Annotated in this window: 106 protein-coding genes and 2 pseudogenes (2 of these 108 cut by a window edge); 44 read left to right on the forward strand and 64 right to left on the reverse strand. The window is 58.0% G+C overall.

The window, feature by feature from the left end; all coding sequences use genetic code 11:
• From benC to ACE3MN_RS13725, 6 genes are all read right to left on the reverse strand, one after another.
• On the reverse strand, window positions 1–480 hold the 5' end (the start) of the coding sequence (gene benC, locus ACE3MN_RS13700) for a benzoate 1,2-dioxygenase electron transfer component BenC (RefSeq protein ID WP_004138105.1). It extends 537 nt beyond the left edge of the window; 480 of the gene's 1,017 nt are visible here — the first part of the coding sequence; its start codon is at window positions 478–480; its stop codon lies off the left edge, out of view.
• Between the two features lie 9 nt (window positions 481–489).
• Entirely contained in the window at window positions 490–975 is a 486-nt protein-coding gene (gene benB, locus ACE3MN_RS13705; protein WP_024358234.1) for a benzoate 1,2-dioxygenase small subunit, read from the reverse strand.
• Entirely contained in the window at window positions 975–2,357 is a 1,383-nt protein-coding gene (locus tag ACE3MN_RS13710; protein WP_024358235.1) for a Rieske 2Fe-2S domain-containing protein, read from the reverse strand. Before ACE3MN_RS13710 ends, benB begins: the two co-directional genes overlap by 1 nt.
• 105 nt (window positions 2,358–2,462) lie before the next feature.
• Window positions 2,463–3,389, reverse strand: a complete 927-nt coding sequence (catA, locus tag ACE3MN_RS13715; RefSeq protein ID WP_102649838.1) for a catechol 1,2-dioxygenase — start codon at window positions 3,387–3,389, stop codon at window positions 2,463–2,465.
• 70 nt (window positions 3,390–3,459) lie between these two features.
• The gene (gene catC, locus ACE3MN_RS13720; RefSeq protein WP_004138111.1) at window positions 3,460–3,750 is read right to left on the reverse strand and encodes a muconolactone Delta-isomerase; all 291 of its coding nucleotides are present in this window, start codon (window positions 3,748–3,750) and stop codon (window positions 3,460–3,462) included.
• A 12-nt stretch (window positions 3,751–3,762) separates the two neighbouring features.
• Window positions 3,763–4,929: a muconate cycloisomerase family protein gene (locus ACE3MN_RS13725; protein WP_162685322.1), complete on the reverse strand. Its 1,167-nt coding sequence runs from the start codon at window positions 4,927–4,929 to the stop codon at window positions 3,763–3,765.
• Between the two features lie 172 nt (window positions 4,930–5,101).
• Between ACE3MN_RS13725 and ACE3MN_RS13730 the strand changes: the two are divergent.
• Window positions 5,102–5,940: pseudogene (locus tag ACE3MN_RS13730) on the forward strand (IclR family transcriptional regulator C-terminal domain-containing protein).
• A 4-nt stretch (window positions 5,941–5,944) separates the two neighbouring features.
• On the opposite strand, the gene ACE3MN_RS13735 reads toward ACE3MN_RS13730, so the two are convergent.
• Window positions 5,945–7,435, reverse strand: coding sequence for an MFS transporter (locus ACE3MN_RS13735; protein ID WP_049085248.1), 1,491 nt, complete (start codon window positions 7,433–7,435; stop codon window positions 5,945–5,947).
• A 119-nt stretch (window positions 7,436–7,554) separates the two neighbouring features.
• On the opposite strand from ACE3MN_RS13735, the gene ACE3MN_RS13740 reads away from it, so the two are divergent.
• From ACE3MN_RS13740 to narI, 6 genes are all read left to right on the forward strand, one after another.
• Window positions 7,555–8,130 (forward strand): TetR family transcriptional regulator, encoded by a 576-nt coding sequence (locus tag ACE3MN_RS13740; protein WP_024358241.1) that lies wholly within the window; start codon window positions 7,555–7,557, stop codon window positions 8,128–8,130.
• 189 nt (window positions 8,131–8,319) lie between these two features.
• The gene (locus ACE3MN_RS13745; protein ID WP_102649839.1) at window positions 8,320–9,708 is read left to right on the forward strand and encodes a NarK family nitrate/nitrite MFS transporter; all 1,389 of its coding nucleotides are present in this window, start codon (window positions 8,320–8,322) and stop codon (window positions 9,706–9,708) included.
• A gap of 97 nt (window positions 9,709–9,805) precedes the next feature.
• Complete coding sequence (locus tag ACE3MN_RS13750; RefSeq protein ID WP_102649840.1) at window positions 9,806–13,546, forward strand: nitrate reductase subunit alpha; 3,741 nt, start codon at window positions 9,806–9,808, stop codon at window positions 13,544–13,546.
• Window positions 13,543–15,087: a nitrate reductase subunit beta gene (gene narH, locus ACE3MN_RS13755; RefSeq protein WP_004138127.1), complete on the forward strand. Its 1,545-nt coding sequence runs from the start codon at window positions 13,543–13,545 to the stop codon at window positions 15,085–15,087. The genes ACE3MN_RS13750 and narH overlap by 4 nt, the downstream gene beginning before the upstream one ends.
• Window positions 15,087–15,782: a nitrate reductase molybdenum cofactor assembly chaperone gene (gene narW / locus ACE3MN_RS13760; RefSeq protein WP_004138128.1), complete on the forward strand. Its 696-nt coding sequence runs from the start codon at window positions 15,087–15,089 to the stop codon at window positions 15,780–15,782. The genes narH and narW overlap by 1 nt, the downstream gene beginning before the upstream one ends.
• On the forward strand, window positions 15,779–16,459 hold the full coding sequence (narI, locus tag ACE3MN_RS13765) for a respiratory nitrate reductase subunit gamma (protein WP_004138129.1): 681 nt from the start codon (window positions 15,779–15,781) through the stop codon (window positions 16,457–16,459). Before narW ends, narI begins: the two co-directional genes overlap by 4 nt.
• Window positions 16,460–16,588: 129 nt before the next feature.
• Here narI and nhoA read toward each other — a convergent pair whose 3' ends face one another.
• From nhoA to ACE3MN_RS13785, 4 genes are all read right to left on the reverse strand, one after another.
• On the reverse strand, window positions 16,589–17,434 hold the full coding sequence (nhoA, locus tag ACE3MN_RS13770) for an N-hydroxyarylamine O-acetyltransferase (protein WP_024358243.1): 846 nt from the start codon (window positions 17,432–17,434) through the stop codon (window positions 16,589–16,591).
• A 76-nt stretch (window positions 17,435–17,510) separates the two neighbouring features.
• Window positions 17,511–19,166 (reverse strand): ABC transporter permease, encoded by a 1,656-nt coding sequence (locus ACE3MN_RS13775; RefSeq protein WP_102649841.1) that lies wholly within the window; start codon window positions 19,164–19,166, stop codon window positions 17,511–17,513.
• Window positions 19,167–19,322: 156 nt separating this feature from the next.
• Complete coding sequence (locus ACE3MN_RS13780) at window positions 19,323–20,291, reverse strand: ABC transporter substrate-binding protein (RefSeq protein ID WP_102649842.1); 969 nt, start codon at window positions 20,289–20,291, stop codon at window positions 19,323–19,325.
• Window positions 20,288–20,992, reverse strand: coding sequence for an ABC transporter ATP-binding protein (locus tag ACE3MN_RS13785; RefSeq protein ID WP_162685325.1), 705 nt, complete (start codon window positions 20,990–20,992; stop codon window positions 20,288–20,290). Before ACE3MN_RS13785 ends, ACE3MN_RS13780 begins: the two co-directional genes overlap by 4 nt.
• 211 nt (window positions 20,993–21,203) lie before the next feature.
• On the opposite strand from ACE3MN_RS13785, the gene ACE3MN_RS13790 reads away from it, so the two are divergent.
• Entirely contained in the window at window positions 21,204–21,785 is a 582-nt protein-coding gene (locus ACE3MN_RS13790) for a flavin reductase family protein (protein ID WP_024358247.1), read from the forward strand.
• A gap of 145 nt (window positions 21,786–21,930) precedes the next feature.
• On the opposite strand, the gene ACE3MN_RS13795 is transcribed toward ACE3MN_RS13790, so the two are convergent.
• The gene (locus ACE3MN_RS13795; protein ID WP_004138139.1) at window positions 21,931–22,752 is read right to left on the reverse strand and encodes a helix-turn-helix domain-containing protein; all 822 of its coding nucleotides are present in this window, start codon (window positions 22,750–22,752) and stop codon (window positions 21,931–21,933) included.
• A gap of 203 nt (window positions 22,753–22,955) precedes the next feature.
• Here ACE3MN_RS13795 and ACE3MN_RS13800 point away from each other — a divergent pair, with 203 nt between their 5' ends.
• The 3 genes from ACE3MN_RS13800 to ACE3MN_RS13810 are packed head-to-tail and all read left to right on the forward strand — an operon-like array spanning window position 22,956 to window position 27,584.
• Window positions 22,956–24,527, forward strand: a complete 1,572-nt coding sequence (locus tag ACE3MN_RS13800; protein WP_064342630.1) for a family 78 glycoside hydrolase catalytic domain — start codon at window positions 22,956–22,958, stop codon at window positions 24,525–24,527.
• Window positions 24,528–24,553: 26 nt separating this feature from the next.
• Window positions 24,554–25,936, forward strand: coding sequence for a glycoside-pentoside-hexuronide (GPH):cation symporter (locus ACE3MN_RS13805; RefSeq protein WP_049086333.1), 1,383 nt, complete (start codon window positions 24,554–24,556; stop codon window positions 25,934–25,936).
• A 43-nt stretch (window positions 25,937–25,979) separates the two neighbouring features.
• On the forward strand, window positions 25,980–27,584 hold the full coding sequence (locus ACE3MN_RS13810) for a carbohydrate porin (protein WP_102649843.1): 1,605 nt from the start codon (window positions 25,980–25,982) through the stop codon (window positions 27,582–27,584).
• A 40-nt stretch (window positions 27,585–27,624) separates the two neighbouring features.
• Here the strand turns inward: ACE3MN_RS13810 and ACE3MN_RS13815 are convergent, their stop codons facing one another.
• The 6 genes from ACE3MN_RS13815 to ACE3MN_RS13840 form a co-directional block, all read right to left on the reverse strand.
• The gene (locus ACE3MN_RS13815; protein WP_024358251.1) at window positions 27,625–28,071 is read right to left on the reverse strand and encodes a hypothetical protein; all 447 of its coding nucleotides are present in this window, start codon (window positions 28,069–28,071) and stop codon (window positions 27,625–27,627) included.
• 79 nt (window positions 28,072–28,150) lie between these two features.
• Window positions 28,151–28,447 (reverse strand): NadS family protein, encoded by a 297-nt coding sequence (gene nadS / locus ACE3MN_RS13820; RefSeq protein WP_004138143.1) that lies wholly within the window; start codon window positions 28,445–28,447, stop codon window positions 28,151–28,153.
• Window positions 28,448–28,522: 75 nt separating this feature from the next.
• A complete protein-coding gene (locus tag ACE3MN_RS13825; RefSeq protein ID WP_004138145.1) occupies window positions 28,523–28,840 on the reverse strand; it encodes a type II toxin-antitoxin system RelE/ParE family toxin in 318 nt (105 codons plus the stop codon).
• Window positions 28,841–29,086: 246 nt separating this feature from the next.
• Complete coding sequence (gene pptA, locus ACE3MN_RS13830) at window positions 29,087–29,314, reverse strand: tautomerase PptA (RefSeq protein WP_004138159.1); 228 nt, start codon at window positions 29,312–29,314, stop codon at window positions 29,087–29,089.
• 68 nt (window positions 29,315–29,382) lie between these two features.
• Entirely contained in the window at window positions 29,383–30,000 is a 618-nt protein-coding gene (locus tag ACE3MN_RS13835) for a glutathione S-transferase family protein (protein ID WP_049131578.1), read from the reverse strand.
• 100 nt (window positions 30,001–30,100) lie between these two features.
• Complete coding sequence (locus tag ACE3MN_RS13840) at window positions 30,101–31,105, reverse strand: LacI family DNA-binding transcriptional regulator (RefSeq protein ID WP_004138163.1); 1,005 nt, start codon at window positions 31,103–31,105, stop codon at window positions 30,101–30,103.
• Window positions 31,106–31,409: 304 nt separating this feature from the next.
• Between ACE3MN_RS13840 and ACE3MN_RS13845 the strand changes: the two genes are divergently transcribed.
• Both ACE3MN_RS13845 and ACE3MN_RS13850 read left to right on the forward strand, forming a co-directional pair.
• The gene (locus ACE3MN_RS13845) at window positions 31,410–32,606 is read left to right on the forward strand and encodes an L-talarate/galactarate dehydratase (RefSeq protein WP_004138165.1); all 1,197 of its coding nucleotides are present in this window, start codon (window positions 31,410–31,412) and stop codon (window positions 32,604–32,606) included.
• A 232-nt stretch (window positions 32,607–32,838) separates the two neighbouring features.
• Complete coding sequence (locus ACE3MN_RS13850) at window positions 32,839–34,149, forward strand: MFS transporter (protein WP_004138166.1); 1,311 nt, start codon at window positions 32,839–32,841, stop codon at window positions 34,147–34,149.
• A gap of 65 nt (window positions 34,150–34,214) precedes the next feature.
• Here ACE3MN_RS13850 and ACE3MN_RS13855 read toward each other — a convergent pair whose 3' ends face one another.
• The 8 genes and pseudogenes from ACE3MN_RS13855 to ACE3MN_RS13890 form a co-directional block, all read right to left on the reverse strand.
• Window positions 34,215–35,108, reverse strand: coding sequence for a transporter substrate-binding domain-containing protein (locus ACE3MN_RS13855; RefSeq protein ID WP_177916601.1), 894 nt, complete (start codon window positions 35,106–35,108; stop codon window positions 34,215–34,217).
• Window positions 35,105–35,884, reverse strand: a complete 780-nt coding sequence (locus tag ACE3MN_RS13860) for an amino acid ABC transporter ATP-binding protein (RefSeq protein WP_004138168.1) — start codon at window positions 35,882–35,884, stop codon at window positions 35,105–35,107. Before ACE3MN_RS13860 ends, ACE3MN_RS13855 begins: the two co-directional genes overlap by 4 nt.
• Complete coding sequence (locus tag ACE3MN_RS13865) at window positions 35,868–36,794, reverse strand: amino acid ABC transporter permease (RefSeq protein ID WP_049103128.1); 927 nt, start codon at window positions 36,792–36,794, stop codon at window positions 35,868–35,870. Before ACE3MN_RS13865 ends, ACE3MN_RS13860 begins: the two co-directional genes overlap by 17 nt.
• A 9-nt stretch (window positions 36,795–36,803) precedes the next feature.
• Window positions 36,804–37,313 carry a GNAT family N-acetyltransferase gene (locus tag ACE3MN_RS13870; RefSeq protein ID WP_004138170.1) on the reverse strand — a complete coding sequence of 170 codons (510 nt, stop codon included), beginning with the start codon at window positions 37,311–37,313 and terminating at the stop codon, window positions 36,804–36,806.
• Between the two features lie 11 nt (window positions 37,314–37,324).
• Window positions 37,325–39,597 (reverse strand): annotated as a pseudogene (locus ACE3MN_RS13875) (NtaA/DmoA family FMN-dependent monooxygenase).
• A 30-nt stretch (window positions 39,598–39,627) separates the two neighbouring features.
• Complete coding sequence (locus tag ACE3MN_RS13880) at window positions 39,628–40,749, reverse strand: amidohydrolase (RefSeq protein WP_102649846.1); 1,122 nt, start codon at window positions 40,747–40,749, stop codon at window positions 39,628–39,630.
• On the reverse strand, window positions 40,746–41,747 hold the full coding sequence (locus ACE3MN_RS13885; RefSeq protein WP_049131571.1) for an LLM class flavin-dependent oxidoreductase: 1,002 nt from the start codon (window positions 41,745–41,747) through the stop codon (window positions 40,746–40,748). The genes ACE3MN_RS13880 and ACE3MN_RS13885 overlap by 4 nt, the downstream gene beginning before the upstream one ends.
• A gap of 238 nt (window positions 41,748–41,985) precedes the next feature.
• Window positions 41,986–42,525 (reverse strand): AAA family ATPase, encoded by a 540-nt coding sequence (locus ACE3MN_RS13890; protein WP_024358257.1) that lies wholly within the window; start codon window positions 42,523–42,525, stop codon window positions 41,986–41,988.
• A gap of 268 nt (window positions 42,526–42,793) precedes the next feature.
• Between ACE3MN_RS13890 and ansP the strand changes: the two genes are divergently transcribed.
• A complete protein-coding gene (gene ansP / locus ACE3MN_RS13895) occupies window positions 42,794–44,251 on the forward strand; it encodes an L-asparagine permease (RefSeq protein ID WP_024358258.1) in 1,458 nt (485 codons plus the stop codon).
• A 49-nt stretch (window positions 44,252–44,300) separates the two neighbouring features.
• Here the strand turns inward: ansP and ACE3MN_RS13900 are convergent, their stop codons facing one another.
• Together ACE3MN_RS13900 and ACE3MN_RS13905 are read right to left on the reverse strand one after the other, a co-directional pair.
• Window positions 44,301–44,522, reverse strand: a complete 222-nt coding sequence (locus tag ACE3MN_RS13900) for a YgdI/YgdR family lipoprotein (protein WP_004120747.1) — start codon at window positions 44,520–44,522, stop codon at window positions 44,301–44,303.
• A 171-nt stretch (window positions 44,523–44,693) separates the two neighbouring features.
• Window positions 44,694–45,755, reverse strand: coding sequence for a YncE family protein (locus tag ACE3MN_RS13905; protein WP_004120750.1), 1,062 nt, complete (start codon window positions 45,753–45,755; stop codon window positions 44,694–44,696).
• 263 nt (window positions 45,756–46,018) lie between these two features.
• Here ACE3MN_RS13905 and pqqU point away from each other — a divergent pair, with 263 nt between their 5' ends.
• Entirely contained in the window at window positions 46,019–48,130 is a 2,112-nt protein-coding gene (gene pqqU / locus ACE3MN_RS13910; protein WP_177951871.1) for a TonB-dependent receptor PqqU, read from the forward strand.
• A 72-nt stretch (window positions 48,131–48,202) separates the two neighbouring features.
• On the opposite strand, the gene ACE3MN_RS13915 is transcribed toward pqqU, so the two are convergent.
• Entirely contained in the window at window positions 48,203–48,502 is a 300-nt protein-coding gene (locus ACE3MN_RS13915; protein ID WP_004138889.1) for a DUF406 domain-containing protein, read from the reverse strand.
• A 291-nt stretch (window positions 48,503–48,793) separates the two neighbouring features.
• Between ACE3MN_RS13915 and rihA the strand changes: the two genes are divergently transcribed.
• Window positions 48,794–49,729, forward strand: a complete 936-nt coding sequence (gene rihA, locus ACE3MN_RS13920; protein ID WP_024358260.1) for a pyrimidine-specific ribonucleoside hydrolase RihA — start codon at window positions 48,794–48,796, stop codon at window positions 49,727–49,729.
• Between the two features lie 44 nt (window positions 49,730–49,773).
• Here rihA and ACE3MN_RS13925 read toward each other — a convergent pair whose 3' ends face one another.
• Both ACE3MN_RS13925 and ACE3MN_RS13930 read right to left on the reverse strand, forming a co-directional pair.
• Entirely contained in the window at window positions 49,774–50,811 is a 1,038-nt protein-coding gene (locus ACE3MN_RS13925; protein ID WP_024358261.1) for an NADP-dependent oxidoreductase, read from the reverse strand.
• Window positions 50,812–50,876: 65 nt separating this feature from the next.
• Window positions 50,877–51,452, reverse strand: coding sequence for a helix-turn-helix domain-containing protein (locus ACE3MN_RS13930; RefSeq protein ID WP_004138903.1), 576 nt, complete (start codon window positions 51,450–51,452; stop codon window positions 50,877–50,879).
• Window positions 51,453–51,728: 276 nt separating this feature from the next.
• Between ACE3MN_RS13930 and ACE3MN_RS13935 the strand changes: the two genes are divergently transcribed.
• Both ACE3MN_RS13935 and ACE3MN_RS13940 read left to right on the forward strand, forming a co-directional pair.
• Window positions 51,729–52,247, forward strand: coding sequence for a GNAT family N-acetyltransferase (locus ACE3MN_RS13935; protein ID WP_004138905.1), 519 nt, complete (start codon window positions 51,729–51,731; stop codon window positions 52,245–52,247).
• Entirely contained in the window at window positions 52,244–52,693 is a 450-nt protein-coding gene (locus ACE3MN_RS13940; protein WP_004138908.1) for a DMT family transporter, read from the forward strand. Before ACE3MN_RS13935 ends, ACE3MN_RS13940 begins: the two co-directional genes overlap by 4 nt.
• A gap of 8 nt (window positions 52,694–52,701) precedes the next feature.
• On the opposite strand, the gene ACE3MN_RS13945 is transcribed toward ACE3MN_RS13940, so the two are convergent.
• Both ACE3MN_RS13945 and ACE3MN_RS13950 read right to left on the reverse strand, forming a co-directional pair.
• Entirely contained in the window at window positions 52,702–52,935 is a 234-nt protein-coding gene (locus tag ACE3MN_RS13945; protein WP_004120770.1) for a YdcY family protein, read from the reverse strand.
• Window positions 52,936–52,951: 16 nt separating this feature from the next.
• Entirely contained in the window at window positions 52,952–54,550 is a 1,599-nt protein-coding gene (locus ACE3MN_RS13950) for an ABC transporter substrate-binding protein (protein ID WP_024358262.1), read from the reverse strand.
• A gap of 269 nt (window positions 54,551–54,819) precedes the next feature.
• Between ACE3MN_RS13950 and ACE3MN_RS13955 the strand changes: the two genes are divergently transcribed.
• Window positions 54,820–56,253 carry an aldehyde dehydrogenase gene (locus ACE3MN_RS13955; RefSeq protein WP_102649849.1) on the forward strand — a complete coding sequence of 478 codons (1,434 nt, stop codon included), beginning with the start codon at window positions 54,820–54,822 and terminating at the stop codon, window positions 56,251–56,253.
• A 3-nt stretch (window positions 56,254–56,256) separates the two neighbouring features.
• Here the strand turns inward: ACE3MN_RS13955 and ACE3MN_RS13960 are convergent, their stop codons facing one another.
• The 3 genes from ACE3MN_RS13960 to ACE3MN_RS13970 all read right to left on the reverse strand — a co-directional run bounded on the left by ACE3MN_RS13960 (window position 56,257) and on the right by ACE3MN_RS13970 (window position 58,610).
• Window positions 56,257–57,513, reverse strand: coding sequence for a putative acyl-CoA thioester hydrolase (locus ACE3MN_RS13960; protein WP_102649850.1), 1,257 nt, complete (start codon window positions 57,511–57,513; stop codon window positions 56,257–56,259).
• 80 nt (window positions 57,514–57,593) lie between these two features.
• Complete coding sequence (locus tag ACE3MN_RS13965) at window positions 57,594–58,364, reverse strand: alpha/beta fold hydrolase (RefSeq protein ID WP_102649851.1); 771 nt, start codon at window positions 58,362–58,364, stop codon at window positions 57,594–57,596.
• A 72-nt stretch (window positions 58,365–58,436) separates the two neighbouring features.
• Entirely contained in the window at window positions 58,437–58,610 is a 174-nt protein-coding gene (locus ACE3MN_RS13970; protein ID WP_004101823.1) for a GhoT/OrtT family toxin, read from the reverse strand.
• Window positions 58,611–58,806: 196 nt separating this feature from the next.
• On the opposite strand from ACE3MN_RS13970, the gene yncL reads away from it, so the two are divergent.
• Window positions 58,807–58,899 carry a stress response membrane protein YncL gene (gene yncL / locus ACE3MN_RS13975; RefSeq protein ID WP_004101822.1) on the forward strand — a complete coding sequence of 31 codons (93 nt, stop codon included), beginning with the start codon at window positions 58,807–58,809 and terminating at the stop codon, window positions 58,897–58,899.
• 52 nt (window positions 58,900–58,951) lie between these two features.
• Here the strand turns inward: yncL and ACE3MN_RS13980 are convergent, their stop codons facing one another.
• On the reverse strand, window positions 58,952–59,236 hold the full coding sequence (locus ACE3MN_RS13980; RefSeq protein WP_004138917.1) for a hypothetical protein: 285 nt from the start codon (window positions 59,234–59,236) through the stop codon (window positions 58,952–58,954).
• 558 nt (window positions 59,237–59,794) lie between these two features.
• Between ACE3MN_RS13980 and ACE3MN_RS13985 the strand changes: the two genes are divergently transcribed.
• Complete coding sequence (locus ACE3MN_RS13985; RefSeq protein ID WP_004138919.1) at window positions 59,795–59,917, forward strand: small membrane protein; 123 nt, start codon at window positions 59,795–59,797, stop codon at window positions 59,915–59,917.
• A 360-nt stretch (window positions 59,918–60,277) separates the two neighbouring features.
• Here the strand turns inward: ACE3MN_RS13985 and patD are convergent, their stop codons facing one another.
• The 6 genes from patD to ACE3MN_RS14015 all read right to left on the reverse strand — a co-directional run bounded on the left by patD (window position 60,278) and on the right by ACE3MN_RS14015 (window position 67,408).
• The gene (gene patD, locus ACE3MN_RS13990; RefSeq protein ID WP_102649852.1) at window positions 60,278–61,705 is read right to left on the reverse strand and encodes an aminobutyraldehyde dehydrogenase; all 1,428 of its coding nucleotides are present in this window, start codon (window positions 61,703–61,705) and stop codon (window positions 60,278–60,280) included.
• A gap of 22 nt (window positions 61,706–61,727) precedes the next feature.
• On the reverse strand, window positions 61,728–62,534 hold the full coding sequence (locus ACE3MN_RS13995) for an ABC transporter permease (RefSeq protein WP_102649853.1): 807 nt from the start codon (window positions 62,532–62,534) through the stop codon (window positions 61,728–61,730).
• Window positions 62,524–63,453, reverse strand: coding sequence for an ABC transporter permease (locus ACE3MN_RS14000; protein ID WP_102649854.1), 930 nt, complete (start codon window positions 63,451–63,453; stop codon window positions 62,524–62,526). Before ACE3MN_RS14000 ends, ACE3MN_RS13995 begins: the two co-directional genes overlap by 11 nt.
• Window position 63,454: 1 nt before the next feature.
• On the reverse strand, window positions 63,455–64,465 hold the full coding sequence (locus ACE3MN_RS14005) for an ABC transporter ATP-binding protein (RefSeq protein ID WP_024358268.1): 1,011 nt from the start codon (window positions 64,463–64,465) through the stop codon (window positions 63,455–63,457).
• A gap of 19 nt (window positions 64,466–64,484) precedes the next feature.
• The gene (ydcS, locus tag ACE3MN_RS14010) at window positions 64,485–65,630 is read right to left on the reverse strand and encodes a putative ABC transporter substrate-binding protein YdcS (RefSeq protein WP_102649855.1); all 1,146 of its coding nucleotides are present in this window, start codon (window positions 65,628–65,630) and stop codon (window positions 64,485–64,487) included.
• A gap of 365 nt (window positions 65,631–65,995) precedes the next feature.
• Complete coding sequence (locus tag ACE3MN_RS14015; RefSeq protein WP_049087246.1) at window positions 65,996–67,408, reverse strand: PLP-dependent aminotransferase family protein; 1,413 nt, start codon at window positions 67,406–67,408, stop codon at window positions 65,996–65,998.
• Window positions 67,409–67,734: 326 nt separating this feature from the next.
• Between ACE3MN_RS14015 and ACE3MN_RS14020 the strand changes: the two genes are divergently transcribed.
• The 4 genes from ACE3MN_RS14020 (at window position 67,735) to ACE3MN_RS14035 (ending at window position 70,669) form a co-directional block, all read left to right on the forward strand.
• On the forward strand, window positions 67,735–69,132 hold the full coding sequence (locus ACE3MN_RS14020) for a cytochrome ubiquinol oxidase subunit I (protein WP_024358271.1): 1,398 nt from the start codon (window positions 67,735–67,737) through the stop codon (window positions 69,130–69,132).
• A complete protein-coding gene (cydB, locus tag ACE3MN_RS14025; protein WP_024358272.1) occupies window positions 69,132–70,142 on the forward strand; it encodes a cytochrome d ubiquinol oxidase subunit II in 1,011 nt (336 codons plus the stop codon). Before ACE3MN_RS14020 ends, cydB begins: the two co-directional genes overlap by 1 nt.
• The gene (locus ACE3MN_RS14030; RefSeq protein ID WP_064510575.1) at window positions 70,142–70,267 is read left to right on the forward strand and encodes a DUF2474 domain-containing protein; all 126 of its coding nucleotides are present in this window, start codon (window positions 70,142–70,144) and stop codon (window positions 70,265–70,267) included. The genes cydB and ACE3MN_RS14030 overlap by 1 nt, the downstream gene beginning before the upstream one ends.
• Window positions 70,268–70,435: 168 nt before the next feature.
• Entirely contained in the window at window positions 70,436–70,669 is a 234-nt protein-coding gene (locus ACE3MN_RS14035; RefSeq protein ID WP_004138937.1) for a DUF2554 family protein, read from the forward strand.
• 11 nt (window positions 70,670–70,680) lie between these two features.
• Here the strand turns inward: ACE3MN_RS14035 and ACE3MN_RS14040 are convergent, their stop codons facing one another.
• The 3 genes from ACE3MN_RS14040 to ACE3MN_RS14050 form a co-directional block, all read right to left on the reverse strand.
• Window positions 70,681–72,645 (reverse strand): U32 family peptidase, encoded by a 1,965-nt coding sequence (locus ACE3MN_RS14040; protein WP_098067170.1) that lies wholly within the window; start codon window positions 72,643–72,645, stop codon window positions 70,681–70,683.
• A 248-nt stretch (window positions 72,646–72,893) separates the two neighbouring features.
• Window positions 72,894–73,430: a helix-turn-helix domain-containing protein gene (locus ACE3MN_RS14045; protein ID WP_049085274.1), complete on the reverse strand. Its 537-nt coding sequence runs from the start codon at window positions 73,428–73,430 to the stop codon at window positions 72,894–72,896.
• 94 nt (window positions 73,431–73,524) lie between these two features.
• Entirely contained in the window at window positions 73,525–73,950 is a 426-nt protein-coding gene (locus ACE3MN_RS14050) for a GNAT family N-acetyltransferase (RefSeq protein WP_102649856.1), read from the reverse strand.
• 192 nt (window positions 73,951–74,142) lie between these two features.
• On the opposite strand from ACE3MN_RS14050, the gene ACE3MN_RS14055 reads away from it, so the two are divergent.
• Window positions 74,143–75,309, forward strand: coding sequence for a benzoate/H(+) symporter BenE family transporter (locus ACE3MN_RS14055; protein WP_024358274.1), 1,167 nt, complete (start codon window positions 74,143–74,145; stop codon window positions 75,307–75,309).
• Here the strand turns inward: ACE3MN_RS14055 and ACE3MN_RS14060 are convergent.
• The gene (locus tag ACE3MN_RS14060; RefSeq protein ID WP_024358275.1) at window positions 75,289–76,155 is read right to left on the reverse strand and encodes a helix-turn-helix domain-containing protein; all 867 of its coding nucleotides are present in this window, start codon (window positions 76,153–76,155) and stop codon (window positions 75,289–75,291) included. The two genes, ACE3MN_RS14055 and ACE3MN_RS14060, sit on opposite strands and share 21 nt — an antisense overlap.
• A 183-nt stretch (window positions 76,156–76,338) precedes the next feature.
• On the opposite strand from ACE3MN_RS14060, the gene ACE3MN_RS14065 reads away from it, so the two are divergent.
• Window positions 76,339–77,247 carry a DMT family transporter gene (locus ACE3MN_RS14065; RefSeq protein WP_098067168.1) on the forward strand — a complete coding sequence of 303 codons (909 nt, stop codon included), beginning with the start codon at window positions 76,339–76,341 and terminating at the stop codon, window positions 77,245–77,247.
• Window positions 77,248–77,335: 88 nt separating this feature from the next.
• Here ACE3MN_RS14065 and ACE3MN_RS14070 read toward each other — a convergent pair whose 3' ends face one another.
• Both ACE3MN_RS14070 and ACE3MN_RS14075 read right to left on the reverse strand, forming a co-directional pair.
• A complete protein-coding gene (locus tag ACE3MN_RS14070; RefSeq protein WP_024358276.1) occupies window positions 77,336–78,004 on the reverse strand; it encodes a DUF3313 domain-containing protein in 669 nt (222 codons plus the stop codon).
• 138 nt (window positions 78,005–78,142) lie between these two features.
• Window positions 78,143–79,735, reverse strand: coding sequence for an ABC transporter substrate-binding protein (locus tag ACE3MN_RS14075; protein WP_024358277.1), 1,593 nt, complete (start codon window positions 79,733–79,735; stop codon window positions 78,143–78,145).
• A 113-nt stretch (window positions 79,736–79,848) separates the two neighbouring features.
• Here ACE3MN_RS14075 and pepT point away from each other — a divergent pair, with 113 nt between their 5' ends.
• Window positions 79,849–81,078: a peptidase T gene (gene pepT, locus ACE3MN_RS14080; protein WP_004138953.1), complete on the forward strand. Its 1,230-nt coding sequence runs from the start codon at window positions 79,849–79,851 to the stop codon at window positions 81,076–81,078.
• On the opposite strand, the gene tehB is transcribed toward pepT, so the two are convergent.
• Both tehB and tehA read right to left on the reverse strand, forming a co-directional pair.
• Entirely contained in the window at window positions 81,075–81,671 is a 597-nt protein-coding gene (gene tehB / locus ACE3MN_RS14085; RefSeq protein WP_004138955.1) for a tellurite resistance methyltransferase TehB, read from the reverse strand. The genes pepT and tehB overlap by 4 nt on opposite strands.
• A gap of 2 nt (window positions 81,672–81,673) precedes the next feature.
• Window positions 81,674–82,672, reverse strand: a complete 999-nt coding sequence (gene tehA, locus ACE3MN_RS14090; protein ID WP_064342608.1) for a dicarboxylate transporter/tellurite-resistance protein TehA — start codon at window positions 82,670–82,672, stop codon at window positions 81,674–81,676.
• Between the two features lie 110 nt (window positions 82,673–82,782).
• Between tehA and ydcK the strand changes: the two genes are divergently transcribed.
• A complete protein-coding gene (gene ydcK, locus ACE3MN_RS14095) occupies window positions 82,783–83,763 on the forward strand; it encodes a YdcK family protein (RefSeq protein WP_004138962.1) in 981 nt (326 codons plus the stop codon).
• Between the two features lie 106 nt (window positions 83,764–83,869).
• On the opposite strand, the gene rimL is transcribed toward ydcK, so the two are convergent.
• The 5 genes from rimL to ACE3MN_RS14120 all read right to left on the reverse strand — a co-directional run bounded on the left by rimL (window position 83,870) and on the right by ACE3MN_RS14120 (window position 90,146).
• Complete coding sequence (gene rimL / locus ACE3MN_RS14100) at window positions 83,870–84,454, reverse strand: 50S ribosomal protein L7/L12-serine acetyltransferase (protein ID WP_004138964.1); 585 nt, start codon at window positions 84,452–84,454, stop codon at window positions 83,870–83,872.
• A 75-nt stretch (window positions 84,455–84,529) separates the two neighbouring features.
• Window positions 84,530–86,185 carry a glucan biosynthesis protein D gene (locus tag ACE3MN_RS14105; protein ID WP_049086041.1) on the reverse strand — a complete coding sequence of 552 codons (1,656 nt, stop codon included), beginning with the start codon at window positions 86,183–86,185 and terminating at the stop codon, window positions 84,530–84,532.
• Window positions 86,186–86,455: 270 nt separating this feature from the next.
• The gene (gene ycaC, locus ACE3MN_RS14110) at window positions 86,456–87,079 is read right to left on the reverse strand and encodes an isochorismate family cysteine hydrolase YcaC (RefSeq protein WP_004138968.1); all 624 of its coding nucleotides are present in this window, start codon (window positions 87,077–87,079) and stop codon (window positions 86,456–86,458) included.
• A gap of 172 nt (window positions 87,080–87,251) precedes the next feature.
• Window positions 87,252–88,760 carry a carboxylesterase/lipase family protein gene (locus tag ACE3MN_RS14115; protein WP_102649857.1) on the reverse strand — a complete coding sequence of 503 codons (1,509 nt, stop codon included), beginning with the start codon at window positions 88,758–88,760 and terminating at the stop codon, window positions 87,252–87,254.
• 42 nt (window positions 88,761–88,802) lie between these two features.
• Window positions 88,803–90,146 carry a VOC family protein gene (locus tag ACE3MN_RS14120; RefSeq protein WP_049090336.1) on the reverse strand — a complete coding sequence of 448 codons (1,344 nt, stop codon included), beginning with the start codon at window positions 90,144–90,146 and terminating at the stop codon, window positions 88,803–88,805.
• 239 nt (window positions 90,147–90,385) lie between these two features.
• On the opposite strand from ACE3MN_RS14120, the gene pcaH reads away from it, so the two are divergent.
• The 5 genes from pcaH (at window position 90,386) to ACE3MN_RS14145 (ending at window position 95,955) form a co-directional block, all read left to right on the forward strand.
• Window positions 90,386–91,126: a protocatechuate 3,4-dioxygenase subunit beta gene (gene pcaH / locus ACE3MN_RS14125; RefSeq protein ID WP_004850552.1), complete on the forward strand. Its 741-nt coding sequence runs from the start codon at window positions 90,386–90,388 to the stop codon at window positions 91,124–91,126.
• Window positions 91,123–91,743, forward strand: coding sequence for a protocatechuate 3,4-dioxygenase subunit alpha (gene pcaG, locus ACE3MN_RS14130; RefSeq protein WP_004138971.1), 621 nt, complete (start codon window positions 91,123–91,125; stop codon window positions 91,741–91,743). Before pcaH ends, pcaG begins: the two co-directional genes overlap by 4 nt.
• A gap of 172 nt (window positions 91,744–91,915) precedes the next feature.
• Window positions 91,916–92,839: a LysR substrate-binding domain-containing protein gene (locus tag ACE3MN_RS14135; RefSeq protein WP_004138972.1), complete on the forward strand. Its 924-nt coding sequence runs from the start codon at window positions 91,916–91,918 to the stop codon at window positions 92,837–92,839.
• A gap of 292 nt (window positions 92,840–93,131) precedes the next feature.
• Window positions 93,132–95,504, forward strand: coding sequence for a glucose/quinate/shikimate family membrane-bound PQQ-dependent dehydrogenase (locus ACE3MN_RS14140; RefSeq protein WP_102649859.1), 2,373 nt, complete (start codon window positions 93,132–93,134; stop codon window positions 95,502–95,504).
• A 172-nt stretch (window positions 95,505–95,676) separates the two neighbouring features.
• Window positions 95,677–95,955: a hypothetical protein gene (locus ACE3MN_RS14145; RefSeq protein ID WP_064342604.1), complete on the forward strand. Its 279-nt coding sequence runs from the start codon at window positions 95,677–95,679 to the stop codon at window positions 95,953–95,955.
• A gap of 51 nt (window positions 95,956–96,006) precedes the next feature.
• Here the strand turns inward: ACE3MN_RS14145 and ACE3MN_RS14150 are convergent, their stop codons facing one another.
• The 3 genes from ACE3MN_RS14150 to cybB all read right to left on the reverse strand — a co-directional run bounded on the left by ACE3MN_RS14150 (window position 96,007) and on the right by cybB (window position 98,120).
• On the reverse strand, window positions 96,007–97,125 hold the full coding sequence (locus ACE3MN_RS14150; RefSeq protein ID WP_024358286.1) for an S-(hydroxymethyl)glutathione dehydrogenase/class III alcohol dehydrogenase: 1,119 nt from the start codon (window positions 97,123–97,125) through the stop codon (window positions 96,007–96,009).
• 22 nt (window positions 97,126–97,147) lie between these two features.
• Complete coding sequence (locus tag ACE3MN_RS14155) at window positions 97,148–97,423, reverse strand: metal/formaldehyde-sensitive transcriptional repressor (protein ID WP_004101746.1); 276 nt, start codon at window positions 97,421–97,423, stop codon at window positions 97,148–97,150.
• A 169-nt stretch (window positions 97,424–97,592) separates the two neighbouring features.
• A complete protein-coding gene (cybB, locus tag ACE3MN_RS14160) occupies window positions 97,593–98,120 on the reverse strand; it encodes a cytochrome b561 (protein ID WP_004138977.1) in 528 nt (175 codons plus the stop codon).
• 225 nt (window positions 98,121–98,345) lie between these two features.
• On the opposite strand from cybB, the gene ACE3MN_RS14165 reads away from it, so the two are divergent.
• Together ACE3MN_RS14165 and ACE3MN_RS14170 are read left to right on the forward strand one after the other, a co-directional pair.
• Complete coding sequence (locus tag ACE3MN_RS14165; RefSeq protein ID WP_004120890.1) at window positions 98,346–98,588, forward strand: DinI-like family protein; 243 nt, start codon at window positions 98,346–98,348, stop codon at window positions 98,586–98,588.
• A gap of 21 nt (window positions 98,589–98,609) precedes the next feature.
• Window positions 98,610–98,774, forward strand: coding sequence for a hypothetical protein (locus ACE3MN_RS14170; RefSeq protein WP_004138979.1), 165 nt, complete (start codon window positions 98,610–98,612; stop codon window positions 98,772–98,774).
• Between the two features lie 132 nt (window positions 98,775–98,906).
• Here the strand turns inward: ACE3MN_RS14170 and ACE3MN_RS14175 are convergent, their stop codons facing one another.
• Window positions 98,907–99,104 carry a hypothetical protein gene (locus ACE3MN_RS14175; protein WP_004138981.1) on the reverse strand — a complete coding sequence of 66 codons (198 nt, stop codon included), beginning with the start codon at window positions 99,102–99,104 and terminating at the stop codon, window positions 98,907–98,909.
• 279 nt (window positions 99,105–99,383) lie between these two features.
• On the opposite strand from ACE3MN_RS14175, the gene ydfZ reads away from it, so the two are divergent.
• Entirely contained in the window at window positions 99,384–99,587 is a 204-nt protein-coding gene (ydfZ, locus tag ACE3MN_RS14180; protein WP_004138983.1) for a putative selenium delivery protein YdfZ, read from the forward strand.
• 66 nt (window positions 99,588–99,653) lie between these two features.
• Here the strand turns inward: ydfZ and ACE3MN_RS14185 are convergent, their stop codons facing one another.
• The gene (locus ACE3MN_RS14185) at window positions 99,654–100,625 is read right to left on the reverse strand and encodes a diguanylate cyclase (protein ID WP_024358288.1); all 972 of its coding nucleotides are present in this window, start codon (window positions 100,623–100,625) and stop codon (window positions 99,654–99,656) included.
• Between the two features lie 132 nt (window positions 100,626–100,757).
• Window positions 100,758–101,681, reverse strand: a complete 924-nt coding sequence (locus ACE3MN_RS14190; protein ID WP_165775020.1) for a LysR family transcriptional regulator — start codon at window positions 101,679–101,681, stop codon at window positions 100,758–100,760.
• Between the two features lie 89 nt (window positions 101,682–101,770).
• Here ACE3MN_RS14190 and ACE3MN_RS14195 point away from each other — a divergent pair, with 89 nt between their 5' ends.
• On the forward strand, window positions 101,771–102,265 hold the full coding sequence (locus ACE3MN_RS14195; protein ID WP_024358290.1) for a GNAT family N-acetyltransferase: 495 nt from the start codon (window positions 101,771–101,773) through the stop codon (window positions 102,263–102,265).
• Window positions 102,266–102,508: 243 nt separating this feature from the next.
• A complete protein-coding gene (gap, locus tag ACE3MN_RS14200) occupies window positions 102,509–103,507 on the forward strand; it encodes a type I glyceraldehyde-3-phosphate dehydrogenase (RefSeq protein ID WP_102649860.1) in 999 nt (332 codons plus the stop codon).
• 479 nt (window positions 103,508–103,986) lie between these two features.
• Here the strand turns inward: gap and aldA are convergent, their stop codons facing one another.
• Complete coding sequence (aldA, locus tag ACE3MN_RS14205) at window positions 103,987–105,426, reverse strand: aldehyde dehydrogenase (protein ID WP_102649861.1); 1,440 nt, start codon at window positions 105,424–105,426, stop codon at window positions 103,987–103,989.
• A 276-nt stretch (window positions 105,427–105,702) separates the two neighbouring features.
• Window positions 105,703–106,494, reverse strand: coding sequence for a YdcF family protein (locus ACE3MN_RS14210; protein WP_004138993.1), 792 nt, complete (start codon window positions 106,492–106,494; stop codon window positions 105,703–105,705).
• 410 nt (window positions 106,495–106,904) lie between these two features.
• On the opposite strand from ACE3MN_RS14210, the gene ACE3MN_RS14215 reads away from it, so the two are divergent.
• The 5 genes from ACE3MN_RS14215 to ACE3MN_RS14235 form a co-directional block, all read left to right on the forward strand.
• The gene (locus tag ACE3MN_RS14215; protein WP_004120918.1) at window positions 106,905–108,179 is read left to right on the forward strand and encodes a Glu/Leu/Phe/Val family dehydrogenase; all 1,275 of its coding nucleotides are present in this window, start codon (window positions 106,905–106,907) and stop codon (window positions 108,177–108,179) included.
• Window positions 108,180–108,356: 177 nt separating this feature from the next.
• Window positions 108,357–108,788 carry a MarR family winged helix-turn-helix transcriptional regulator gene (locus tag ACE3MN_RS14220; protein WP_004138995.1) on the forward strand — a complete coding sequence of 144 codons (432 nt, stop codon included), beginning with the start codon at window positions 108,357–108,359 and terminating at the stop codon, window positions 108,786–108,788.
• Window positions 108,788–110,440, forward strand: a complete 1,653-nt coding sequence (locus ACE3MN_RS14225) for an MFS transporter (protein ID WP_049131060.1) — start codon at window positions 108,788–108,790, stop codon at window positions 110,438–110,440. Before ACE3MN_RS14220 ends, ACE3MN_RS14225 begins: the two co-directional genes overlap by 1 nt.
• A gap of 19 nt (window positions 110,441–110,459) precedes the next feature.
• On the forward strand, window positions 110,460–111,545 hold the full coding sequence (locus tag ACE3MN_RS14230) for an HlyD family secretion protein (RefSeq protein ID WP_004138997.1): 1,086 nt from the start codon (window positions 110,460–110,462) through the stop codon (window positions 111,543–111,545).
• Window positions 111,542–112,469: the 5' portion of an efflux transporter outer membrane subunit gene (locus ACE3MN_RS14235; protein ID WP_024358295.1), read on the forward strand. The gene runs 452 nt beyond the window's last position; only the first 928 of its 1,380 coding nucleotides appear in the window; it begins with the start codon at window positions 111,542–111,544; its stop codon lies off the right edge, out of view. The genes ACE3MN_RS14230 and ACE3MN_RS14235 overlap by 4 nt, the downstream gene beginning before the upstream one ends.

The following is a 112,469-nucleotide window of genomic DNA, read 5'->3' on the forward strand; positions in this document are numbered from 1 at the left end:
GCCCGGTAGAGAGCTAAACGAATAGGCGCGCGCCTGCGGCGTTCCTGGCACCTCAATATTGATGTACTGGCCCGGCAGAAAATCCAGCGGTTCATCCAGCACAACGACCAGCTCAATGGCGGTGTCCGACAGTAGATTTACCTGTTTTACCGCTGCGCCCAGGCTTGCCAGCGCGGTTTTGCACTGGGCCGCCGCGGCCGGAACATCAATGACGCAATCGCTGGTTGGCACCATCTGACAGGTCAGCACCTGACGCTCTGCGGCTTCGTCCTCGCTGAGCGCCTCTTCAAGAAAATCGTCACCCAAACCATATTCGCCGCTGACGCAGCGGCACTTGCAGGTGCCGCAGACGCCGTCCGAGCAATCCATCGGCAGATTCACCTGCTGACGATAGGCGGCATCCAGCACTTTTTCCCCGGCATGGCATTGAATAAAGCGAGTGATGCCGTCTTCAAAATTGAGAGCAATATTAAAGGTCATAAACGCCTCTTAAATGTGGTAAACGTCAATCACCTGACGGATGTAATCGTTATTCAGCCGCACGGTTTTACGGATAATCTGCGGTTTGCCGGCACTTTCAATCAGCGTGCAGCAGGTAGAGCCAAACCAGGTATCCGTCTGCTGATAGCGATGACAGTAGGTGACCCAGTTGTAGCGCACCTCCATCCCCTGTTCGGTTTCGCCAAGCCGCTCAACGTTGCCGATCATGTGGGTGGTTCGCGGTTCCGGCGTGCTGGCCCCGGAGCGTTCCGTTTTGATGCGGTATACCCGGTCTTCGAGGCCATCGCGGTTCGGGTAGTAAATCAGCGAAATTTCGCGCTGCGGATCGCGGGTAAGCTGGTCGTCATCGCCCCAGGCGGGCATCCAGTACACCACCTGCGGGCTGTAGCAGTTCAGCCATTCATCCCACTGGCGATCGTCCAGCAGACGGGCTTCGTAATAAAGAAACTGGCGAACCTGTTCGAGAGTCAGCATCAGGCCACCTCCACGCGTTGAGTGATCGACTGGTCGTAGCGCTGCCGCTCTGTTTCCAGCGCCGCCAGCATCACGTTTTGCCAGTGATGATGATGGGCGATATACAGCGCTTCATCTTCCGATTTCACTCCGCTTAGCTGCGGGCTAAAGCCCGCCTGCAAGGCGTGGTCGTCAGGGCCGTCGACCCAGTGCAGCGCCCCGCGGCTGAGGTCGCTCCATGCCAGATTCTCGCCGAGATAACCGCGCTGACAGGCGCTGAACTCTTCCAGATCGTCAGGCGTCCCCATGCCGCTAACGTTGAAGAAATCCTCATACTGGCGGATACGCAGCGCTCGCGCCTGGTCAGATTCACCTTTCGGGGCGAAGCACCAGATGGTGACTTCGGTTTTATCCACCGCAATGGGGCGGATCACGCGGATCTGCGTCGAAAACTGATCCATCAGGTAGACGTTCGGATAGAGGCACAGGTTGCGCGTTTCGTTGACCATCCGATCGGCGCGAGACTCGCCGAATTCCGCCCGCAGACGTTCGCGATGTTCATAGACCGGGCGCACTTCCGGATTAAGCGCCCGGGTCCAGAGCAGCATATGCCCATTCTCAAAGCCGTATCCGCCGCCGACGCTTTTCGACCAGCCGTTTGCGTCTACCGCGTGCGTTCCTTCCGCTTCGTAGTTGCGGCGCGACATGGTGGAAGCGTAGTTCCAGTGCACCACGCTGACGTGATAGCCATCAGCGCCGTTTTCCGCCCCCAGCTTCCAGTTGCCTTCGTAAACATAGCTCGACGAACCTTTAAGTACCTCCAGCCCTTGCGGCGCCTGGTCGACGATCAGATCGATAATTTTGCGGGTTTCGCCGAGGTACTCCTCCAACGGCTGCACATCAGCATTCAGGCTACCGAACAGAAACCCGCGATACGATTGAAACTTTGGCAGCTTTGTTAAATCATGAGAGCCTTCCTGTTTGAAGCTGTCCGGGTAACCACCGGTGCTTTCATCTTTGGCTTTTAATAGCTTGCCGTTATTGCTGAACGTCCAGCCGTGAAACGGGCAGGTCAATGAATTTTTATTACCGGTTTTGCGCCGACATAACATCGCTCCGCGATGGGCGCAGCTGTTAATTAGCGCATGTAGCTCATTCTTTTTATCGCGGGTTATTATCACCGGCTGGCGCCCAAGGGTCAGAGTGTAATAATCTCCTGGCTGCGCAATCTGGCTCTCATGGGCAAGGAACAGCCAGTTGCCTTCGAAGATATGCTTCATTTCAAAATCAAATAACTGCGGGTCGGTAAATATTGAGCGATGGCAGCGATAAATATGTTTTTCACGATCAACAATTAATGCATTGCTGATTTTATCTTTTAATCTGGCGAACGTTTTTTGCATGAGTCGGCCCCTCCTGCATAATTCAGGAATAGAAAAAAGAGAACTCGTAATTTCGTTTTATTCTCCGGCCGCGATATGGCCGGAGTATAGCATTAACGCAGCGTTTTATTCCTGTGCGCGCAGGCGCGTACTGCGCTGTTCTTCATCGGCGTTAAGCGCTTTACACAGGGTAAAATCAAAGCGTACTTCAGTATGTTCCCCATCCAGTTCGCGCTGCTGAATAAGCTCGCGGTCACTTACTTTTACCGGGTCGGCAATCAGGCCATCGCGGGTAGCGAACGCGAAATCATCCCATAGATATTTGTCACCGTTGAGATTAATCTGGCTGGTCAAATGTTTATAACCTGGCGCAGAGACGAAGAAGTGGATATGCGCCGGACGATTACCGTGGCGCCCCAGTTGGTTAAGCAGCTTTTGCGTCGGTCCATCCGGCGGGCAGCCGTAGCCGGAAGGCATTATGCTGCGCACGCTGTAGCGGCCATCGGCGCCGGTACGGATACGGCGACGCAGGTTGTATTCACTCTGGCTTTTATCAAAGAAAGAGTAGTTCCCAAGGGTGTTGGCGTGCCAGATATCAACGATAGCGTTGGCAACCGGGCGGCCCTGAGTGTCGTTGACCTGGCCGTAAAGCCACATCACTTCCCCCGCATCTTTACCATCATCCATACGGGTATGTCCGTCGGCCAGCGGCGCGTTCGCCACGTACAGCGGGCCTTCAATGGTGCGAGGGGTGCCGGTTTCCCGCTGCTCCGCGGCGTCGATAGCGTCCTGGCGCAGGTCGAGAAAGTGTTCCAGCCCGAGGCCTGCCGCCAGCAGCGCCGCTTCCTGGCGCCCGCCTAATTCATGCAGATAATTCACCGCATGCCAGAACTCCTCTTCAGTGATGTTATAGTCATCAATCAGCGTACAGATGTTTTCCAGCAGGCGGTGAATAATCATTTTAAAACGTTCGTCGCCGCCGCTAATATTTAAGCCCGCGCTTTCGCGCAATAAATGTTGCACAGCATCTGGTTGTACGAATGCATTACTCATAATTAGTCTCACTTATCATTGTAGGATATTCGCCGAATTTCTTCGGCGCGAGGTTAGTGATTATTATTTATTAACGGTCGTCTTCGCGAATCGAGGAGGGATGACGACAGAGCGCCTCCACGCGAATTTGCATAAAGGGATATAGTGGTAAAGCCATTAAGATTTGATGCAATTCCTCAGCATCTTTCACATCAAAAATACTGACATTGGCGTAAAGACCGGCGACGCGCCAAATATGCCGCCACTTACCTTCACGCTGCAGCTGCTGTGAATAATTTTTTTCTCGAAGCTTAATTTCCTCTATTTCGTCAGCAGGAAATCCCAGCGGAATATTCACGGTCATATCGACTTTAAATAGCATACTAATCCTCGCTTATCCTTTGCGGCTATAGAAGCGCAGCTTGTCTTCATCCAGTTCAACGCCAAGACCCGGCGTTTGCGGCAGCGTCACCTCGCCCTCGGCAAAGGTGAGCGGGACGCTGACAATATCGTCCTTCAGCAACAGCGGGCCAAACATCTCGCTGCCCCACTGCAGGGGGAGCGTAGACCAGGCGTGCAGAGAGGCCAGGGTGCCAACGGTTCCCTCAAGCATCGTGCCGCCGTAAAGCCCAATTCCCGCTGCTTGCGCAACTTTCGCTAGCGCCAGTACGCTATTGGGCCCCCCCGCTTTGGCAATCTTCAGCGCATAGGCGCCGCTAAACCCCTGCTGCGCCAGGCGATATCCATCGTAGTGGGTCGCCACCGCTTCATCGGCCAGAATGGCCGTGTCGATATGATGACTGAGGCGCACCAGCGCAGCGTTATCCTGAGCGCCGACCGGCTGTTCAATCAAATCCACGCCCATCGCCGCCAGCTCGCGGCAGCCTTTTGCCGCTACGGTGGCGTCCCACGCCTGATTCACGTCGACGCGGATGCTGGCCCGGTCGCCCAGCGCTTCAACAATCGCGCGCGTGTGGCGCAGGTCGGTCTCCAGCGCCCGGGCGCCGATTTTCAGCTTAAACGCCTGATGGCGGCGCTCCGCAAGAAGCTTTTCGCCCTCGGCAATATCTTTCTCGGTGTCGCCGCTGGCCAGCGTCCAGAGAACCGGCAGCGAGGTCGTCAGCGCCCCGCCAAGCAGCGCCGAAACCGGCAGACCGAGCGCTTTACCCTGCGCATCCAGCAACGCGGTTTCAATCGCCGATTTGGCGAAGGTATTGCCTTTAACCGCGCCGTCCATACGGCTGGTCAGGGCATTTAAATTATCGGCCGCCTGACCTTTCAGCAACGGCGTCAGGTAGTGGTTTATCGCCGATACGATGGCTTCCGGGCTCTCCACGCCGTAGCTGAGTCCGCCGATGGTGGTCGCTTCGCCAATCCCGCAAATGCCATCCGAGCGGGTAACCCGGATTATCGCCAGCGTCTGACAGCCCATCGTGGTCATGGAGAGTTTATGCGGCCGAATGGTCGGGATATCTACCAACCAGCTTTCAATACGTTCAATGGTCGCGGTCATCTTTTTTTCCTGGTGATGAAATACATAACTTTTCCTACCCCGGTTCATAACGTGGGGTAACGATGCTGATGACAATAGGACTGCGCAATGGAGAGGGTCAACGGCGATAATCGAAATGTTGTGCGATTATCGACGCAGTTGTTAAGTTGAGGTTAATAATGTGATCGGCGTGGTAAAACCAGCACCAGGAATCCCCGCGTTTTTTACCCGCGATATAGTGATGCTCCGTGAGCCTATATCTTCAACAATCGAGGGGGTTATATGAGCGAAAAACAACCTGGCACACTCAGCGCCCGCCAGGCTGAACACGACCCTAACTTTATGTTATCCCTGGCGCGCGGTCTGGAGGTGCTGAACGCGTTTAGCCCCCAGCGGCAGCGCCTGACCATCTCCCAGCTTAGCCAGAAAACGCAGATCTCACGCGCGGCAGTGCGCCGCTGTCTGTATACCCTTGCCGCGCTGGGGATGGTGCACAGTCCGGATGGCCGCAGCTATGAACTGCTGCCTCGCGTACTGGCGGTGGGCCACGCTTATCTGGCCGGAACGCCGCTGGCTAAAGTCGCGCAGAGCGCGCTGGATACGCTGGGTAAAAACCTGGGAGAGTCCTGTTCCGCCGCCACGCTGGACGGCGATAACGTTCTGTATATCGCCCGCACGGCGGTGAATAATTTGCTCAGCGTGGATATCGGCCGCGGCAGCCGCCTGCCGGCATGGGCGACTTCCATGGGACGAGTCCTGCTGAGCGCATTGCCAGAAGAGCAGCTAGAGGTGACGCTGTCACGGGCAAATTTAATCCGCTATACCCCGCATACCCTCTGCGATATACCGGGATTACGCGAAGAGATTGCCAGAGTGCGCATGCAAGGCTACGCGCTCGCCGATCGGCAAATTGAGGTGGGATTGTGTTCGCTGGCGGTACCGCTGCTTTCCCGCAGCGGCCAGGTGGTAGCGGCGCTTAACGTTGGCGTTCCCGCAGGCAGCACCAACGCCGCGGCGTTGAAAGAGAAAGCCCTGGCCCCGTTACGGCGGGCGGCGATGGCGCTTTCTCTTCAGCTATAAAGGATTAATTGAGTTCAGGCGCTTTTGCCAGGCTTCGCCAAATCCCCGCCGCCAGCAGCAGAAGCAGGACGCCAGCCGTCGCCAGCACGGTACTGTGCGAGTGAATAAACGCCGCCTTCGCCGCCTCAAGCAGGCTTTGCGCCGGAATGGCGGGCAGCGACTGCGCCAGCTTAATCGCCTCGCTGATGGAGGAGGACGCCTGCTCCGCCGCCGCGCCCTCGATCCCCTGCGGCAGGACGATTGACGAGGTGTAGCTGCGGGTCAGGATCAGGCCAAACAGAGCGATGCCCAGGCCCGCGCCCAGTTCATAGGCCATGGTCTCGATGGCCCCCGCCGCTGCCGCTTTCTCCTTCGGCGCAGCGGCCATGATCGCCGAGCTGGAGGCCAGCAGCGCGCTGGCGACGCTGAAGCCCAGCAGCGTCATCAGCCCCCATGCCTGCCACTGCTGCGTGCTGAAATCGGTCATCGACAGGCCGAGGAAGCTCAGCGCGCTCAGCAGCATTCCGCCGGTGGCGACCTCGCGCAGCCCCAAACGCGACACCAGCATGCCGGCGATCGGTCCGCTGAAACCGCTTGCCACCATCACCGGCAGCATAAACAGCCCGGCTTCAAAAGGCGTTTTGCTATGCACAAACTGCAGCTCCTGCGCCATCAGCAGCTCAAACCCCACCAGCGTAATCAGCGCGGTCATCGCCATCATCACCCCGCTTAAAATAATGCGATGGGTAAACAGACGCATATCGACCATCGGCCGCGTTGCCGAGAGCTGTTTGCGCACGAACCAGAACAGCATCGCGGCGCCCGATACCGCCACCAGCCCGGTTAACCACAGCGCCATTTGCCCTTTGAGCGCCGTCTTGGCGCTAAACACCAGCATCAGGATGGCGGCGATGAGGATCAGCGCCTGGAAAAAATTGAGCGGCTGCTCGCGCCGCGCGGGCTGGCGCGGCACCACTTTGGCGTTAATCGCCATCACCAACAGCACGATCGGCACGTTGATCAGGAATACCGACCCCCAGTAAAAGTGCTCCAGCAGCATGCCGCCAATCAGCGGGCCAAACGCCGCGCCGCCGGAACCGACTGCCGCCCATAGACCCAGCGCCATATTGCGCTGTTGCGCTTGCGAAAAGGTGCTGCGGATACCGGCAAGGGTCGCCGGGACGATCATCGCCGCCCCCACCGCCAGCAGCGCGCGGGAGGCAATCAGCGTCTCCGCGGTTGGGGAAAACGCCGCCGCCAGCGACGCCGAGCCAAAAATACCGCTGCCAAGCAGGAGCAGCCGTTTAAAGCCGATTTTATCGCCCAGTGCGCCCATAGGCAGCACCATGCCTGCCATGACCAGCGAATAAATATCAATAATCCACAGTAGCTCGTTGCCGCTGGTGCCCAGCGCTACGCTAAGCGTGGGCGCGGCCACGTGGAGAACGGTGGCGTCAATCGCCACCGGAATATAAACCAGCAAAATCGCCATCAGCGTCAACCATTGCCGAGACATACTACCTTTCCTCAAAGTTAAATATTGGACAGCTGTCCAGGAAAGCGATCCTGCCGGAATGTTGAACGAGTGTCCAACTTTTTGTTACTATCGGCAAAAAAACCGGGGTCACAAACGTTATGAGCTACTTAAATCGCGATGCGCGTCGGGAAGTTATTGTACAGGCGGCCATGCGCGTGGCGCTTCAGGGCGGGTTTAGCGCCATGACCGTTCGCAATATCGCCGCCGAAGCCGGCGTTTCCGCCGGCCAGCTGCACCACCATTTCACCTCCGCGGGCGAGTTAAAGGCCCATACCTTCGTGCGCCTGATCCGCGAAATGATGGATATGCCGCTGGTCGCCGACGATGCCACATGGCGCGAACGCCTGTTTTCCATGGTGGGCAGCGATGACGGCAGACTGGAGCCCTACATTCGTTTATGGCGCGAAGCGCAGCTGCTGGCCGATAGCGACGCTGACATTAAAGGCGCGTATCTGCTGACGATGAGCATGTGGCATGAAGAGACGCTGAAAATAATCCAGCGCGGGACCGAAGCGGGTGAGTTCAGGCCAAATGATCCCGCGGAAAGTATCGCCTGGCGGCTGATTGCCCTCGTCTGCGGTCTGGATGGTATTTACGCCCTGGGAATGAAGGAAATTGATGATGCCGCCTTTAACCAACATATCAATCATTATATTTCGCTGGAATTATTTTAATTCGGGTTACACTTTGTAACAAATAATCCCCACCTATTATTCGCGCGTCTCTTTTAGACGCGTTTTTCTTATCTATTCTTCATTCATTACAACAGATACATCACCCATCCCCTGGTTTTATTCCTTTTATTAATTTGCTGTTTTACAAGTTTATTCTTTTTGACTGACGACTGTTCATTCGAGGGCAATATGCAGAGCAAAAATGAGAAAAAGAATCATTATCTTTTAAAAGAGTGGAAACCAGAAAACGCGGCGTTTTGGGAGAATAAGGGAAAGAAAATAGCCCGCAGAAATCTTTGCATTTCCGTAGCTTGTCTGCTACTCGCTTTTTGCGTCTGGATGCTATTTAGCGCCGTCGCCGTCAATCTCAATAAGGTTGGCTTTAATTTTACTACCGATCAGCTCTTTTTATTAACCGCCCTGCCTTCGCTCTCTGGTGCAATATTACGCGTGCCTTACTCCTTTATGGTACCTATATTTGGCGGGCGCTACTGGACGGTATTAAGCACGATTATTCTGGTCGCGCCCTGCATCTGGCTGGGCATAGCTATACAGAACACCGCTACTCCTTTTTGGGTATTTATTACGATTGCTTTACTCTGCGGTTTTGCCGGGGCGAACTTTGCGTCCAGCATGGGAAATATCAGTTTTTTCTTTCCTAAAGCGAAACAGGGCAGCGCCCTGGGCATCAACGGCGGCCTCGGTAATCTCGGCGTCAGCGTGATGCAGATGATCGCCCCGGCGGCGATTTTTGTGCCCATTTTCGCCTTTCTTGGCGTACACGGCGTGCCTCAGGAAGATGGTTCAATCCTCGCGCTAAGCAACGCCGCCCTCGTCTGGGTACCGCTGCTGGTGATAGCCACCATCGCCGCATGGGTAGGCATGAACGATATCGCCAGCGCGAAGGCATCCATTCGCGATCAGCTCCCGGTGCTGAAACGCCCGCATATGTGGCTGCTGAGCCTGCTCTATCTGGCCACCTTCGGCTCGTTTATTGGTTTTTCCGCGGGTTTTGCCATGCTGGCGAAAACCCAGTTTCCCGACGTTAACATCCTTAAGCTGGCCTTCTTCGGGCCGTTTATCGGCGCGCTGGCGCGATCGTTTGGCGGCATAATCTCCGACCGCCTCGGCGGCGTGCGGGTAACGCTGGTCAATTTTGTGCTGATGGCGCTGTTTACCGGCTTGCTGTTTCTTACCCTACCCGGCTCCGGCTCAGGTAGCTTTCTCGCCTTTTACGTCGTGTTTATGGGCCTGTTTCTGACCGCCGGTCTCGGCAGCGGTTCCACCTTCCAGATGATCGCCGTGATCTTCCGCCAAATCACCATCGACAGCGTGAAGAAACGCGGCGGCAGCGACGAGCAGGCCCAGCACGAAGCGGTGACCGATACCGCGGCGGCGCTCGGCTTTATCTCCGCCATCGGCGCGATTGGCGGCTTCTTTATCCCGAAAGCCTTCGGTACCTCGCTGGCGATGACCGGCTCTCCGGTCGGGGCGATGAAGGTCTTCTTTGTGTTCTACGTGGTCTGCGTGCTGGTGACCTGGCTGGTCTACGGCCGGCGCAAACCGGCAAAAAAATAACGACATCTTTTTTAGCGGATGGCGGCTGACGCCTTATCCGGCAAACGGGATCGTAAGGTCTTGTCAGGCCGGACATTATCGAAGCAGGAGAAATGTCATGAGTAAACTACTGGATCGCTTTCGCTACTTTAAGCAGAAAGGCGAGAGCTTTGCCAACGGTCACGGACAGGTGTACAACACCAACCGCGACTGGGAGGACAGCTACCGTCAGCGCTGGCAGTTCGACAAAATCGTCCGCTCAACGCACGGCGTGAACTGTACGGGCTCCTGTAGCTGGAAAATTTACGTCAAAAACGGGCTGGTGACCTGGGAAACCCAGCAAACCGACTATCCCCGCACCCGCCCTGACCTGCCGAACCACGAGCCCCGCGGCTGCCCGCGCGGCGCAAGCTACTCCTGGTACCTGTATAGCGCCAACCGTCTGAAGTATCCGCTGGCGCGTAAGCGGCTGATTGCGCTGTGGCGCGAAGCGCTGGCCCAGCATCCGGATCCGGTAGAGGCGTGGGACAGCATCATGCGCGACCCGGTAAAAACCCTTAGCTACAAGCAGGTTCGCGGCAAAGGCGGGTTTATCCGTTCAAGCTGGAAGGAGCTGAACCAGCTGATCGCCGCCGCCAACGTCTGGACCATCAAAAACTACGGCCCGGACCGGGTGGCGGGCTTTTCGCCGATCCCGGCGATGTCGATGGTCTCTTACGCCGCCGGTACCCGCTATCTGTCGCTGCTCGGCGGCACCTGCCTGAGCTTCTACGACTGGTACTGCGACCTTCCCCCCGCCTCGCCGATGACCTGGGGCGAACAGACCGACGTTCCCGAATCCGCCGACTGGTACAACTCCAGCTATATCATCGCCTGGGGCTCCAACGTCCCGCAGACCCGGACGCCGGACGCCCACTTTTTTACCGAAGTGCGCTACAAGGGCACCAAAACCATCGCGATTACCCCGGACTTTTCGGAAGTCGCCAAGCTCAGCGACCAGTGGCTGGCGCCGAAACAGGGTACCGATAGCGCGCTGGCCATGGCGATGGGCCAGGTGATCCTTAAAACCTTTCACCTCGATAACCCCAGCGATTATTTTCTCAACTACTGCCGCACCTACACCGATATGCCGATGCTGGTGATGCTTGAACGCCGCGAGGAGGGTTTCTACGTTCCCGGCCGTATGTTGCGCGCCGCCGATCTGGTTGACGATTTGGGCGAAAGCAACAACCCGGAGTGGAAAACCGTCGCTTACAGCAGCACAGGCAATCTGGTTGCCCCTAACGGCTCAATTGGCTTCCGCTGGGGAGAGAAAGGCAAATGGAACCTCGAACAGCAGGCCGCCGGGCAAGCGATTGAACTCTCGCTGTCGCTGCTGGATAGCCGTGATGACGTGGTAACGGTGGGTTTCCCCTACTTCGGCGGCAACGAAAACCCGCACTTTCGCAGCGTTAAGCAGGAGCCGGTAACCCTGCATCAGCTGCCGGTTAAACAGCTGCCGCTGGCCAACGGCGAAACCGGCCTGGTGGTCAGCGTCTATGATCTGATCCTCGCCAACTACGGGCTCGATCGCGGTTTAGACGATCCCAACGCCGCGCAGGACTTCGGCGAGATGAAAGCTTATACCCCGGCGTGGGCCGAACAGATAACCGGCGTCCCGCGCCAGCACATCGAGCAGATCGCCCGTGAATTTGCCGATACCGCGCACAAAACCCACGGGCGGTCGATGATTATCCTCGGCGCCGGCGTCAACCACTGGTACCACATGGATATGAACTACCGGGGGATGATCAATATGCTGGTGTTCTGCGGCTGCGTCGGCCAGAGCGGCGGCGGCTGGTCACACTACGTTGGCCAGGAGAAGCTGCGCCCGCAAACCGGCTGGCTGCCGCTGGCGTTCGCCCTTGACTGGAACCGCCCGCCGCGCCAGATGAACAGCACCTCTTTTTTCTACAATCACGCCAGCCAGTGGCGCTATGAGAAGCTGATTGCCCAGGAGCTGCTGTCGCCGCTGGCCGACGCCAGCCAATTCAGCGGCAGCCTTATCGACTTTAACGTCCGGGCCGAACGCATGGGCTGGCTGCCCTCCGCGCCGCAGCTGGGCGTCAACCCGCTGACTATCAAGGAACAGGCCGCCGCTGCGGGTCTTTCCCCTGCCGACTACACCGCCCGGGCGCTGAAGTCCGGCGAGATCCGCTTCGCCTGCGAACAGCCGGATAACGGCAAAAACCATCCGCGTAATCTGTTTATCTGGCGCTCTAACCTGCTGGGCTCTTCCGGCAAGGGCCACGAGTATATGCTCAAATATCTACTGGGTACCGACAGCGGTATTCAGGGCGATGAGCTGGGCGCCAGCGATAACGTGAAGCCCGAAGAGGTGGAGTGGCAGACCGCGGCCATCGAAGGCAAGCTCGACCTGCTGGTGACCCTCGATTTCCGCATGTCCAGCACCTGCCTGTTCTCCGATATCGTTCTGCCGACCGCCACCTGGTATGAAAAAGACGATATGAACACCTCGGATATGCATCCGTTTATCCACCCGCTGTCGGCCGCGGTAGATCCGGCCTGGGAATCACGAAGCGACTGGGAAATCTACAAAGATATCGCCAAAACCTTCTCCGAGGTCTGCGTCGGCCACCTCGATAAAGAGACCGACGTGGTGCTGGTGCCGCTGCAGCACGACTCCCCGGCGGAGCTGTCGCAGCCCTTCGAGGTGCTGGACTGGCGGAAAGGCGAATGCGAGCTGACGCCGGGTAAAACCGCGCCGTCGATCGCCGTGGTTGAGCGTGATTACCCGGCGACTTACGAGCGCTTCACCTCCCTTGGCCCGCTGCTCGACAAGCTGGGCAACGGCGGCAAAGGCATTACGTGGAACACCCAGAGCGAAGTCGATTTCCTCGGCAAGCTGAACTACGTCAAGCTGGACGGCCCGGCGAAAGGCCGCCCGCGCATCGACAGCGCCATCGACGCCTCGGAAGTGATCCTCGCCCTGGCCCCCGAAACCAACGGCCAGGTGGCGGTAAAAGCCTGGCAGGCCCTCGGCGAATTTACCGGCCGCGAGCACACGCACCTGGCGCGCAATAAAGAGGATGAAAAAATCCGCTTCCGCGATATTCAGGCCCAGCCGCGCAAAATCATCTCCAGCCCGACCTGGTCTGGCCTCGAGAGCGAGCATGTTTCCTACAACGCCGGCTATACCAACGTCCACGAGCTGATTCCCTGGCGCACCCTTTCCGGCCGCCAGCAGCTGTATCAGGATCATCCCTGGATGCGCGCCTTTGGCGAAAGCCTGGTGGTTTATCGACCGCCGATTGATACCCGCAGCGTCAGCCAGATGAAAGCGATCCCGCCCAATGGCTTCCCGGAAAAAGCGCTCAACTTCCTGACGCCGCACCAGAAATGGGGCATCCACTCCACCTACAGCGAAAACCTGCTGATGCTGACCCTGTCGCGCGGCGGGCCGATCGTGTGGATCAGCGAAACCGACGCCCGCGAGCTGGGTATCGAAGATAACGACTGGATCGAGGCCTTCAACGCCAACGGCGCGCTCACCGCCCGCGCGGTGGTCAGCCAGCGCGTACCGCCGGGCATGACCATGATGTACCACGCCCAGGAACGCCTGATGAATATTCCGGGCTCGGAAGTCACCGGCCGGCGCGGCGGGATCCATAACTCGGTGACCCGCGTGTGCCCGAAACCAACCCATATGATCGGCGGCTACGCCCAGTTGGCTTACGGTTTCAACTATTACGGCACCGTCGGCTCCAACCGCGATGAGTTCATCATGATCCGCAAAATGAAAAATATTGACTGGCTGGATGACGAAGGTCGCGATGGGGTACAGGAGGCGAAAAAATGAAAATACGCTCACAGGTCGGCATGGTTCTCAATCTTGATAAATGCATCGGCTGCCACACCTGTTCCGTCACCTGTAAAAACGTCTGGACCGGACGCGAAGGGATGGAATACGCCTGGTTTAACAACGTCGAAACCAAACCGGGCATCGGTTATCCGAAAAACTGGGAAGACCAGGAGGTATGGGAAGGCGGCTGGGTGCGCGACGTTAATGGCAAAATACGCCCGCGTCTGGGCGGCAAAATGGGCGTCATCACCAAGATCTTCGCCAATCCGGTGATACCGCAGATTGACGACTACTATGAGCCGTTTACCTTTGATTACCAGCATCTGCACAACGCGCCGGAGGGCAAACATCTGCCTACCGCCCGCCCGCGCTCGCTTATCGACGGTAAACGGATGGATAAAATCATTTGGGGGCCCAACTGGGAAGAGCTGCTCGGCGGCGAATTTGAAAAGCGCGCCCGCGACCGTAACTTCGACAAGATTCAGAAGGAGATGTACGGCCAGTTTGAAAACACCTTCATGATGTATCTGCCGCGCCTGTGCGAGCACTGCCTGAATCCGAGCTGCGTCGCCACCTGCCCGAGCGGCGCCATCTACAAGCGCGAAGAAGACGGCATCGTGCTGATCGACCAGGACAAATGCCGCGGCTGGCGTCTGTGCATCAGCGGCTGCCCGTACAAGAAAATCTACTTCAACTGGAAAAGCGGCAAATCGGAGAAGTGCATCTTCTGCTACCCGCGCATCGAGTCCGGACAGCCCACCGTCTGCTCGGAAACCTGCGTCGGACGTATTCGCTATCTCGGGGTGCTGTTGTACGACGCCGACCGTATTGAAGAAGCCGCCAGCACCGAGCGCGAAATCGATCTCTACGAGCGGCAATGCGAGGTGTTCCTCGACCCCCACGACCCGGCGGTGATTGAAGAAGCGCTGAAACAGGGGATTCCGCAAAACGTGATTGATGCCGCCCAGCGCTCGCCGGTGTACAAAATGGCGATGGACTGGAAGCTGGCCCTGCCGCTGCATCCGGAATATCGCACCCTGCCAATGGTCTGGTACGTGCCGCCGCTGTCGCCGATTCAGTCCTACGCCGACGCCGGCGGTCTGCCGAAAAGCGACGGCGTGCTTCCGGCCATCGAAAGCCTGCGTATTCCGGTGCAGTATCTCGCCAATATGCTCAGCGCGGGCGATACCGGCCCGGTGCTGCGCGCGCTGAAGCGCATGATGGCGATGCGTCATTACATGCGCTCGCAAACGGTGGAAGGCGTCACCGATACCCGCGCCATCGAGGAAGTGGGCTTAAGCGTTGAGCAGGTCGAGGAGATGTACCGCTATCTGGCGATCGCCAACTACGAGGACCGCTTCGTGATCCCGACCAGCCACCGTGAAATGGCGCGCGACGCTTTCCCCGAGCGCAACGGCTGCGGCTTTACCTTTGGCGACGGCTGCCACGGCTCCGACAGCAAATTCAACCTGTTCAACAGTAGCCGTATCGATGCCATCAACATCACCGAAGTGCGCGATAAAGCGGAGGGGGAATGATGCAAATCCTCAAAGCGATCGGCCTGCTGATGGAGTACCCGGATGAGTTTCTTTGGCAGTGCAAGGAGGAGGTGCTGAGCATGGTGCGTCGCGACGCCCCCCTGCTCGACGACTTCGCCGCGGCGATGCTGAATGCCCCGCTGCTGGACAAGCAGGCCGAATGGTGCGAAGTGTTCGACCGGGGCCGCGCCACGTCGCTGCTGCTGTTTGAACACGTTCACGCCGAGTCTCGCGATCGCGGCCAGGCGATGGTCGATCTGCTCGCCCAGTATGAAAAAGCGGGCCTGGTGCTCGACTGCCGCGAACTTCCCGACCATCTGCCGCTGTATCTGGAATACCTCAGCATATTGCCGGAAGCCGAAGCCCGCGAAGGGCTGCAAAACGTCGCGCCGATTCTGGCCCTGCTGGGCGGGCGGCTCAAGCAGCGCGATACGCCGTGGTACCTGCTGTTTGACGCCCTGCTGAACCTTGCCGGAAGCCCTCTTTCAAGTGACAGTGTCACGAAGCAGGTCAAGCAAGAAACACGGGATGACACCCGGCAGGCGCTGGATGCGGTCTGGGAAGAAGAACAGGTGAAATTTATCGAAGACAACGCTACGGCCTGTGACAGCTCACCGTTACAGCAATATCAACGACGCTTTAGCCAGGACGTGGCGCCGCAGTACGTCGACGTCAGCGCGGGAGGCCCGAAATGATACAGTACCTGAACGTCTTTTTTTACGACATCTACCCCTACATCTGCGCGACGGTCTTTTTCCTCGGCAGCTGGCTGCGCTACGACTACGGTCAGTACACCTGGCGCGCCTCCTCCAGCCAGATGCTGGATAAACGCGGGATGGTAATCTGGTCGAATCTGTTCCATATCGGCATACTCGGCATTTTCTTTGGCCATCTGTTCGGCATGCTAACGCCGCACTGGATGTATGCCTGGTTTTTGCCGATTGCGGTCAAGCAGCAGATGGCGATGGTGCTCGGCGGCGTGTGCGGCGTTCTGACGCTGATTGGCGGCGCGGGGTTGCTCTGGCGCCGTCTGACCAACCAGCGCGTGCGCGCCACCTCGACGATGCCGGACATTATCATCATGAGCATTCTGCTGATTCAGTGTCTGCTCGGGCTGAGCACGATTCCTTTCTCGGCGCAGTATCCTGACGGCAGTGAAATGATGAAGCTGGTTGGCTGGGCGCAGGGCATCGTGACTTTCCGCGGCGGCTCGTCTGAAATGCTCAGCGGCGTCGCCTTTGTCTTCCGCGTGCATCTGGTGCTGGGGATGACGATTTTCCTGCTGTTCCCGTTCACCCGCCTGGTTCACGTCTGGAGCGCGCCGTTTGAATATTTCACCCGCCGCTACCAGGTGGTGCGTTCAAGACGCTGAGCAAAATCGGCAATCATCCCGGGTGACGGCGTCAACGCCTAACCCGGGCCACAGGATCCTGTAGCCCGGCTAAGCATCGCGCAAGCCGGGTAACATCCACGTTTGACAGCCAATGGTTCTGTACGATGTTTATTTTCCGGCCTCGGGATGGGTATCAAACGCCGCCATCACCGCCGCCAGCTCCGCTTCGCTGAAGCCGTATTTGGCATCATCGACGCCGAGGCCAAAACGCGTTTTCAGCGCTTCATACAGCGCCGGAACATCCGCTAAATCCAGCTTTTCGACCACATGGTTTTTATCCCAATGGGTAAAGTGGAAATTGGTCAGCGTCATCTTGCCGCCGTCCGGTAAATGGCGACACATCAGCAGATGGTGGCGGAAGTGCGACTGCGGCCAGTGCGCCGACCAGAAGTTGCCCATCACATAGTCAGCAGCGTACTGGCGACCTAAATCAAAATGGTACATCGACTGCCAGTGGCCGTGATGGCTAAACTGCAGCGCCCACTCATCCCCTTCGTAAATCAGGCGATACTCGCCGTGCGGCGTGGCTTGTTCAATATCCGCCAGCAGCTTAATCGGCGCGGTGAGGGTCTGGCCGCCGAAGCCGACGTCGGCAATCCAGCGTTCACCCTCCACGTCCACCAGCAGCAGCCGGTGGGTTCGCGGCGGCATATGCGGCGGATTGGCCAGCACCACGCGGCCCAGAAGGCTGCGCACGTTAAAACCGATCTCGCGCAGCGCCCTCTCAAGCAGGCCGTTTTGCTCAAAGCAGTAGCCGCCGCGGCGACCATGAATCAGCTTATCCTCAAGGGTACGATCGTCGAGATGAATCTCTCTGGGCAGCAGCACATCGAGATTCTCAAAGGGGATGGCGCCATTATGATGGATATGCAGTTCGCGCAGGGTGTTCAGAGATACATCCGGGGTGCCCACCCAGCCCAGGCGAGAAAAATAGGCGCTTAAAAAGGGACTCATCAATGCCTCCAGCAATCGGTGTCCGACATTTATAGCCTTTTTTTGTCGCCTGATGGCGTATTTTGTGCGATCGGCGTTATTCGCGCGCGCCCCGCTGCATCAACGCCAGCGCGCTGAGCATCAGCCCCAGACCGGTAAACAACGTCAGCGAGGCCATCGCCATGCCTTGTCCTGGGGATCCCTGCTCAAACTGACGCCAGATAAACACCGCCACGGTTTGCGTCCCGGCGGGGGCCAGCAGCAGCGAGGTCACCAGCTCGCGTGAGGCGATGGCAAACACCATCAGCATCGCCGCCAGCAGCGCCGGAAAGACCAGCGGCAGGACGATCAGGCGCAGCGCCTGCAGGGGCGTGGCGCCGTGCACCCGCGCGGCGGGCTCAAGGTTATGACCAAGCTGGCGCAGCGCGCTGCCAACGTAGCGCACCGGCCACGGCAGCAGTAGACAGCAGTAGGACAGCAGCAGCATAAACCCGGTGTTGTAAGGCGACACCGGCCAGAACGGCTGGTTCCACAGCAGAATCAGCCCGACGCCGACCACCACGCCCGGCAAAGCCGCCGGCATCAACGACAGCGCATCGACGATCGCGCTGCCCTTCATTTTCTGCACCAGCACCAGCCATGCCGCCAGCAGGCCAATGACGCCGACAATCAGCGCCGAAGCCAGCGCCAGCGAAAGGCTGGTGCCCAGCGCCGACAGCGCGTCGCCCTGCTGGGCAAACAGCGCCGTGAAATGGCGGAGGGTAAAGTTATCGCCATGAATACCGCCCGACAGGGTACTCATCAGGCTGGTCAGCACCATCGATGCTCCCGGCAGCATCACGGCCACGCCCCCGACGCTCGCCATTAACAACGTCGCAGGAAGCGCCAGCCAGCCCAACTCCGCCCCGCTATTCTCTCCCGGTTTGCCGGTGACGCTGGTGACCTCTTTATCGCCTGTCAGCCGTTTTTGCAGCCACCAGGCCAGCAGCGCCACCGCCATCAGCAGCAGCGACAGCAGCGACGCGCCGGGGAGATCGATTGGCCAGTCGGCGAGCTTTTTCTCAATTCCCACGGTGAGCATCAGCAGACCCGCGCGCGGCCCGAGGGCCGCCGGAACGCCGTACTCTTCTATCGCCAGGGTGAACGCCAGCAGCATCCCCGCCGCCAGCGCCGGTGAAAGCATCGGCAGCGTGATGTGCCAGAACGCCCGCCAGGCGCAGGCCCCGTGCACCCGAGCGACGATCGCCAGCCGCTGACCGCTCGCCAGCAGGCTGCGCGAAACGGCAAAATAGACCACCGGGAAAATATTGAGCGTCATCACCAGCACAATCCCGCTGCGGCTAAACAGCAGATCGTTGAGATCCCAGCCGGTTAGCTGTTGCAGATAGCCGTTGCTTTGCAGCAACAGCGTCCACGCCAGCACAGCGATATAGGGCGGCGTAAGAAACGGGATCAGAAACAGCACATCCCACAGCCGCGGCAACGGCACATTAAACAACCCGCGCAACACGCCCAGCGGCAGGCCGATCAGCACGCTCATCAGCGCCACGCCGCAGGCCACCCACAGGGTACCGCCGAGCATCATTGGCAGCTGCGGGTCGGCAATCAGCGCCGCCACGCCGCTAAACGCGCCTTCCAGCGATCCGGCGCTAAACCGGGGGAAAATTGCCTGCAGAACAATAAAGAGCAGCGGCAACGCCACCAGCACCAGCAGCACCGCCAGCGTGCCAGCGGAAATCAGTTTCTGTTTCACGGTATTTTCCTGAATACGATCTTTCCCGGCTCGCGCTGCGCTTAGCCGGGCTACAGGGTCACAGCCATCTGCGGTCCGGTAGCCCGGACAGGCGCGCCAGCGCCGCCTCCGGGGAATGTGCCGGGGCAAATTTTCGCAGCCCCGGGCAAAATCGGTTTACTGGGCGAAAAGCGTATTAAAGCGGGAAAGCACCGCGCTGCGGTCGCTCTTGCCATCGCTGACGGTTGGCAGAATTTTTAGCTCGTTGAGCAGCGGGCGCTTCGCCGGAACATCGCTGCGGGCGGGCATCAGCCAGGCATCGGCGACCCGGGCCTGGCCTTCCGGCGACAGCACATAATCCACGAAGGCTTTTGCATCGTCAGCATGCTGGCTGGTTTTGAGGATCATCATCGGCCGCGGAGCAATCACCGTGCCGCTGGCCGGGAAAATCACCTTCAGCGATTCGCCCTGATCGATATTGCCGTATGACACATAATCGACCGCGCCGAACACCGCCGCTTTCGCCCCCTGCATCACCGGCGTCACCGCCTGGGCGTTCGGCCCGCTAACCACCATGCCGTTGTTTTTTAAATCGTCAAACAGCGCCCATGCTTTATCGCCCATGCCATTCTGTAACCCGATCAGCAAATCCAGCGATGCGCCGGAAAGCGCCGGGTCCGGCGTCGTCACTTTGTTTTTGAACGCCGCTTCGGTCAGGTCGCGCCACTCTTTCGGCTCCGGGGTGCCGCTTTTGCTGTTCCACACAATCCCCAGCGCCGAAATACCCTGGGCAACGTAATCGGCGGATTTCAGGTTGGCCGGAACCTTATCGGCGTTGGCGCTCTGGTACGGCAGCAGCCAGCCGCGATGATGGAGATCCTCCGCCGTATCCCACGAAGCGGAGATCAGCACATCCGCCTGCGGGTTAGCCTGTTCGGCCTCAAGACGCGCCATCACCTTGCCGGTGGTGGCCTGGAAAATATTCACCTTAACGCCGGTTTTCAGCTCATACCCGCTGGCGAGGCTTTTCGCCAGCGAGCCCGGACCGGCGGTATAAACGGTGAGCGCGTGGGCGCTGGAAATCATTGTGGCGGACAACATCATCGCGAGCACGGCTCCTTTCTTAACGGTCATAACGGCTTTCATGCGGGTTCCCCTGAGGATGAAGAAACGGCGCGGACGGCGGCAACGCAGCCCGCGGATAAATGCACAATCTTGTCGGCCAGCAGTTCGGCTTCGCGACGGTCGTGGGTGACGTAGACGGCGGTGATGCCCAGCTGGCGCAGCAGGCGGCTCATTTCGATGCACAGCGACTCGCGCAGCTCGCTGTCGAGATTGGAGAGCGGCTCGTCGAACAGCAGCACGCGCGGTTCGGCGACGATGGCGCGGGCCAGCGCGATGCGCTGCTGTTGGCCGCCGGAAAGCCCTGACGGTTTGCGGTCGGCGAAGCCGCTGAGGCCGACCAGCGCCAGCGCCTCCTCGACCCTATGCTGACGTTGCTGACGCCCGACGCCGCGCATGCGCAGCGGAAAAGCCACGTTCTGCGCCGCCGTCATATGCGGCCACAGGGCGTAATCCTGGAAGACCATGCCGAGATCGCGCTGCTCCGGCGGCATCCCCCAGCCGGCTTTCGCCACCAGGCGATCGCCAAAGTGAATGCTGCCGCTGGCGGGTACGGTTAATCCGGCGAGCAGGCGCAGCAGCGTGCTTTTACCGCAGCCCGAAGGCCCCAGCAGCGCAACAGTGCTGCCCGCATCGATATGCAGATCGATCTGATTAAGCACGGTGTGGGCGCCGAAGGCGAAAGAAACGCCGTCGAGTTTAATGCTGGTCAGCGCGCGCATTATCGCCCTCCCCGATGGGAAAGCGAGGCTCTGCCCGCGGTCAACATCCGCCGGCGCGCGCTCACCTGAGATAAATTCAGGGGAGCTAACATCTTGTTATCCTCTTTGGGACTTAGTGACGCCGACTATAGGGAGCCTCGATGACGTATTGATTACATTTTCATTGCGGATTAACGTGTTGTCTGGCATCAGACCCATTTACCAAGGAACGCATATGAGCCGTTTTCGCCACGTGGAACTCCAGTACGCCAGTCGCCTGCTCAACCATGGCCCGACCATTCTGATAACCAGCTATGACGCCCCGTCTCAACGCCGCAACGTTATGGCCGCCGCGTGGTCGATGCCGGTGGAGTTCGCCCCGCCGCGGCTGGCCATCGTGGTGGATAAAAGCGCCTGGACACGGGAAATTATCGAGCGCAACGGCACCTTCGGCATCGTCGTCCCCGGCGTCGAAGCCGCCAGCTGGACCTACGCGGTCGGCAGCATCAGCGGGCGCGATGAGGATAAATTTAACGCTTATGGTATTCCGGTGGTGCAAGGCCCGGAGCTGGGATTGCCGCTGATTGAAGAAAAGTGTCTGGCGTGGATGGAGTGCCGACTGCTGCCGGCAACGGCGGCTCAGGAGCAGTACGATACGCTGTTTGGCGAAGTGGTTTCCGCCGCCGCCGATGAGCGCGCCTTCGTCACCGGCCGCTGGCAGTTCGACGACGATAAAATTAATACCCTGCATCATCTCGGCACCGGCAACTTTGTCGCCAGCGGTCGCCACGTCCGCGCCAATACCCCGGAAGAGTAGGCTCCCTCATTGACGCAGGCGCGGTTAGCGGCCTGCTCGCTTCATCCCGGGGGCGGCGCAGAGCGCCTTGCCCGGGCGACAGGACCGCAGACCGCTGAGGGCGCGTAGCCCGGACAGATGCGCAGCATCGCCTCCGGGGAGAGAACTACCGCTGCAAACGACGCCGGTCTTCGCTGGGAGTCAGGCCAAAAACCTTTTTATATAAGGTGGTAAAGTGATTGCTGTTGGCAAAACCGCATAAATAAGCCACTTCGGTGATCGTCATATCGGTTTCGCGTAATTTTACGCGCGCCGAAACTAATCTCAGCCGCTTTAAATAATTATCCGGGGTCAGTCCCGTCGCCTCTTTAATATGACGAAAAGCGGTCCGCGTAGTCAGATGAAATTTATCCGCCAGCTGCTGCCAGTTATGTTCTTCAAAACAGTGCTCCTGTAGCCAGGTCAGCAGCTTATGCAGCTTATATTTGGTATTACTGTATTCGGCTTCGGTTTCCGCATGCAGAATCGTCGTTACCAGCTGGAAAAACGCGGCTTCTCTCAGGGCGATATTTCCTGCCTGCCGCAGCTCGCGTGAAAAGATTTTGTCAACCAGCTCCTTGCAGGTATGGCGGGTGTCCGGAGCCAGCCAGCCGTAACAGGCGGCCTTCCGCGCGGAGAAGGTCTGCAATAACGTATCGAGCTGCTGTAAATAATGGAACTCTACCAGTGGGTTAATCAATACGTTAATTAACTTCAGCGTTCCCAGCTCATCATAATAATGTACATCGCCCGGCTGAACGTAAAAAACGTCCCCCTGTTGAATATATAATGGCCGGCCATTAATAACGTGTAAACCGTGTCCTTGCTCAACGATCACCAGTTCAGCAAATTCGTGACTGTGTTCATGGCTATTATCTTCCGGGTCACTGGCGTACATCCCCAACTTATCCTGCGGATGGGTGAAATAATACTCAACGGTTAACATCATCGATTAAGTCCAAAACGACATACGGTGCACGGGCAAGATAATGCATTTCACCGGCGGCCACGAGTCAGATTTGTGGAATTGTGATCGCCGACCCGCCCACCCCATTATCAGTGCCATTTTGTCAAATGCATTGGCATTGCCAGAGTGGTTGCCGCGGGCGGCGGCGTCTTATGCTGCGGACAATTAAACACAGAGGACGCAGTATGTCACAGGCAATTCAGCATAATTCTCAGGTCACGATGACTCGCCACCCGCATTTTCTACGCATCGCCGAGGCGCTCCGGCCCGCGCTGCGCCGTCAGGCGCATCTGCCGAGCGCGGTGGTGGAAGCCCGCGCCGACGCCGCGGCGCTCTTTGGCTGGCGCGCCGAGCCGGTGAGCACCCTGGCCGCGTTTTACCAGCGCGAGCTGACCAGCGGCGATAGCGTCATTATTGATTTTGGCAGCCACTACGTTGGCTACCTGCATTTTCTCTGCCGGAGCGCCGGGAGCCCGCCGGACGCTCCGGCCCATCTGCAGTTCACCTTCGGCGAAACGCTGAGCGAAGTGTGCGAACCGTTCAGCGATTATCAGGGCTGGCTCAGCAGCAGCTGGCTGCAGCAGCAGGATCTGTGGCTTGATGTCCTGCCCGCCGAAGTTGATCTCCCGCGTCGCTACTGTTTCCGCTACCTGAAGGTGGAGGTCAAAGCCGTTTCGCGCAAGTTTCGTCTGCAGTTTGACCAGATCCAGGTTAATGCCGTTACCTCAGCCAGCGGCGCATGCCCGGCGGCGACCACCTCCGACCCGCAGCTCCAGGCCATCGATAGCATCGCCGTTTTGACCCTACAAAACTGCATGCAGGAGGTGTTTGAAGATGGGCCCAAACGCGACCGCCGCCTGTGGCTCGGCGATTTACGTCTGCAGGCGCTGGTCAACGATGTCACCTTCGCCCGCCACGATCTGGTGCGCCGCTGCCTGTACCTTTTCGCCGGGCATACTCGCGAGGATGGGATGGTGTCGGCCAACGTGTTCGTCCAGCCGGATGTCGTTGCGGACGATACCTTTCTGTTTGATTATTCATTGTTTTTTGTCGACGTTCTTTATAACCATTGGCAAAGCGCCGAGGACGTTGAAACGGCCCGCGAGCTGTGGCCCACGGCGCGCCGTCAGGTAGAGCTGGCGCTAAGCCGCTGCGGCCCCTCCGGTATTGTGCGCGATAGCGACGACTGGTGGGTGTTTATCGACTGGCAAGCGTCGCTGAATAAACAGGCGGCGGCGCAGGGCGTGCTGATTTACTGCCTGCAGCGCGCGGTCTGGCTGGCGGAACGCTTTGAGCCTGAATTAGCCGCCCGCTATCGCACCCGTTTACAGCAGCTTAAAGCGGCGGCGCTTGATTCGTTCTGGGACGAGCGGCAAGGCTTCTACATTAGCGGCCCGCTGCGCCAGGTCTCATGGGCATCGCAAATCTGGCTGGTGCTGGCGGAAGTCGGCACGCCGCAGCAGAGACGGGAGATCATGCGCAACCTGGAGAAAAATCCCCCCGCCATCGCCATGAACACGCCGTACCTGCGTCACCACTATATCGCCGCCCTGTTGCAGTGCGGGCTGCGGGATGAAGCGATTGCGCAGATCAAGGCCTACTGGGGCGCCATGGTCGACTACGGCGCCGATACTTTCTGGGAAATCTTCGACCCGGCGCATCCTGACTTTTCCCCTTATGGCAGCAAACTGATCAACAGTTACTGCCATGCGTGGAGCTGCACCCCGGCCTGGTTTATTCGCCAGTACGGACTTTAACAACAACGATAAGCGAGTTTATTTTTATGGCAGAAACAACCTTTACCCTGTGGCGGCAGCGCCTTGGCTATGGCATCGCCGACCTCTCCTGCAACCTTGTGTGGCAGATGATCTCTCTTTATCTGATGTTCTTTTATACCGACGTGATGGGACTGCCCGCCTATTACGTTGGCCTGATGTTCCTCGTTACGCGTCTGGTGGACGGCGTTGCCGATGTGCTGATGGGGTTGGTTATCGACAACACCGCCACCCGCTGGGGACGCTGTCGTCCATACCTGCTGATCGGCGCGCTTCCCTTCGGACTGCTGTGTATTCTGGCCTTCTACGTGCCGGATTTCGGCACCACCGGTAAGCTGATCTACGCTTTTATCACCTACCTGTGCCTGTCGTTTCTCTATACCCTCGTCAACATTCCGTTCTGCGCCATGCTGCCGTTTCTGACGAACGACTCGCGCGAACGCACCACGCTGTCGGCGGTGCGTATCCTGCTCGGCTCGCTCGGCGCAACCATTGTCGCGGTCGCCACTCTGCCGCTGGTTAGCGCGCTGGGGAAAGGCAATCAGCAGCACGGTTTCTTCTATACGGCGGTGGTTTTCGGCGTTATTGCCACCTTTTTCCTGCTGGTGAGCTTTCGTAACGTTAAAGAAAATATCAGCATTACCCAGGAGCGCATGACCTTAAAACGCGCCTGGGTCAGCCTGCGCGCCAACCGGCCGTGGTTCGTCTTCGCCATTAATATTTTCCTGATGTGGGGCGCGTTCTTCTTCCAGACCGGGGCGCTGGTCTACTTCTTCCACTACTACGTCGGTAATAACGATCTCACGGCGATCGTCGCCGGGATCTCCACCTTCGTGCCGCTGCTGGGTACCCTCACCGTACCGCTGCTCGCCAGCCGCATGAAAAAGCGCCACGTTTATCTGGTCGCCAGCGCGATCAACCTGGTCGGCATGGGCATGATGATGGCGGCAGGCGTTAACAGCTGGGGGCTGATCGCCGGTGCGGTGGTGCTATCGCTTGGCGCCGGACAGCGCACGGCAATTTACTTCTCCATGCAGGCCGATCCGGTGGATTACGGGGTGTGGAAAACCGGCATCAATACCGCTGGCATTTTGACCTCTATCAACGGCTTTCTTGGCAAAGTGGCTATGGCGGGCGCGGGCGCTATTACCGGGGTACTGCTCTCATCCGGCGGCTATATCGCCAACCAGGCCCAAAGCGACGGCGCGATGCTGGCGATTAAAGCCTGCTACCTCTATATCCCGGCGCTGTTGATTGTCGCCTCGATGCTGTGGATAGGCCGTTTCTACCGCCTCGACGACCAGTACGAGCAGATCCGCGCCGACCTTGATGCCGGACGCCGCGCGCCGTCGGATGCGTCATCAGTCGCCGGAGAAAACCACGCCCTGTAAGGCGCTGCATACCCTTCATACCTCTGAAAAAATAAGGATTAATATGCGTATCTCTTTGATTAGCGCAGCGGTTTGCTGCGCCCTTTTTTCAGCTTACGGCGCGAGTGCGGCCCCGCTCAGCGGTGAACAACGTCTGGCGCAGCTGGAGGCCCGGCTTAACCATGCGGAGCAGGAGGCCGGAGAGGCCAAGCGTCAGGCGCAGCAGGCGGAGCTGCGCACCAGCGCGGCAGAACAGCGCGCGGCGGCGGCGGAAAAACAGGTGCAGACGTTAAGCCAGCGCACCGATGCCACGGAGCAAAAGCAGCAGGCTGCCGACAAACAGCTGGCGAAAACCCGCCTGAGCGATGGCTTTGAATTTAACGCCTACGCCCGCTCCGGAATGCTGGTCAACAGCCACGGCAAAGGCGCGCGCGGCGGTCCGGGGATCTCGCCGGCCAGTTCGCTCAACGGTGACGCCCATGTTGGCCGTCTCGGTAACGAGAAAGATAACTACGTCGAGCTGAGCTTCGGCAAGAAAATAACCTTCAGCGACGGGTCGTGGGCGCACTTTAAAACCATGCTGGCCGACGGCGCGACCAACCCGGATCCGTGGGTGCAGGATAACGATAGCCATCACCTGAACGTGCGCCAGCTGTACGTCGAGATGGGCAATTTCGCCGATTTTTCCGGGCCGTTCAGGAACGCCTCCATCTGGGCGGGCAAGCGTTTCGACCGCGATAACTTCGATATCCATTTTACCGATAGCGATATTATGTTCCTCGGCGGTACCGGCGGCGGGATCAATGACGTCAACTGGAACAGCGCGCTGCGCGGCGACTACTCGGTTTATGCGCGCAGCTTTGGCGATCTGGGTAGCGATAACTATGAAGATAACGATATCCAGAACCTGATGTTCACCGCCAACCACTTCTGGAACAACTGGCAGCTAATGACCACGGCAATGACCGCGCAGGGTAACGATTCGCTAAAGGATAATACGTCGACGACCGGCAGCTACGCCCTGCGCAGCGATAATACGGCGAAGAACGGCTACTATGCGATGCTGGCGTATCACGATAAACAGCGGTTCTACGGCCTGGCGCCGGGCGTATCGGAGAGCGCCCTGCAGTACGGCGGCGGACTGGGCGCCGAGGCGCGGCAGCCCGGCAGCGATGGCGATCTTACTGAAAACGCCAAATCTCTGCGCTTTGCGTCCTACGGTATTTTGCCGCTGGGCAAAAACTGGCAGCTTGCGCCATCGGTTATCGCCCAGCATAGCGAAGATCGCTATCGCGACGGCGACCGCTACGATTGGGCGACCTTCAACCTGCGGGTTTCGCAGGGGATCACCCGCAACTTCGCCCTGCTGTACGAGGCGTCCTGGCAATATATGGACCTCAATCCCCATGGACGAACCTATCGCTACGACAGCGGCGTGCATCAATACCAGGCGGTGAGCGGCGATTTTTACAAGCTGACCTTCGCCCCGACGTTCAAAGTGGGCGATGTATTGGATATTAAAGCGCGACCGGAGATACGTTTCTTTGTGACCTGGATGAACTGGGACAAGGATCTGGATCGCTACGCAATTAACGATGATTTCGGCAGTAAAGGCTTTACCGCCGGGGGGAACTGGAACTTCGGGGTACAGACGGAGATTTGGTTTTAATAAAGTTGCCCGTCCGGGGCAAACGCCTGGACGGGTTTATTTAAATACACGCTGTAACTTTATCGCTATGCCAGTTCTGTATGAAGTAAAATAAACTAATAAAATAAAAACCATAACAGGCTAAAAAGATAAAGGTTGTTTTTATAATTCCAACAAGTGACTTTCGTTTTTTCTCAACGATGAGAAGATCGTCAAACCTTTCTTGCTGTTGTTCTGGTGTTAAATTATTAAGTATTTTATTTTTTATATCATCGTGAATCTTTTTAAACGTTCGCTTTTCACCTGGAAAGCTACCGTGTAGAAGAAACAAAAAAATAAAGAAAAGCATAACGAATGCCAATATCCGAATACTGGGCTCAGTTACCCCCCAGCATCCAAGGGTAGCAATAAACAACCAGATACCATGAATGTTTGCTCGCGCTCTAAACCTATCAATATGAGTGCTGTATTTCTCGATTTCTTTCAAAATAGAATCATTGGTTTCCATACGTAATACTCTCCTTTTTAAATGTCCTCGGTTACGAAAGGGTGCAGATCCTGCCATTTTCGTTGCGAAGCGTAACGATTCAAATAACCTTCAACAAATTGATAATCAATGGATTGCCCTGAAGCAATAAAAGCAGCTTTCTGGATGCACCGGTTGGATGACGTCGTTTCGTTTCCCAGCTTTTAACTAGCTCATAGCTAACGCCAACGGCGGCGGCGAAGTCCTGCTGTTTTAAACCTGTGGCTTCGCGTATCGCTTTCACATCAACTTCGCTGAAGGTATGAACGTGGTGCACCTTCGGCGTTTGTTCACCCTTCTCAATCCTGACCATCTCTTCTGCACTAGCCAGCAGATCGGCAAACAATTCGTCTTTCATATACACCTCAGTTGGCTCTCTGGCGCTATCGATGTTTCAATCATTAATAGCTCAGCCTTACTTTATGTTTATTGGCTAGTTTAATAACTCAGCAACCTGCCTTAACATCTTTTTCTGCTCCTGGCTTAATTCATCCTGTTCATTTTTAGGATAGATGAGCGCCAGGTAAATTCTTCCCTTTATCGTTACATTATAGTAAATCACCCGCACGCCGCCGCGCTTGCCCGTTCCGGGACGACTCCAGCGGATTTTACGAAAACCTCCGGTTCCCGAAATGGTGTCACCTGCCTCAGGATCATTGATCAGGATTTCCTGAAAGGCCCGAAATTCATCATCCGGTAACAGCACCTGGCGTCGTTTACTGAAGCCTTGTAGTTCAATAAAAGTAAACATCTCATTCCCTGATGTCCTTACGACTTACCAGACAATATACATGTACTGTGTACAGTAATCAAAGGATTTTATGTACCCGGTACATTGTGACGCGTTGGCCCAGGACAAGACGTATCGCTCATGACCTGGCTTCAGTGCCCACGCTCCCGGGGGCGGCGCGATGCGCCTTGCCCGGGCTACCGAATCGCAGACCACTGAGGACCCGTAGCCCGGACAGATGCGCAGCATCGCCTCCGGGGGCCCGGGTTACATGCTGTAACCCGGCTTCTTAATCAACTGCTCCATCTGCGGGGCGATTTCGCTATCCCAGACCTGCTGCCAGTCGCTCGGTTCTACCTGCTGCAGGGCCACGCTCACCGAACTCTCTTTGCTGTTCAGATGGCGAATCAACACCTCGGTAATATCGGCGGCCAGCGCCGTTTTTTGTTCATCATTCAGCTCGCGGGGAAAACATTTAATATCAACGTGCGGCATAGCAGGCTCCTTATTGTCAAGACAATAAAGCTATCATAGCAGGCGACGTTCAGTTCTCATTTTGTGCTTTAAATCAGCTCGTTGCGACGCAGCACGGATTGGAGTTTGGGATGGCGATACACCGCATCCGCCACGGCGACGAATTTTGGCGTATGGGCCGCAAACCACTCCCGGCGCGGGCCCCAGGCGCACATCGCCGCGATATAGCAGTCGAGCAGGGTTATCTCCGCGCCCAGCGCATACGGCGCGGCGGCAAGCTGCTGCTCCAGCCACAAATAGAGCGATTTACGATAGCGGATGCAGCTTTCCCGCAGCTGCTCTGGCGCATCGGCGGCCCAGCGTTCGGGGTAATCCGCAAAGGTAAAGGTGGGATAAACGTTCGCCACCAGCCAGATGAGCAGACGCTGAAAGGCATGCCGCTGCGGCGAGCCCGGCGCCGGGGCCAGATCCGGCCGCCTGTCGAGAATCATCAGGGCGATAGCGGCGGTTTCGGTCATCACGCTGCCGTCTGCAAGCGTCAGGGTCGGCACCTGACACAGCGGGTTTATCTGTTTGAGGCGGTCGCGCTGCGGGCCCGGCTGGTCAAAGCCCTCAACGTTGACAAAATAGTACGGGATATCGGCCAGCGTCAGCATCAGTTCGCTAATTGTCGACCCCCAGCCGGGTACGCCATAGACGGTGATCATGTTCTGCGCCCTCGTGAATTCGCCGCACAGGAGCGCGGCGGCGGCAGGTTTAGCCATGTTGCAGTATAGATTCGATCGCGCGATGCCGCTATAGAACGCCCTACGCCGACTCCCGCGCCACCAGGTGAAAGCCGATATCAATAATCACGTCCCCTTCACCGCCGCCTTCGATGCGGTCGGCGAGCAGCGTGGCCGCCTGCTCGCCGATGGCGTGACGGTCGACGCTGACGGTGGTGATCGCCGGACGGTTGCTGGCGGCGAAGTCCAGATCGCCAAAACCGATCACCGCCAGATCCTGCGGCACGCGCAGACCCCGGCTTTCGGCTTCCATAATCGCCCCCTGGGCAAGGGTATCGGAGCTGCAGACGATAACGTCAAATTCGCCGCCAGCGAGCAGCTCGGCCAGGCCGCGACGCCCCAGCGCCAGTGATGCCGGAAGCGGCACTTCGACCTGCGGCGCATCGTCAATGCCATTTTTGGCCAGCCGTGCGCAGAGCCCCTGCTTTCGCAACGTCGCGCGCGCGTCGCCGGCCCACAGCAGACCCGGTCGGCGGTAGCCTTTTTCCAGCAGATACTCGCCAATGGTTTCACCGACTTTTTCATGCGAAAAACCGACCAGCATATCCAGCGGCGTCGGGGTGAGATCCCAGATCTCCACCACCGGCGTAGCGGCGTTGAGAATCGTCTTCTTCAACGCCGGGGCGTGCTGAATGCCGGTCAACACGACGCCATCCGGACGCCGGGAGAGTAAGGTTGCGACCAGCTCGGCTTCGGTCTGTCGGCTGTAGCCCGCCACGCACAGCAGCATATGGTAGCCGCGCGCCGCCAGGGTATCGCTCAGCGCCTGGATGGTATCGACAAACATATTGTTGTTAATTTGCGGCACCACCACGGCCACCAGCTTGCTGCGCCTGGAGGCCAGGCCGCCGGCCAGCGCGTTGGGGATGTAGCCCGTCGCCTGCACCGCCTGCATCACTTTCTCGACCGTTTTTGGCCGTACCAGCTGCGGCGTATTCAGCGCCCGACTAACCGTCATCGATGACAACCCGGCGCTGCGGGCAACGTCATCCAGCGTCGGCGCGCGCGTCGGTTTTCTGCTTTTCACGACTAAGCCCCTGTGTTGAGTCGTTTCCTGTGGGCATTATTGATGATGGCCCGCGCAATTGCCAGCGCCCTCCGGGACATCTCTAAGAGAATCAACGACCTGAAAAACAAAATGTTATCGCTATCATTATGCTTTGTAACTTTTCACAAACCTTTTTGGATCGTGACCTGCGCTGCATAATTTCACTCGTTATAACCGCTAATTGTGATCGTTTGTACAAATTAAAATCACTGTCGTAGCGTAAAGACAATTCCAGGATTAAAAATGTTAGCGCAAACATTTTATCACTAAAAAGGAACTGACTATGACCTCGAGTGCTAATTCCGAGTCCGTGACCTACGCCAAAGCTTCCGGCGTCAAAACCGCCGCTGAGACCGGTGACCGTATTGAACACGTCAAACTGTCGCTGGCTTTTCTGCCGCTGGCGACCCCCGTCAGCGATGCAAAAGTTCTGACCGGTCGACAAAAGCCGCTGACCGAAGTGGCGATTATCATCGCCGAAATCCGCTCCCGGGACGGTTTTGAAGGCGTCGGCTTTAGCTATTCCAAGCGCGCGGGCGGCCAGGGCATTTACGCCCACGCCAAAGAGATCGCCGATAATCTGCTCGGCGAAGACCCGAACGATATCGACAAGATCTACACCAAACTGCTGTGGGCCGGGGCTTCCGTAGGTCGTAGCGGCATGGCCGTACAGGCCATCTCCCCTCTCGATATTGCGCTGTGGGATATGAAAGCCAAACGCGCCGGACTCCCGCTGGCGAAGCTACTCGGCTCGCATCGTGATTCCGTCCAGTGCTACAACACCTCCGGCGGCTTCCTGCATACCCCGCTGGATCAGGTATTGAAAAACGTGGCTATCTCCCGCGAAAACGGCATTGGCGGGATTAAGCTGAAAGTCGGTCAGCCGAATACCGCTGAGGATATTCGTCGTCTGACGGCGGTGCGCGAGGTGCTGGGCGATGACTTCCCGTTAATGGTCGACGCCAATCAGCAGTGGGATCGCGAAACCGCTATCCGCATGGGGCGCAAAATGGAGCCGTTCAACCTGATCTGGATTGAAGAACCCCTTGACGCTTACGACGTTGAAGGCCACGCGCAGCTCGCCGCCGCGCTGGATACACCGATTGCCACCGGCGAGATGCTGACCAGCTTCCGCGAACACGAGCAGCTGATCCTCGGCAACGCCAGCGACTTTGTCCAGCCGGACGCCCCGCGCGTCGGCGGGATCTCCCCGTTCCTGAAAATTATGGATCTGGCGGCGAAGCACGGTCGCAAGCTGGCCCCGCACTTTGCGATGGAGGTGCACCTGCATCTCGCCGCCGCCTACCCGCTCGAGCCGTGGCTGGAGCATTTCGAGTGGCTGAACCCGTTGTTTAACGAACAGCTGGAGCTGCGCGACGGGCGGATGTGGGTTTCCGAACGCCACGGTCTGGGCTTCACCCTGAGCGAACAGGCCCGCCGCTGGACCCAGCAAAGCTGCGAGTTTGGTAAACGTCCTTAACAGAATTCCCCGGATGGCGGCGTAAACGCCTTATCCGGGCTACAGGCCCAGTCGCCCGGCCAAGGCGTATTAAGCGCCGCCCCCGGGAGAATACAGCGTTTTCCCGGAGGCGATGCTGCGCATTTGTTCGGGCTACCGGTCCGCAGGCGACTGAAAACCCGTAGCCCTTCCGGGGAAATACCTCTTATTGCCTGTACCCACAATACACAACCCTGCAAAGGAGTTGATTAAAATGCAACAGCAATTAAAACGCAGCAACGTGCGTTACGGTATATTACTGTTTTTATTTCTGGCTACCGTATTTAATTATGCCGACCGGGCAACGCTGTCCGTCGTCGCGCCTATTATGAGCAAAGAGTTAGGTTTTGATCCCGAGGCGATGGGGCTGGCCTTTTCCGTTTTTGGTATCTCCTACGTCATTATGCAAATACCCGGCGGCTGGCTGTTGGATAAATATGGTTCGCGGCTGGTCTACGGCTGCGCGCTAATTGGCTGGTCGATCGTCACCATGTTCCAGGGCACCATCTATATGTTCGCCAGCCCGCTGGTAGCGCTGGTTATTCTGCGCCTGATGATGGGGGCGATTGAAGCCCCAGCCTTCCCCGCCAACAGCCGTCTGAGCGTGCAATGGTTTCCCAATAAAGAGCGCGGATTCGTCACCTCGGTCTATCAGGCCGCGCAGTATATCTCTTTGGGGATTATTACGCCGCTGATGACCATTATTCTGCATAATTTAAGCTGGCACTACGTATTTTATTATATTGGCGCTATCGGCGTGGTGCTGGGGATATTCTGGCTGGTAAAAGTAAGAGATCCCTCTCATCATCCAAAAATTAACCAGCAGGAGCTAGACTATATTCGTGAAGGCGGCGGCGAGCCGGAGTTAGGCACGAAAAAAACGCAGCAGAAATTAACCCTCGCGCAAATCAAAAGCGTCTGCGTCAATCGTATGATGATCGGGGTATATATTGGCCAGTTCTGCGTAACGTCCATTACCTGGTTCTTCCTGACGTGGTTTCCCACCTATCTCTATCAGGCCAAAGGTATGTCGATCCTGAAAGTCGGCTTTGTCGCCAGTATCCCAGCCATTGCCGGATTTATCGGCGGCCTGCTGGGCGGCGTATTCTCGGACTGGCTGTTGAAACGCGGCTACAGCCTGACGACCGCCCGCAAGCTGCCGGTGATCTGCGGCATGCTGCTCTCCTGCGTGATTGTTGTCGCCAACTACACCACCTCGGAAGTGGTGGTGATCGCCGCCATGAGCGTGGCCTTCTTTGCTAAAGGGTTCGGTAACCTCGGCTGGTGCGTGCTGAGCGACACCTCGCCGAAGGAGATGCTCGGTATTGCCGGCGGCGTGTTCAACATGTGCGGCAACCTGGCGAGCATCATCACGCCGCTGGTCATCGGCGTGATCATCGCCAACACCCACTCGTTTGATTACGCCATCCTGTACGTCGGCTCCATGGGCGTACTGGGGTTGTTCTCCTATCTGTTTATCGTCGGGCCGCTGGATCGTTTGACGCTGACCCCGCGCGCCGCCTGATTTAACACCCTGGCGAGGATTCGCCCCCGCTGTTTCGCATCACACTCCTGCGAAACAGCGGTTTTTTAATAGGTTATCCCCGGCGGATTCACCGTCGATTGCGTCACCTCTTCGCCCTGCTCGCCCCAGCGCGCCAGCACCTTCTGGTATTCCCCGCGAGCAATCGCGCCATTTAGCGCCGCCTGCAGCGCCACCACCAGGCCGTTGCCCTTTTTGGTCGTCGTGGCAACGTACGCTTTTTTCGGCCCCAGGCCGACGACTTTGGTTTTGCCGCTGAGCGCCGCTTTATAGGCCGCCACCGACTGCGGCCCAAAGAACACATCCGCGCGCCCGGACTGAATATAGAGATTGCCCGAAGCGTCATCGGTCAGGTAGATCGGCAGCGCCGGTTGACGCCCGGCGGCTTCATTTTCGGCGTTCCAGCCGAGCAAAATCCGCTCCTGATTGGTCCCGGACCCGACGATCACCTTTTTGCCCGCGAGATCCGCCGGTCCGCTGACGCTGGCGATATCGCTGGTCGATTTCACGGAAAAGGCCAGCGAATCGACGCGATAGGTCGCAAAATCAAACTTCTCTTTCCGCTGCTCGGTCACCGCAATATTGACCAGCGCCACGTCGTAGCGACCGGAAGTCATCCCCAGCGGCCAGTCCTCCCAGGCGGTGGGCACCAGCTTCAGCTTTAGCCCGAGGCTGCCGGCCAGCAGCCTGGCGATATCCGGGTCGCTGCCGATACGCGTGCGGTTATCGCTGGCCAACAGCGCCAGCGGCGGCGAGTTGAGCGCCGAAATCGCCACCGTTAAGGTGCCCGGCTCGACGAAGGCGTAATTTGCCGGGATCTTCGCGATCGCCTGCTCATCGCGGGTCACCGGCAGCGGCTGCTCGTTGGCGCGCAGGTCGATAGCCGCCTGCGATGCCGCGGATAAAGATAATAACGTCAGGGCTAAAAGTCCGTTTCTCATGCCGCTAATACCCTCGATAAGAACTGCCGCGTCCGCGGGTGCTGCGGGTGGTTCAGCACGGCGTCGCTGCCGCCCTGCTCGACAATTTTGCCGTCGACCATAAACACCACCCGATCCGCCACCTCTTTCGCAAAGCCGATTTCATGGGTCACCACCACCAGGGTAGTGCCGGAGCGCGCCAGCTTTTTAATCACATCCAGCACTTCCCCCACCAGCTCAGGGTCAAGCGCGGAGGTCGGTTCATCAAACAAAATCACCCGCGGGTTCAGCGCCAGCGCCCGGGCAATGGCGATGCGCTGCTGCTGCCCGCCGGACAGGTGTCGCGACCAGGCATCGGCTTTGTTGCGCAGTCCGACCACGTCCAGCAGGTCATACGCCCGCGCGATAGCCTCTTTGCGGGTCGCCTGTTTGTGGGCGATGGGCGCCTCAATCAGGTTTTCCAGCACCGTCAGATGCGGGAACAGATTGAAGTTCTGAAATACGTAGCCGACGTTGACCCGCTGGCGGAGGATCTCTTTCTCTTTCAGTTCGTACAGCTTGTCGCCTTTGCGGCGATAGCCGATATAGTCGCCATCGATCTGGATAAAGCCTTCATCGACGCGCTCCAGGTGGTTAATCGCCCGCAGCAGCGTCGATTTTCCCGAGCCGGACGGCCCGAGGATCACCGTTACCGTGCCGGGTTCGATTTCCAGCGACACGTCATCCAGCGCTTTATGGCGGCCAAAGTATTTGCTGACGCCGGTAATGGAAATATGACCGTTACGAGAGTTGGACATGGACAGGCTCCTGCGGTTGTGGGCGGCGAACGGGTTCAGCGCGACGGCTGCTGCGGGCGGTATTGACCGCTGAGCGGCGTTCGCTGCGGGCCAGGCCGCGCTCGACCAGATACTGAATCAGCGACAGCACGCTGGTGATCACCAGATACCAGGCGGCGCCGACCATCAGCAGCGGAATGACTTCCTGGGTGCGGTTGTAGATCATCTGGATGGTGTAAAACAGCTCCGGCATCGCCAGCACGTAAACCATCGCCGTCCCCTTGGCGAGGCTGATAATTTCGTTAAAGCCCGCCGGTAAAATGGTGCGCAGCGCCTGCGGCAGGATAATGCGCAGCGTGCGACGGCTGGCCGGAAGCCCCAGCGCCGCCGCCGCTTCATACTGACCGTGATCGACGCCAAGGAAGCCGCCGCGGATAATTTCGGCGGTGTAGGCGCTTTGCACGAGGGTCAGCCCGACAACGGCAGTGGAAAACTGTCCCAGCACGTTGATGGTCTCAAAGCTGGCCCAGCTAATGCCGGTGAACGGGATACCGATCGATAACCTGTCGTAGAGATAAGAGAAGTTGTAGAGAATAATCAGCACCACGATCAGCGGCAGCGAGCGGAACAGCCAGATATAGCCCCAGGCCAGGCTGCTCAGCAGCCATGAGCTGGAGAGGCGGGCCAGCGCCAGCAGGCCGCCGAGAATAACGCTCAGCGCCGTCGCCAGCAGGGTCAGCAGCAGCGTCTGCCCGAGGCCCTCGAGGATCACCGGGTCAAAGAACCAGCGGGCAAAAACGCCCCACTCCCAGCGCGGGTTAAAGGCGACGGATTGAATCACCACCGCCAGCGCCAGCAGCGCCAGCGCCGCGCCTACCGCCCGCAGCGGATAGCGCGCGGGGACAACCTTAATCGTTTCCGGGGTATGCATAGGGGCTCCTTAAGCGCTCTGGCTTAGCGCGCTGACCGCCAGCGCTTTGGTGAAGCGCAGTCGGCCATCAAACGGCGGCAGACTGTACTCTTCCGGATCGCGGCTGAGGTCAAACTGCGCCTCGTAGCCCTGGCTCAGGTAGAGCCGCACCGCTTCCGGCTGCCGAAAACCGGTGGTCAGATAGATATGGCTGTAGCCGGCAAGCAGCGCCCGACGCTCCAGCTCCTGCACCACTTTCGCCGCCAGCCCCTGCTGGCGCAGACGGCGATGGGTCCAGATACGTTTGATTTCCGCCGTATGGGCGTCTTTCGGTTTGTACGCGCCGGTGGCGATAATTTCGCCCTCGCGCTCCAGCACGATAAACAGCCCCTGCGGCGCCAGATACCATTCAGTCAGCTCGATTTCGGCATCGCGGGAGAAGTAGTCGCCGTAGCGCGCGGCGTACTCACCGAACAGGCCCTCAATAATCGGCTGCAGCTCCGGGGTTTCCGGAGAGACATCGCGGAAAATATCGCTCATCATGCCTCCTGTTAGTCGCCGAGTCCGGCCGGGTTGATTTCCGATTGCGGGATGCTCTCCACGCCTTCGCCCCAGCGGTTCAGTACCTTCGCGTAATCGCCGCTGCGGATAGCGCCGTTCAGCGCCGTCTGTACCGGTTCAACCAGACCGCTGCCTTTTTTCACCGTCACGGCGATATGCGCCGCCTTCGGCCAGCCGCCGTCAACGCTGCCCACCAGCTTGGTTTTGCCGGTCAGCGCCGCTTTCCACGCGCCGATCACGTTGGGGCCGAAGAAGGCGTCGGGCGCCCGGACTGCAGCGCCAGGGTTTGGGCGGCGTCATCTTTGGTATAAACCGGGGTAAACGGCTTCAGCCCCTTCTTAAGGTTCTCGGCGTTCCACGCCAGCAGGATCGCTTCCTGATTGGTACCGGAGCCGACGATTATCCGCAGCCCGGCGATATCTTCGGCTTTTTCAATTTTGCTCAGCGGGCTGCCGCTCTTGACGTAGAAACCCAGTGAATCTTTGCGGTAGGTGGCGAAGTCAAACTTCTCTTTGCGCTCTTTGGTTACGGTGATATTGCTGACCGCCGCATCATATTTGCCGGAGGCGACGCCGAGCGGCCAGTCTTCCCATGATGTCGGTACCACGTTCAGCTCAAGCCCAAGGCTGTCGGCCACCAGGCGGGCGATATCCACTTCGCTGCCGAGCAGGGTTTTGTTATCGTCAGAAAACACGGTCAGCGGCGGCGAGTTCAGCGCGGCGACCGCGACGGTCAGTTTGCCCGGCACCGCCAGGTGAAGATCTTTTGGCAACTGCGCGATAGCTTGCGGGTTTTTCGCCGTATGAATCGGCGTTTTGTTAGCTTCGAGGCTCACGCCGGTGCCGTTGATCGTGACGTTCTGCGCCCAGGATGAGGCGCTAACGGCCAGCGCAAGCGCCAGGAGTAGCGATTTTTTCTGCGTTTTCTGCATAGCGGGTGTTCTCTATTATTGTTTTTGGAATTGATTAACGGGCTCTGCCAGCCCTAAGCTTTCGCGCAGCGTGGCGCCGGGATATTCCCGGCGGAATAATCCGCGCTGCTGAAGAATGGGTACGACCTGATCCACAAAGCGCGGGAAGGTGTCCGGCGTGCCGCCCTGGATAATAAAACCGTCCGCCGCGCGCTGTTCAAACCACTGCTGTAGCCCATCTGCCACCTCTGCGGCGGTTCCGGCAAAACGCGGTCGCGGGCTGGCTGCCTCCAGCGCCACCTGGCGCAAGGTCAGGCCGCGTTCGCGGGCGTTGCGTTTTATCTCGTCGGTGGTGCTGCGAAAGCTGTTCTGCCCGAGGTCGCCGATATCCGGAAACGCCTCGTCCAGCGGATATTGGGAGAAATCGTGATGCTCAAAATAGCGGCCGAGGTAATTCAGCGCGTCCTCAATCGATACCAGCGCGGCGGTGGTCTGGTATTGCTGCTCCACATCGTCGGCGCTATCGCCAACGATGACGCTGACGCCCTGGAATATGTGTAGTTCGCTCTCCCGGCGGCCGTGCGCTTCGAGCTGGCTTTTGACGTCGCGATAAAAGGCCTGCGCCTCCGCCAGCGATTCCTGATGGGTAAAAATAGCGTCGGCGTGGCTGGCGGCTAATTTTTTGCCGTCATCGGATGCGCCCGCCTGAAAGATAATCGGTCGCCCCTGCGGCGTGCGGGCAATATTTAGCGGACCGGCTACTTTAAAGAAATCGCCGTGATGATTAAGCGTGTGCAGCTTATTTTTATCAAAGAACTGGCCGCTCTCTTTATTCCGAATAAACGCATCCTGCTCCCAGGAGTCCCACAGGCCTTTGACAACCCGCAGATATTCATCGGCAATGCGGTAGCGCAGAGCATGATCGGGATGCTGGGCGCGGGAGAAGTTTTTCGCCGAGCCCTCCAGCGGCGAGGTGACCACGTTCCAGCCCGCGCGCCCGCCGCTCAGATGATCGAGGCTGGCGAACTGGCGGGCGGTGGTAAAGGGTTCGCTGTAGGAGGTCGACAGGGTACCAACCAGGCCTAAACGCGTGGTTACCGCCGCCAGGGTGGATAATACCGTCAGCGGTTCAAAACGATTTAAAAAATGCGGGATCGATTTTTCATTAATATATAAGCCGTCGGCGACAAAAATAAAATCGAGCTTGCCCTCTTCCGCTTTTAGCGCCGTCTGCTTAACGAACTCAAAGTTAATACTGGCGTCGGCCAGCGCGACCGGATGGCGCCATGCCGACATATTTCCCGATGCGCCATGTAATATAGTGCCAATACGCAGCTGCCGTTGTTCAGACATCGTTAATCCTTAGTCTATGACCCTGAATAATTAAAGTTCTTTTAATGCCTGCTCTGCCAGATCGGCAAAGTAGTGCGCCGCTGGCGCGATCAACCGCTCATCCGGGTTAAACGCCGGATGGTGAAGACCAAATTCGCTGGCGCTGCCGATGCTGACGAAGGCGCCGGGTATATGCTGGAGATAAACGGCAAAATCTTCGCCGCCGAGATGGAGGTCCGCATGATGCGTGCGGTAGCCGGACTTATCGGCCACGTCGCTGGCGAATGCCGCCCAGCGCTCATCATTGACCAGCGCGGTCGGCCCGGCGTACCAGAAGACATCGATCTGCGCGCCGAAGGCGCTGGCGAAGCCGGCGGCAATCTCGCTCACCCGCGCCTTCACCCGCTGCTGGACTTCGCTGCTATGGGTGCGCAGCGTACCTTCCAGCTCGACGCTTTCCGGCAGGACATTCCACGTATTGCCGCCCTGAATCCGCGTCACGCTAAGCACCACGGAATCGAGGGTATTCACTTCGCGGCTGGCGACGCTTTGCAGCAGGGTCACCAGTTGGCTAGCCAGCAGAATGGAGTCCTTCCCTTCATGAGGCCGGGCGGCATGCGCGCCTTTACCGGTCACTTTGAAGACAAAGCGATCGACGTTGGCGTAAAACGCGCCGCCGCGGGTGGCGAACTCGCCTACAGGCAGGCCCGGTTCATTATGCATACCGAAAATGGCGGAAACCCCCTCCAGTACCCCGGCGCGAATCAGGGTTTTCGCGCCGCCGAAGCTCTCTTCCGCCGGCTGGAACAGAATGCGGACGCGTCCCGCCAGCTGCGCTTCGCGTTGTTTCAGCAGTAAGGCCGCGCCAAGGATCACGCTGGTATGAATATCATGCCCGCAGGCGTGCATCACGCCGGCATTCAGCGAACGAAACGGCACGCTGGCCGCCTCTTCGATAGGTAGCGCGTCGATATCGGCGCGCAGGGCTATCACCTTATCGCCGCTGCCCACTTCGGCCACCGCGCCGGTTTTCAGTTCATAAGGCAGCAGGCTGATGCCGCCGCTCTGCAGCCAGTCGCGAATACGCGCGGTGGTATCAACCTCCTGCAGCGAAAGTTCCGGGTACTGGTGCAGTTCGCGCCGCCAGCGTATTAACTGTTCGGCAAGACTCATGGTTGGACCTCCGCGCTCAGATGCGCCTGGGCCAACAGACGCAGGGAGTTCAGACGCGCCGCGCCGTCGCTGATGGGCGTGTCGATAATAAATTCGTCGATGTTCCACGCCGACTGCAGAGCATCCAGCTGCGCTTTCACCTGTTCCGGGGTGCCGAACAGCACCGCCGATTCCCGACGGGCGATGCGCGTCGGCCTGCTACCCGCCTGGCGGGCAAAGGCGGCCGCCTGCGCTTCGCTGCCGACGGTCACCCGCTGGCCGTTTTCCAGCTCAACGCCCCAGACTTCCACGGCGTTTGCCAGATCGGCTGCGGTGGCAGAATCGTCGGCCACCACGGCCTGGACGGCAATAATCGCGTCGCGACGGCTCAGTTCGCGCCAGCGGGTGAGCACCTCGCGCAGCAGATGCTTATCACCGTTGAGATGAGCGGCGAAGACAAAGTTCCAGTCCAACTGCGCCGCCAGCTGCGCGCTTTCCAGGCTGGCGCCGAGGAGAAAGCCGTCTGCGCGACGCGGCGGAATCGGGGTTGCGCGGACGCTCTCTTCCCCGTCGGTTTCGGTCAGCGACAGCCAGTTATCGAGCTGCGCCAGCTGGTCGGCAAAACTCCCTTTTTGCTGGGGATTAAGCCCCTGCTGCAGCGCGCGGGTAGAGAGCGGCAGGCCACCTGGAGCTTTGCCCACGCCCAGATCCACGCGGCCCGGCGCGAGGGAGGCCAGCATATTGAAGTTTTCCGCCACTTTGTACGGGCTGTAGTGCTGGAGCATGACGCCGCCGGAACCGACGCGAATCCGGCGGGTCTGGCCGAGGATCCAGGCGATCGCCAGTTCCGGCGACGGGCTGGCAAGCTGCTCGGTATTGTGGTGTTCGGCTATCCAGAAACGGTGATATCCCCAGGCTTCCGCCTGTTGCGCCAGCGTTAATGTACGCGCCAGCGCCTGGGCGGCCGTTTCTCCGGCCGCCAGCGGGCTTTTATCCAGGATACTGATTCGATAAGACATTTCGCAGGCTCATGTGAATTAACATGTCTGCATTATTAGAAGCGGCCGCAGTCAGTGAGAAACAATTTATTTACATTTGCTCTGCCGGAAATTAGATATGCGGTGAGGTAACTGCCCCGGAGGCGATGCTGCGTCACGACACATTCCCCGGGTTGCGGCGTAAACGCCTTACCCGGGCTACGAGTTCCCGGCAATCTGCGGCCCTGTAGCCCGGCTAAGCGCAGCGCGAGCCGGGGGATTATCGGAGATTCTGCCGAAGCTCGCGCACCAGCGCCTCGGTCTGCTGCTGGTTGCGTAAGCGCACAAAGCGAATATGTCGATACTGCGGATCCTGCATATCCGCCAGATAGCGGCGGCGATTATTGCGCCAGGTTTTTAGCGTCCAGAGAATAATGGAGTCCCGGCTAAAGAAGGAGCGGCGGAAGGTTTCACAGTTACCGGTGCCAGGCCACAGTTCCTGGCGTCGGCTGGCGCGTGAAGCCGCGCGCCAGACCGCCTGGCGCAACGTGCGCCAGAAGCTGTAGTCCACCCACACCACCAGATCCACGTCGCGCCATTTTAGCGGGCGGCTGCGGTTATAGTTACCGTCCAGCACCCAGCCGGGCGCGGCGAGCGCGGCGGCAAGTTTGGCGTAAAACTCATCGTCCGGCGTCCCTTGCCATTCGGGCAGCCAGTAGAGCACATCCATTTCGATATAAGGCAGCGACAGTTCCTGAGCCAGCCGACGCGCGAGGGTAGATTTGCCGACGCCGCTGGTCCCTACTACGTTGATTTTCATCGTGGTCTCTCGGGCAAAACGCGGGCTGAAAATAATAGCGCACGTTGGGCAAAATCGATCAGCGAAATTTCCAGGTGATTACCCCCCCCACAAAACGCGGCGATCTCATTGATATTTAAGCAAGTGCGGTCCGCAAATCTTTTACGTGCGTCCATTTTCCGATACGTGTAGGATTCTCCGCCATGCTCGCTTATCTCATTCCTCAGAATGATGAGAGAGCCAGCAGCACGAACCACTCATGGACATTGACAGGAAAATAGCGACATCAATGAATACAAAACACTCTAGCGTGGCGGAGCAGCACGCTGCCAAACGCCACTGGCTGAATTCGCAGGAGTCCGGCTACCACAAGGCGATGGGCAACCGTCAGGTACAGATGATTGCCATCGGCGGCGCCATCGGTACCGGCTTGTTTCTCGGCGCGGGCGCGCGCCTGCAGATGGCCGGGCCGGCTCTGGCGCTGGTTTATCTGGTCTGCGGCCTCTTTTCGTTTTTTATCCTACGCGCGCTGGGCGAGCTGGTGCTTCATCGCCCTTCGAGCGGCAGCTTCGTCTCCTACGCCCGCGAGTTCCTCGGTGAAAAAGCGGCTTACGTGGCGGGCTGGATGTACTTTGTCAACTGGGCGATGACCGGGATCGTCGATATCACCGCCGTCGCGCTGTATATGCACTACTGGGGCGCGTTCGGCGACGTCCCGCAGTGGGTATTCGCCCTCGGCGCGCTGGCGATTGTCGGCACCATGAACATGATCGGCGTGAAATGGTTCGCCGAGATGGAGTTCTGGTTCGCGCTGGTGAAAGTGCTGGCGATCGTGGCATTTCTGGTGGTCGGAACCATTTTTCTCGGCAGCGGCAAGCCGCTTGATGGCAATGCCACCGGCTTCCACCTGATTACCGATAACGGCGGCCTGTTCCCGCACGGCCTGCTGCCGGCGCTGGTGCTGGTTCAGGGGGTGGTGTTCGCCTTCGCCTCTATCGAACTGGTGGGCACCGCCGCTGGCGAATGTAAAGACCCGCAGACCATGGTGCCGCGCGCGATTAACAGCGTTATCTGGCGTATCGGTCTGTTCTATGTGGGTTCGGTGCTGCTGCTGGTTCTGCTGCTGCCGTGGAATGCCTATCAGGCCGGGCAGAGCCCGTTCGTTACCTTCTTCTCGAAGCTGGGCGTGCCGTATATCGGCAGCGTGATGAATATTGTGGTGTTAACCGCCGCGCTCTCCAGCCTCAACTCCGGTCTCTACTGCACCGGGCGTATTCTGCGCTCCATGTCGATGGGCGGTTCCGCGCCGAAGTTTATGTCGAAAATGAGCCGTCATCACGTGCCTTACGCCGGGATTCTGGCGACGCTTGGCGTCTACGTCGTTGGGGTGTTCCTCAACTATCTGGTGCCTTCACAGGTGTTTGAGATTGTCCTCAACGTCGCGTCGCTGGGGATTATCGCTTCGTGGGGCTTTATTGTGGTGTGCCAGATGCGCCTGCGCAAGGCGATTAAGGAAGGGAAAGCGGCGGACGTCAGCTTCAAGATGCCGGGAGCGCCTTTTACCTCCTGGCTGACCCTGCTGTTCCTGCTGAGCGTGCTGGTATTAATGGCTTTCGATTATCCGAATGGGACCTATACCATCGGTTCGATTCCGCTGATCGCCGTGCTGCTGGTCGCCGGCTGGTTTGGCGTACGTAAGCGCGTACATGATATTCACAGCACCGCGCCGAATATTGAAAAACCGTAACTCGTTCCTTTTGCGGTTTGCCCCACCGGGCAAACCGCAACGGCACAACTTAATTATCTTCCACCAGCTGAGCGACGTCGCTGCTGTTAATCTGGCGCTTATTGCCTGACTCATCGGTATAGCTGGTCATGCCGGTATCTTTATCCAGCTGCGGCTTGCCCTGCGTCACGATAGTCTGCCCGCTTTTCGTCGTCATCACATAGTTTGAGCTACAGCCTGCCAGAAGGGCCAGCATCGCGCCGGCGCAAACGACCATAAATGATTTTTTCATCTTTTCTCCAGGATTAATGCCACCGTCCCGCTTGCGCAGGAAAGACGTCAGTTTATAGCCATTGTATTTATCAGGCTAATAAGTGTTTGTAACAGAGGGTGATATCGCTGAAGGCGTCAGCCGCCGCCCGGCAGACAGACTTTCAGGAGGGGTTACCCCCTCCCGTCAGGATCACAGCGCGATGCGGATAACGTCATCCGGCTGGGTGGCCTCTTTCTGGCGTGTCGATTCCTGCTTCACGCTGACATACAGCGTTTTGCCATCGGCGGATAAGGTCAGGCTGTTCGGGTGAGTCGGGGTTTTGAAGGTCTTGACCACTTTGTAGGTCTTACCATCGATCACGCTCACTTCGCCGGCTTTACGGTGAGTTACGTAGGCTTCATTGCGGGTCGGGTTAAACAGCACGGCCAGGGATTCCGGCGCGGCGATTTTCTCCAGCACTTTACCATCGCGAATATCGACCACCAGCACTTCCGGCTGTTTGCCGTCGGTGATAAAGGCCCGGTGACCGGCGGTATCGAGGCTCAGGTTGAGGTAGAAGTGCTCTTTGCCGTCATCCTGCAGTTTCTTACGCGTCAGGATTTTATTGCTGGCGCTGTCGATGGTCACCAGTTCGCCGTCGGCGTTAGTGGTGTAGATACGGTTCGCTTCCGCGTCCACCGCCAGGCCCGTCGCCATCGCGCCGGTATTGGCAATAGTGTCTTTCAGCGTCAGCTTGTCGCCGTCCACCACCCAGATCACGCTCTCTTTACCCAGACCGGTGATGTAGACAGTATTGGTTTTCTCGTTAACCGCCAGTTCGCGCGGGGCCAGCGGGCGCACGGTTTCGCTGCGCTGACGGGGATCGAGCACCAGACGCCCTTTCACCTTCCCGGTTTTGGCATCAATTGCCGTTACGCTGCTGTCGGTGGTATTGCCAAACCACAGGGTCTGGGTAGCGTTGTTGATCGTTGCGCCGAACGGTTTTAGATCGTTATGAATAATCTGCGTCACTTCCAGCGTCGTCGGATCGAGGCGGTAAACAATACCGCCCTTATCCAGCGAACGGCTTTGCGAAGTCGCCACCCACAGCGCATTCTCCTGCTGGCTATAGGCCATTTCGTACGCGCCCTTGCCAACGGCTTTGCGCAGCATTTCTTCCGCCGCGTGGGCGCTGAAGCTCCCCGCCAGCAGTAATGAAGTTAACAACAGTGAACGGCGCAGACGCGGCGCGGACAGATGACGTAATGACATGACGACTCCCTTTGATAAAACGAATATGTGCCTGCTCGACAGTGCTTCCGTGGCGCAAAATCATGGCTTTGCGCTACTCTTTGTAATGCGAATAGTAATCATTATTTATCGCAATGTGGAGAGTTAATTGCGTTTTGTCCACCCGGCATCACGCAATTCTTGCTATTTGTTAACTCAAATCCTGTTAAGTCTTTTCAAAAAATTTACAAAAGAGTTAACATATATACATATGTTCCGTTTGGTTCGTTTTGCGAGTAACTTTGATGAAAATCCTTTCCGTGCGCGCCGCCGCGCTCCCCGCACTGCTTCTGCCGCTTATTTCTTCAGCGCCAACCGCCCACGCCGCTGAACAGACCATGGTGGTTACCGCCGCACCGTCGGCGGTTTCTGAACTCGATACTCCCGCCGCCGTAAGCGTGGTTAACGGCGACGAGATGCGCCAGGCCGCGCCGCGGGTCAACCTTTCCGAGTCGCTGGGCGCGGTACCGGGGCTACAGGTGCAAAACCGTCAGAACTATGCGCAGGATCTGCAGCTTTCGATTCGTGGCTTCGGCTCCCGCTCCACCTACGGCGTGCGTGGGCTGCGAATTTACGTCGACGGCATTCCGGCCACCATGCCTGATGGCCAGGGACAAACCTCGAATATTGATATTGGCAGCCTCGATTCGCTCGAAGTACTGCGCGGGCCTTTTTCCGCCCTGTACGGCAACTCCTCCGGCGGGGTGATTAACGCCACCACCCAGACCGGCAGCCAGCCGCCCACTATCGAAGCCAGCAGCTACTACGGCAGCTTCGGTACCTGGCATTACGGTATGAAAGCGACCGGCGCGGTCGGCGACGGCAGCCATGCGGGCGATGTCGACTATGTGGTTTCCACCAACCGCTTCACCACTCACGGCTCCCGCGACCATAGCGGCGCGCGTAAGAACCTCGCCAACGCGAAGCTCGGCGTGCGCATTAATGACGACAGCAAACTGACCCTGCTGTTTAACAGCGTGGATATTAAAGCTAATGACGCGGGCGGCCTGAGCTATGACGAATGGCAAAATAACCCGCGCCAGTCGCCAAGAGGCGATCAGTACAATACCCGCAAAACCATTAAACAGACCCAGGCCGGTTTGCGCTACGAGCGCCAGCTGAGCGAGCAGGACGATCTGAGCGTGATGATGTACGCCGGCGAGCGTGAAACCACGCAATATCAGTCGATTCCTCGCGCTCCGCAGCTCAAACCCACCCATGCTGGCGGCGTGATCGACCTGACGCGCCACTATCAGGGGATTGATACCCGCTGGACCCATCGCGGCGAGCTGCTGGTGCCGGTCACCTTTACCACCGGACTTGATTATGAAACCATGACCGAGCGCCGTAAGGGTTATGAAAACTTTGTCATGAGCAACGGCGCGCCGCAGTACGGTGAAAAGGGCGACCTGCGCCGCAATGAACGCAATTTGATGTGGAACGTAGACCCCTATTTGCAAACCCAGTGGCAGCTCACCGAGAAACTCTCTCTCGACGCCGGCGTGCGCTACAGTTCGGTGTGGTTTGATTCCAACGATTATTACGTTACGCCGGGTAACGGCGATGACAGCGGCGAGGCCAGCTATCATAAATGGCTGCCGGCGGGCTCGCTGAAATACGCGGTAACCGATGCCTGGAACGTCTACGTCTCCGCCGGCCGCGGTTTCGAAACGCCGACCATCAATGAGCTTTCCTACCGCTCCGGCGACCAGGGCGGGCTGAACTTTGGCCTGCAGCCGTCCACCAACGAAACCGTTGAAATTGGCAGCAAAGCGCGAATCGGCAACGGCCTGTTGACCGCCGCGCTATTCCAGACCGATACCGATAATGAGATTGTCGTCGACGCCAGCAGCGGCGGGCGCACCAGCTATAAAAACGCCGGTAAAACGCGCCGTCAGGGGATGGAGCTGGGGCTGGATCAGCAGTTCGGCGAGAGCTGGCGTTTAAAAGCGGCCTGGACCTGGCTGGATGCGACCTATCGTACCAACGTCTGCGACGATGCCAGCTGTAAAGGCAATCGTATTCCGGGGATCGCCCGTAATATGGGCTACGCCTCCTTCGGCTATCAGCCCGAGAAAGGCTGGTACGCGGGCAGCGATATTCGCTATATGAGCGATATTATGGCAAACGATGAGAACACCGCCAAAGCGCCGTCCTGGACGGTGGTCGGCCTGACGACCGGCTATAAATGGAGCTACGGCAAGATGGATATGGATCTGTTTGGCCGGGTAGATAACCTGTTCGACCGCAGCTACGCGGGCTCAGTTATCGTGAATGAATCCAACGGCCGCTACTACGAACCGGCGCCGGGCCGTAACTACGGTATCGGGCTAAACCTGGCATGGCGGTTTGAGTAACGCTTGACCACGGCACCTCAACGGAATCGCACGCAGGATCCTGTTGAGGGTTAGCCGTGGGCGCTCGCTACGTTAAATAACGTTTCTTAACGACAATTCGAAAATGATCTTTTCCGCCTGGCAGGAGAAGGCAATGGAAGCCTCAAGCTTTGCCTCATCACCGGCGGGCGCGATGGTATAATCGACCTGCGGCGGCTCGCTGGCGGGCGCGGCGGCCAGGGCACGTTCGCGGACCGCCGCGATGGTGGACTCGGCCTCTTCGCGGCTGGCGAAGTTTTTCTCAACCCGCCAGACGCAGTCCTCATTATCAATAATCGAGCCTACGTCGATGGCACAGCCTTTGGTACTGCATTTATCTACCACATCTTTCATTGCGATTATCTCCTGGAGTTTTCTTTAGAATAAGAATCCGTTGGCGGAAAGCAAACCATTAATATTTGTATGGTTGCGTCGTTTTATCATTATAGGCCTCCGCGGGAAGCGACTTCTTGCGCCACCGCATGGCTACCTCCTGATTGCGCACAGATCAAGCAGCTATGTTGGCAAGCGTCGCGTTATGTCGCGCTCAATCGTGCACGCCATCACACTATTCTGCGTTGAGCCTCGTCTATGGCGCTTTGCGGCGTTACCCTTGTCACAAAATAACGCCAACAAGGAGCTGCCATGGCACTGCCAGTCATTATCGATTGCGATCCGGGTCATGATGACGCGATTGCCCTCGTTCTTGCCCTCGCCTCACCCGAACTCGATGTAAAAGCCGTGACGTCCTCCGCGGGAAACCAGACCCCGGACAAAACGCTGCGTAACGTACTGCGCATGCTCACCCTGCTTAAACGCCCGGATATCCCGGTCGCCGGCGGCGCGCTTAAGCCGCTAATGCGGGAGCTGATTATCGCCGACAACGTGCATGGCGAGAGCGGTCTTGACGGCCCGGCGCTGCCGGAGCCGGGCTTTGCCGCGCAAAGCTGCACCGCCGTCGAGCTGATGGCCAACATCCTGCGCGACAGCGTCGAACCGGTCACGATCGTTGCCACCGGCCCGCAAACCAACGTCGCCCTGCTGCTCAACAGCCATCCGGAACTGCATGCCAAAATCGAGCGTATTGTGATTATGGGCGGCGCAATGGTGCTGGGGAACTGGCAGCCGGCGGTCGAGTTTAATATCTACGTCGACCCGGAAGCCGCGGAGATCGTTTTCCAGTCCGGCCTTCCGGTGGTGATGGCCGGGTTAGACGTCACCCATAAAGCGCAAATCCACGTTGAGGATATCGAGCGTTTCCGCCGTATCGGCAACCCGATATCCACCATCGTCGCCGAACTGCTCGACTTCTTTCTTGAGTACCACAAGGATGAGAAATGGGGCTTTGTCGGCGCGCCGCTGCACGACCCGTGCACCATTGCCTGGCTGCTGAAGCCGGAGATGTTTACCACCGTTGAACGCTGGGTCGGCGTGGAAACGCAGGGGAAATATACTCAGGGGATGACGGTCGTCGATTTTTACAATCTGACCGGTAAGCAGCCGAACGCTACGGTGATGCTCGATGTCGATCGCCAGGCGTTTGTTGACCTGCTGGCCGAGCGGCTGGCGTTTTACGCGTAAATCATCATAAAACCCGGCAGGCGCGACGCCTGCCGGGTAAGCGGTTACTCGTCCGGAGAGACGCGAACCACCACCTTACCGAAGTTCTCACCCTTCAGCAGACCGATGAGCGCCTGCGGCGCGTTCTCCAGGCCGTCAACGACCTGCTCGCGGTATTTGATTTTCCCTGCCTGCACCCAGCGCCCCATCTCCTGCTGGAACTCGGCAATCCGGTGACCGTAATCCTGGCCGATAATAAAGCCCTGCATGCGGATGCGTTTTTTGAGGATCGTCGCCATCAGCAGCGGCAAGCGATCCGGGCCGTCGGGCAGCGCGGTGGCGTTGTAGCCGCTGACCAGGCCGCAAACCGGCACGCGGGCCGAGGTATTCAGCAGCGGCAGAACTTCATCGAACACTTTCCCGCCGACGTTCTCATAGTAGATATCGATCCCCTGCGGGCAGGCTTCAAGCAGTTTGACGGCGAAATCGGGCGCGCGGTGATCGACACAGACGTCGAAGCCGAGAGTTTCTACCGCATAGCGGCACTTCTCGCTGCCGCCGGCGATGCCCACCGTGCGGCAGCCTTTCAGCTTCGCGATCTGTCCGACCGTTGCGCCAACCGGCCCGGTGGCGGCGGCGACCACCAGCGTCTCGCCCGCTTTCGGCTGACCAATATCCAGCAGCCCCATATAGGCGGTAAAGCCGGGCATGCCGAGGATCCCCAGCGCCCACGAAGGGTGTTCAGGACTGTCGCCTAATTTCACCAGCCCGCTGCCGTCGGAAAGTTCATAATCCTGCCAGCCGCCGTAGCCCAGCACCCAGTCGCCGGGCTGAAAATCGGCGTGGTTCGATGTCACCACGCGGCTCACGGTGCCGCCGACCATCACCGCGCCAATGGCGACAGGCGGCGAATAGGAAGGCGCGTCGCTCATCCGCCCGCGCATATAGGGATCCAATGACAGAAAGACGGTGCGCAGCAGCAGCTGCCCCGGCCCGGGAGACGCGACCTCGCCCTCTTCCAGGCGGAAGTTCTCCCCGGTTGGCTCGCCGTGCGGACGCGATGCCAGCAGCCAGCGGCGGTGGCGTTGCGGATTGAAAGCCATAACACACTCCTCTTTTGACAAGTCTGTATTGAGGCTAGCTGCTTTCCCGGCAGCGCGCATTGACATTATGAGGCAGATTGATTGAGTCGGACGACCAGATAGACGCAGGGCTGCGTGGTTTCATTAATAAAGCGGCAGTCGTTAGGCGGCCCGAGCTCCAGGCAGTCCCCCGCCCGCATCTCGTGTCGCGCGTTGCCTTCGATAAACACCAGCTCGCCCTGCTGTAGCCAGATCAGCTGCCGGGCCTGGGCGTAGGATGACGCAGGCATCGGCACATCGCTGCCCGCCGGAAGCTCCACCTGCACCAGGTCGATTGGCAGGTCGCTACGCGGCGAAACGTGCCGCCGCAGATAGTGGCTCTGCGGGTCGCGCCACACCGGCTGATGGGCAAAGCGCAGCAGCTTGCCTTCCTGCATCTCCGCCCTGGCGATCAGCGTCGACATGCTAATGCCGAAAGCGCCGGATAACCGTCCCAGCATCGATGCCGTCGGGCTGCTTTCGCCGCGCTCGATCTTGTGGATCATCGCCCGCGACGCCCCCGCCCGCTCCGCCAGTTCGCTGAGCGACCAGCCGCGGGATTCCCGCTCGATTCGGATACGTGCGCTGATGCGCTGGTTAAGATTGTCTTCTATAGTATTCATAACGTAATACTATAGTGTAGCCCGCCTGTTTGCACAACCAGACGCCCGGCACCGGGAATGAAAATGAAAAAGCCCGGCGTAATAATCGGCCGGGCAAACACGGAGAGTCATTCGATCCGTTAATATAAACGGCGTTACGGCAATAAATGAAAAGAAATCTCGTATCCGACGCCGGTCAGCCGAGGATAAAAATTTCTACCTAAAACAGGTGACAGCCTTGCGTACATTATTGTAATAATATCGTACTACTATAGTGTACAAGCCTTGAGGGTTACCATGACCATCCGCCATGCCAGCAAAGACGATTGCGCGGCAATCGCTGAAATCTACAACCATGCGGTACTGCATACCGCCGCTATCTGGAACGACAATACCGTCGATACCGACAACCGTATTGCCTGGTTTGAGGCCCGACAGCTCGTCGGCTATCCGGTGCTGGTCAGCGAAGAAAACGGCGTAATTACCGGTTATTCTTCCTTCGGCGACTGGCGCGCCTTTGACGGCTTTCGCCACACCGTCGAGCATTCCGTCTATGTTCACCCCGATCATCAGGGCCAAGGGCTGGGCCGCCGTCTGCTGGTCGCCCTCATCGCCGAGGCTAAGCGGTTGAATAAGCACGTTATGGTTGCCGGTATTGAGGCGCAAAATCAGGCTTCACTGCATCTGCATGATACCCTGGGCTTTATCACCACCGGGCAAATGCCGCAGGTTGGCACCAAATTTGGCCGCTGGCTGGATCTGACCTTTATGCAGCTGCAGCTTGACGATCGCCGCGATCCGGACGGTAGCGCATGAATCAAACGCTAACCCTCGCCTGTTTAGTTGCCGCTGGCGTCGGGCTGGTGCTGCAAAACACGCTGATGGTGCGCATTACCCAGTCCGCATCGACCATTCTGATCGCCATGCTGCTTAACTCGCTGGTCGGCATCGTGATTTTCGTGACCATCCTGCTGCTTAAGCACGGCGCGGCGGGGTTTCAGGAGCTGGCGGTTAGCGTAAAGTGGTGGACGCTCATTCCCGGTTTGCTAGGCTCGTTCTTTGTCTTCGCCAGCATCAGCGGCTATCAGAACGTCGGAGCGGCAACCACCATTGCGGTATTGATTGCCAGCCAGCTGGCGGGGGGGTTAGTGATGGATCTGATTCGTGCGCACCACGTCCCGCTTCGCGCGCTGATTGGCCCGCTCTGCGGCGCGGTGATGCTGGTGGTCGGCGCCTGGCTGGTGGCCAGACGCCAGTTCTAACGGCTTGACTAATGAATTTCGCCGCCGCGGGTTAGCTGCTCGCGGCGCGCTTCCTGCTCCTCATGCTGCTGGCGGCCATGGTGGGCGATGGCGGTCCGCAAACGCTGCTGCTGAACGTAGCGCTCTTCCCGCCCCAGCTCCGCGTCATCGCTCAGCGCGATCAGCAATTCATTCATATGGGTAATGACGCTTTCGGCAATCGCGGCGTCCACGCGGGCGACGACCTCATCCAGATGCGACATGTTTTCTCCTTGCGGCTTAGTTGAGTTTAACTTTGGAAAAATCGCTGCCCATCAGGCTCACGCTGTAGCCGCTGACGTTGCTGCGCGTCGCGTAGAAGGTCTTCCCGGTCGCCAGGGTGATCCAGGGGGCCTGCTGCTGAAAAATCGTCTGCGCCTCGCCGTATAGCTTAGCGCGCGCCTGCGGATCGCTGACCAGGATAGCCTTTTTCACCAGCGCATCGTAGGACTTATCGCACCAGCGGGCAACGTTAGAGCCGGTTTTGATGTTATCGCAGCTTAGCAGGGTGCCGGCGAAGTTATCCGGATCGCCGTTATCGGACATCCAGCCAAACAGCGCGCTGTCGTGCTCGCCTTTACGCATTCCGGCGAGATATTCCCCCCACTCATAGGTGACGATTTTGGCTTTAATCCCGACCTTGCTCCAGTCATTCTGGATCATCTCGGCAATACGGCGCGAATTGGGGTTATAGGGACGCTGCACCGGCATCGACCACAGGGTCACTTCGGCCCCCTTCTCCAGTCCGGCCTGCTTAAGCAGGTCTTTCGCTTTTTGCGGATCGTAGTCGTAGTCCGGTAGATCTTTCTTATAGCCGAGCATATTGGCGGGGATCGGTGATTTCGCGACGCTGCCGGAGTCGAGGAACACCGCTTTCACGATCGCCTGCTTGTCGGTCGCGTAGTTCAGCGCCTGACGCACCAGAACATTATCAAACGGCTTTTTCTCGGTATTAAACGCCAGATAACCAACGTTGAGCGCTTCTACCGAATGCAACGCCAGATCTTTATTGCCCTTAATCACCGGGAACTGTACCGGCGACGGCGCGGGAATAATCTGGCACTCATTGGTTTGCAGCTTCGCCAGCCGCGTCTCAACGTTCGGCGTGATCGAGAAGATCAGGTGTTTGGTCGGCACTTCACCGTCCCAGTAGTGCGGATTGGCGATATAGCGGATCTGCGAATCCGCTTTATATTGCTGCAGCGCATAAGGTCCGGTGCCGACAGGCCAGGTATCGACATACTCCGGCGTCCCTTTTTTCAGCATCGCATCAGCATATTCAGCAGAGAGTATCGACGCAAAATCCATGCCCCAGTCGGCGAGGAACGCCGCGTTGGGTTCGCTCAGTACAAACTGGACGTGGTAATCATCGAGCTTTTTAACCTCTTTGATCAGCTTATCCAGCCCAACGTCATGAAAGTATTCGTAATGCCCCTGAGAAACATTATGGTACGGATGGTTGGCATCTTTCTGCCTCAGCACCGAGAACAGCACGTCATCGGCGTTGAAATCGCGGGTCGGCTTAAAGAATTTGTTGCTGTTGAACTGCACGCCCTTACGCAGGGTGAAAGTCCAGGTTTTGCCGTCCGGCGAGACGCTCCATTCGGTCGCCAGCGAAGGAATTGGCGTGTTTTTCACCGGATCGAAGTTTATCAGGCGGTTATAAAGCACCTGAGAACTGGCAACGAACGATGGGCCCGAACTGGCAATCTGCGGGTTGAAAGATTCCGGCGAAGCTTCGGAGCAGTAGACCAGCGTATCGTTTCCCGCCGCCCAGGCGCTGGCCGCCGGAAAGAGTGCGCTCAACGCCAGCGCAAGCAGCGTTTTCCCTGTAGACATGGTTATAAGCCTTATGAATTTGTTATAAGTGCTTTAATAACAGCACAGGAGGATTCAACCGGCAAATAATCAATTGCTATCAGGTTATGCTAAAAACCGCGTTTTCGCCGATTAATTCTACATCCGCTCGTTTGACGTCATTGAATCCAGCAATAAATGTGAAGCGTGCGGAAGGTTACGAAAAAAGCGGGCGATAACCGCCCCGCCGGCATCGCGCTTCCGCGCCACCCGGTACACTCGGCAAATCGTAACGTCAGGAGAAGATAACAATGACCATAACCTGCAGCCTGTACACCAACGGCCAGTGGCACGATGCCGAAGGCCGCGCCACCTTTACCCGCAACAATCCGCTGACGCAAGAGACCGCCTCCGTTGCCAGCGCCGCCAGCCTGGCGGACGCTCGTCGCTGCGCCGATACCGCGGGCGCGGCGTTCCCGCAGTGGCGCGACACGGTCCCCGCCGAACGCCGACGCCTGCTGCTGGAAGCCGCAGAAGAGATGCTGCGCCGCGAGGCGAAGTTTATTGCCGCTATGGCGGCAGAAACGGGGGCCACCGCGCACTGGGCCGGTTTTAACGTCCACCTGGCCGCCGATATTCTGCGTGAAGCCGCCGCGCTGACCACGCAAATCGAGGGCCAGGTGATCCCCTCCAACGTGCCGGGAAATCTGGCGCTGGCCATCCGCCAGGGCGCGGGAGTCGTGCTCGGCATGGCGCCGTGGAACGCGCCATTAATCCTGGCGACCCGCGCTATCGCCACGCCGCTGGCTTGTGGAAATACGGTTATCCTCAAAGGCGCGGAGCTGTCTCCGGCAACCCAGGGGTTGATCATCGATGCCCTGGCAGCGGCAGGCTTTCCCGCCGGGGTGGTCAATTATCTGACCTGTCCCCCCGCCGACGCGCCTGCGCTGGTGGAGTCCCTGATCGCCCACCCCGCCGTACGCCGCATCAATTTCACCGGTTCGACGCCGGTGGGGCGGATAATCGCCCGCACCTGCGGTGAACATCTGAAACCCGCGGTACTGGAACTGGGCGGCAAAGCGCCGCTGCTGGTGCTGGATGACGCTGACCTCGAACAGGCCGCGGCAGGAGCAATTTTTGGCGCCTTCGCCAACGCCGGGCAAATCTGCATGTCAACCGAGCACATCATCGTCGATGCCGCCGTCGCGGAACCGTTCGTGGCGCTGCTGGCCAAACGAGCCGCCGCCCTGCCCGCCAGCCTTCTCGGTCCGGTGGTGGAGATGAGAACCGTCGCCCGCTGCAACGCGCTAATAGAGGACGCGCTGGCGAAAGGCGCGCGCCTGCTCGCAGGCGGCATGTCCGACTCAACGCAGATGCGCGCCACCCTGCTCGATGGCGTCACCCGCGAGATGCGCATCTGGCATGAGGAGTCCTTTGGCCCGGTGAAATCGATTATTCGCGTTCAGGATGAAGCCGAAGCGCTGGCCGTCGCCAATGAAAGCGAATATGGCCTCTCGTCGGCGATCTACAGCCGGGACAGCGCCCGGGCGTGGAACCTGGCGCAAAATCTGCAAACCGGCATTTGCCACATTAACGGCCCCACCGTGCATGATGAGGCGCAAATGCCGTTTGGCGGCTGCAAATCGTCGGGCTACGGCCGCTTTGGCGGACGCGCGGGGGTGGCGGAGTTTACCGAGCTACGCTGGATAACGCTGCAAACGGTCCCGCGCGAGCTACCGTTTTAAGCCTCAGGGCTGCCAGTGGTTATTGAATTCCCACAGGCGATTGAAGGCAACATCATCAAGCTGACGTTCTGCGGCGGGATTGCCGCGGAACGGCCGGGAGGTGGTGGCCGCAGCGCCCCAGGGGGAAAGCCGATCGTAGCTTTGATCGATAGTACTGTTGGCGATAAGCGCCTGACCGTTAGCGGTTTTTCCGGGTAAATAGCCGGTCTTGCCCGCCCCCTGATCCCAGGCGCGGCCCAGCTTCGCCTTGAAGCCGCCCCGATAGCCGCTATCGCCGGTAAAACGGCTGTTGATCACCAAAAATCCACACGGGTTATCCGGCAACGTATTCGGCGCAAGCACGTAAGCTTCGGGCGAGCGGCGCGTTGAGACGGTGTGAAAATGGACATTATCAAAAACCACGTTTGCCCGGCCAAAAACATAGTCCACATCGCCTTCTACGTAGCTGTCTTTGACATATACCCGGCTGATACGGTCGGTCACCGCCTCATTGCGCCGATTGCTGGTATTGACATAGAGCGTATCCTGGCGTCCCAGCAGACGGACGTTCTCCAGCTGCACCCGATCGCCATCCGTCCGCAGCGCCACGCCCTGATGGGTCGCACCGTCGACGGTGTCGAGCAGGCTATTGACTACGCTGAGGTTCAGCAGCTGAAAATCCGCGCTTTGCGACCACATCACCGCCGCGCAGTTGGTGCCTATCGTCCTGGCAGTACGTCCGGCGCACAGCGCATACTGATACCATGCCGGATCGCCTTCACGATACTGTTGCTGGCTATTCACCTGCTGGCGATAGCGCGATACCGGGAACTGCGAGTCTATCGCCAGCTCTATTCTCACCGCTTGAGGATTATCCCCGGCGCCGTAGAGGGTTATCGGCGGTGCCCCTTCAGGGATATAGACCGTCTCCCGATAGATACCCGGTTCAATGCGGATATAGATACGCTCATCACCGGCCGCGTGCTGGTTGATTGCCGCGTTGACCGCCTGCTGAATGCGGGTGAACGGCGCACCCGACGGCGCTACGCGCAACGCGCTTTCGGCCCGCGGGAGACGCGCAGGCGATGGCGACCAGGGGCCATCGGGGGCACTCAACGCGCCGCCTTTTGCAAAATAGCGTTCCATGGTGAAGGTTGCCGCTTCCGCCGCCGTAAGCTGCGGGCGGGAAGCTGTCCCGCGCGGATTTTGCGACACGCACCCTTGCAGAAGCAGCGGTGTACAGAGTAAAGCCGAGATACCCAGGATAGTGATTTTTCGCATTTCGCACTCGCCAAAAATAAAAGAAACGAAAAATCAAAATAAATGAAATATCGTTTCTTTTCGTATATAGCGATCACGAATCAGGCTTCTGCCTCAATACCGGCGTAAAAATCGGCCAGCGTACGCGCCAGCGCTGAGGGGTTTTCCCACGCCATGGAATGCCCGGCCTTCGGTATCACCAGCAGCGGGATCCCGGCGGCTTCACTCTCCGTCGCCTCCCGGGCAGGCAGCGAAAACGCTCCGTATATCAGCGCTCTGGGGCAGGATAAATTGACAAAGCGCGCGAACCAGGAGGGATTAGCGCCCTTCACCAGGCTGGCCGCGCCGCGCCACACCGCCCAGGGGGCGCTGTTTTGCAGGCAGCCGGCCCAGGGCGAGGTTTCGGCGGAGAGCATTTCGGCGTAGCCGCGGGCAATAAAGCGTTCTTCCGTTTGCCCGGCGATGCGCCTGCTGTACATTCCACCCCCGGGATAGAGATTGGGCTCGGCTACCAGCAACGCCCGCACCCGTCCGGCAAGGCGCCCGGCCGCTTCAATCGCGACGCTGCCGCCCATGCTGTGACCAAATAAATAGCAGCGTTCAAGGGCTAAGCGATCCACCAGCTCGACCACTACCGCGGCCTGATCGGCGATACGGTAGCTGAAGGATTCAGGTTTATCGCTATAGCCGAAACCGGGTAAATCGACAAGGATCATTCGCCGCCCGGCCAGCGCCGGGTCGGCAGCAACGCGCGGATAATCATAGCTTGAGGCACAGCCCAGGCCGTGGATAAACACAATGGGTTCGCCGTAACCGGGTAGATCGAGCCAGCGCACGGTGGCGCCAGCCTGAGGAGAATAAAAACCGTTCATCGAAAAGCCTCCATTTAATTACGCCTGTTTTTTTATACAGTCATAACGAAAGGTGAGCTATCGATTTTTAAATCAAAACAGGGAGACCAGCAGCGCCATTGGAAAACTGAACGGCCAGGTCGCGCCAATCAGCAGCGCCGCCAGCAGGCGGATCCAGCGGCTCTCTTTGGTTAAGAACCAGCTTATTACCGCACAGATACAGCCCATAACTGCATAAAAAACCAGCATTTTCTGGTATAAAGTCATTTTTCTTCTTCCTTCCCTGACTGGCATTTACGCATATCGCGATGCCTTTTCGCACCCCAGAGTGCGTCAGAGATTATGACATTTTAAAACACACAACAGCGTTAATTTCGGAAAAACGCCCGATTCATCTTTGTCCGATAGCGCAACCTTTAAGCGCGTACTATAACTGTAGAGGCTTATTCATAAAGGTGGCGTTATGGATGTTTCCAGCAAAACCGTCCTTCTGATAAATGTCGGCGCGGCACTTGCGCTTATCGGCCTGTTATCCGTTCGTTTTGGTTGGTTTTAAAGATTTTACTCAGCAGCGAAACCTAAAAAAGCAGCCTGGTCAGGCTGCTTTTTTACGATTTGAAAGACCCCGCCTCCGCTGCAAGCGTACGCTTTTGCGCGACCATTAGCTTTTGAACGTCGGGATTCCATGCCGGCAGCAGATCGACTTTTTCACTATCCCACGCGGCCGCTATGCAGATCGATTCCGCGCCACCCTGCTTTTCACAGCCAATAATCTGTTTGGCCGGAAAATTGCCGTAAAGTATCGCCGTGGCGCAGGCCACAAAGAGAAAACACGCTATTTTATTCAAAACAATATCAACTTCGAAGCAACAAATTGCGCCGAATGTTCGCATGAGCGGCTATAGAAAGTCAAACGCCCGGCGCATGGCTTATTAGCCGTAATGATGCCCGCAAATTTAACAAAAAAATTACATTCACCCTAAGCTTAAAGGTGAAAATGGGCGATTAAATATCGCCAATGTTAAATCGCTACCGTCGGAGATAATAATCACCCCGGCCGCCGTAAATACCATTATAAATAATAGGTCTAATTCCAACTATAAATATGCCCCATGCGTCGTAAGCCGCACGACACGGTATTGCTGAAAGCGAATGCGCTTTTCATCGCGCGGGGTAATTGTTCATTATTCTTTATACACGCAGGTTCGCAAGAACGTATTGCGATCATCATTATTAGCAGGGTCAGCGGCGGCAAGGATTTATGAAAAATGAACAGACTCACAAAAATAATTAATATATCAATAGGTTATATCGGAAAATGATAGTCTAAAGCCTGCAGATTATTTTAAATGATAAGAAATATCATTTGCGTTATTTAGCACAAAATCATACATTCATAATCACAAGTTATGCGAAGCTTGTTTTTTACTCATTTATTTTTGAGGTGGCACATGTCCGGAATCGCCGTTCTTATTGTGGCGTTAATTTTATTAATTGCTGCAATTTATAATCTTTTTTCCTACGTTCGCGAGCGTCGCCAGGCGAGTTTACCGAGCAAAAAAACAAAACGTTAGCCTGATTATCATTTGCCAAAAAATAGATGTCTTGATACGTAATAAATACGCGATCGCATGACATCGGGCAAACTCGCAGTAACAAACCCGTAGCGCCTGAACAACAAAAAGCCCCTGCAGGTGATGCAGGGGCTCGAGAATGAGTAGCGTCATATCGCGGCTTCCCGCTCAGGGCGCATCGCGCGCCCCGGGGAAGGAAACCAGCCCCATCCGGCGCTTATCTCCGGCACTCATCATGGCTTAGCTCTTGAAGGGGCATGAGAATATTCTCATAAATCCCCGCTCCCGTTTTAACTTTTTCTGCTATTGCTAACTATTAGCACGGTAATTTGTCCATGCCGCAATTATCACAACCGTGCCCTACCCGTGTTTAATCATTACGTGCCGGATAGTGGTGTAATCCTCCAGGCCGTACATCGACATATCCTTGCCGTAGCCGGAAAGCTTCTGCCCGCCGTGCGGCATTTCGCTGACCAGCATGAAATGGGTGTTGACCCAGGTGCAACCATATTGCAAACGCGCGCTAAGGCGATGCGCTCGGCCGACATCCCGGGTCCACACCGACGAAGCCAGACCATACTGCGAATCGTTGGCCCAGCTCAGCGCCTGCTCTTCATCAGTAAACGAGGTGATGCTGACGACCGGGCCGAAGACCTCGCGCTGGACGATCGCATCTTCCTGCCTGGCTCCCGCCAGCAGCGTCGGCTGGTAGTAGTAGCCGTTACCGGGCGCTTTGCTGCCGCCGGCGATCACCTGAATATGCGGCAGCGCGCGGGCGGCATCGACGGCGGCGCTGACCCGCTCCAGATGCGCCTGCGAACTCAGCGGCCCCAGTTCGGTGGTCTCATCGTCCGGCGGGCCCATCTTCAGGCTGGCAACCGCGGCGCCGAGTTTTTCCACCAGCTGGTCATAAATCCCGGCCTGGGCGTAAATCCGGCAGGCGGCGGTGCAGTCCTGACCGGCATTATAGAAACCAAAGGTCCGTACGCCCTCCACCACCGCGTCGATATCCGCATCATCAAAGACGATAACCGGCGCTTTCCCGCCCAGTTCCATATGGGTACGCTTAATCGACGACGCGGTGTGGCCGATAATATGCGCGCCGGTGGCAATCGAACCGGTCAACGACACCATGCGCACCTTCGCATGGGCGGTGAGCGGATCGCCGACGGTAGCGCCGCGGCCAAACAGCACGTTAAGCACCCCGGCGGGGAAAACCTCTTTTGCCAGTTCGCCCAGCTTCAGCGCGGTCAAGGGGGTAATCTCCGAAGGTTTGATCACCACGCAGTTGCCGGCGGCCAGCGCCGGGGCCAGTTTCCAGGCCGCCATCATCAGCGGGTAGTTCCACGGCGCGATGGAGGCCACCACGCCAACCGGATCGCGGCGGATCATGGAGGTGTGGCCTTCGAGATACTCACCCGCCGCCATACCCGGCAGACAGCGCGCCGCCCCGGCAAAGAAGCGGAACACATCGGCGACCGCCGGCAGTTCATCGTTGATCACGCAGTGCAGAGGCTTGCCGCAGTTGAGCGACTCAAGCTTAGCCAGCGTCTGCGCATGTTCGTCAATCACGTCCGCCAGCGCCAGCAGGCATTCGGCGCGGCTCCTGGGCGTGGTCTGGCTCCAGCTGATAAAGGCCTGGTCTGCGGCCTCAACCGCGGCCTCAACCTGCGCCGCCGTGGCTTCGGCAATCGACACGATCTCTTCACCGGTGGCAGGATTAAACACCGGCACAGCCTCGCCTTCCCCAGCCACTAACTTACCGTTAATCAAAAGGTTATTTTGCATAGCATTATCCTGTATCGGTATTTTATTTTCCGTTTTCAGCGCTGATGTCGCCGTCACGGGTGAGCCACCAGGCCCCCAGAATCGGAATCATCGTCACCACCATCACCAGCAGCGCGACCACGTTGGTGACCGGGACATCGCGCGGGCGTCCGAGCTGATTGAGCAGCCAGAGCGGCAGCGTACGCTCGTGTCCGGCGGTAAAGGTGGTAACGATAATTTCATCAAACGACAGGGCAAACGCCAGCATCCCCCCCGCCAGCAGCGCCGAACCCAGATTGGGCAGCACCACGTAGCGAAAGGTTTGCCAGCCCGTTGCGCCTAAGTCCATCGACGCTTCCACCAGGCTCCAGGAGGTCCGGCGAAAGCGGGCAATCACGTTGTTAAACACCACCACGACGCAGAAGGTCGCGTGGCCCACGACTATCGTCAGCAGTCCCGGCTCCAGATTGACGGCCTTAAAGGCGGTAAGCAGCGCCAGTCCGGTAATAATGCCCGGCAACGCTATCGGCAACAGCAGCAGCAACGACACGGCGTTCTTGCCAAAAAACGCGCTGCGCCACAGCGCACCTGCAGCCAACGTGCCAAGGACCAGCGCGATGGAGGTGGAAAGCGCGGCAATCTTAAGTGACAACGTCACGGACTCGATAATATCGCCGCGCCCCGCCGCTGCGCTAAACCAGCGCAGCGTCAGGCCCTGCGGCGGAAAGCTGAAGGCGGCGTCTTCGGTATTAAACGCATAGAGGGCGATAATCAGCAGCGGGAAATGCAGGAAGATCACCCCGCCCCAGGTTGCCACCTTCAGGCGCAGCGGCGCGCGTTCAGAGTGCATCAAACGCTCCCAGACGTTTCACGAACGCCAGATAAAGGGCAATTAGCACGATCGGCACGAGGGTAAAGGCCGCCGCCATCGGCATATTGCCAATCGCCCCCTGCTGGGAATAGACCATATTGCCGATAAAGAACCCCGGCGGCCCCACCAGCTGCGGGACGATAAAATCGCCGAGCGTCAGGGAAAAGGTAAAAATCGATCCCGCGGCAATGCCGGGAATCGCCAGCGGCAGCACCACGTAGCGGAAGGTCTGGCGCGGACGGGCGCCAAGATCGGCGGAGGCCTGAAGCAGCGACGGCGGCAGGCGCTCCAGCGCGGCCTGCACCGGCAGGATCATAAACGGCAGCCAGATATAGACGAACACCAGAAAGCGGCCCAGACCGGAAGTCGACAGCGTATTGCCGCCTACCGCCGGGGTCGTCAGCACCAGGCTCAGCAGGTTTTCCAGCCCCAGATGGCGCAGAAACCACTGCGCGACGCCATCTTTCGCCAGCAGCAGCGTCCAGGCATAGGCTTTGACGATATAGCTCGCCCACATCGGCAGCATCACGGCGATATAGAAAAACGCCTTCATCTTGCCACGGGTATAGCGGGCCATATACCAGGCCATAGGCAATGCCAGAATCGCGCTGGCGATCGTTACCGACAGCGCCATCATCAGGGTACGGAGAATGATGTCGTAGTTTGCCGGGTTAAACAGCGCCCGCAAATTGGCCAGCGTCAGGTCCTGGGTCACCGACATGGTGAAATCGTCGAAGGTGTAGAAACTTTGCCATAGCAGGGTCAACAACGATCCCAGATAGACAATGCCGAACCACATCAGCGGGCCAAGTAGAAGCAAAAATAGGGCCAGCGAGGGTTTACGCCAGAACAGCGCGGATAAGCGCCCGGGAGAAGCGGACGGAATCGCCATCGTCATATCAGCCCCCGCTCTCCAGCGGCACCATCGCCGCGCGCGACCACGAAGCCAGCACCGTTTGCCCCACCGGCGGCGCGTTTAACGCGGCGTGACCATCAACGTTCGCCTGGCTCACCAACAGCTTCCCGCCATCGGCCAGCTTGAGCTCGACCCGGGTCGCGGCCCCCTGATACTGTACCGCCTGCACCACGCCCGCAATCTGGATCTCGCCGGCGGCATTCAGGCGAATATGCTCCGGACGCAGCGACCAGGATCCCGCCATCGCGCAGAGCTTGTGCGCCCGTTCTCCGCTGAACACGTTGGCGGTACCGACAAAGCCAGCCACAAACGCCGTTTTCGGCCGCAGATAGAGGTCCTGGGGCGCATCAATCTGTTCGATTCGCCCGTTATTAAACACCGCCACGCGATCGGACATCGACAGCGCTTCCCCCTGGTCATGGGTCACAAAAATAAAGGTGATGCCCAGCGCCTGCTGCAGTTTTTTCAGCTCCAGCTGCATCTGTTCACGCAGTTTTAAATCCAGCGCCCCGAGCGGCTCATCCAGCAGCAGGACCCGCGGCTGATTTACCAGCGCGCGGGCGATCGCCACCCGCTGGCGTTGGCCGCCGGAAAGCTGCGATGGCCTGCGCGCGTGCACAAACGCGAGCGCGACCCTCTCCAGCGCCTCCATCGCGCGGGCGTGCCGCTCCTTTTTGCCGATCCCTTTGACCATCAGCCCGTAGGCGACGTTATCGAGCACCGACATATGCGGAAACAGCGCGTAATCCTGGAAAACGGTATTGACGTCGCGCTGCCACGGCGGCAGCTCGCTGGCCGGTTTACCAAAAATGCGAATCGCGCCGCCAGAGAGCTGTTCAAACCCGGCAATCAGGCGCAGGCAGGTGGTTTTGCCGGAGCCGGAGGGCCCCAGCATGGAGAAAAACTCACCGTCGCGAATGGCGATGCTGACGCCATCCACCGCCCGTACGTCGCCGTACAGCCGCGAAACATTATCGAACTCTACCGCGTGCATATTGTTCGCCTCCGGCCACTTAACGACCGCCCATAATCGCGATGTAGTCCTGGGTCCAGCGGCTGTAGGGCACGAATTTCCCGCCTTCGCCGACCGGCGTTTTCCAGAACGCGATTTTGGTGAACTCGTTGTAGCCGTTGGTCTCGCAGCCCTTATCTCCCAGTAGCGTACTGGCTTTACACCCTGCTGGAACCACCGGCAGCGAACCAAACCAGGCGGCGACATCGCCCTGGACTTTCGGCGTCAGCGACCAGTTCATCCATTTATAGGCGCAGACCGGATGTTTGGCGTCGCTATGCAGCATGGTGGTATCCGCCCAGCCGGTGACGCCCTCTTTCGGGAAAACGGTGGCAATCGGCTGGCCTTCCGCTTTCAGGCCGTTGGCCTGATACGGCCAGGCGCTGGAGGCCACGACGCCTTCGTTTTTAAAATCACTCATCTGTACGGTGGTATCGTGCCAGTAGCGATGAATCAGGGCGTGCTGATCGCGCAGAACCTTGAGTACCGCCTGATATTGCGCTTCAGTGAGCTGATAGGGATCGGTGATACCGAGCTGCGGCTGAGTGGCTTTGACAAACAGCGCAGCGTCGGCAATATAGATCGGCCCGTCATAGGCCTGCACCCGGCCCAGGTTGGTTTTGCCGTCCGGCAGGTTTTGTTTGACGAACACCACGCTCCAGCTATCCGGCGGCGTCGGGAAGGTTTTCGTGTTGTACATCAGCAGGTTCGGCCCCCACTGGTACGGAGTGCCGTAAACCTTACCGTTGACGTTGAACCACGCGCCTTTTTCCACCCTCGGGTCGAGGGACTTCCAGTTGGCGATCAGCGCGGTGTTAATCGGCTGTACGCGTTTGCCCATAATCAGGCGCAACGAAGCGTCGCCGGAGGCGGTGACCAGGTCATAACCGCCTTTCGCCATCAGGCTGACCATCTCGTCGGATGTGGCGGCGGTTTTAACATTGACCTGACAGCCTGACTCTTTTTCAAACTGGCTGACCCAGTCGTAGCTTTTATCGGTCTGTCCCCGTTCGATGTATCCCGGCCAGGCGATAATATCGAGACGGCCTTCGCCTTTATCGAGAGAAGTCGGCGGCTCGGCGGCCTGCGCCGTCAGGAAAACCATACCCAGCACGCATAGGCTGCCACGGGCAATTTTATTGCTCATCGGGTCTTACTCCTGTCACAAGAAAATGAGCGGCAGCCGTGCCGTAAAAATATCTCCCTTAATAACAGTAGACGGCGCGCTATGGCCCCCCGGGGAAATTTATTCAGGTTGTGACAAGGGGCGCATTACGCAAAAAACGAGATTCACGCGATAACTTTATGGATTATAGACAAGGAGTTAGCGAGATAATACGACTATGCAAATTTCCTATGGCTCGTGCCGGTAAAATAATAACCGGCATGATACCTGAGAGCCTTCCGTGGCTTATTTTTCGGCAGCGGATAATTGCCGGATATAAACAGAACCGCAGCGTGGTGCCCTCCCTTTTAACCGCTGCCGCGCATGCCTGACGGGCGCAGTTTTAGTCAGGTCAGCATCTCGCGAATCAGTTCGCCCAGCCGTTTAACCCCCTGTTCTTCTTTTTCGCCCCAGCCCCAGGCGGTATTAAAGCGGAAAAATGCGGTCCAGCTGGCGGTGGTGGAAAACATTTTCCCCGGCGCAATGCTGATGTTATACGCCAGCGCGCGGGCGCTCAGCTCCCCCGCATCGCTCCCGGCGGGGAGCTCAAGCCAGAGAAAATAGCCGCTATCGCTATGATGAATTTTCACCTCTGCCGGAAGATGACGCAGCAGCGCCTGCCAGGCCAGCTGCTTGCGCTCGGCAAGCTGGCGGCGCAAACGCCGCAAATGGGCGTCATAGCGCTTGGTCGAGAGGTAATCCACCAGCGCCAGCTGCATTGGCGAACTGGTAGAGAGGGTGCTCATCAGCTGTAGCTGCTGAATACGTCGGGCGTGCTTACCCGCCGCCACCCAGCCGATACGGAATCCGGGGACCAGACATTTGGAGAAGGAGCTGCAGTGCAGCGTCATATCGTCGCGATCCCAGTACTTTGCCGGCAGCGGTTTCTCACGGCCAAAGTAGAGCTCGCTGTACACATCATCTTCAATCAGCATCACGTTATAGCGCGCCAGCAGCGCCACCAGCCGCGCTTTTTTCCCCGCGCTGAGGGTAAAACCGAGCGGGTTTTGCCCGTTGGTCATCAGCCAGCAGGCTTTAACCGGATAGTTCTGCAATGCCTGCTCCAGCGCGTCGAGATCAATCCCCTCTTTGACGTCGGTCGCCACCGACAGCGCCTTGAGGCGCAGCCTCTCCAGCGCCTGCAGCGCCCCGTAGAAGCAGGGGTTTTCCACCACCACCCAATCGCCGGGTTCGGTGACGGCCTGCAGGCTAAGGTTTAACGCCTCCAGCGCCCCGGCGGTAATGACGATTTCATCCGGCGAGATATTCATTCCCTGCAGCGCGTAGCGTCGGGCAATGGCGTGGCGAAGTTCATCATTCCCCGGCGGCAGATTTTCAATCACGCTCATGGCGGTAGCGGTTTTGCTCACCTGCGCCAGCGATCGGTTGAGCTGCGGCAGCGGGAACAGGCGCGGGTCGGGAAACGCGGAGGCAAAGGGCAGCATCGATGCCTGACGGCTGGCCTGCAGCACCTCGAAAATGTAGGTATTGATATCCACCGCCTCATCACGCGTTACCTGCGCAGGCGGCGCGGGCTGACGCGGTTTAGTGGGCTGCGGCGCGACATAATAGCCGGACTGCGGGCGGGCGATGATACGTCCCTGGCTCTCCAGCAGCTGATAGGCGTGGCTGACGGTCATAAAACTCATTCCGCTGCTTACCACCTGTTCGCGCAGCGAGGGCAGCCTGTCGCCGGGTAACCACACCCCAAGCGCGATCTGTTCGGTAATCTGCTGCGCCAGCCGCTGGTACTTTTTCATCAGTCGATCCGTGTTGCGATTCGTAGGGTCAATAATATATCAGATGAGAAATGATGGTGGTTTATAAAAACTGTTATGGTGTGTAGTGAAATAACACATTCCCGGAGGCGGCGCTGACGCGCCTGTCCGGGTTACCGCCCCGCAGATGGTTGCGAGCCCGTAGCCCGGCTAAGCGCAGCGCAGGCCGGGAGAGCGCCATTCTGCGTTTTGCCAAAATGTCATAACAGACCCCAACTGTTATAGGGAAAAACAGCGTTTCTGTTCCTGCAACCCGTTATCAACGAAGCCTAGAATTGCGCTGAATCAATTTTGTTGCGGAGCTCTGCATGTTCGGTCTTGATGCATTTCACCTGGCGCGGATCCAGTTCGCTTTCACCGTGTCATTTCATATTATCTTCCCCGCCATTACCATCGGATTAGCCAGCTACCTGGCGGTACTCGAAGGCTTATGGTTAAAAACGAAAAACCCGACCTGGCGCTCGCTGTACCACTTCTGGTCGAAAATATTCGCCGTCAACTTCGGTATGGGGGTGGTCTCCGGCCTGGTGATGGCCTACCAGTTTGGCACCAACTGGAGCGGGTTCTCCGAGTTTGCCGGGAGCATTACCGGCCCGCTGCTGACCTATGAAGTCCTGACCGCCTTCTTCCTGGAAGCCGGATTCCTCGGCGTCATGCTATTCGGCTGGAACCGCGTCGGGCCGGGCCTGCACTTCTTCGCCACCTGTATGGTCGCGCTGGGGACGATTATCTCCACCTTCTGGATCCTCGCCTCCAACAGCTGGATGCAAACGCCGCAGGGGTTTGAGATCGTCAATGGCCAGGTGGTGCCGGTGGACTGGTTCGCGGTGATCTTTAACCCGTCATTCCCCTACCGCCTGCTGCATATGTCGGTGGCGGCCTTTCTCAGCAGCGCGCTGTTCGTCGGCGCCTCGGCAGCCTGGCACCTGCTGCGGGGCAACAATACGCCCGCCGTTCGCGCGATGTTCTCCATGGCGCTGTGGATGACGCTGATTGTCGCCCCCATTCAGGCCATGATTGGCGATATGCACGGGCTGAATACGCTCAAGCACCAGCCGGCGAAGATCGCGGCGATTGAAGGCCACTGGGAAAATATCCCCGGTGAGCCCACCCCGCTGCTGCTGTTCGGCTGGCCGGATATGCAGCAGGAGCGTACCCGCTATGGTCTGGAAATCCCGGCCCTCGGCAGCCTGATCCTCACCCACAGCCTGGATAAACAGGTGCCCGCGCTGAAGGAGTTCGCCGCGGAAGATCGGCCTAACGCCACCATCGTATTCTGGTCCTTCCGCCTGATGGCCGGGCTAGGGATGCTGATGATCCTGCTCGGTGCGCTGGCGCTATGGCTGCGCTATCGCGGCCGCCTGTATCATTCCAGACCCTTTTTACGCTTTGCGCTGTGGATGGGGCCATCGGGACTTATCGCTATCCTCGCGGGCTGGGTGACCACCGAGGTGGGCCGCCAGCCGTGGGTTGTCTACGGGGTACAACGCACCGCGGATGCCGTCTCGGCGCACGGCGACCTGCATATGTCGATCAGTCTGCTGACGTTTATCGTCGTCTACGGTTCGGTATTCGGCGTCGGCTATAGCTATATGCTGCGTCTGATTCGCAAAGGGCCGCAGGAAGCGCAGCCGCCCGCGTCAGGGACGCCAGCGCGCCCCCTTTCCGCCGCTACCGATCATGCACAGCAGAAGGAGTCCTGGTAATGGGTATCGATTTATCGGTTATTTGGTTTGTGATTATCGTCTTCGCCACCCTGATGTATATCGTGATGGACGGCTTCGATCTGGGCATCGGCATTTTATTTGCTACCACGCGGGACGCTTCCGACCGCGACGTCATGGTGAACAGCGTCGCGCCGGTCTGGGATGGCAACGAGACCTGGCTGGTACTCGGCGGCGCGGGCCTGTTCGGCGCGTTTCCGCTGGCCTATGCGGTGATTATCGACGCGCTGGCGATCCCGCTCACCCTGATGCTGATCGGGCTTATTTTCCGCGGCGTCGCCTTTGAATTCCGCTTTAACGCGACGCCATCGCACCGCCCGTTCTGGGATCGCGCCTTTATGGGCGGGTCGATTCTGGCCACCTTCACCCAGGGGATGGTCGTCGGCGCGGTGATCAACGGCTTCGCGGTCAGCGGCCGCAGCTTCAGCGGCGGAATGTTTGACTGGTTGACGCCGTTTACCCTGTTCTGCGGCCTGGGGCTGTGCATTGCCTATGCGCTACTGGGGGCCAGCTGGCTGGTGATGAAGAGCGAGAATGCGCTGCACCACAATATGCGCGTCACCGCGCGCGGTTTGCTACTGGCGCTGCTAGCGGCAATCGTCGCCATCAGTATCTGGACGCCGCTGGCGCAGCCGGCCATCGCCGAGCGCTGGTTTAGCTTACCTAACCTGTTCTTCCTGCTGCCGGTGCCGCTGTTGGTCGCGGCGATAAGCGCCTGGCTATGGCGAGCGCTTCGCAACAGCGCCAGCCACCTGCTACCGTTCGTTCTTACGCTGGGGCTGATCTTTCTCGGCTTTAGCGGACTGGGGATCAGTATCTGGCCGCATATTATTCCGCCGGGCATTACCCTCTGGCAGGCCGCCGCTCCGCCGCAAAGTCAGGGCTTTATGCTGGTCGGCGCGCTGCTGATTCTGCCGGTGATCCTCGGCTATACCTTCTGGAGCTACTACGTTTTTCGCGGCAAAGTTCAACACGGCGAGGGGTATCACTGATGCAACGAGTATGGCTTAAGCGGACATTATGGATGGTCGCCCTGTGGGGAGGCAGCGTGCTGGCGCTGGCGGCGGTGAGCATGGGATTTCGGCTGCTGATGACGGCCGCCGGATTGAAATCGTGATCGCGCGCGTATCGTTGTGAGTTCGGCCCGACGGCACGCCGTCGGGCTTTTTTTCGCCCTCCGTCAGCTGCCGCTGACAAAGGCTTTTCTCTTCTTTGATAACCGCAGAGATAAACTCAACCCATTCCGGGCATAGTAACCCCATTCGCCGATAGCATGGAAAAAGAGATGTTCAGGAGAAGCGTTTCGACGTTACTGCTGGTATGCGCCCTGTTTTCCGGGCACGTGCTGGCCCGCAAACAAGGGCACGATTTCTTCCCGGTACAGAGTCTCGAACAGCAGTTACAGCACGAAGCCGATAGCGATGAACTGCGCAGCCAGGCGGAAGAAGCCGCCTCCGACCTGCGCGAACATCACCGCTGGCAGAATGCGCGAAAACCGAAAATGCATCACTACCAGTAGCGATTTCGTTATCAGGCGCCCTTGCGTTTCGGCAGCGTTTTCATCAGCTCATCGGGGCTCACGGACGCCACGATACTGCCCGGCAGCGGCATTTTCAGAATATGATTTTTTATCTTACCGACCACGTGCATTTCGCACGGCCGGCAATCGAACTTCAGCGTCAGCACTTCATCACCGTGGATGAGCTGCATCGGCGTCGCTTTCCAGCTCTTAATCGAGCCTTTGGCCTGTTTCGGACACAGGTTGAAGGCAAAGCGCAGGCAGTGCTTGGTAATCATCACCGGCACATCGCCCTTCTCTTCGTGGGCTTCATAGGCGGCGTCGATCAGCTGTACGCCGTAACGTTGATAAAACTCGCGCGCTTTGTGGTTGTAAACGTTAGCCAGAAACGACAGATGCGTTTCCGGATAGACCGGCGGCGGAACGGAAACCGGCTTGCGGCTGCCGCGCGCCACGGCCTTCAGACGGGCATCATCGAGCATTTCAGCCGTTTCACGGCGCAGCTGGTTGAGCAGGCTGTTTGGTACAAACAGCGCGCCCGGCAGGTTAATCTCGACCTTGCGCGAATAGTAAAGGGTCTGGCCAAGCTTCGCCACGCCATCGCGCAGGTTCGCCAGCGCTTTCTCCGCCTGGGTCGCCTCGGCAAACTCGCCGTCCAGCGTGTGGGTGACGCTGACGCCCTCTTCGCTGGTCATCGTCAGGACCAGCTGCTCCTGCCAGCCGCTCAGCTCGATATCGACGGCGATGCGGCGCTCGCTGGAGGTTTTCAGCAGCGCCTGCTGCCAGTTATGATCGAGGTTGCGGTTTAACGGCTGGTGCGGACGCACTTTGTATAAATCCGCGGGCATCTCATTCGGCCATACGCGATAGCGATTTTCGCCGGTTTTCTCCACCGTATTGGCGCGAAAGCCGACGATTTCACGTTTAATCATCACGTTCAGGCCATCGCCGTTGGTCAGCGCTTCGCTCACTTCAACGTCGAGAAAATCTTTGCCGACTTTCAGGACTTCACCCACCGGCAGGCCAATAAACTTCGGTGAATCAAAAGCCCCAATGTCGCCTTTGCGCGCATTGACAAAATAGTCGGTGCTGCCGCGATGGAAGGTCTTGTCCGTCGACGGGACAAAGAAGTGTTCGGTCCGCCCCGACGAGGCGCGGGCCAGGTCGCCGCGATCGTCAATAATGGCGTCGAGCATCTGGCGATAGTGCGCGGTGATGTTCTTCACATAGCTCATATCTTTGTAGCGGCCTTCAATCTTGAAGGAGCGCACCCCGGCATCGATCAGCGCGGCCAGGTTGGCGGTCTGATCGTTGTCCTTCATCGACAGCAGATGCTTTTCGTACGCCACCACGCGGCCCTGGTCATCTTTCAGGGTATAGGGCAGACGGCAGGCCTGCGAGCAGTCGCCGCGGTTGGCGCTGCGCCCGGTCTGGGCATGGGAAATATTGCACTGCCCGGAATAGGCCACGCACAGCGCGCCGTGGATAAAGAATTCAATGGTCGCGTCGGTATTATCGTAAATCGCTTTGATCTGCTGAAGATTCAGCTCGCGGGCAAGCACGATTTGGCTGAAGCCGACGTCAGAGAGAAACTTCGCTTTCTCGACGCTGCGGATATCGCACTGGGTGCTGGCGTGCAGCTCTATCGGCGGAATATCCAGCTCCATCACCCCCATGTCCTGGACAATCAGCGCGTCCACGCCGGTTTCATACAGGTCGGTTATCAGGCGCTGCGCCGGTTCCAGTTCATCATCATGAAGAATAGTGTTCAGGGTCACGAACACTTTCGCGCCGTAGCGATGGGCAAACGGTACCAGGTCGGCGATATCGCTCAGGCTATTGCTGGCGTTGTGGCGCGCGCCAAAGCCCGGCCCGCCGATATAGACCGCATCCGCGCCGTGTAAAATCGCTTCACGGGCGATCCCGGCATCGCGGGCGGGACTCAGTAGTTCAAGATGATGGTTTTGCAGGCGCATACGCTCGTCGTTATCCATTATAGGGGGTCGAAATGGCGGCTATTGTAGTCAGAACTGGGCACAGACCAAAACATTTTCCATCGCCGCGGCGGGAGGAATTTTCAGTTTTTAGCAAAGCATTGAAGGAAAAGATATTTCCCAGAAAAAGCGCCTGAGGATAGAGTCATCACGTATTCCGGATTTTCCTCGTCACGTTGTGATTTGCTGTCTCAGTCATTTGCCTGGCCGCGAGTTTGCTCGCGGCTTTTTTATTTCTCTTTCGGATAGTGGATCAGCGAATGGAAATGGGCGGTCTGCGCCCCGCTATTGCGATAGGCGTGCGCTAAATCGCCGGCGAAGCGCCGCCCTTCACCGGGCTGCAGCGTCAGCCACGCCCCCTGCAGGCAAAGATCCAGCACGCCGCTAATCACCACCACATGTTCGATAACCCCTTGCTCATGCGGCGTTGACTCGCTCAGCGCGCCGGGGGCAAGGGTAATGGAGAAGTGGTCGAAACGCAGCACCGGGTCCCACGGGAAGAGCGGCGTCACCACCATGGCCTGCTGCTGGGGATCAAAAGCCGTCGGTTCGACGGCGTCATCGGCAACGATAAAGGCGGAAAACGGCACGTTAAGCCCGGTGGCGATTTTCCATAACGTCGCCACCGTCGGACTCGATTCGTTGCGTTCAATCTGGCCCAGCATCGCCTTCGACACGCCGGTCTCTTCCGCCAGGCGCGACAGGCTCCAGCCGCGCAGCTGACGCTGCGTTTTTAACGTTGCCGACAGGTGTTGCGCAATATCCATTCAACCTCCCAATCATCTCTGCGGGAATTATACGCGCATTCGTCTGATTCTACAGGGGCTAACCGAGTAGGCGTTTTCACAACCCTTCTGGCTTTCATGAGATAAGCGATTTTAAAAAGCCTTTTCTGACTTCTTTATAGCCGTTGTTCTGATAAAACTTATGCGCCTGTTCTCGTCGTTCGCTGCTGGAGAGTTCAATTTGGCTACAACCGCTGGCGGCAGCGATCCGTTCGGCTTCAGCCAGTAATATTCGCCCCACTCCCATGCCCCGGCACGACTCATCAATCACCAGCGCCGAAATTAGCCCCCAGCGTCCTTTTTCATGCATCGGTTCAATCAGGTTCACCACAATCACCCCGGATAAGCGTTCTTTTACCTCGGCAATCAACGCGTAGCGGCAGGGATTATATTCCCGTAATGAGGATTGCAGGTTGTCTAAATCTACCGAATAGCCGAGCTGTTGAAAAAGCACGAGCAGGCCGGGCGCATCGACCTCCTTCGCTGTTCTGGTCGTAACCATGGTGGCTTGTTTCCCTGGTGATTGATTTGCAGAGGTATCTATTGCGTTTCGCTCGGTAATGTCAAGATCGGATAGCCTCGCTTGTTCTGTCCCACCCCGCCGTCCCCAGCGCAGAACCCAAACAAAGCCGGTTGTGCGCTATAGCGCACAATGCTAAATTACATCGACCGTTATAACGCACAAGGCACAACCATGCGCTCTTTTACTCTCCCTTTCCCAACCCTGCTGGCCGGCTTCGTTGCCGTACTGGTCGGCTACGCCAGCTCCGCGGCGATCATCTGGCAGGCCGCGGCGGCGGCGGGCGCCGATGCTTCGCAAATCGCGGGCTGGATGACCGCCTTAGGCCTGGGGATGGGCGTCAGTACGCTGGCGCTCACCCTGTGGCGGAAGGTGCCCATCCTGACCGCGTGGTCGACGCCAGGCGCCGCGCTGCTGGTCACCGGCCTGCAGGGGGTCACACTCTCCCAGGCGGTTGGCGTCTTTATTTTTGCCAATGCCTTAATCGTGCTTTGCGGCGTCACCGGCATCTTTGCCAGGCTAATGAAAATCATCCCTCATTCGCTGGCGGCGGCGATGCTGGCCGGGATTTTGCTGCGCTTCGGCATGCAGGCTTTCGCCAGCCTGCAGGGAAATTTGCTGCTCTGCGGCAGTATGTTCGCCGTCTGGTTGCTGTGCAAAGTCTGGCTTCCCCGCTTCGCGGTGGTGGCCGCCCTGCTGGCAGGCGGCGCGGTAGCCGGGTTTAGCGGAGAAGTGACAACGTCACAAATAGCTTTCAGCTTCGTCGCTCCGTCCTGGATTGCGCCTGAATTTACGCCAGCGCTGTTGCTCAGCGTCGGCGTGCCGTTTTTCCTCGTCACCATGGCGTCGCAAAACGCCCCCGGATTCGCCACCCTTCAGGCCTCGGGCTACCGGGTCCCGGTTTCGCCGCTGATTGTCGCCACCGGCGGCCTGGCGCTGCTGCTGTCTCCCTTTGGCGTCTACTCGATCTGCATCGCCGCCATTACGGCTGCGATTTGCCAGAGCCCGGAAGCCCATCCGGACCCGCAAAAGCGCTGGCTCGCGGCAGCGGCGGCGGGCGTTTTTTACCTGTTGGCGGGGATATTTGGCGGCTCTATCACCTCGCTGATGTCGGCGCTGCCGATGGCGTGGATCCAGATGCTTGCCGGGCTGGCGCTGCTCGGTACCATCAGCGGCAGTCTGTTTCAGGCGTTGAATCAGGAGAGTGAGCGCGATGCGGCGGTGGTGACTTTTCTGGTCACCGCCAGCGGCGTGACGCTGGGCGGTGTCGGTTCTGCATTTTGGGGACTGGTTCTCGGCGGCGTCAGCTACGTTTTGCTCTCAACGCTGCGCCGCGCGTAGCTGCGATGGCGTCAGGCCGGTGGCGCTTTTCACCCGGTGACTAAAGTGGCTGGCCGTACTAAACCCGCAGGCCATCGCAATATCGGTTAACGACATCTGGCTGCAGTAAATCAACTCCTGCGCTTTCACCATCCGGCGCTGCATCACGTACTGATGCGGCGCCATCTTCATCGACTGGCGAAACATCCGCGCAAAATGGTATTCGCTCAGCGCCGCTTCCTGCGCCAGATCGGCGAGAGTGAGCGGCCGATCCAGATGCTCCTCAATCCATGCCAGCAGATTGCGCAAGACGTGCGGCGCCAGCCCGCCGGTCACCGTCGGTAGACGCCACTGGACGTTCGAATAGTGCTGAATCAGGTGAGTGAGCAGCAGCGTGCTGGCCGAACTCAACGTCAGCTGATTCGCCTGCTGCTGCCAGTCGTTGTCGAGAAGAAACTGGCGATAGACAGCGGTGATTTTGTCATCGCTGGAGAACGTTTTTTCCTGCAGCGTGAACGAGGCCGGGCTGCGATCCCAAATCTGCTCGCCTACCCGGCGCAGGTGTTCATCGGTGCAGTAAAGATGTACAAAAGAGAGATCGCCGCGGATATCCCAGGTGCTCTCATCGCCTTTTGGCATCAAGCAGAAACGGTCCGGCCCGCCGCCGTTTTTCCAGCCGTGGGGCGTTTTTTGGTAACTTTCGTAGCCATCGGCAATATACAGACTCAGGGTATGGTGGTCGCTTTGTACCGTAATAGTATCAAGATTGTTATACCATGCCGCCAGCTGAATACCGGAGTTGAGCTTCACCGTCTCGCGCAGCACGGCATTTTTTTGACGCAATGTTTCGAAAGTCCCGTAAGCCATAGCCCTTCACACTTCTGATTCCGCAGATCTCTAGTCTATGAAGAGTCGCTGGCAGATACCAGCATTCCCCCGCCGCTGGCTAAAAATAAGCGCAAGAATTTGCAAGTCGGCAACAAGCAGATGACAGCGCCGCGCGGTGCCAGGCCGCAGAATGATCGCGACAACACTCACAGGAGAGATATTTTGAACGCATTACTCTACGGGTTGGTCGTGGTTATCTGGGGCACGACATGGATTGCTATCTTTTTACAGCAGGGGCCGGTTGCCGCGCCGGTGTCCATTTTCTGGCGTTTTGCCGTCGCCAGCGTCGCGATGCTGACCATTTTGCTGGTTACCCGCCGCCTGCGCCCGTTGGCCGCGCGCGATCATGTCTTCTGCCTGCTGCAGGGCTGCTGCGTCTTCTGTTTTAATTTCTGGTGTTTCTATACCGCCGCCGCGTATATCAATACCGGCCTTGAGTCGGTGATCTTCTCTATGGCGGTGCTGTTTAACGCGATCAACAGCTTTCTCTTCTATCGCCAGCAGCCTCCTGGCCGTTTCTGGCTGGCCGCCGCGCTGGGCCTGGCGGGGATCGTGACGCTATTCTGGGATGATTTATGGGCCAGCGGCCTGAACGCCTCGCTGCTGCTGGGTATCACCCTCAGCGCGCTGGGAACCTATGGCTTTTCACTCGGCAATATGCTCAGCATCCGCCACCAGCGCCGCGGCCTGGAGACCTTGACCACCAACAGCTGGGCCATGCTTTACGGCACCCTGGTCATGGGCGCTATCGCCCTGATACGCGGTGATAATTTTGCCCCGCAGTGGACGCTGAGCTATATGGGAGCGCTACTGTATCTGGCCGTTTTTGGCTCGGTGATAGCTTTTGGCGCCTACTTCACCCTGGTGGGGCGCATCGGCGCAGGGAAAGCGGCATACAGCACCCTGCTGTTTCCGCTCGTCGCCCTGACGATTTCCACCTTTTATGAAGGCTACGTCTGGCATAGTAACGCCGTGGCCGGGCTGGCGCTGATCCTGGTGGGAAATCTGGTGATGTTTGCGCGTCCGGAGCAGTGGCTGCTACGTCGCAGGCCGGCCCAGGTTCGCTCGTAACGGCGTGGACGCTGCGTTGAGGCTGAGGGTAAGCCAATAAAAAAGGCGCTATCAACGAATAGCGCCTTTACTTGACGACGACCCTTGCTTAGCGGTTATTCGGATCGAATTTCACCGCGTCAATCGCCATATCGTCAATCACCTGCTTCAGCGTCTCGACGGTGAGCGGCGTATTTTCGTTGGACAAGTTTTTACCTTCGCCTTTACGGACCACTTTGATGACCGGCTTTTTGGTCGCCGCATCAATCAGTTCACCTTCGAAGTACAGGTTGGTATCCATAGTACGGTGACCGGTAGCCGCCTGGGTACCGGCGATAATCATCGCGACCGGGATCACTTCGTAGAACTGCAGGCCTTCTTTGCTGGAATCCACGCCGGTGATGGCGCCGCGGAAGATCAGGCTGCGCTTACCTGCGGTGGTGGCCAGCGGTTTACGCTCGGAAATCGCCTGTTTCATCTCTTTATTGGTGTAATTCAGGATGTCGCTGAGCGCCTTCTCGCCCACCTGAGTGGTCGGTTTCGGTACCGGGTAGTAGGTGATTGGATTATAAACAACGTTGTCATAGTTGCTCGGATTGTAATCCGGAGAAATCCAGCGCAGTTCCGGTTTGCCGGACGCCGAGGTGGTTTCTTTTAAGTTAGAGTAATCTTTTAAAAATCCCGAATATTGTTCCGGCTTAGCGATTTTTGATGAGCAGCCGGCCAATGCTAACAGGCCAGCGAGCGCGGCGACTTTAAAAAATAACTGAGTTCGCATATAGGTTAATCCCTGTGAATACCATTTTTGGTAAGAGTTATAGCAAATAACAGGGGTAAGTTTTGTGGCAAAAGTGGTGCTACGTCAAGTAGCACAATAAAATAAACCCGCCGTTGCTGGCGGGTTGTCTTTAGCTGTTTATTTAATATCAACCTGATAAAAAATATGCTTGCCAAAGGGATCAATTTCATAACCGGAGACGTTTTTACGTACCGGTTCGAATATTGTTGAGTGGGCAATCATCACGGCCGGCATCTGGTCATGCATCATCTGCTGCGCCTGAAGATAGAGCGCTTCGCGTTTTTGGCGATCGGTTATCGATTTTGCTTCGGCAATAATTTTATCAAACGGCTGATAGCACCATTTTGCCGAGTTAGACCCGCCATTCGCCGACTGGCAGGTAAATAATGGGCCAAAGAAGTTATCCGGGTCACCGGTGGCGGTGGTCCAGCCCATCAGCGCCGCCTGATGTTCGCCATCCTTCACCCGCTTTAAGTATTCACCCCACTCATAGGTTGTGATTTTAGTTTGCACGCCGATTTTCGCCCAGTCGGCCTGAATCATCTCGGCCATACGTTTGGCGTTCGGATTATAGGGCCGCTGCACCGGCATTGCCCACAGATCGATGCTAATTGGCCCCGCAACGCCCGACTCCGCCAGCAGCGCTTTGGCCTTCTGCGGGTCGTATTCATAATCCTTAAGCTGGCTATTCGCGCTCCATACGCCCGGCGGCAGCAGGTTTTTCGCCGCCGTACCGGTACCGTGGAACACCGCTTCAATGATCGCCGGTTTATTAATCGCCATCGCTAAGGCCTGGCGCACCTTAACGTTGTCCAGCGGCGCTTTTTGGGTGTTAAAAGCAAGAAAGCCGGTGTTAAGGCCCGCTTTGCTCATCAGGTTGATCGCCTTGTTCTCTTTCATTCGCGGCAGATCGGCCGGATTGGGGAACGGCATCACCTGACACTCATTTTTCTCCAGTTTGGCGTAACGTACCGAGGCATCCGGCGTGATGCTAAAGATGAGACGATCGATATGCGCCTTCCCCTGCCAGTATTCCGGGAACGCGGTGAAAAGAATACGGGAATCTTTTTGATATTGAGCGAGTTTGAAAGGACCGGTGCCAATCGGATCCATATCCACGCGCTCTGGCGTACCGGCTTTTAACATCGCATCGGCATATTCCGCTGATAAAATAGAGGCGAAATACCAGGCAAGATCGGCGACAAATGGCGCTTCGGCATGGGCCAGCGTGAAACGCACCGTATATTCATCGGGCTTATCAATTGCGGTAATTAACTGGCCAAATTCCAGGCTCTCAAAATTAGAATAATTACCGCTGGAGATATTGTGATAAGGGTGTTGAGGATCCTTTTGCCGCATAAACGAAAAAATAACGTCATCGGCATTAAAATCTCGGCTGGGTTTAAAATATTTATTGCTCTGGAATTTAACGCCTTTGCGTAAATGGAAAGTATAAACTTTGCCATCTTCGCTGACTTCCCAGCTTTCGGCGAGGCTCGGCACCAGTTCCGTGGTGCCGGCTTTAAAATCGACCAGCCGGTTATAAACGGGCACCGCGCTGGCGTCCACGCTGGTCCCGGAGGTGTAGAGTTGAGGGTTAAAATTTTCCGGCGACCCTTCTGAACAGTAGACCAGCGTTTTTGCGCTAATGGCCGAGCTGGCCGTCAGGGCCGCTAACGCCAGAGCAAGCGTCGTGAATCTGCGTTGCATAGGTTTTCCTTTTTAATTTGTCAGCTAATGAATAGCTTGTTGTTTTCCCTTCCATACATAACACTAAAGACTGATTGCAAACACCTGAAAACTCGAATAAAGAAGGAATCACTATGTCATCAGCCCTGGCCAGTCAATTAACCCAACGCTTCTTTCGCTACCTGGCGATCACCAGCCAAAGCGACCCGCGAGCCGCGACTTTGCCCACCACCGCCGGGCAACACGCGATGGCGCGGGCCCTTGCGGATGAGCTACGCCAGCTGGGGCTGGATGAGATTGTGATCGACGAGCACGCTACCGTCACGGCGGTGAAAAGAGGCAATGTCGCAGACGCGCCGCGGATTGGCTTTATTACCCATATCGATACCGTTGACGTCGGGCTGTCGCCGGATATTCATCCACAAATCCTGCGTTTTACTGGTGAAGACCTCTGTTTGAACAGAGAAAAAGAGATCTGGCTGCGCGTCGCCGAGCATCCCGAAATCCTCGCTTATCCCGATGAAGAGATTATTTTTAGCGACGGTACCAGCGTGCTCGGGGCGGATAACAAATCCGCCGTGACGGTAGTGATGACGGTACTGGAGAACCTGACGCCAGAGCACCGCCACGGCGATATCGTGGTGGCGTTTGTGCCGGATGAGGAAGTGGGCCTGCGCGGTGCGAAAGCGCTGGATCTCTCGCGTTTTGCCGTCGATTTTGCCTGGACCATCGACTGCTGCGAGCTCGGGGAGATCGTCTATGAGAACTTTAACGCCGCCGCCGCGGAAATTCGCTTTACCGGCGTGACCGCCCACCCGATGTCGTCAAAAGGGGTGCTGGTGAATCCGCTGCTGATGGCCACCGATTACATGAGCCATTTCGATCGCCAGCAAACGCCGGAGCATACCGCCGGACGTGAGGGCTACGTGTGGTTTAACGGCATCCAGGGCGATCAGAACAGCACCCTGCTGCAGGCCAGCATTCGCGATTTCGACCTTGAAAGCTTTACTCGCCGTAAGCAGCAGATTGGCGAGGTGGCGCAGAAAATCGCCGCGCAGTATCCCACGGGCAATGTGGAATACCAGGTGAGCGATATTTACAGCAATATCAGCAACGCCGTTGGCGAAGACCGCCGCGCGATTGACCTGCTATTTGAAGCGATGGAAAGCTTGGGCATCACGCCAAAACCGACGCCGATGCGCGGCGGCACCGACGGCGCGGCCCTGTCGGCAAAAGGCATATTAACGCCCAATTTCTTTACCGGCGCGCACAACTTCCACTCAAAATTTGAGTTTCTGCCGCTGCGCGCCTTTGAGGCCTCTTATCAGACCGCGCTACAGCTCTGCCTGTTAGCGGCGCGTTAAGCCGGCTTGCGCGCCAGCATCGTGGCGAAACGCAGCTTAATCCGCTTACCGCTGGCGTCGGTGCGGTGGAGTTCACCGACGTCTTCGTTATATTTGAGCAACGCCCAGCCTGCATAATAGTTGCGCAGCTCTTCCGGTTTAAACGCGAACGGGAAACCAACGGTGCATGGAAAATCGTCGGTATCCATGGCCGCGACAATCAGATTGTAGCCGCCGGGACGGGTGCAGCGCTGCATGTTGGCAATCAGACCCGGGATAGTCTTCGCTTCCAGGAACATCATCACCACGGTCGAAAGAATAAAGTCATACTCGCCGTCAAAGCTGAGGGCGTTAAGGTCCTTAATCGCCGTCCGCAGATTCTCCAGCCCTTCCGCCTGACGAATACGTTCAAGATTGCTGATGCTGGCCGGATTTTTATCCCACGCGGTAACGTCAAACCCGTTGGCCGCCAGGTAGAGGCTATTGCGCCCGTTGCCGCAGCCCAGATCCAGCGCCTTGCCCGGCGCGATCAGCGTGGCGGCGTGCAGCACCTCGGAGTGGGTGCGGGTCATTCCGTATTTGTCGGTGAAGTAATTTTCGTCGCGAAGAGTCATGGTTAATCCTTGTTTTTTAATAACGTGTCGCGTTCGACGCGAATCAGCAGTTTACCGCGCATCAGCAGCAGGAAGGTACGAATCAGCAGCAGCCCAACGATCAGATTGGTAAAGAGAAACAGCGGGAGCGCGAGAGTGTGGAAAAAGCCGTCCGGATGCTGATGACCGAGATGCAGGCCGGTGGTCGCCAGCGCGGAAACGCCGAACGAGAAGCTCCAGAACGAGGCGTTAAACGGCTGGCGCAGGTACCACGGCATCAGACGCAGCATAAACAGCAGCTGGAGCAGACCATAGCCGAACAGCAGCTTAGCAAAGGTATCCGCCTCGCCGCCGTTCACGCTCAGCCAGGCGCTGCACGCCACCAGCGCCGGAGCCAGCTGAATGCCGAGCGAGGTGCGTATGGCCATCGGCAGTTCGCCGTCGCTGCGCAGGCGTTGCAGAATCACCGGTTCAAGGCTAAGCCAGGAGAATAAGCCGGCGCCGAGAAACACCAGCCCGGCGTCGGTAAAGCCCAGCGCGCCGCAGGCCATAGCGCTGATAAAGTTGTTTGCCACCGTCGGCAGATAGAGGCCCGGGGTGGTCGCCTCGCTGGGATGGCTCCCCCGCCATAGCCCGGCGCTCTGCCAGGCCGCGTAGCTCAGTTGCAATACTACGCCAATGCTGAATAACACCAGAGACAGCGGACGCAGCCAGGGTACGAAACCGATAGCGACCAGCATCGTGGTGGCCGGAAACAGGCTGACAAAACTGCTGGCGACCGGATGGCGCATCTCCTGTAGTACGCTGTGCGGGAAACGGACTGCCCGGCCGATAAACGCCAGCGCCAGCAGCACCCAGACAACCGTCGCCGCGACCACCAGACCGTCGCCGACGATCCGGCTCACCGGCCAGATCGTGCTGGCGTAGCGCCAGGCGAAGCCCATGCCGATAAGACCCAGAACCATACCAAAATAGCCCGCCGGAAGATTCAGCACCCGGCTCGCGCCCTGCTTTTTATTCATTTTGTTTAAACTTTCAATTTATCTTAAGTTGCATTCTAAAAGAACCTTCAAAAACGCGCTACGGCGTTTTTTGCTATGTTTATGTTAACCATATGTAATGAGTAAGGCCGATGCGCAAATATTCCCTCAGCGAACAGGTTCGCCCGTTTCACTACCAGACAGACGGCATTAAACATAGCGTAAATCTGCGGCAAATTGTCGCCTTGCGAGATTTCGCCGATGTGAAAACCGGCGACGAAGGCGGCTGGATCGATGATGAGGCCGCCCTGAGCCACGACGGCGAGTGCTGGATTTATGACGCCAATAGCGCCGTTTTTGCCGGTGCGAAAATCGAGGGCAACGCGCGCTTAACCGGCGAGTGCATTATCAGCATGGGGGCGATCGTTAGCGATAATGCCCGACTGGATAGCGTACACGTTAGCCACTGTGCGCGATTAAGTGACAACGTCACCGCTTCGCATTCGCAGATTCGCGGTTATTGTCACCTGGCCGACAATGCGCGCATCCTCCCCCACTGTCATATTATCGCCGCCCGAGGCCTGACCGCCGACAATGATAAAATCCTGCGCATTTATCAGCGGGCGACGGTCAGCGCATCGCGAATCGTTCACCAGGCGCAAATTTACGGCGACGCCTTTGTCGAACACGCGTTTGTTGAGCATCGGGCGGAAATCTTCGACCAGGCGCGGCTGGAAGGCAACGATGAGAACGACGTCTGGGTCTGCGATAACGCCAGGGTATACGGGAACGCGAAGATTATCGCCGGTCGTGAAGAGGACGCCATCCCCACCCTGCGCTACAGTTCGCAGGTGGCTGAGCACGCGGTGGTCGAAGGAAATTGCCTGCTGAAGCATCGGGTGATGGTCGGCGGGCATGCGCACCTGCGCGGCGGGCCGATCCTGCTTGACGATAGCGTGTTAATTGAAGGCCATGCGGTCATTTGCGGCGATGTGGTGATTGAACATCAGGTGACGATCGGCGATCGGGCGCGAATTGAGGCCAGCGCGGGCGACGCCATTTATATCCGCGGGGAGAAAGTGATAAACGGCGACGAGCATTTTACCCGCACGCCCATCGTCGGCTTTCTTTAACGCGTGGTTTATCAGCTTCACGCCCCTTTGCTCTGTTCCCGGGGGCGGCGCTCAACGCGCCTTGCCCGGGCTGCATGTCCGGACGGCCTGTAGCCCGGGTAAGGCGTCAGCCGCGACCCGGGAACTGCTCAGAGCGACAATCAATAATGCGCCCGTAGATATTCTGGTCATCATACGAACCGTTCAGATACTCGGCCTGCTTCAGACACCCTTCGAGGGTGAAACCGTTACGCAGGGCGACCTGATTGCTTCTCTGGTTTGCTACCCGACATTTAATGACGAAGCGTCGGACCGTCCCGCTGCGGGCAAAAGAGTCCATCAGCGCCTGTAGCGCCTGAGAGAGCAGCCCCTGCCCCTGATGGCTCTCATCAATCCAGTAGCCGATGTAGGCGGTCTTATTGATCGGCTCAATCTGGTTAAACGACAGCACGCCGACGATCTCTTCCTGCAGAAAGAGCAAAAACATTTTGGCGTAGCCGCGCTGGTGCAGCATCACGTTGCCCTGCACGTGGCGGCGGGTTTCGTCTTCGTGACTCACGTCAGCGGGCCAGCTCAGCGATTGCTGGAGCCAGCGCTGGTTTTTCATCACCAATTGGTGCAGTTCCGTCACGTAGCGCTCATCCACCGCGCGCAGAGAGAGCGATGCGGTGACGGGAATGCGTTCGATCGAAGCGGTATTTTCGGCAGACATGGCGCACTCTGATTAATCGTCTGATAAAAAGAGAAACGCCCGCAGAGTCACCTCGGCGGGCGGAGTGACGGGCTATTACTTCATGACCCGGTCATCGACATAGTTGCGTTTATCCGGCGCTGGCGGGAAGTACTGATACAGCCAGGTTTCGCTGATCGCCTCCCCCTGACAGCGCAGGAACATGCGCATCTCGACGGGGTCGGTCGAATCAGAGGTCGGGTACCAGTCAAACTGGATACGATAGCCATCAAACGGTTCCACGTAGAGAATCTCTATCTGTTTAGCTTCGCCGCTCGACAGGGTAATCACCGGCTCGATGCCTCTTGGCGCAGCGGCCTTCAGGTCTCCGCCGACAAAATCAATGGCAAAACGACGGGTCCATTTATCCGGGTAATGCTCACCCGGCGCCCAGCCTTCAGGGAAACCGCCCATGCCGGTACGCGTCGCCAGCACCCGCGCCAGCGGCGAACGGACCGGCGGCTGCGCGCTCCAGTAGAGACGATAGCGGAAGTCCAGTTCATCCCCGGCCTTCACCGGTTTCTCCGGCTGCCAGAAGCACACGATATTGTCCAGCGTTTCGCCGGTCGTCGGGATCTCCATCAGGTTGACGGCCCCTTTGCCCCACTGGTTGCGCGGCTCCACCCACAGGCTTGGGCGTTTGTTATACCAGCCCATGATGTCCTGATAGTGGGAGAAGTCGCGGTCCAGCTGCAGCAGGCCAAAACCGCGCGGATTTTTATCCTGGAAAGCGTTGAACTGCAGCTTCTGCGGGTTGTTCAGCGGACGGCACACCCATTCGCCGTTGCCCAGCCACATCGACAGGCGGTCGGAGTCGTGGATCTGCGGATGGATAGTGTCGCACATCCGCCGTTCGTTATTGCCGCAGCTGAACATACTGGTCATCGGCGCGATGCCCAGTTGTTTGATGTCTTTACGCGCGTAGATGTGGTTTTCCACATCCATAATCACCTGCGTCTCCTGACAGTTCACGACGAACTTATAGGCGCCGGTGACGCTTGGGCTGTCGAGCAGCGCATAGACGGTAAATACCGTCGCCCCCGGTTTAACGGTCTCAAACCAGAAAGAGGTGAAGTCAGGGAACTCTTCCGGCGTATCGGTAAAGGTATCGATCGCCAGGCCGCGGGCTGACAGTCCGTATTGATACGTGCTGTCCACCGCGCGGAAATAGCTCGCGCCGAGGAAGGCGACGATATCGCGACGCGCCAGCTCCGGCGCTTTAAATACGCGGAATCCGGCAAAGCCGAGATCGCTCTGGCCTTCCAGCTGTTTGGTGTCGACGCCGGCGTCATTATATTTAAACAGCTCAGGGCGGAAGTGAATTTCCCGCGCCTGCTGGGTTTGTGAATCCAGGGAGAACATCCGCACGCGGCGGCGGAACCCCATCCCCACGTGGAAGAACTGAATGTCCAGCTTGCGCTCTTCAATATTATTCCACAGCGAATGCGCAGCGTCGTACTGAATGCTGTTGTAGGCCTGGGGGGTCAGGTTTGCCAGGGTTGGCGGCAGATCGCGCGGCGCGCCGCCCCAGGGCTGACGCGCAAGATCGTGGGCCATCGACTGGAGTACGGAGTAGTCAAAGCGACGGGTCTGACCGTCGGCAATTCCTGAGTCCTCGGCGAATGCGGCTTTCGAGAATAGAGAGGCGACTCCTGACGTTCCGCATACGGCGGCAACAGCCATGGAGGATTTGAGAAAACGTCTGCGGTTCATGCCTGAGAGAGCATCCTTCTTCATATGTGAATTGAGACGCGACGTAACAAACCCATGCGTCGTGAATGTCGCTCACTCTAGACAAAAACGATTGATAATCCAATTGTTGACGGCAGAAATGCGTGAAAAAAATATGTCCACCGGACCAGACCGAATTGCCGATATCCACAGGGCGGCGATGATTCCGCCAGGCGGCGACGCTTCATACGAAATACAGCGCCAGCGAAACCTGAAGGGAAGCGGCCAGACGAACGCTGACCGCGAGAGCGACTATTTTTGCTGCAGAAGGTTAAAACTGGTCATCAGGTTGCGATAGTCCGGGATATGGTTAGAGAACAGCGTCCCTAGCCCTTCAACATCATTCCGCCAGTCGCGGTGTAGTTCGCAGGCAACGCCAAACCACGACATCAGCTGCACCCCAGCCTGCGACATACGATCCCAGGCGGCATCGCGGGTAATGGGGTTGAAGGTACCGGAAGCGTCGGTCACGACAAAGACATCAAAGCCCTCTTCGATGGCCGACAGCGCCGGAAATGCCACGCAGACTTCCGTCACCACCCCGGCGATGATCAGCTGCTTCTTGCCCGTCGCTTTCACCGCCTTCACAAAATCGTCGTTATCCCAGGCGTTAATATTGCCCGGCCGCGCGATATAGGGCGCATCCGGAAACTGCGCTTTTAACTCCGGCACCAGCGGACCGTTCGGACCGTTCTCGAAGCTGGTGGTTAAGATGGTCGGCAGAGCGAAGTACTTCGCCAGGTCGCCAAGGGCAAGGACGTTGTTCTTGAATTTATCGGGATCGATATCGCGCACGAGAGAGAGCAATCCGGTCTGGTGATCGACCAGCAGCACGGCGGCATCATTTTTATCCAGACGAACATACGGTTTGGCCATGATTTCATCCTCATTTCAGCAGCACATTTTCCGTCAGAACCCCGGTTCCGCGGATGTAGGGTTAACAGCACCGATCATAGTGTAACCACTGGCTGAGGATTAGCCGCCGAAAGTGGGACGCATCGTCCCACTGACAGAACGCGCAGCGGCTCAGGGCATCTTCCAGGCAACGTTAGTCCAGGGTCACATGATGCTTCATCACCCGACGAAACAGCGCCAGCCGCGTGCGCATAAAGCGGTTTTCCACCTTAAAACCAGCGCGTTTATGCAGGCCAATACGCAACAAACGATCCCGACCGCGTACGCTGGCGGGCCAGCGCACCGGCCCCTGGAGATCGTGGCAGCCGTTACCGGCCACGCGGGCGAAGTTAGCCCAATAGTCGGCGACCTGGCCGGCAAAGGCCCGGTCGCGATCGTTAGCATACTGGCGTACCGGCTCGGCAAGATCGAGGTTGTCAAAAACGTATGCCACTTCATTCCCGTGCCATGCGCCGTGCGGATAGGTCTGATGTTCCGCCTCGGCAACGTAGTCAAACCAGTAGCGCCAGCACGGTTGTCCTACCCGCTGCTGCGCCTGCATCACCACGTAGCCCAGAGTGGTGAACGCCATATCGCGGCAGACTTCGCGCCCCAGCGCTTCATCGCCTTTGACGCCGGGATACAGCAGTTTAATCAGTCCGAGACCCAAGCGGCGTTCGCGGCGAAGCTTCTGGATCTGTCCGGCGATATCGACGCCAAACACCGCCATCACGCTGGCCTCATCGCTGTTTGAACCTATCATCACCGGCAGCGGATGCTGACGCCCGCTAAAAAAAGTTTCCAGCATCGGCTGGGGCAGCACGGTATCGCCAACAATCGGCGCCGGGCCGATGGTCAGCGGCGCGGTTAGCGACCAGAACGCCTCTGCCGGAATCGCCCGCAGCTGTTCGGCGCTGGCCTGCGGTAAAGCGAAGTGTTCAGCGATAAGCTGCCCTTTGGCCAGCGCCTTTTCCCGCGTTAGATCCGGCAAGGTATAGCCGCTCTGGATAATCGCTTTATGGAACAGACCCCGGGATTTCGGCGAAACCATGAGCGACAGCACGCTGCGCGCCCCGGCGGACTCGCCGAACAGGGTGACGTTGGCCGCATCGCCGCCGAAAGCGTGAATGTTCTCCTGAACCCATTGCAGGGCGGCAATTTGGTCAAGCAGCGCGAAATTATAGATGCGCTCGCCCTCCTCTTCCTCCAGCGCCGGATGGGCAAAAAAGCCCAGGTGCCCCAGCCGGTAGTTGACGGTCACCACGACGACGTCACGGGAGGCTAAGGCTTTGCCGTCATAGGGCGGTAAACTTCCCGCGCCGATGGTATAGCCGCCGCCGTGCAGCCAGACCATCACCGGCAGCGGCTGCGCGCGCGAAGCGGGCGACCAGACGTTAAGGTAAAGGCAATCCTCGGAGAAGCTGCCGGGATCGCCGCCGCCGAGCTCACGACAGTATTCAATATCCTGCCAGCTGGAGGCCGAGAAAGTCTCCGCCCGGCGTACGCCCTGCCAGCGGGCGGCAGGCTGCGGCGCGCGCCAGCGGAGATCGCCGACGGGCGGCGCGGCATAGGGAATACCGCGCCAGATATGAATGTTCTCTTCCGAGGTGCCGGATAGAGTGCCCTGCCGGGTTTTCACCAGCGGGGTAGACGGATTCTGCATGGCCTGCTTCCTTTAACGACTCATGCCAGCAGAGTACTGATTTTACAGCAGACCGCAACGTCGTTTACTGCGCTCTTCCGCCTGCTGATAAAGGGCAAACTCATCGTAAACCGCACAGCCCAGCGCCTCCTCAAAGGCCTCGCGGCTGGCGTTGCCGTGGCTGCGGGCCTGTATCTCGTTACCCAGGTTAGACTGAAAAATCCCGGCGGCGCTGACCGGTAAAAAGTCTTCATAAATAATCGGTTGTGCGATAACCCAGCCGCGCTCAATCAACGGCTGCGGATCGTCGCCCGGACGAAAGGCCTGGCGGTGCGCCTCGCCGGCGGGCGTCAGGCGGTAGCGAAAGTACGCCAGCCCCTGCTGACGCAGCAGGAATTCGCTGTCCGGGAACGGGCTAAACACCTCCTGCAAATGACGCTGATGGTTAAGATTATCTTTGCCCACCCCCGCCTCGCTAAGCAGTCGGTCGTACAGGGCGCGGCCCTTCGGCGTCAAGGCGATGCCGCGCTGCTCTATTTCGCCAAAGCGCGCCGTATGGGTGCCTCGATGCTCCCCGGCAAACATCACCGGCTCTTCAAGGGCCTTAAAGCTGGTCTGGCGCAGCAAAATCGGCACATCGCGGCGCGGCGGGCCTTCTATTAACGCTTTCGGCGCGATACCGCATTCGGGCATCAGCGCCTGAACCCGGTCGATATCCAGCGTGCGCGGCGTCAGATGATTAATGTGGCAGCCGGGGAAACAGACCACATCGGCAATCAGCCGATGCTCTTCGTGCAGCGCGTGGTAGGTTTCCTCATCGACGGTGGCATGTCGATGCCAGCGAAAGGTTTCCAGCGCCTGCTGCACAAATTCACGCGCCTCCGCGGCGGTGAACTCCCCCTTCTGTTCATGAAGCGCGATCAGTTCGCGACAGCGCGACGTGAAGATATCGCGCCGGGCAAGAATTTCCGCCGCCCGCTTGCGCAACGCCTCATCGGCGATCAGCTCAAGACGCAGGAGCGAGGTAAAAACGCGAAACGGATTGCGCGCCAGCGCTGCGTCATCGATGGGGCGAAACGCGGTGGAGTGAACCGGCACGCCAGCCTGCGACAGATCGTAATAGCTAACGGGATACATGCCCATAATGGCAAACATGCGACGCAGGGTCGCCAGTTCCTCCGCCGTACCGACGCGGATCGCGCCGTGGCGTTCAACGTTTAGCCGCGCCAGCTCATCGGCGTTGGCCAGTTGTTCGTGCAGCGTCGGGTTATTCTCCAGTATGGCCAGGTTAACGTCGGCCACCAGCTCCAGTAGCGTCCCGTACTGCGGAACTTCCTGCTGGTACATCGCCGACATCGCCTGCGAAAAGCTTTCCCGAATCTCATCAGCCGTGATGGTGTTCGCCATGATGTCTTACCTCCAGTGAATTCTCCCTGGAGTGTAGGAAAGCTCTCTGAAGACGGCGGGAAGAATTTACAAACTGTGATGCCGGTAGCTGGCCGGTTTCTTTTCATCCGCTCACTTCATAACCACCGGTTATGTTAAACACCCTTTAATTTCACTTTAAATTAACAAAGCATTTACACACACTGCAAGTGGCGACATTACAACAACATGCCTCTCTACCGATAACACGGAGTCCCCTCATGAATGATAAATGGTCACCGCGCGAGGTCTTGCATCGCGACTACAGTAGCCATCCACCCGCCTACGCGCCGGGCTATAAAACCAGCGTACTGCGCTCGCCGCGCAATGCGCTCATTTCCCTGCAGAATTCACTTTCGGAGATCACCGGCCCGGTGTTCAGCAGCGACGATCTCGGCGCGCTGGATAACGACCTGATCCTCAACTACGCCAAAGACGGCCTGCCGATTGGCGAGCGGATTATCGTGCACGGCTACGTTCGCGATGGGTTTGGCCGGCCGATGAAAAATACGCTGGTCGAAGTCTGGCAGGCTAACGCGGGCGGCCGCTACCGGCATAAGAAAGATCAATATCTGGCGCCTATCGACCCGAACTTTGGCGGCTGCGGACGCGTGCTGACCGACGAGAACGGCTACTATTGTTTCCGCACCATCAAGCCCGGCCCCTACCCGTGGCGCAACCAGGTCAGCGACTGGCGTCCGGCGCATATTCACTTTTCGCTTTCCGGCGACGCCTGGGCGCAGCGTCTGATCACCCAGATGTATTTCGAGGGCGATCCGCTGATTAAACAGTGCCCTATTGTCAAAACCATCAATAACGATGATGCCATCAGAACGCTGATCGCCGAGCTGGATACCCATGCCGCCGTCCCGCTGGACTCTCTGGCCTACCGTTTTGATCTCGTGCTGCGCGGTCATCGCGCAACGCTGTTTGAAAACCGCACGCAGGGGGCCGCCCGATGAGAGATTTTTTACCTGAAACCGCTTCGCAAACCGCCGGTCCTTATGTGCATATCGGCCTGGCGCCGGACGCCGCGGGCTTTCATATCTTTGAGAGAAACTTTGGCCCGACGCTGACGACGGCCGACACCGAGGGCGAACGCATTACTATTGAAGGCAGAGTCATCGACGGCTCCGGCACCCCGGTGCGCGATGTGCTGCTGGAAATCTGGCAGGCCAACGCCGCCGGGCGCTATAACCATCCCGACGACCGACAGCAGGGTAAGAAGCTGGATACGGCGTTTCGCGGCTGGGGACGCAGTTGCTCGGACTTCACCAGCGGCGTCTGGCGCTTCGAAACCATTAAACCCGGGGCCGTTGTGGGCCGCGATGGTCGCACCATGGCGCCGCACGTCAATTTATGGGTGGTCGCCCGCGGGATTAATATTGGCCTCAACACGCGGATGTACTTCTCCGACGAACAGGATGCCAACCAGGCCGACCCGGTGCTGAATCTGATTGAGTGGGAAGTGCGCCGCCAGACCCTCATCGCCCAGCGCGAGGTGCGCGGGACGGAGATCGTCTATCGCTTCGATATTTATCTGCAGGGCGAAAACGAAACCGTCTTCTTCGATATCTGAGTTTTCACTTCCTTTTTCCGCCCCTGTTGGCCGGGGGCGGTACTTTACGGCAATGCCAATAAAATCAACTTGTAAAATAATAATATAAAATGTTAATAATATTTTGCTATGAAGTTAACAATTTTAAACACCCTTACTTGTCACCGGTACACCTCTGTTTTTAACATTGATTATGCAAAAAAATGGTCTTTTCAGTCAGCGCATTCGCTTGCGCCATCTACATACCTTCGTGGCCGTCGCTCAACAGGGAACTCTTGGGCGCGCGGCTGAAACCCTCAATCTGAGCCAACCGGCCTTATCCAAAACGCTGAACGAACTGGAGCAGCTCACCGGCACGCGGCTGTTTGAGCGTGGGCGGCTGGGCGCGCAGCTGACGCTGGTCGGCGAACAGTTTCTCACCCATGCGGTTAAAGTGCTCGATGCGCTCAATACCGCGGGTCAGGCGCTCAATCGTAAAGAAGGCCTCAACAGCGATATCGTACGCATCGGAGCGCTCCCCACCGCCGCGCTGGGGATCCTGCCCTCGGTGATCGGCCAATTCCATCAGCAGCAAAAAGATATCACCCTTCAGGTCGCCACCATGAATAACACCATGCTGCTGGCGGGGCTAAAATCGGGAGAAATCGATATCGGCATCGGGCGGATGTCCGATCCGGAGTTGATGAGCGGGTTGAACTATGAACTGCTGTTTCTCGAATCCCTGAAGCTGGTGGTTCGTCCGGGTCACCCGCTGCTGCAGGAAACCGTCACGCTGAGTCGGGTCATGGAGTGGCCGGTAGTGGTTTCGCCTAAAGGCACGCTGCCGCGACAGAACGCCGAAACCCTGCTGCAAAGCCAGGGCTGCAAAATTCCCACTGGCTGCATCGAGACGCTGTCGGCTTCCCTGTCGCGCCAGCTCACCGTCGACTACGACTACGTATGGTTTGTCCCCTCCGGCGCGGTTAAAGACGACCTGCGTCGTGGGATGCTGGCCGCGCTACCGGTGCCCACCCAGGGCGCGGGTGAACCAATAGGGATCCTCACGCGGGTGGACGCCACGCTCACTGCGGGTACGCAAACCCTGCTCAGCGCCATTCGTAAATCCATGCCCGTCTGAACACGATCTCCCCGGCTTCGCCCGTCGGGGAGAGATAATCCGCCCGTTTTCCCTGCTGCTGCCCGGTATTATTCATCACAATAATCAATTAGTGCGAAATCATTCATTAACAATTGCGTAAATTTCTTTAACAGATCTATCATATCCGCGATTTCACCAAATGGTTCACATGAAATCAATAATAGTAAAAATCCCGCTTTTATGAAGGCTACTATCACTTCATTCAAAAGAGTTCACTTGAAAAATTGATTCATCTGGTTCACGCCTGTTCAGGGGTGGTTAAGGAGAAAAAATGGCAACTGACAACGCGCCGCGAGGGTTCCCCCGGATCCTGCAGTGGCTTCTCGCCGGGCTGATGCTGATCATCGGTCTGGCTATCGGTATTCTTGGTGCGAAGCTCGCCTCCGTCGGCGGGACGTTCTATTTTGCGCTGATGGGCCTGGTGATGGTTATCGCCGCGGTGCTCATCTTCCGCAGCCGCCGCGGCGGCATCATGCTGTACGCCGTTGCGTTTGTCGCATCGATCGTCTGGGCGATTAGCGACGCGGGCTGGACCTACTGGCCGCTATTCTCCCGCCTGTTCGCGCTCGGGGTCCTGGCCTTCCTTTGCGCGCTGGTCTGGCCGTTCCTTTCCCGCCAGCCGGCGAAAAGAGGGCCGGCGTTTGGCCTGGCTGCGGTGATCGCCGTGGCGCTGCTGGTCAGTTTCGCCTGGATGTTCAAATCCCAGCCGCTGGTCAGCGCCAGCGAAGCGGTGCCGGTCAAACCGGTCGCCGCGGACGAGCAGCAGAAAAACTGGGCGCACTGGGGCAACACCACCCACGGCGACCGTTTCGCCGCCCTCGACCAGATTAACAAACAGAACGTCGACCAGCTGCAGGTCGCCTGGATCGCCCATACCGGCGATATTCCGCAGAGCAATGGCTCCGGCGCGGAAGATCAGAACACCCCGCTGCAGATTGGCGATACGCTTTACGTCTGTACGCCCTACAGCAAAGTGCTGGCGCTGGATGTCGATAGCGGCAAAGAGAAGTGGCGCTACGATTCAAAAGCCACCGCCCCCAACTGGCAGCGCTGCCGTGGTTTAGGCTATTACGAAGATAGCCAGGCTCAGGTTTCCCCGGCCGCCGACGCGCAGCCGGCCGCCTGCTCCCGTCGCCTGTTCCTGCCTACCACCGACGCCCGTCTGATCGCTATTGATGCCGACAACGGCAAACTGTGCGACGCCTTTGGCGACCACGGTATCGTTGATCTGAGCATTGGCATGGGCGAGATCAAAGCGGGTTACTACCAGCAAACCTCCACGCCGCTGGTGGCGGGTAATGTCGTGGTCGTTGGCGGTCGCGTGGCGGATAACTTCTCCACCGGCGAGCCTCCGGGCGTCGTTCGCGCCTATGACGTCCACACCGGGAAACTGGCGTGGGCATGGGATCCGGGCAACCCGGCGCTGACCGGCGAACCGCCGGCAGGCCAGACCTATACGCGCGGCACGCCGAACGTCTGGTCGGCCATGTCCTACGACGCGAAGCTGAATCTGATTTATCTGCCGACCGGTAACGCGACGCCGGACTTCTTTGGCGGCGAACGTACCGCGCTTGACGATAAATACAGTTCATCCATCGTGGCCGTTGACGCCACGACCGGCCAGGTCCGCTGGCATTATCAGACCACCCATCACGATCTGTGGGACTTCGACCTGCCTTCCCAGCCGCTGCTGTACGATCTGCCTGACGGTAAAGGCGGCACCACGCCGGTGCTGGTGCAAACCAGTAAGCAGGGCATGATCTTTATGCTTAACCGCGCCACCGGTGAACCGGTCGCTAAAGTCGAAGAACGTCCGGTACCGGCCGGCAACGTTAAAGGCGAGCGTTACTCGCCTACCCAGCCTTACTCCGTCGGTATGCCGATGATTGGCAACGAGACGCTGACCGAGTCGGATATGTGGGGCGCGACGCCTGTCGACCTGCTGCTGTGCCGCATCCAGTTTAAAGAGATGCGCCACCAGGGCGTCTTCACCCCGCCGGGCGAGGATCGTTCGCTGCAGTATCCCGGCTCGCTGGGCGGGATGAACTGGGGCAGCGTGTCGGTTGACCCGAATAACAGCCTGATATTCGTCAACGATATGCGCCTTGGCCTCGCCAACTATATGGTGCCGCGCGCCAAAGTGGCGAAGGACGCCAGCGGTATCGAAATGGGGATCGTGCCGATGGAAGGCACGCCGTTCGGCGCCATGCGCGAGCGTTTCCTGTCGCCGCTGGGCATTCCATGCCAGAAACCACCGTTCGGCACTCTGTCAGCGGTTGATTTGAAAACCGGCAAACTGGTGTGGCAGGTTCCGGTAGGCACCGTTGAGGACACCGGCCCGCTGGGGATCCGCATGCATATGCCAATCCCTATCGGCATGCCGACGCTGGGCGCGTCGTTATCAACCCAGTCCGGTCTGCTGTTCTTTGCGGGCACCCAGGACTTCTACCTGCGCGCGTTTGATACCGCCAACGGGAAAGAGATCTGGAAATCGCGTCTGCCGGTCGGCAGCCAGTCCGGGCCGATGACCTACGTATCGCCGAAAACCGGTAAACAGTACATCATCATCAACGCGGGCGGCGCTCGCCAGTCGCCGGATCGCGGCGATTACATCATCGCCTACGCGCTCCCGGAGCAGAAGTAACCCTCAGGGCCCCAATCGGGGCCCTTTTTGCTGGCAAAGTACGTAGCCAGGGCATTGCCCGATAGCGCGATATAAAAATCGTCTTCGCATCTCCCCCCAGCAAGCCATTCTTATTCCGTCATGTTATTATTGCGAATGGTTATCAATAATAAATACTGAACAAGGATAATGGATGAAGCGTTCAACCTGCCGCCTGCTCGCAGGCGCCATCATGTCGATAGCGGCCACCTCAGCTCAGGCGTTACAAGCCCCGGAAGTGGACCTGCGCGATCCGGCGATTTGGGAGGAGAAAGCGGCGTCTCCGCTCACCGCTCACCCGCAGCCCTGCGAGGTGTTCAGCGGCCCGCACTGCGCGGTCTGGGATGATGAGAAGTCGGATATTCAGCGCGAACGAGAGCGGCGGGAACAGCGGCGCTGGCAGAATGGTTATGAAAACCTGCGGCGGGAATAATCCCGCTTAAACGATAACCCGGGCACGCCCGGGTTATTTATTACCTGAAAATCAATTCTCGCCGAAATGAATAACGGTACGAATGGATTTACCTTCGTGCATCAGGTCAAAGGCTTCGTTGATGCGGTCCAGCGGCATGCGGTGGGTAATAAACGGGTCGAGGCGAATTTTGCCCGCCATCGCCTCTTCTACCATTCCCGGCAGCTGCGTGCGCCCTTTCACGCCGCCGAACGCGGAGCCGCGCCAGACGCGCCCGGTCACCAGTTGGAATGGACGGGTTTTAATCTCCTGACCCGCGCCAGCGACGCCGATAATCACGCTTTCGCCCCAGCCTTTGTGGCAGCACTCCAGCGCGGCGCGCATCACGTTGACGTTACCGATGCACTCGAAGCTGAAGTCGACGCCGCCGTCGGTGAGTTCAACAATCACATCCTGAACCGGCTTATCGTAATCATTCGGGTTGATAAAGTCGGTGGCGCCCATCTCTCTCGCGAGGGTGAATTTTTCCGGGTTGGTATCCACCGCCAGAATGCGCCCGGCTTTCGCCTGTACCGCCCCCTGGATCACCGCCAGGCCGATCCCGCCGAGGCCGAAGACGGCGACGGTATCGCCCTCTTTTACTTTCGCCGTATTGTGCACCGCGCCGATGCCGGTCGTGACGCCGCAGCCCAGCAGGCAAACTTTGTCCAGCGGCGCCTGCGGGTTCACTTTCGCCAGCGAAATTTCAGCCACCACGGTGTATTCGCTGAAGGTGCTGGTGCCCATATAGTGATAAATCGGTTCGCCGTTGTAGGAGAAACGCGTGGTGCCGTCCGGCATCAGGCCCTTACCCTGGGTGGCGCGGACCGCCTGGCAGAGGTTGGTTTTGCCTGATTTACAGAACTTACATTCGCGGCATTCAGCGGTATACAAAGGAATAACGTGGTCGCCCGGCTGCAGGCTGGTCACGCCTTCCCCGACTTCGACGACAATCCCGCCGCCTTCATGGCCCAGCACCGCCGGGAAAACGCCTTCCGGATCGTCGCCTGAGAGGGTAAAGGCATCGGTGTGGCATACGCCGGTATGGGTGATCTTGACCAGCACTTCGCCTTTTTTCGGCGGCGCGACGTCAATCTCTACGATTGAAAGCGGCTGGCCCGGGCCAAACGCGACGGCTGCACGTGATTTCATATCTCTCTTCCTCGTGGTGATTTTATTTTAAATAGGATCGTAGCAGATGCCCGACTTCCGCCATTCTGGCGGCGCGCTGATCGGGCGTCGTTTCGCCGCTAACCAGTTCATCCTGCAGGTGAATTTCCACCATCTCCCCCATCAGGCCGTTAGCGGCGCCGCGTATTGAGGCGATTTGCTGCAGAATGGTCATACAGGGTTCGCCGGATTCCAGCGCCCGCTCGAGCGCTTCAACCTGGCCACGAATGCGCCTTACCCGGCTGAGGGCACGCTTTTTATCTTCAGGTGAATGTGGCATGGTGACGCCCTCCATATCATATAGGGGGGTATACTATATTTATTGTTGCCGTGAGGCAAATGCGTTCGCCGCTTTAACCGTAGCATAGCGGCGAGAATTTGCGCTTAGCTGAAGTTGAGGATCCCGAAGAAAGAGACAAAAAAACCCGCCGAAGCGGGTTTATCGAGGTTTAACGCCTGCGCGGCATCATCCGCAGCAGCGTGTTATCTTTCCACAAATAGTGGTGCATCAGCGCCGCCAGCGCGTGCAGGCCGATAATAAAGTAGCCGGTATTGGCCAGCAGCTCATGCCACGCTTTCAGGGTATCCACCAGCTCAAAGTCGCTTTCCGCCGCGTGCGGCATGGTCAGGCCAAAAGCGAACCAGGGGTTGCCGCGGTAGTACATCATGACCATGCCGATGGCCGGCAGCGCGATAAACAGCAGATAGATAACCAGATGCCCAAGATGCGCGAAGCCGGTCATCATCGGCGACGGTTTAGGCACAATCGGCGGCGTCGGGGATTTGAGGCGCACCAACAGACGCACCGCCATCAGAACAAAAATTGAAATCCCGCAGGAGACGTGGATCATATTAATCACGGGCCGCGCGCTGCGGGGGAAAAAGCCCCGTAGCTCCATCGCCGCGTAAGCGCCAATCACTAAAAAAAAGACCAGCCAGTGGATGCCTATTTGCAGACCAGAGTATTTATCGCGCATGAGAAACCCTTAATAAAACGGTGATATCGCCAACATAAACACCTTTTATTAAAAATTCATTAACTTTTACGTACTTATAAAAAAACAATTGTCGGTTTCGCGCAGATAAAGCAAAAGCAGCGGGTTACCTGCGGCGCGGCAATACGAGGAACCTATACCTCAACCTTGACGCTGTATATAATCACAGTACAATACGGTCTGCTATTACCATTAATGGGATAAAAAATGTTCGTAGAGCTGATTTATGACAAGAGAAATTTCGAAGGATTAGCCGGCGCTAAAGAGATCATTCTGACGGAATTGACGAAGCGAGTGCATCGCATTTTTCCCGATGCCGACGTTCGCGTTAAACCGATGATGACGCTGGCCTCCATCAATACCGACGCCAGCAAGCACGAGAAAGAGCAGATCAGCCGCGCCGTGCAGGAAATGTTCGAAGAAGCTGACATGTGGATGCAGGAAGATTAACGGGCGACATTCGAGGAAATAATGAATACCTTCACCATCATGGCTATCCCCTTCTTCGCCGCAGCGATCGTTATGCTGACGCTGGGGGCAACCAGGAAAAGTCGTGCCTGCGCTATCGTGGGCGGCGTTTTGCTGGCCGCGACCGTGGTAAACGCGGTGACGGGCATGGCGCTACAGGGCGGGTAACAGAATGAGTTTTGTTTGGTACATGGCGCTGATATGCGTTGCGATCGCGTATCTCATGATGCGCTTCCTTCCTGTTTAACCCCGGGTTTGCGCATACCCGGGCTTCAAATAGCGTTCTTTTTACCGGCGGGATCATAACCCCTTACGCACCAGCGTCGCCGCCTGTTTAAAAATCTCATCCTCGACGCCGTCCCCCTTCTGTCTTCCCAACCTCACCAGTTCTTCGACAATACTTTCCCGGTTAATAGGCTTCTGCTCAGAAACCAGACCAATGACCGCCGCGCCGATGGCAAGACCAATCAGCCCCGTTTGTTCGTCTTTGTTCTTCATCGTTCCGCTCCGTTATGCCCGAAAAAAGTTTAGCAGCCGCATCCGCGACTGCAACCCGAGCATCCGCAGGCTTTGGCGCCAGCGAAAACGGCTTCAGAGGACATGCGGATGCCGGGTCAGACAAAGCCAGCCTCCGGCTCGTTAGCCTGTTGCGGGACGCTAAAAAGTGTGAAGTTGATCAAAAACAACAAAATGACGCTCTGAGAGGCGTATTTGTATTACCGCCGCGCCGGGACAGCCCGGAGCGTGACGACACGATGATGAAAAGGAGAAAAAACCATGATCACATACGATCGTAACCGCAATCCTATTACCAACGGCAGCCAGGTGATGATTAATGGGACGGGCAAAACCGGTAAAATTATCGCTATCCATTCTACGGGTTTGACCCCAGCCCAGCTGCGTCGTAATAAGACCGTTGAAGTTGAAGGGGCTGAAGGGAAGTTCGAACCGGTTGAACTGATCCGCCTTGGCCTCCACTAAGGAGGCGACAGCCGCTGCGGCATCGCCCAAACGCCGACTATCGGCTGGCGACGCCCGGCGGTTCTACTACCGACGTTCCGCGCCATGGCTGCTCTTCGCCTGATACATGCGCCGGTCCGCCACCGCGACGATCTCATTGAGGCTATGATGCGCAGCGGGATCGTATTCAACGCAGCCCCATGAGAACGCCAGCTGCCACGGATTGCCCGCCTGCTGATTGTACTCCGCGACGTTCTTGCTAAGCTGCTCCATCGCCAGGCCCGCGGTTTGCTGCGAGGTATTGGCAAGCAGGATGATAAATTCGTCGCCGCCCTGCCTGGCAATTAAATCCGACTCTCTGAAGGTGGCCTTCATCAAATCGGCAATCGCCCTCAGGGCTTTATCTCCCTGTTCATGACCCCAGGTATCGTTAATCAGCTTAAAGCGATCGAGATCGATAAAGATGAGGCTCGCTGGTTCATTCCGCCGTCTGGCGGTCAGCAGCGCGTACTCCGCTAACGACATAAAGCCCCGGCGGTTGAACAGCCCCGTCAGCTCGTCGGCGGTCGCCGCGTCCAGCACCTTGAATTCATCTTCAACGATGGCGGCCAGGTCGCTTAAGATTTGTATTTCATGAACGGAGAAAGCGCGCGGCTTGTGATCCATCAGACAGAACGCGCCTACCGTCGCGCCGTCAGGCAGCTGCACCGGGTAGCCAGCATAAAAGCGGATAAAAGGCGCTTCGGTGACCAGCGGGTTATCGTGAAAGCGCAGGTCCTGCTGCAGGTCGTTGACGATTAAAGGGTCGGTCTGCAGGATAGTATGCGCGCAGAATGTGATATCCCTCGGCAGGGTATCCACTTCCAGTCCGGCGCAGGATTTTACGTGCAGGGTATTTTCCCCCACGAGGCTAATCGAAGCCACCGGTAGATCGTAGAGCGTACGCGCAAGCCTGGTCAGGCGATCGAAACGCTCTTCTTTTCCGCTGTTTAATAATCCGGATGTCCGCAGCGATTGCAGACGGCGCAGTTCATCTGGATGAAGTCCGGCTAATTTCAATTTTTCTCTCTTACGTTATCAGGATAAATGACGCAGCGCTTACCAATGAAACGCGCATCAGGCTGTTAACAGACGATTCACATGTGTTATCTGATGAGTTAAGCATATATCGCTGGCTCGTCAAACGAGACTTCAGGCGCGCTCCGCCGCGGCCCACTCCCTCAGCTTCGCTTTCAGCCACTGGCTCGCGCCGCGCTGCCCGCTCCGCTTATGTGAATAGATTTTCACCTCGAATGGCGGAACCTCAAACGGTAGTTCAAAAACCTTCAACTTCGCCGCGCCGAGCATTTTTTCCGCTGCCGAGCGCGGTATCGCCATAAGCAGTTCACTTTGCGCAATAATGAAGGGCGCGCTCAGCATAGAGGGCGTTTTGATGGTGATATGCCGCGCAAACCCCATTTTCGCGAGCTGTACGTCGAGAACCCCCTGGCTTTCATTCCACGGGGTAACCACCAGATGCTGGGCTGCCAGGTAATCCGCCAGCGTTAGCCGGGACCGGCCGGCGTGGCTTATCGCAACATAATCATCTTTCAGCCAGCAGATCTCATCCAGCTCCGGATGCTCTGCTTCATTCAGGGCGCTAAACCCCAGCGCTAAATCCACCTCGCCGGCCAGCAGTTCCGTCAGCGCCGGGCTGTGCGGCAGATAGCGCAGCTCGAAACGCAGGCCGGGCGCCTGTTGCTGTAGCCTGGGCATCAGCGTAGGGAAAACGCACTGCGCGGTGAAATCCGTGATCGCTATCTGTAAGCAGTCGGTACTGGCTGAGGCGACAAACTTCGGCTGCGGGGTCAGCTCCTGATCTAAAAACGTTAACGCCGAGGCAATAGAAGGCGCGAGCTGGGTGGCGAACACGCTGGGGCACATACGATGCCCTTCGCGATAGAAAAGCGGATCATTGAGCGCGGCGCGCAGCCTGGACAGCGCGTGGCTTAACGCCGAGGTGCTCATCGCCAGCTCTTCCGCCGCCAGGCGCACCGAACGATAGCGGTAGACCGCCTCGAATACCGGCAGCAGGTTCAAATCAAGACGGCGAAGGGCTGGATGCATAATATTCATCATTACGTGATTTCATTGCACTTAATTCTTCTAACCTTAACGTTTATGCTTTGCGGTATCAAACTTACGATGGCACAACAGGTAATCCAATGAATATGACCATTCGTCAGGCCAGCCCGGCGGACGCAAAAGCAATTTATGACATGATTTACGAGCTGGCGGTGTATGAAAAGGCGCCGGAACAGGTGGTCACCACGGTTGAGGAAATCCAGGCATCGCTTTTCGCCAGCGACAGCAAAACGGAAGCGTTAATCTGCGAGATTGACAATAAGATCGCCGGCTACGCGGTGTTCTTTACCAGCTATTCCACCTGGCTCGGCCGCAACGGCATCTATATGGAAGATCTCTACATCACCCCCGAGTTTCGCGGCCGCGGCGCAGGAAAAGCGCTCCTGAAAACCATCGCTCAGCTGGCGGTAAAAAGAGAGTGCGGTCGCCTGGAGTGGAGCGTGCTCGACTGGAACCAGCCGGCCATTGATTTTTATCTGAGCATTGGCGCCGTTGCGCAAAGTGAGTGGGTTCGCTATCGCCTTGACGGCGCTGCGCTTACCGCTTTTGCTGAACTGGGCAGGGCCGCCGACTAGTCCGCCATCAGGCGGGTCCTTCTCTGGCCCGCCTTTTCACTCCGTTGCCAATATGCCCCTGGCGTATAAAGCTGAAACAAAAAATTATTACCCCTTAACGCCCCGCCCGCAACCCGCCGAATTTATTCACTTTTCCGTTCGCGTTTTTATCAGCATTTAACGGCGCCAAATAAATCGCTGGTTGCCCTATCCCGACGGCTGAACTAAGCCTGGAGAAGTTTTCACCTGACCTGGAGATTCTTCATGAGCAAACTTGGGATTAATGGATTTGGGCGTATTGGACGTTTAGTACTGCGCCGGTTACTGGAGGTCGACAGCCCTTTAGAGGTCGTGGCGATTAACGACCTGACATCACCTAAAGTGCTGGCCTACCTGTTAAAGCATGATTCAAACTACGGTCCTTTCCCATGGAGCGTGGATTTTACGGAAGATGCGCTGATCGTTGATGGCAAAAAAATTACCGTTTATGCGGAAAAAGAGGCTCAGCATATTCCGTGGAAAGCGGTAGGCGCCGAGCTGATTGTCGAGTGTACGGGTTTTTATACCTCCGCGGAGAAAGCGCAAGCGCATCTGACCGCCGGGGCTAAAAAAGTGCTGATTTCCGCGCCCGCTGGCGACATGAAAACCATTGTCTATAACGTTAACGACGACACGCTGGACGCCAACGATACGATTATTTCCGTGGCCTCCTGCACCACCAACTGCCTGGCGCCGATGGCGAAAGTGCTCCATGACGCCTTTGGTATAAAGGTGGGGACCATGACCACTATTCACGCCTATACCGGTACGCAATCGCTGGTTGACGGCCCGCGCGGCAAGGATTTGCGCGCTTCCCGCGCCGCGGCGGAAAATATCATTCCGCATACTACCGGGGCGGCGAAAGCCATTGGGCTGGTTATTCCCGAGCTTAGCGGCAAGCTGAAAGGCCACGCCCAGCGCGTACCGACCAAAACCGGGTCGGTGACTGAGCTGGTGTCAGTGCTGGAGAAAAAGGTCTCCGCCGAAGAAGTCAATCAGGCGATGAAAAACGCGGCGGCGAACAACGAATCATTCGGTTATACCGAAGAGGAGATCGTTTCGTCGGACGTTATCGGCAGCCATTTCGGTTCCATTTATGATGCCACGCAGCTGGAGATTGCTGAGGTTGGCGATCTGCAGCTGGTGAAAACCGTGGCCTGGTACGATAACGAGTATGGCTTCGTTACCCAGCTTATCCGGGTGCTGGATAAATTCGCGAAGTAAGGCGCAGACTACTCGGCACGCATAGCCCGGGTAAGGCGTCAGCCGCGACCCGGGGGGTGGGACGGTCTGCGGGCTGGGTAGCCGGACAGATACACAGCATCGCCTCCAGGAAATGATGCCATCCTGCGCTCTGCTCCCGGGGGCGGCGCGGAGCGCCTTGCCCGGGCTACAGGTACGTGCGGCCTGCGTTTGGGTAGCCCGGGTAAGGCGTCAGCCACGACCCGGGGGGTGGGACGGTCTGCGGGCTGGGTAGCCGGACAGATACACAGCATCGCCTCCAGGAAATGATGCCATCCTGCGCTCTGCTCCCGGGGGCGGCGCGGAGCGCCTTGCCCGGGCTACAGGTACGTGCGGCCTGCGTTTGGGTAGCCCGGGTAAGGCGCCAGCCGCGACCCGGGGGGTGGGACGGTCTGCGGGCTGGGTAGCCCGGACAGATGCGCAGCATCGCCTCCGGGAAACGCTGCCGCTCCTCTGCTAAATCAGGCCTGCAGATAGACCACCTGAGTTTGCAGATACTCATTCAGGCCGTGACGTCCGTCGGCGCCGCCGATGCCCGATTTACGCCATCCGGCATGGAAACCCTGCATCGCTTCGAAGTTTTCGCGGTTAATATAGGTTTCGCCAAACTTCAGCCCCTTAATCGCCTTCATCGCGACGTTCAGGTCGCGGGTATAGATTGACGACGTCAGCCCATAATCGCTGTCGTTGGCCATCGCCAGCGCCTCTTCAAGGGTATCAAACGCCACCACCGGTAGCACCGGACCGAATGTCTCTTCATGCACGATATCCATCTCCTGGCGCACGTCCAACAGCAGCGTCGGCGGATAAAAATAGCCCCTGCCCGTCACCGCTTTCCCGCCAAGGGCGACGCGCGCGCCCTGGGCGACCGCTTTTGCCACCTTCTGCTCAACGCGCGCCAGCGCGGCGGCGTTAATCAACGGTCCCATTGCGATATCGTCGCGAGACACCGGATCGCCAAACTGCACCGCCTTCAGCGCTTCGCCCAGACGGTTAACGAAGCGATCGTAAATGCCTTTTTGCACGTACACGCGCTCAACGCAGTTACACACCTGCCCGCTATTAATGACCCGAGAATCCACCACTGCCTTAACCGCCAGCTCAAGATCCGCATCGTCCATCACGATAGCGGGCGCTTTCCCGCCCAGCTCCAGACACACTTTGGTGATGTTTTTCGCCGCCGCGGCCATAATCTTCTCGCCCGCGGCAACGCTGCCGGTCATGCTGACCATCGCCACTTTCGGATTGCTCGCCAACTCCTGGCCCACGGTTTCGCCGCGCCCCAGCACCAGGTTAAAGACCCCTTTCGGCAGGCCGATATCATGGACGATTTGCGCAAAAGCGATGGCGTTATTCGGCGTAAATTCACTCGGTTTAATGACGATGGTATTGCCGGTAATCAGCGCCGGCGCCAGCTTACGAGCAATCAGGAAGAACGGAAAATTCCACGGCAGGATGCCGGTCGTCACACCCAGCGCGCGCTTAAATACCAGAATGTTCTCCCCCGGGCGGTCGCTCTGCACAATTTCACCTTCATAACGGCGCGCCCACTCGGCCATATAATCAAGATAATCGGCGGTAAAAGAGACCTCCACCGCCGCCAGCTGCTGGATTTTTCCGCCCTCAGCGACGATCAGCGCGGCGATCTCTTCCGCACGTTCGCGGATACCGGCGGCGATTTTGCGCAGCCATCCCGCGCGCTCAATCGCTGGCAGGGCCTCCCAGCCCGGCTGCGCGCGCTCGGCGGCGAGAATCGCGCGCCGCGCATCCTCCGCGCTGCCGTCGGGGATCCGCGAAAGCAGCGCTTCCGTTGCCGGGTTGATCACATCAATCCACGCATCACCGCGGCCGGGTTCAAACTGGCCGTCAATATACATAGGGTGTTGAACGGGTGCTGTCATGGTCTGCTCCTCAGGATTATTGTTTTTAACAGGTGAACTAGATGTTAAAAATTATCGTCCGTCAGGCAAAGAGACAGCATGAGGGATTGTTTTTGTGAGATATTTCATAAAAAGAGACGAAGCTAACGCGCAAAAAATCACAATTCAATAACACGAGCTGCCCGTTTGCGATACCGCCAACGCAAACGGGCAAATTTCCCGACGCGACGACCAGGCCATGCGTCCAGAGAAGGGAGAAACGCGGAGCGGCAGCGATGAAAAGCGCTTTATGGTTACCTAAGCCAGCTGCCGCGCGCTTAGCGCATCGGAGAGCAGGCGGTCGTCGCGCAGCGTCTGCCACGCCTGAGCAATGTGCGGCGGAATATCCACATGGGCGATAAAACCCTTGCCCAACGGGCCGTAACCCTGCGGGTTATCCGCCAGCCGCGGCGGCTCGCCGAGGATCAGCGCCAGATAGCGCCCCACCGGCCACAGCCCACTATCTTCCCCGCAAAACGTGACACCGTCACGCCCGTTGCACAATACTGGCGCGCACCCCGGCGTGCTGTACCACGTCGGCGCTCGCGGGGCGTCTTGCCAGACGCGGGCAAACGTCGCCATCGTTCTGCGCTGCATGGTCGGATCCTGAATCACCACGCCCGTACGATGGGCAATGCCCCTCTCCTCAAGCATTTGCCGGGTAAAGTGCGCGTTCTCTCCGCAGTTGGTGGAGCGATCCTCCACCACGATGTGTTCGCGCGGAATAGCCCAGAACTGATGGGCGATGTCGGCCAGGATATGCGCTTCGGCGCGATCCCTTACCGCAATGGCGCGGTAGCGCGGGTCGTTCAACACCGACTGGTATAAAAACGAAGTGGAGTGACCGATACCGCCGCTGATCAGCAGCGGAACCGCGTGCCGCGCCGCCAGCCGGCAGGCGAAATCGATGGTCGGGATCACCGCGTTGCCAGCCAGCACCACCACCTCTATTTGCGGGTCACGGGGCAAATCATCCTGCGCCAGCCAGGCGCCCAGCTGGTTCGCCGCGGCCAGTACCGCCTCGGGTAGCGATGGAAAATGTTCTGACATGTTATCTCCTGTTAACACTCTCAGCCGTAGATTAGCGGCCACCATCTTAGACGCTGGCGCGAACTTTGGGTAATAAAGCGCAAATAGCGCACCCACGCCTCTTAAGCAACAAAGTCAACACATCTGAATAGCGTTTTATTCACTTTTTGAAGAGGGTCAAGAATCTAATAAATAGGGAGAAAGGGTTACAACTACGGCTTTAATGCACAAAAATGCATATTCATCCATGAAGAGCCTTGTTTTTCGTTTTTTTATTCATAAAAAGCTGAATCCCAGCCGCAACAACAGCATATTCTGCATTTTTGCCAAATACCGTCCCATTAAATTGGTGATAACATTCTCGTTACAGAGTTTATAGCTGTACCTTTCCACGGTTAACAAAATAATTATCACTGCGAAACAGGACTCTTATGGAAAAGTTATCTTACGCTTCTGAAAGTAGTACATCTCCATGGACCACCTACCTGCGTCAAATCGATCGCGTCGCGCCCTACCTCGGCGATCTCGCTTTCTGGATTGAAACCCTGCGCCATCCGAAACGCGCGCTCATCGTTGATATCCCGGTGCAAATGGACGATGGTACTATCCGCCACTTCGAAGGCTATCGCGTTCAGCACAACCTCTCGCGCGGACCGGGTAAAGGCGGCGTGCGCTACCATCCTGATGTTGATCTGAATGAAGTGATGGCGCTTTCAGCCTGGATGACCATCAAGTGTGCGGCAGTTAATATTCCCTACGGCGGCGCCAAAGGCGGCATCCGCGTCGACCCGTTCTCATTGTCGGAAGGTGAACTGGAGCGTTTGACCCGTCGCTATACCAGCGAGATCGGCATTATTATCGGGCCGCAAAAAGATATTCCGGCGCCGGACGTCGGCACCAACGGCAAAGTGATGGCCTGGATGATGGATACCTACTCCATGAACCACGGCACTACCATCACCGGCGTGGTCACCGGCAAGCCGATTCACCTCGGCGGTTCGCTGGGCCGTGAAAAAGCCACCGGCCGCGGCGTATTCGTCACCGGTCGCGAAGTGGCTCGCCGCAGCGGTATCGAAATCGAGGGTGCCAAAGTCGCGCTACAGGGTTTTGGTAACGTGGGTAGCGAAGCGGCCCGCCTGTTTGCAGGCGTCGGCGCGCGGATTGTGGTGATTCAGGACCACACCGCCACCCTGTATAACGAGGGCGGTATTGATATGGCCGCGCTGACCGCATGGCAGGCCGAGAACAAGCAAATCGCCGGTTTCCCTGGCGCCCGCGAAATTGCCAAAGAAGCGTTCTGGACGACGCCGATGGATATTCTGATCCCGGCGGCGCTGGAAGGCCAGATTACGCGCGAGCGCGCCGAAACACTCAGCTGCAAACTGGTGCTCGAAGGCGCTAACGGCCCGACCTATCCGGAAGCGGACGATGTGCTGGCCGAGCGCGGCATTGTGGTGGTGCCGGACGTTATCTGTAACGCCGGCGGCGTCACCGTGAGCTACTTCGAATGGGTGCAGGATATGGCCAGCTTCTTCTGGAGCGAAGAAGAGATCAACGCCAAAATGGACCGCATCATGACCGATGCGATCGTTCACGTTTACGAAAAAGCAGTGGAAAAAGCGTGCTCTTTACGCACCGCCGCCTATATCGTGGCCTGTGAGCGGATCCTGATGGCGCGTAAAGATCGCGGTATATATCCGGGATAATCCCCCCTTCTCAGCCCGGTGAATGCCGGGCTTGAGACCAGGCTCCTCCTTTCCCTTCCCAAGGCTTCTTCCACAATAAACGCACATACCGTTAACCTGTTTTTATCAAACGGGCTTGAATTCTCGTTTTTGCCAGGCAAAAATCATTAGAGTTCTAACGATATTGCAGATTGACCTATGGATAGCCGACAGCTTAACTTTTCCCATCTTTTGTATCTCACCGCCCACCATTGGCGGCTGGCGGTCAACCGCCGGCTTAAGGGCCTCGGCATGAGCCAGGCCAGTTGGGTCGCCGTTTCCGCCATCGCGCGCCACGAACAGCCGCTATCGCAAAGCGAGCTGGCCCAGGAGCTGGGCGTCGAAAGCGCAACTCTCGTGCCGCTGCTCAACCGTCTGGTCGATGTTGGCCTGGTCGAGCGGATTAAAACCGAGCGCGATAAACGCAAACGGCTGCTGATCGCCACCGCTAAAGGCCTTGAGGTGTATCAGCAGGTGAAAACGGTGGCCGATGATTTACGTGAGGAGATCCTCACCGCCATCACCCCCGAGGAACAGCGGCAGACGCAGCGGGTCCTGGAGAAGCTGCTGCGCGAGGTCGAAAAAAAATAATGCCTCGCCGTAAAGACAATCCCTATGTGCCCCACGATTGGGCCCCGCACGAAAAACCGGCGATCCTCGGTTCGCCGTCCACCCCGATCCACAGTACGCCAAAACGGATTGCCTACGGGATCGTCGGGCTGCTGGTCTGCCTGACCGGCGCGCTGGGCAACGCGGTGGTGACCGCCAATCTACAGCTGTTGCAGGGGACCTTTGCTGCCTGGTCGACGGAGATTGCCTGGCTCCCGGCGGTCTACGTAATGACCAACGTCTCCATCAACCTGCTGCTGGTGAAGTTCCGCCAGCAGTTCGGCCTGCGCGCTTTTACCGAAGGTTTTCTCGTCCTCTACGTGCTGGTGACCTTCTTCCACCTGTTCGTCAACGACCTCAGTTCCGCGCTGATGGTGCGCGCCGCCCACGGCATGGTGGCCGCGGCGCTAAGCTCGCTGGGGATTTATTATCAAGTGCAGGCCTGGCCCGCCCGCCATCGGCTCAAAGCGCTGACCATCGGCATCACCGGTTCATCGCTGGCGATCCCGCTGGCGCGCCTGTTTTCAACCGAGCTGCTGCAAATTGACGAGTGGCGCGGGCTGTACTTCTTTGAACTGGGACTGGCGCTGGTGTCGCTGGCCTGCGTAATCGCCCTCAAGCTGCCGCCAAGCGATCGGAAAAAGGTGTTTGAGAAAAAAGACTTCATCACCTTCTTCCTGCTGGCGCCGGGGATGGCGCTGGTCACCGCGGTACTGTCGCTGGGACGGCTGGACTGGTGGTTTGAAGCGCCGTGGATCGGCTGGGCGCTTGCGGGGGCGGTGATGCTGATTGTCTCCGCGATTGCCTTTGAGCATAACCGCAGCAACCCGCTGCTCAATATCAAATGGCTCTCCAGCGGCAGTATTCTGCGCCTCGGGCTGATTATGCTGCTGATCCGTATCGTGCTGGCGGAGCAGAATACCGGCGTCATCGGCTGGCTGCAGTACGTCGGCCTGCAGAATGAACAGATGACCAACCTGGCGTGGTCGATTTTCGCCGGGATCCTCTGCGGCATCGTCGCCAGCTGCCTGACGCTCAACCCGCAGCGTCTCTACTGGCCTACCGCCACAGCGCTGGCGTTAATTATGGTTGGATCGCTGCTGGACAGCCAGTCGACGATCCTCACCCGCCCGGAGCAGCTGATGTTCAGCCAGTTTCTGCTGGGTTTCGGCAGCGCCTTCTTCCTCGCCCCGGCGATGCTGGCGGGGATTGGCGGGGTCATTGCCGACCAGCGCAACCTGGTGAGCTTCTCGGTGCTGTTCGGCATGAGCCAGAATATCGGCGGTCTGCTGGGCTCCGCCATTCTCGGTACTTTCCAGACCTGGCGGGAGAAGTTTCACTCCAGCCAGCTCGCCGACCAGCTCACCACGCTCAATCCGCTGATTACCGAGCGTTTGCAGCAGTACAGCCAGATGTATCAAAGCCAGATTGGCGACAGCACCCTGCTCAACGTTCAGGCCACCACGCTGCTGCAAAACGCCGCCACGCTGCAGGCCAATATTCTGGCTTACAATGATACCTATCTGCTGACGGCGGCGATTTCAGCCGCCACGCTGGTATGGGTTTTCTGGCGCTTAATAAGATTACGTATTACCGCCCGCATCGCGCTGAAACGCGCGACGGGTAGCAAATAAAATTTACTCTGGAGTCATTATGAGTCAGCAGGATGCGGCCAAACAGCAGGCCAACACCCGAAATAATATTCGCATCGTCTCGATTTTCACCGCCGCCGCCATTGGCATCGTTGGGGTACTGGTTATTCTCTACGCCTGGCAGCTGCCGCCGTTTACCCGTGAAAGCCAGTTTACCGATAACGCCTACGTTCGCGGGCAAACCACGTTTATCAGCCCGCAGGTCAACGGTTATATCACCGAGGTGAAGGTTCAGGATTTTAATCAGGTTAAAGCCGGCGACGTGCTGTTCCAGATTGACGAGCGCATCTATAAGCAGCGCGTCCATCAGGCACAAGCAACGCTGGCGATGAAAGAGGCGGCGCTGAAGAACAATCAGCAGCAGCGCAGAAGCGCCGAGGCGGTTATCGCACGTAACGAAGCGGCGCTGCAGAACGCCCGCGCGCAAAATCTGAAAACCCAGGCCGATTTAAAACGCGTTCAGGAGCTGACCGCCGACGGCTCGCTATCGATTCGCGAACGCGATTCCGCCCGCGCCAGCGCGGCGCAGGGCACTGCGGATATCGAGCAGGCCAAAGCGACGCTGGAAATGTCGCGCCAGGATCTGCAATCCACCATCGTTAACCGCGATTCGCTGCTCGCCGACGTCGCCAGCGCAAAAGCGGCGCTGGAGCTGGCGCAGATCGACCTGCAAAACACCCGGATTATCGCGCCGACGGATGGACAGCTCGGGCAAATCTCCGTCCGCCTTGGCGCTTACGTCACCGCCGGGACGCATCTCACCTCGCTGGTGCCGCCGCAGCACTGGCTGATCGCGAATCTGAAAGAGACCCAGCTGGCGCAGGTGCGCGTCGGACAGCGGGTAACTTTTACCGTTGATGCGCTGAACAGCGAGAAATTCACCGGCACGGTGCAGAGCATCTCGCCGGCGACCGGCGTCGAGTTCAGCGCCATTTCCCCGGATAACGCCACCGGTAACTTTGTCAAAATCGCCCAGCGCATTCCGGTACGCATCGCCGTTGATGAGGGGCAGAAGAACGGCCAGCGTCTGCGGCCGGGGATGTCGGTGCAGGTCACCATCGATACCCGCGCGGAGAAACAGCAATGATCCGCCCCCTCGCTCTCGCCGTTATCCTTGCGCTGGCCGGCTGCCAGTCCGCCGACGTTCAGCAGGCCGCGCCCGGTCTACAGATCCCCGCCGCCTGGCGGGCGGATGTCGGACCCTCCAGCCCCGTTGAGGGCGTGTGGTGGCGCAACTTCCACGACAGTACGCTCAATCTCTACGTTGACCAGGCGCTGCGCTACAACAGCGACGTGCTGATGGCTCGCGAACGAGTCAATGAGTACCAGGCCCGGGCCTACGCCGCCGATAGCAGCCTGTTTCCCTCGCTTGACGCCGGACTGACCGGCACCCGCGCGCGGTCTCAGTCGGCCGCTACCGGCCTGCCCGTTCACAGTACGGTGTATAAAGGCGCGCTGACCGCCAGCTACGATGTCGATATCTGGGGCGCCAACCGCAGCGCCGCCAGCGCGGCGCAGGCCAGCCTGGAAGCGCAAAAAGCCGCGGCCGCCGCGGCGAACCTGACCGTCGCCTCTTCGGTGGCGGTCGGCTACATCACCCTGCTGTCGCTGGATGAACAGCTGCGGGTGACGCAGCAAACGCTAAAATCGCGCGAAGATGCATTCAATCTGGCGAAGCGCCAGTTTGAGACGGGCTATACCTCACGCCTGGAGCTGATGCAGGCGGACTCCGAACTGCGCTCCACGCGCGCGCAAATCCCGCCGTTGCGCCATCAAATCGCCCAGCAGGAAAATGCGCTCAGCCTTTTGCTCGGCGCCAATCCTGGCGCCGTTAAGCGCAACGCGTTCGCGCAGCTTTCGCCGCTATCGCTACCGTCCCAACTGCCGTCAACCCTGCTCAACCGCCGACCGGATATCGTTCAGGCCCAGCGTCAGCTGGTGGCCGCCGACGCCACCCTGGCGTCATCGCAGGCGCAGCTGCTGCCGTCCATCAACCTTACCGCCACCGGCA

The organism is Klebsiella grimontii (assembly GCF_042137965.1).
In the GTDB taxonomy this organism is placed as follows: Bacteria; Pseudomonadota; Gammaproteobacteria; order Enterobacterales; family Enterobacteriaceae; genus Klebsiella; species Klebsiella grimontii.

Excerpts from the sequence above, each read along its gene's own strand:
- benB (WP_024358234.1), bottom strand. The coding sequence starts at position 975 with ATGCTGACTCTCGAACAGGTTCGCCAGTTTCTTTATTACGAAGCCCGT.
- ACE3MN_RS13710 (WP_024358235.1), bottom strand. The coding sequence starts at position 2,357 with ATGCAAAAAACGTTCGCCAGATTAAAAGATAAAATCAGCAATGCATTA.
- catA (WP_102649838.1), bottom strand. The coding sequence starts at position 3,389 with ATGAGTAATGCATTCGTACAACCAGATGCTGTGCAACATTTATTGCGC.
- catC (WP_004138111.1), bottom strand. The coding sequence starts at position 3,750 with ATGCTATTTAAAGTCGATATGACCGTGAATATTCCGCTGGGATTTCCT.
- ACE3MN_RS13725 (WP_162685322.1), bottom strand. The coding sequence starts at position 4,929 with ATGAACCGGGGTAGGAAAAGTTATGTATTTCATCACCAGGAAAAAAAG.
- ACE3MN_RS13735 (WP_049085248.1), bottom strand. The coding sequence starts at position 7,435 with ATGTCTCGGCAATGGTTGACGCTGATGGCGATTTTGCTGGTTTATATT.
- ACE3MN_RS13740 (WP_024358241.1), top strand. The coding sequence starts at position 7,555 with ATGAGCTACTTAAATCGCGATGCGCGTCGGGAAGTTATTGTACAGGCG.
- ACE3MN_RS13745 (WP_102649839.1), top strand. The coding sequence starts at position 8,320 with ATGCAGAGCAAAAATGAGAAAAAGAATCATTATCTTTTAAAAGAGTGG.
- ACE3MN_RS13750 (WP_102649840.1), top strand. The coding sequence starts at position 9,806 with ATGAGTAAACTACTGGATCGCTTTCGCTACTTTAAGCAGAAAGGCGAG.
- narH (WP_004138127.1), top strand. The coding sequence starts at position 13,543 with ATGAAAATACGCTCACAGGTCGGCATGGTTCTCAATCTTGATAAATGC.
- narW (WP_004138128.1), top strand. The coding sequence starts at position 15,087 with ATGCAAATCCTCAAAGCGATCGGCCTGCTGATGGAGTACCCGGATGAG.
- narI (WP_004138129.1), top strand. The coding sequence starts at position 15,779 with ATGATACAGTACCTGAACGTCTTTTTTTACGACATCTACCCCTACATC.
- nhoA (WP_024358243.1), bottom strand. The coding sequence starts at position 17,434 with ATGAGTCCCTTTTTAAGCGCCTATTTTTCTCGCCTGGGCTGGGTGGGC.
- ACE3MN_RS13780 (WP_102649842.1), bottom strand. The coding sequence starts at position 20,291 with ATGAAAGCCGTTATGACCGTTAAGAAAGGAGCCGTGCTCGCGATGATG.
- ACE3MN_RS13790 (WP_024358247.1), top strand. The coding sequence starts at position 21,204 with ATGAGCCGTTTTCGCCACGTGGAACTCCAGTACGCCAGTCGCCTGCTC.
- ACE3MN_RS13795 (WP_004138139.1), bottom strand. The coding sequence starts at position 22,752 with ATGATGTTAACCGTTGAGTATTATTTCACCCATCCGCAGGATAAGTTG.
- ACE3MN_RS13800 (WP_064342630.1), top strand. The coding sequence starts at position 22,956 with ATGTCACAGGCAATTCAGCATAATTCTCAGGTCACGATGACTCGCCAC.
- ACE3MN_RS13805 (WP_049086333.1), top strand. The coding sequence starts at position 24,554 with ATGGCAGAAACAACCTTTACCCTGTGGCGGCAGCGCCTTGGCTATGGC.
- ACE3MN_RS13810 (WP_102649843.1), top strand. The coding sequence starts at position 25,980 with ATGCGTATCTCTTTGATTAGCGCAGCGGTTTGCTGCGCCCTTTTTTCA.
- ACE3MN_RS13815 (WP_024358251.1), bottom strand. The coding sequence starts at position 28,071 with ATGGAAACCAATGATTCTATTTTGAAAGAAATCGAGAAATACAGCACT.
- nadS (WP_004138143.1), bottom strand. The coding sequence starts at position 28,447 with ATGAAAGACGAATTGTTTGCCGATCTGCTGGCTAGTGCAGAAGAGATG.
- ACE3MN_RS13825 (WP_004138145.1), bottom strand. The coding sequence starts at position 28,840 with ATGTTTACTTTTATTGAACTACAAGGCTTCAGTAAACGACGCCAGGTG.
- pptA (WP_004138159.1), bottom strand. The coding sequence starts at position 29,314 with ATGCCGCACGTTGATATTAAATGTTTTCCCCGCGAGCTGAATGATGAA.
- ACE3MN_RS13835 (WP_049131578.1), bottom strand. The coding sequence starts at position 30,000 with ATGATCACCGTCTATGGCGTACCCGGCTGGGGGTCGACAATTAGCGAA.
- ACE3MN_RS13845 (WP_004138165.1), top strand. The coding sequence starts at position 31,410 with ATGACCTCGAGTGCTAATTCCGAGTCCGTGACCTACGCCAAAGCTTCC.
- ACE3MN_RS13850 (WP_004138166.1), top strand. The coding sequence starts at position 32,839 with ATGCAACAGCAATTAAAACGCAGCAACGTGCGTTACGGTATATTACTG.
- ACE3MN_RS13855 (WP_177916601.1), bottom strand. The coding sequence starts at position 35,108 with ATGAGAAACGGACTTTTAGCCCTGACGTTATTATCTTTATCCGCGGCA.
- ACE3MN_RS13860 (WP_004138168.1), bottom strand. The coding sequence starts at position 35,884 with ATGTCCAACTCTCGTAACGGTCATATTTCCATTACCGGCGTCAGCAAA.
- ACE3MN_RS13865 (WP_049103128.1), bottom strand. The coding sequence starts at position 36,794 with ATGCATACCCCGGAAACGATTAAGGTTGTCCCCGCGCGCTATCCGCTG.
- ACE3MN_RS13870 (WP_004138170.1), bottom strand. The coding sequence starts at position 37,313 with ATGAGCGATATTTTCCGCGATGTCTCTCCGGAAACCCCGGAGCTGCAG.
- ACE3MN_RS13880 (WP_102649846.1), bottom strand. The coding sequence starts at position 40,749 with ATGAGTCTTGCCGAACAGTTAATACGCTGGCGGCGCGAACTGCACCAG.
- ACE3MN_RS13885 (WP_049131571.1), bottom strand. The coding sequence starts at position 41,747 with ATGTCTTATCGAATCAGTATCCTGGATAAAAGCCCGCTGGCGGCCGGA.
- ACE3MN_RS13890 (WP_024358257.1), bottom strand. The coding sequence starts at position 42,525 with ATGAAAATCAACGTAGTAGGGACCAGCGGCGTCGGCAAATCTACCCTC.
- ansP (WP_024358258.1), top strand. The coding sequence starts at position 42,794 with ATGAATACAAAACACTCTAGCGTGGCGGAGCAGCACGCTGCCAAACGC.
- ACE3MN_RS13900 (WP_004120747.1), bottom strand. The coding sequence starts at position 44,522 with ATGAAAAAATCATTTATGGTCGTTTGCGCCGGCGCGATGCTGGCCCTT.
- ACE3MN_RS13905 (WP_004120750.1), bottom strand. The coding sequence starts at position 45,755 with ATGTCATTACGTCATCTGTCCGCGCCGCGTCTGCGCCGTTCACTGTTG.
- pqqU (WP_177951871.1), top strand. The coding sequence starts at position 46,019 with ATGAAAATCCTTTCCGTGCGCGCCGCCGCGCTCCCCGCACTGCTTCTG.
- ACE3MN_RS13915 (WP_004138889.1), bottom strand. The coding sequence starts at position 48,502 with ATGAAAGATGTGGTAGATAAATGCAGTACCAAAGGCTGTGCCATCGAC.
- rihA (WP_024358260.1), top strand. The coding sequence starts at position 48,794 with ATGGCACTGCCAGTCATTATCGATTGCGATCCGGGTCATGATGACGCG.
- ACE3MN_RS13925 (WP_024358261.1), bottom strand. The coding sequence starts at position 50,811 with ATGGCTTTCAATCCGCAACGCCACCGCCGCTGGCTGCTGGCATCGCGT.
- ACE3MN_RS13930 (WP_004138903.1), bottom strand. The coding sequence starts at position 51,452 with ATGAATACTATAGAAGACAATCTTAACCAGCGCATCAGCGCACGTATC.
- ACE3MN_RS13935 (WP_004138905.1), top strand. The coding sequence starts at position 51,729 with ATGACCATCCGCCATGCCAGCAAAGACGATTGCGCGGCAATCGCTGAA.
- ACE3MN_RS13940 (WP_004138908.1), top strand. The coding sequence starts at position 52,244 with ATGAATCAAACGCTAACCCTCGCCTGTTTAGTTGCCGCTGGCGTCGGG.
- ACE3MN_RS13945 (WP_004120770.1), bottom strand. The coding sequence starts at position 52,935 with ATGTCGCATCTGGATGAGGTCGTCGCCCGCGTGGACGCCGCGATTGCC.
- ACE3MN_RS13950 (WP_024358262.1), bottom strand. The coding sequence starts at position 54,550 with ATGTCTACAGGGAAAACGCTGCTTGCGCTGGCGTTGAGCGCACTCTTT.
- ACE3MN_RS13955 (WP_102649849.1), top strand. The coding sequence starts at position 54,820 with ATGACCATAACCTGCAGCCTGTACACCAACGGCCAGTGGCACGATGCC.
- ACE3MN_RS13960 (WP_102649850.1), bottom strand. The coding sequence starts at position 57,513 with ATGCGAAAAATCACTATCCTGGGTATCTCGGCTTTACTCTGTACACCG.
- ACE3MN_RS13965 (WP_102649851.1), bottom strand. The coding sequence starts at position 58,364 with ATGAACGGTTTTTATTCTCCTCAGGCTGGCGCCACCGTGCGCTGGCTC.
- ACE3MN_RS13970 (WP_004101823.1), bottom strand. The coding sequence starts at position 58,610 with ATGACTTTATACCAGAAAATGCTGGTTTTTTATGCAGTTATGGGCTGT.
- yncL (WP_004101822.1), top strand. The coding sequence starts at position 58,807 with ATGGATGTTTCCAGCAAAACCGTCCTTCTGATAAATGTCGGCGCGGCA.
- ACE3MN_RS13980 (WP_004138917.1), bottom strand. The coding sequence starts at position 59,236 with ATGCGAACATTCGGCGCAATTTGTTGCTTCGAAGTTGATATTGTTTTG.
- ACE3MN_RS13985 (WP_004138919.1), top strand. The coding sequence starts at position 59,795 with ATGTCCGGAATCGCCGTTCTTATTGTGGCGTTAATTTTATTAATTGCT.
- patD (WP_102649852.1), bottom strand. The coding sequence starts at position 61,705 with ATGCAAAATAACCTTTTGATTAACGGTAAGTTAGTGGCTGGGGAAGGC.
- ACE3MN_RS13995 (WP_102649853.1), bottom strand. The coding sequence starts at position 62,534 with ATGCACTCTGAACGCGCGCCGCTGCGCCTGAAGGTGGCAACCTGGGGC.
- ACE3MN_RS14000 (WP_102649854.1), bottom strand. The coding sequence starts at position 63,453 with ATGACGATGGCGATTCCGTCCGCTTCTCCCGGGCGCTTATCCGCGCTG.
- ACE3MN_RS14005 (WP_024358268.1), bottom strand. The coding sequence starts at position 64,465 with ATGCACGCGGTAGAGTTCGATAATGTTTCGCGGCTGTACGGCGACGTA.
- ydcS (WP_102649855.1), bottom strand. The coding sequence starts at position 65,630 with ATGAGCAATAAAATTGCCCGTGGCAGCCTATGCGTGCTGGGTATGGTT.
- ACE3MN_RS14015 (WP_049087246.1), bottom strand. The coding sequence starts at position 67,408 with ATGAAAAAGTACCAGCGGCTGGCGCAGCAGATTACCGAACAGATCGCG.
- ACE3MN_RS14020 (WP_024358271.1), top strand. The coding sequence starts at position 67,735 with ATGTTCGGTCTTGATGCATTTCACCTGGCGCGGATCCAGTTCGCTTTC.
- cydB (WP_024358272.1), top strand. The coding sequence starts at position 69,132 with ATGGGTATCGATTTATCGGTTATTTGGTTTGTGATTATCGTCTTCGCC.
- ACE3MN_RS14030 (WP_064510575.1), top strand. The coding sequence starts at position 70,142 with ATGCAACGAGTATGGCTTAAGCGGACATTATGGATGGTCGCCCTGTGG.
- ACE3MN_RS14035 (WP_004138937.1), top strand. The coding sequence starts at position 70,436 with ATGTTCAGGAGAAGCGTTTCGACGTTACTGCTGGTATGCGCCCTGTTT.
- ACE3MN_RS14040 (WP_098067170.1), bottom strand. The coding sequence starts at position 72,645 with ATGCGCCTGCAAAACCATCATCTTGAACTACTGAGTCCCGCCCGCGAT.
- ACE3MN_RS14045 (WP_049085274.1), bottom strand. The coding sequence starts at position 73,430 with ATGGATATTGCGCAACACCTGTCGGCAACGTTAAAAACGCAGCGTCAG.
- ACE3MN_RS14050 (WP_102649856.1), bottom strand. The coding sequence starts at position 73,950 with ATGGTTACGACCAGAACAGCGAAGGAGGTCGATGCGCCCGGCCTGCTC.
- ACE3MN_RS14055 (WP_024358274.1), top strand. The coding sequence starts at position 74,143 with ATGCGCTCTTTTACTCTCCCTTTCCCAACCCTGCTGGCCGGCTTCGTT.
- ACE3MN_RS14060 (WP_024358275.1), bottom strand. The coding sequence starts at position 76,155 with ATGGCTTACGGGACTTTCGAAACATTGCGTCAAAAAAATGCCGTGCTG.
- ACE3MN_RS14070 (WP_024358276.1), bottom strand. The coding sequence starts at position 78,004 with ATGCGAACTCAGTTATTTTTTAAAGTCGCCGCGCTCGCTGGCCTGTTA.
- ACE3MN_RS14075 (WP_024358277.1), bottom strand. The coding sequence starts at position 79,735 with ATGCAACGCAGATTCACGACGCTTGCTCTGGCGTTAGCGGCCCTGACG.
- pepT (WP_004138953.1), top strand. The coding sequence starts at position 79,849 with ATGTCATCAGCCCTGGCCAGTCAATTAACCCAACGCTTCTTTCGCTAC.
- tehB (WP_004138955.1), bottom strand. The coding sequence starts at position 81,671 with ATGACTCTTCGCGACGAAAATTACTTCACCGACAAATACGGAATGACC.
- tehA (WP_064342608.1), bottom strand. The coding sequence starts at position 82,672 with ATGAATAAAAAGCAGGGCGCGAGCCGGGTGCTGAATCTTCCGGCGGGC.
- ydcK (WP_004138962.1), top strand. The coding sequence starts at position 82,783 with ATGCGCAAATATTCCCTCAGCGAACAGGTTCGCCCGTTTCACTACCAG.
- rimL (WP_004138964.1), bottom strand. The coding sequence starts at position 84,454 with ATGTCTGCCGAAAATACCGCTTCGATCGAACGCATTCCCGTCACCGCA.
- ACE3MN_RS14105 (WP_049086041.1), bottom strand. The coding sequence starts at position 86,185 with ATGAACCGCAGACGTTTTCTCAAATCCTCCATGGCTGTTGCCGCCGTA.
- ycaC (WP_004138968.1), bottom strand. The coding sequence starts at position 87,079 with ATGGCCAAACCGTATGTTCGTCTGGATAAAAATGATGCCGCCGTGCTG.
- ACE3MN_RS14115 (WP_102649857.1), bottom strand. The coding sequence starts at position 88,760 with ATGCAGAATCCGTCTACCCCGCTGGTGAAAACCCGGCAGGGCACTCTA.
- ACE3MN_RS14120 (WP_049090336.1), bottom strand. The coding sequence starts at position 90,146 with ATGGCGAACACCATCACGGCTGATGAGATTCGGGAAAGCTTTTCGCAG.
- pcaH (WP_004850552.1), top strand. The coding sequence starts at position 90,386 with ATGAATGATAAATGGTCACCGCGCGAGGTCTTGCATCGCGACTACAGT.
- pcaG (WP_004138971.1), top strand. The coding sequence starts at position 91,123 with ATGAGAGATTTTTTACCTGAAACCGCTTCGCAAACCGCCGGTCCTTAT.
- ACE3MN_RS14135 (WP_004138972.1), top strand. The coding sequence starts at position 91,916 with ATGCAAAAAAATGGTCTTTTCAGTCAGCGCATTCGCTTGCGCCATCTA.
- ACE3MN_RS14140 (WP_102649859.1), top strand. The coding sequence starts at position 93,132 with ATGGCAACTGACAACGCGCCGCGAGGGTTCCCCCGGATCCTGCAGTGG.
- ACE3MN_RS14145 (WP_064342604.1), top strand. The coding sequence starts at position 95,677 with ATGAAGCGTTCAACCTGCCGCCTGCTCGCAGGCGCCATCATGTCGATA.
- ACE3MN_RS14150 (WP_024358286.1), bottom strand. The coding sequence starts at position 97,125 with ATGAAATCACGTGCAGCCGTCGCGTTTGGCCCGGGCCAGCCGCTTTCA.
- ACE3MN_RS14155 (WP_004101746.1), bottom strand. The coding sequence starts at position 97,423 with ATGCCACATTCACCTGAAGATAAAAAGCGTGCCCTCAGCCGGGTAAGG.
- cybB (WP_004138977.1), bottom strand. The coding sequence starts at position 98,120 with ATGCGCGATAAATACTCTGGTCTGCAAATAGGCATCCACTGGCTGGTC.
- ACE3MN_RS14165 (WP_004120890.1), top strand. The coding sequence starts at position 98,346 with ATGTTCGTAGAGCTGATTTATGACAAGAGAAATTTCGAAGGATTAGCC.
- ACE3MN_RS14170 (WP_004138979.1), top strand. The coding sequence starts at position 98,610 with ATGAATACCTTCACCATCATGGCTATCCCCTTCTTCGCCGCAGCGATC.
- ACE3MN_RS14175 (WP_004138981.1), bottom strand. The coding sequence starts at position 99,104 with ATGAAGAACAAAGACGAACAAACGGGGCTGATTGGTCTTGCCATCGGC.
- ydfZ (WP_004138983.1), top strand. The coding sequence starts at position 99,384 with ATGATCACATACGATCGTAACCGCAATCCTATTACCAACGGCAGCCAG.
- ACE3MN_RS14190 (WP_165775020.1), bottom strand. The coding sequence starts at position 101,681 with ATGAATATTATGCATCCAGCCCTTCGCCGTCTTGATTTGAACCTGCTG.
- ACE3MN_RS14195 (WP_024358290.1), top strand. The coding sequence starts at position 101,771 with ATGAATATGACCATTCGTCAGGCCAGCCCGGCGGACGCAAAAGCAATT.
- gap (WP_102649860.1), top strand. The coding sequence starts at position 102,509 with ATGAGCAAACTTGGGATTAATGGATTTGGGCGTATTGGACGTTTAGTA.
- aldA (WP_102649861.1), bottom strand. The coding sequence starts at position 105,426 with ATGACAGCACCCGTTCAACACCCTATGTATATTGACGGCCAGTTTGAA.
- ACE3MN_RS14210 (WP_004138993.1), bottom strand. The coding sequence starts at position 106,494 with ATGTCAGAACATTTTCCATCGCTACCCGAGGCGGTACTGGCCGCGGCG.
- ACE3MN_RS14215 (WP_004120918.1), top strand. The coding sequence starts at position 106,905 with ATGGAAAAGTTATCTTACGCTTCTGAAAGTAGTACATCTCCATGGACC.
- ACE3MN_RS14220 (WP_004138995.1), top strand. The coding sequence starts at position 108,357 with ATGGATAGCCGACAGCTTAACTTTTCCCATCTTTTGTATCTCACCGCC.
- ACE3MN_RS14225 (WP_049131060.1), top strand. The coding sequence starts at position 108,788 with ATGCCTCGCCGTAAAGACAATCCCTATGTGCCCCACGATTGGGCCCCG.
- ACE3MN_RS14230 (WP_004138997.1), top strand. The coding sequence starts at position 110,460 with ATGAGTCAGCAGGATGCGGCCAAACAGCAGGCCAACACCCGAAATAAT.